The sequence below is a fragment of the Streptomyces sp. NPDC051243 genome (genome assembly GCF_044455405.1).
Classification (GTDB): domain Bacteria; phylum Actinomycetota; class Actinomycetes; order Streptomycetales; family Streptomycetaceae; genus Streptomyces.
This window is the reverse complement of sequence record NZ_JBITES010000001.1, coordinates 1-114,068: the sequence shown is the minus strand read 5'-3', so window position 1 is coordinate 114,068 and position 114,068 is coordinate 1. Positions and strand designations below refer to the sequence as shown.

Here is a 114,068-nt window from a genome sequence, read left to right as displayed (position 1 = left end):
CATGGCCGACAACGGTCGCGAGGCGCCGGACCGGACCGGCGAGCCGGTACCGAGGGACATGCCGGACCAGCAGACGGACACGGGAGAGGACCCGTGGGACGTCCCGGTCGAGCCCGCGGAGGACGCCACCGAGGCGGATGACGTCCCCGACACGGACGAGGCGGGCACGGGCCGGCAGGGGGCGCCGCAGTCGGGCACCGTCCACCCCGAACACCCCGTACCCGAGGAGCCGACCGGCTGAGACGGGGACGGGCCGCTGGGCGGGGTCAGCCCACTTTGCGGCCCTGCATGGGTTCCGTCGGCGCACCGGCACCCTGCTGGAGGCCCTGCAGGAACTCCTCCAGCACCTCGGTCGCCGTGCGCTCCGGGTTCCACCCCAGTTCCGTACGGGCGCGCGTGCAGTCCATCAGGGGCAGCCTGAGGACGGCGTCGAACAGGTGCGGTGAAGCGGGGAGCAGGTGCAGCCCCCAGGCGGCGGCGATCGCCGAGCGGGCCGCCGTGCGCGGCAGGCGCAGCGGGCGGGCGCCCAGCATCCCGCCCAGCAGTTCCGCGTCGACCGGCGGCTCCGCCGCGAGGTTGAAGGCGCCGCGCACGTCGGACTTCACGGCGAGCTGGTACGCCCTGGCCGCGTCATCGGTGTGCAGGGCCTGGACCCGCAGTCCCGGGATGTCGGGCAGGAACGGCAGCAGCTCGGGACGCGCCAGCGGGCCGGGCAGGAAGCGGCCGCCGAAGATGCGGCGCTGCTCGCTCGCCGACTCCCGTTTGAACAGGAAGGCCGGTCGCATGCGCACCACGCGGACCGAAGGGTGCAGGCCCTCGAAGGTGTCCAGCGTGCGCTCCAGGTAGGCCTTCTCCCGGCAGTACGCGGCATCGGGCCAGCCGTGCGTCGGCCACGACTCGTCCACGGCGTCGTCCTTCGGCCCCGGCGAGTACGCGCCGACCGACGACGCGTGCACCAGCGTCGGCACCTTCGCCGCGGCCGCCGCCTCGAACACGCGGATGCCGCCCAGCACGTTCGTCCGCCAGGTCACCGCCGGATCGTGCGTCGGTTGGAACGCCCAGGCCAGGTGGATGACGGCGGTGGCGCCCTCGAACAGACCCGGCAGATCGGTCTGCTCGGACGCCAGATCGACCGTCGCCCAGTCCGTCTTCGGCGGCGACCACTCCGGAGCCCTGCGGGCCAGCCCCAGGACGGAACCGACCTCGGGATCCTCCGAGAGCAGTCGCACCACGCTCGTACCGACGTTCCCGGTGGCGCCGGTGACCACGACCCTGTGATCCGGTTGGCTGCTCACCTGCGGCTCCTCTCGGGAAGGGGGACGGGAGCCTCCGGGTACCCGTTCGAGGCGCGCGCACGCCCCCGACGCGTCCTACCCGGCGAACGCGTTCACCCCGGTCAGCTCGGCCGACAGCTCCCACAGGCGCGCCGCCTGCTCCGGGTCGACGGCCCAGTCCTTCACCCCGCGCATCGCACCGTCGGCCGGAGCGGGCTCGGCCACCTCGCAGTCCTCCAGGTAGACGCCGCCCAGTCCGGCCAGCTGGGGCGAGGTCGCCGCCCAGACCTGCGTGGCCGCGCCCTGCCGAGGGGTCTTGAAGCCCTCGGGGTTCAGCGGGGTGCCGTCCTCGTCGATCCAGCCGCGCTCCACCATCTCCTCCTTGGCCATGTGCCGCTGGAGCGGCGTGAGGATGGCGCCGGGGTGCAGGGCGAAGGCGCGGACACCGGAGCTCTGGCCGAGCCGGTCCAGGTGTACGGCGAACAGCACGTTCGCGGTCTTGGCCTGGCCGTACGCCGCCCACTTGTCGTAGCCCCGCCGCCAGTGGACGTCGTCCCAGCGCACGCCCGTCAGATGGTGCCCGCCGGACGACACGGCGACGACCCGCGCGCCGCCCGGTACCAGGGCCGGCCACAGCCGGTTCACCAGGGCGAAGTGACCGAGGTGGTTGATGGCGAACTGGGCTTCCCAGCCGGGTCCGACCCGCGTCTGCGGGCATGCCATGACACCGGCGCCGTTGATGACGAAGTCGGCGGTGCGGCCGGAGGCGAGGAACCGTTCCGCGAAGCCGCGGACGCTCTCCAGGTCGCCGAGGTCCAGCTCGTCCACCTCGGTGCCGGGCACGCCCGCCAGTGCCTGGCGCGCACTGTCCGGGCGACGCGCGGGGACGACGACGCGGGCGCCGGCCCTGGTCAGGGCTCGGGTGGTCTCCAGGCCGATGCCGGAGTAGCCGCCGGTGACGATCGCCAGCTTTCCGGTCAGGTCGATCCCCTGGAGGACGTCGTCGGCGGTGCTCGTCGCGTCGAAACCGGAGCCGATCTTGTGCTGTGCAGTGGTCATGCCGGGAACGCTACGAATTGGAGCGCTCTCGAAGTCAAGCGATCACACAGCTCCGGCGACCGGTCACTCGAGGTGCGGCGACAAAAGAGAGCCCCGACCGGACGGGGGAGTTCCGGTCGGGGCGGTCCGAGGTGTGGGCGCGGATGGCGGTCGCCTCTCGGCGAAAGGCTCCACAGGGCTTCAGCCGAACGATCGTCCCTGTGGGCAAAAGGTGAGGCCCGGGGACACTGTCCCATCCGCACCCACGGCTGGTTCAACGGGAAACTACTGGCGGGTGTTCCTGGGTTTGCCGCCATATGCGGTGATCTGCATCACGCCCCTCCCGAAGGCTCACTTCTCCCGGGTCCACTCCAGCAGCTGGTCCATCGGCCAGGTGGTGATCACCCGCTCGGCGGGCACCCCGCACTCCGCCGCCCGCGCACAGCCGTACCGCTGCCAGTCGAGCTGCCCGGGCGCGTGCGCGTCGGTGTCGATCGAGAACAGCACGCCCGCCGCCAGGGCCCGGCGCAGCAGTCGCCGGGGCGGGTCCAGCCGCTCGGGCCGGCTGTTGATCTCCACCGCCGTACCGGACTCGGCGCACGCGGCGAACACCTCGTCCGCGTCGAACTCGGACTCCGGCCGACCCCGCCCGGTGATCAGCCTGCCGGTGCAGTGGCCGAGGATGTCCGCGTGCGGATCGCGTACGGCGGCGACCATCCGGCGGGTCATCGCGGCCGCTTCCATCCGCAGCTTGGAGTGCACGGACACCACCACGACGTCGAGCCGCTCCAGCAGTTCGGGCTCCTGGTCGAGCGTGCCGTCCTCGAGGATGTCGCACTCGATACCGGTGAGCAGCCGGAACGGCGCCCATGTCGCGTTCAGCTCGGCCACCACCTCCAACTGCTCGCGCAGCCGGTCGGGGGACAGCCCGCGGGCGACGGTCAGCCGCGGCGAGTGGTCCGTGAGCACCGCCCACTCATGCCCCAGCTCGGCCGCCGTCCGGCCCATCTCCTCGATCGGGCTGCCGCCATCCGACCAGTCGGAGTGCAGATGGCAGTCCCCGCGCAGCTGCTCCCACAGCTCCCGGCCGCTCTCGGGCGGCTCGACCGCGGGCCGGCCCTCCAGGTCCGTCAGATAGCCGGGCACCTGACCGGCCAGTGCCTCGCGCACCACCTGGGCCGTCTTCGGGCCGACACCGCGCAGCGACTCCAGCGTCCCGGCCTCCGCCCGCGCCCGCACCTCGTCCGCGGGCAGTTCGGCCAGCACCCGGGCGGCCGTACGAAAGGCCCGTACGCGATACGTCGGCGCCAGGGACCGCTCCAGCAGGAAGGCGATCCGGTTCAGCGCGTCGACGGGATCCATCGCCACCTCCACCTCCAGGGTTCCCCGGCACCGCCACCCCCGCACAACGGCACACGGTTTGCCGGTACGCCCCCGGGGTACTACGGGCGTCGTCCCCGTCCGCGCCGGTGAAGGGGCCCGTGATGCCGTTCTTTCAGCACCGCACACCAGGGTGGTCCTGATGCGCCTGCCATGAGACTGCGCACCAGCTCCTGCGCGGGCCCCGGCTTCACCCGCGTCCGCTGCGGTCGCGGCTTCCGCTACCGGGACCTGGACGGCGGCCCCCTCACTGATCCGGTCCACCTGGCCCGCATCCGGGCCCTGACCGTCCCGCCCGCGTGGCGCGACGTATGGATCTGCCCCTGGCCCAACGGCCATCTGCAGGCCGTCGGTACGGACGACGCCGGACGCCGCCAGTACCTGTACCACGAGCAGTTCCGTGTCCAGCAGGAGCAGGCAAAGCACGAGCATGTGCGACAGGTGGCGCGCACGCTGCCCGAGCTGCGTGCCCAGGTCGCTCTCGACCTCGCGGGGCGCGGCCTGAGCCGGGACCGGGTCACGGCCTGTGCCGTCCGCCTGCTCGATCTGGGCTTCTTCCGGATCGGCAGCGACCGGCACACCCGGGAGAGCGAGACCTACGGGCTGACCACGATGCTGCGCGAGCACGTCACCTGCGGCCGTGACGAGATCACCTTCAGCTACCCGGCCAAGGGCGGCACCGAGGTCGTACGGGCACTCGTCGACGCGCAGGCACAGGCCGTCGTACGCGCCCTGCTGCGCCGCCCGCGCGGTGGCGAGCGCCTGCTCATGTATTGGGAACGGGGCGCCTGGCGCGACCTGCACGGCGACGACCTGAACGAGGCGTTGCGCCGGTTGTCCGGAACCGAGATCACCGCCAAGGACTTCCGCACCTGGCACGCGACGGTCCTGGCCGCCGTCGCGCTCGCCGTCACCACCCGCGACGCCCGCGACACCCCCGCCGCCAGGCGCCGGCAGATGAGCCGGGCGGTCCGCGAGGTCAGCCACTACCTGGGCAACACGCCCGCCGTGTGCCGCGCCTCCTACATCGACCCGCGCGTCTTCGAGCTCTTCGAACAGGGCGAGACCGTCGCCGCCGCGCTCACCCGGCTCGGCGAGCACGGCGACTTCGGGCGACCGGCCACCCAGGGGGCCGTCGAGGCGGCCGTTCTCGACCTGCTGCGCGCCTGACCCGAAGGACGGGTTTGCCCCGAAGGGTCCGTTGACGCGGGTTGCGCTCTACGCTCTATGCATGACCGAAATCGCGAGCCCGCACATCTCTCACCCGCGGATCATGGTGCTCGGGGTTCAGCCGGGTACGCCACCGTTCCGCATCATGGAGATCGACGGCATGGTCGTCGGTGAGGCGAGGACCGTCACCGACGTCCTGGAGTACGCCGCCGCCTTCGGCATCACGGTCCACGACCTGGACGACCCGGAAGTGGTCCGCTGGGTGGGCGGCGACAAGTTCACCTGGCGTCTCCACTAGGCCCTGGGCCCGGAGGGCAGGGTCGGCCGGTCGGCGGCCGTTCGGTTCAGCCGACCGTCCATTTCTGGTTGGCCGCGCCCGTGCAGGTCCACAGCTGCAGCCGGGTGCCGTTGGCCGGGTTGTTGCCGGTCACGTCCAGGCACTTGTCGGCCTGCGGGTTGACGATGTCGCGCGCGGCGGTGACGGTCCATCTCTGGTTGGGGCCGCCGGTACAGTCCCACAGCTGGACCGTCGTACCGTCCGCGGTGCCGTTGCCGGTGGCGTCCAGGCACTTGCCGAGCGCACGCAGGGTGCCGTCGGAGCCCGCGGTCCACTGCTGGGCGGCGGTGCCGTTGCAGTCGTAGAGCTGTACGGGCGTGCCGTTGGCGGGGCTCGCCCCGGCCACGTCCACGCACTTGCCGGCCAGCCCGCGGACCGCGCCGCCGGTGGGTGAGTCACCGGTCGTCACCGAGACGTGATATACGACCAGCTGCTGCGGGAAGACGGTCGAGCCGTCCGGGTCGCCGGGCCAGTAGCCGCCGACCGCGAGGTTCAGTATCAGGAAGAACGGCTTGTTGAACACCCACTGCCTGCCGCCCAGGTCGGCGGGTGTGCGCCGCTGGTAGACGTTCCCGTCGACGGACCAGGTGATGGAGTCGGGCGCCCAGTCGACGGCGAAGGTGTGGAAGGCGTCCGCGAAGGCCTGCCCGTTCGGCAGGGAGTAGGCGGCGCCTATGCCGCCCGATCCGGAGTAGCCGCGGCCGTGGATGGTGCCGTGGACGGTCGAGGGCTCGAAGCCGACGTTCTCCATGATGTCGATCTCGCCCGAGTCCGGCCAGTTGACCGGCGTCCCCAGCATCCAGAACGCGGGCCACATGCCCTGCCCGCGCGGCACCTTTATCCGCGCCTCGACATGCCCGTACTGGGCGTGGAACCTCCCGGCGGTGTTCAGCCGTGCCGAGGTGTACTGACAGGTGCCGTACCAGCACTGGTAGTTGGCCGGATTCTCGCGCCGGGCGGTGATCACCAGGTGGCCCTGGCCGTCCAGCGCCGCGTTCCTGTTGCCCGAGGTGTAGTACTGCCGCTCGTGGTTGTTGACGTTGTCGCCGGTCTCGATCTGCCACTTCGACGAGTCGACGGCGGCACCGGCGGGCCCGTCGAAGCTGTCGGAGAACGCCACCGCCGCGGCCGTGACCTCCGGCGGTTCCGCCTGTGCGGGGCCGATCGCGGCGGACCCGACCAGGACGGCCGACAGAGCGGCGAGCAGACACGTGCGGAGCAGGCGTGGGGAGGCCATCGTGCTCCCTTCCGTGCGGCGGCCCGATACGGGGGCGCCGCGCGAGGTGGGGGGTGAAGGAGTCGCCACTTGATTTAAGGAGTGAGATAAGGACGCGTCAATACCTTGGTACAGACCAGAAGTTCGCGGGATCGAACGGGATCGAGAGGGGGGTGCTGCTTGTGGTCCGATCGTCGGGTACGGCGATTCGGGGCCTTCCATCCGCCCGGCATGATTCGTCCGCCGCCGAAAGGTTCGGTTCCTAGGCTGCCTTCCATGAACGCTGCACACATCGGTGAGCTGCTCGCCGTCCTGGGCGCGGGCATCGCGGCCGGAGCGGTCAACGCCGTCGTCGGCTCGGGGACGCTGATCACGTTCCCGGTCCTGCTCGCGACCGGACTGCCGCCCGTCACCGCCACGGTTTCCAACGCGCTCGGCCTGATCCCCGGTTCGATCAGCGGCGCCATCGGCTATCGCCGGGAACTGGGCGGTCAGCGCCGGCGCATTCTGAAGTGGAGCGCCGGCGCCGTGCTCGGCGGACTCACCGGGGCCGCGCTGCTGCTGGCCCTGCCCGCCTCGGCGTTCGAACGCATCGTGCCGGCCCTGGTGGGGCTCGCTCTCGTGCTGGTCGTCCTCCAGCCGCTGATCAGCAGGCGGCTGCGCACGCGCCGCGCACGGAAGGGGAGGTCCGCACGCCCCGACGGCGGCCCCCTGCTGCTCACCGGACTGACCCTGGCCAGCGTCTACGGCGGCTACTTCTCGGCCGCCCAGGGCATCATCTACGTCGCCCTGATGGGCATGCTCCTCGACGACGACCTGCGGCGCCTCACCGCCGTCAAGAACGTGCTCGTCGCCGTGGTCAACTCCGTCGCCGCGCTGTTCTTCCTGGCCGTCGCGGACTTCGACTGGACGGCCGTCGCCCTCCTCGCGATCGGGTCGGCGGCGGGCGGCCACCTCGGAGCGACGACGGGCCGCCGGTTGCGCCCCGCTGTGCTGCGTGCCCTCATCGTGGGGGTCGGAACGGCGGCCATCGTCCAGCTGGTTCTGCGCTAGGTCGTGTCCGCAAAGTCCCGTCGTCCGCCCGCGGGGCAGGCGGGACTTTGCGGACACGACCTAGGGACGGAGGTCAGGGTCCGGCGTTGAGCGGCAGGTGTCAGGAGCTGCGCTCCTTGGCGTGCACCGCCCGGCTCAGTCGGCGCCCCAGCAGCAGGTAGCCGATCAGCGCCCCGGTGGTGTTGAGGATGACGTCGTCGATGTCGAAGGCGCGCCCCGTCACCAGCGCACCCTGCGCGAACTCGACCAGAAGCATGACGGTCGCCGTCAGCAGCAGCACGCGCAGGACGCCGCGCGCCCGTGGCGCCAGGACGGGAACCAGGATGCCGAACGGAACGCCGAGCAGCAGATTCCCGCCGATCTGCCGGACGGCGTCCCGCAGTTCGGGCTGGTCCAGATAGGCCCGCAGGGAGCGGCCCGGACGCAGGTTGGTGTGGGTCAGGGCCTCCGACGCGGGTGAGGGCTCCAGGGTGAGCTTCGCCAGTACGACGGCGAAGGCGACCATGAGCGCGAAGGCGCACAGCATCGCCAGGAGGCGGGCCAGGAAGCGCAGGGGGCTCCGCTCGGACCTCGGGGCACGAGAGGCCTTGCCGCCGGGCCGGGGCTTGGTGCCGGGTCCGGGCTTGGCGCCGCGCTCTGACTTTGCGCGGCGCCCGGCTTTCTTGTTGCCGTCCGTGGCCTTTGTCCCTCCTGCCGACTTGGCGGCGCCCGCGGCCTTGGCGGTACCTGAGGCCTTGGCGGCGCCTGTGCTCTTGGACGTGCCTGCGGTCTTGGAAGTGCCGGGGCGTAACGCGGCACGCGAACGTGGTGTTCCACGGGCCATGCGGTCCTCCAGTCTTCAACTTCCCTTCGTGGTAAGGGGATTACCCCGCTACCGCGTGGAGATGCCCGTTGTGCCGCGCCCGGTCCTCGCAGGGAATCAGGACCCGTACGTCACCTTCACCTCCTTGAAGCCGAGGGAGTGGAGCAGCCCCTCCAGCATGTCGGTGGTGTTGGACTCGGCACGCGCCGTCAGCCCGCTCTGCTCGGCCGCGTCGCCGATGTGGCGCACCGCCAGCTGCTGTACGGCCTGTTCGCTGTTCGGGTTGTCCGAGAAGAGGTCGCCGAGGCGGTCGAGGAGACCGCGCTCCTTGGAGACGGCGTAGGAGCGGTCGGGATCCAGGGGACGGTTTGCCGAGGGCGGCGTGCGGGAGGCGGAGCGTGGCGGACGTACGGTCGTCGTTGACCGTGACGTCGTCCTCGCCGACCTTGCCGAGGTCGACATAGGCGTCCACGGTGCCCGCGCCGACGTACAGGGTGCGGGTGCCGCGGATCGCGTCGGGCAGGAACTTGGCGTCCTTCTCCAGATCCACGACGATCTGGAAGTTGCCGGTGGCGGCGTCGTAGCGGCTCATGTCCTGGATGGACTGCAGCAGCGCCGGACCCGAGCGGTCGTTGGTCTCGGTGCCGAACAGGTCCTTGAGGCCGGGGATCACGCTCAGCCGGATCCCGGCGAAGAGGACGACGAGCACCAGGACGAGGGCGGTCACCGCCTTCGCCCAGCCGGGCATGCTCTTGTCGATGCGCTTGGTGGGGGTCGTCATGTCGACGTTCCTCCTTCCCTGTTCAACCAAGTACCCCCAAATCCCTTGCCGGACCTGTCCGTTGGCCGATTGCGGCCCCTGACTGGAGCGGGGCGGCCCACTAGCGTGGGGAACCGTCCGTACCGGCGCGTCTGGAGACCCGGATGAGCGCAGACAGTACGTCCCGGCCGCTTCGCCCCATGCACCGCATCAGCCTCCCCGAGTCCGGACCGCCCCGGCTCGGCACCCTCGCCACCGGCACCCCGGTGTGGATCGTGACCCGGTACGCCGAGGCGCGGCAGGTCCTCATGGACCCCCGGTTCAACCGGAGCTCGCTGCACGCCCCGGACGCCCCGCCCCTGCTGGTCGTACCGAACCTGCTGGACGCACCCGACGGGCTCCTCAACCAGGACGGCGCCGCCCATCAGCGGCTGCGCGGCACGGTGCAGCGGGCGTTCACGCCCCGGGCGATCGCCCGCTGGCGGCCCTGGGTCGCCTCCGTGGTCGAGGCGCTCCTCGACGACCTCGCCGAACAGAGCAGCCCCGCCGACATCATCGAGGGGTTCACGCGCCCCCTGCCCGTCTCGGTGATCTGCCGTCTCATGGGGCTGGAGCACGTGGACCGCGACCGCATCCGTCACTGGGCCGACCACGCCCTGTCGGGAGGCGCCCATACGGCGGAGGAAGTCCGTCTGGCCATGCGGGAGTTCGGCGAGTTCGCCGGGGAACTGGTGGCCGAGCGGCGGGCGTCACCCGGTGACGACCTGGTGAGCGGGCTGGTCGCGGCGGGGGACGACCTCGGGATCGACGAGCGCCCGCTGGTCACCCTGGTCTGCGGACTGGTCGTCGCCGGACACGAGACCACCATGACGGCGCTCGGCAACGCCGTCGTCTACCTCCTCACCGACGGGCGGGCGGCCTGGAAGGGACTCGGTGAGGACGCGGAGGCGGCGGCCACCGCGGCCGAGCAACTGCTGCGGACCGTCCCCCTCAGCGAGGGCCGCGTCCTGCCGGGGCTGATCCGTCGTGCCGTAGAGGACACGGAGGTCGGGGGTGTGCTGATCCCGGCGGGCAGTGTGGTCGCCGTCCAGACCAATTCCGCCGGCCGCGACCCGGAGGTCTTCCCGCCCGGCGAACCCGACCTCTTCGCCCCGCTGACGTCGCCCGGCATCGCCTTCGGTGCCGGTCCGCACCACTGCCTGGGTGCCTGGCTGGCCCGCCTGGAGCTCGAACTCGGCCTGCACCGCCTCGCCGCCCGCTTCCCGGGCCTGCGCGCCGAGTTCACCCCCGAGACCATCGAGTGGCGGGAGGGCCAGATGACACGGAGCCCGCTCCGGTTGCCCGTGTCGTGGTGATCACTGTGGAGGCCCACCACTGAGGCCGTCACCACACGCCTGTGCCCCATCCGAGCCGCAACGTTTCTGCAGACCTCAGTAGCATGAGTCCGCCACCCGGAATGATCATGCGAGGAGCGGATCGTGCGAGAGATCGCCGTGTTCAGCGGTAGTGCCCACCCCGAACTGGCGGCGGAGGTCTGCTCTCATCTGGGGGTGCCGCTCAGCCCCACCCGGGTCAGCCGGTTCGCCAACGACTGCCTGGAGGTGCAGCTCCAGGCCAACTGCCGGGAACGCGACGTCTTCCTGATCCAGCCGCTGGTCCGCCCGGTCCAGGAACACCTCGTCGAGCTGCTGCTGATGTGCGACGCCGCGCGCGGGGCGTCCGCGCGCCGGATCACCGTCGTCATGCCGCACTACTCCTACGCCCGCTCCGACAAGAAGGACGCCCCCCGCATCTCCCTCGGCGGCCGGCTCGTCGCCGACCTGATGGTGGCGGCCGGCGCTGGTCGTGTCCTCGCCATGACCCTGCACGCGCCCCAGGTGCACGGCTTCTTCACGGTGCCGGTCGACCACCTGCACGCGCTGCGCGAACTCGCCGCGCACTTCCGGCAGTACGACCTCTCCCGTACGACCGTGGTCTCGCCGGACCTGGGCAACGCCAAGGAGGCCGCCGCGTTCGCCCGGATGATCGGCGCCCACGTGGCCGCCGGCGCGAAGCAGCGGTTCGCCGACGACCGGGTCAGCATCAGCTCGGTCATCGGTGACGTGACCGGGCGGGACGTCATCATCCTGGACGACGAGATCGCCAAGGGCAGTACGGTCCTGGAACTCCTCGATCGGCTACGGGAGTTGGGGCCGCGATCGATCCGGGTCGCCTGTACGCACGGCCTGTTCGCGTCCGGGGCGCTGAAGCGGATCGGCGAGCAGCCCGACGTACTGGAGATCGTGTGCACGAACACCGTGCCGGTCCCGGTGGAGGAGCGCACCGAGAAGCTGCGGATCCTGTCCATCGCCCCGGCGCTCGCCGAGGCCGTGCGCCGCATTCACAACGGGGAGTCCGTCAGCGCCCTCTTCGACGCGCCGGGAACCGAATAGCCGGCAGGTGACGAGGCAAAGGTTGTCCCGTATCCGTTGGCCGGGCCAGGCGGCGTCACCACGTGCCGGACGTGGTCTCCGACTGGTCCAGGGCCGCGTCCGGCGTCGGATGCGGCGGCAGCAGCCGGTGCAGGCCGGTGATCCGGAGCATGCGCAGGGTCAGCGGGTGGGTGCACACCAGGTGTAACTGCCCGCCGTGGTCGAGCACTCGGCTGCGGGCCCGGTACAGCAGGCGCAGCCCGGAGCAGTCGAAGAACTCGACGCTCCTGAGGTCGATCACGATCCGTGCCCCGGGGTGCGTCGTCACCCGGTCCAGGTACGGGGCTATCTCCACCGCCGCCGCGATGTCGATCTCACCGCGGAACTCCAGCACCGTGTGGTTCCGGTGCCGGTGGACGCGCAGATGCCGGCTGAACGGCGCAGGTTCCTGCTGCACGACGACATCGCCTCCAACCTGCTCACTCGCGGCGGGCTGTGCAAATCCAGTCCCCGCACTGCAAGTTACCCTCGATCGAGCGAAACTGAGCATGTTCGATTGACATATGTCGTCGATTTGCGCCAGCGGAATCGAGATGCGGGCGGGACGCGGCTACGACAGCGCGTGCCACGCCTTGGAGAGTGCCTGGCGGAACTGCTCGGTCTGATGGGCGGTGAGGTCGCGCATCATCCGCTCCTCCAGCTCCCGTACGGCCCCCTCGTGCCGCGCGAGCAGCTCGCGGCCCGCGTCGGTCAGCAGGATCAGCAGCTCTCTGCGGTTGCGCGGATTGCGCTCCCGGCGGACGAGTTCGCGGGTCTCCAGGCTGCGTACCAGGTCGGCGATCGACTGCGCCGTGACGAACGAGTCGCGGGCCAGCTGGGCGGCCGACAGGCCGTCGTGGCGCTGCAGCACGGTGAGTGCCGTGTACTGCAATGCGGTGATCCCGGACGGCTTGACCAGCTCGTCCAGGTGGGAGCGCACGACGAGCTCCACCTGCTTCACCATGTAGAGAAGCGAGGGCGGTGCCTTGGTTACCTGGGTGTCGAGCATGAGTTCAGCGTAGAGCATTGACAGGAAACCTGTCTGTAATGAGACTGCCGACCAACAGGAATCCTGTTTGTTGAAATCTTGGCGATGAGGCTGAGGAGTGGCGATGACCACCTTCGAGATCGAACCCGGTCGGTTGTTCATCGGGGGCCAGTGGCGCGAGGCCGCCGACGGAGCGCGCACCGAGGTGGTCGACCCGTCCCGGGCCGCGGTCGTCACCACGGTCGCGGATGCCGGTGCCGCCGACGTGGACGCCGCCGTACGGGCCGCGCGGGACGCCTTCGACGACGGCGCCTGGTCCGGACTCAGCGGCCGCGAGCGCGGCAGGGTGCTGCACCGGATCGCCGAGCTGATCCGGGAGAACGCCGACACCATCGCCGAGCTGGAGAGCCGCGACGTCGGCAAGCCGATCACGCTCGCCCATGCCGTGGACGTGACCAACGCGGCCAACGACTACGAGCACTTCGCCGCCCTCGCCCACGCCCTGGACGGCTCCGTCCGCGACACCCCCATGAACGCCCTCGCGTACGTCCGGCGCCGGCCGATCGGCGTGGTCGCGGCCATCACGCCGTACAACTTCCCGCTGATCCTGGCCGGCTCGAAGATCGCCCCGGCGCTCGCGGCCGGCAACACGGTCGTGCACAAGCCGGCCGAGGAGACCCCGCTCAGCGCGCTGTACATGGCCGACCTCTTCAAGCGGGCCGGTGTCCCCGACGGCGTGGTCAACGTCGTCACCGGCGGCCCCGCGGCCGGCGAGGCACTGCTGCGGCACTCCGGGGTGGACAAGGTCGCCTTCACCGGCTCCACCGCGGTCGGCCGGAAGGTCGCGGGCATCGCCGGCGAGGCGCTCAAGCCCGTCACCATGGAGCTCGGCGGCAACGCGGCCCACATCGTCTTCGAGGACGCCGATCTGGAGAAGGCCGTCGGCGCGATCATCAAGGGGTTCGTCTTCAACACCGGGCAGTTCTGCATGGGCGGCCCGCGCCTGCTGGTGGCCCGGCCGGTCTACAGCACTCTGCTCGGCATCCTCGCCGACGCCGTGCCCGGGGTGCCGCTCGGCGACCCCCGCAAGCCCGAGACCGTCGTCGGCCCGATGGCGGGGGAGCGCCATCTGCGCAAGGTCGAGGAGTACGTCGACCTGGCCCGCAAGGAGGGCGGCCGCATCGTCTGCGGCGGTGAGCGGCTCGACCTCGACGGCGGCTACTACTACAAGCCCACCGTGATCGCCGACCTGCCGAACGACTCCCGCGTGATTCAGGAGGAGATCTTCGGCCCGGTCCTCACGGTGCAGCCCTTCGACTCCGAGGACGAGGCCGTCGAGTTCGCCAACTCCACGCCGTACGGCCTCGCCTCGGGAGTCCAGACCGGCAACCTGGCCCGTGCCCATCGCGTCGCCGACCGGCTGGCGGCCGGCATCGTCTGGGTCAACGACTGGGCGATGCTCGACCCGGCGGTCCCCTTCGGCGGCGTCAAGGACTCCGGTTTCGGCCGGGAGTACGGCCCCGAGGCGCTCGACGCCTACTCCACCACCAAGTCCGTCGTCGTCTCGCTCGACTGAGCGCACCGCCAAGGAGATCCGTTCGATGACCATCCCCACCCGTGCCGCCGTCGTCGAGTCCGGCGGAGCCCCCTTCACCCTCTCCGACGTGCAGCTCGACGAGCCCGGACCGCACGAGGCCGTCGTCCGCATGGTCGCGACCGGCCTGTGCCACACGGACCTCGGCGTGGCGAGCGGCGGACTGCCCTTCCCGCTCCCCGGTGTCCTCGGCCACGAGGGCGCGGGCGTCGTCGAGGCGGTGGGCTCGGCCGTGTCCGGTGTCGCGCCGGGCGACCACGTCGTGCTGTCCTTCACCTCGTGCGGCGACTGCCGCAACTGCCGGGGCGGACACCCCGCGTACTGCGCGACCTGGCTGCCGCTGAACCTCATCGGCGGCCGCCGGGCCGACGGCAGCAGCACGATCAGCCGGGACGGCGAGGCGCTCGGCGGCCACTTCTTCGGGCAGTCCTCCTTCGCCGAGCGGGCACTGGTGGACGAGCGCAGCCTGGTGAAGGTCGACCCGCAGGTGCCGCTGGCCTCGATCGCCCCGCTGGGCTGCGGCGTGCAGACCGGAGTCGGCGCCGTCTGGAACGTCCTGAAGCCGGTCACCGGCAGCACGGTCGTCGTCCTCGGCGCCGGAGCCGTCGGTCTGTCCGCCGTCATGGCCGCCGCGCTCACCCCCGCCACCAACATCGTCGCCGTCGACCGGGTCGGCGAACGCCTGTCACTGGCAAAGGAGTTGGGCGCCACCCATACCGTCAACGCCGCCGAGGCCGACCTCGGTGAGGCGCTCGCCGGAATCACCGGCGGCCAGGGCGCCGACGGCGTCGTGGAGACCACCGGCAACGTCGGCGTCCTGCGCCAGGGCGTCGACGCGCTCGCCGCCCGCGGCACCCTGGTCGTCGTAGGCGCCCCGCCGTTCGGCACCGAGGTCGCCCTGGACGTGAACGGGCTGCTCGGCGGCAAGCAGGTCGTCGGCCTCACCCTCGGCGACGCCGAGACGCAGGACTTCATCCCCGCCCTGGTCCGGCTGGTGAAGGAGGGGCGGCTGCCCCTGCACCGCCTGATCAGCACCTATCCGTTCGCGGACATCGACCAGGCGGTACGGGACATGGGCGCGGGCAAGGCGATCAAGCCCGTGCTGACGTTCTGAGCCGACTTTCCAGCTCAGTCGACTGTGAGGACCAGCTTTCCCGTGGTCCGGCCGGTGTCGCCCAGCGCATGCGCCTCGGCGGCATCGGCCAGCGGGAACGTCCCCGCGATCTCGGCGCGCAAGGCGCCCTTCTCGACCAGGTCCGCGATCGCCCGCAGATCGGCGCGGTCGGCGTCGACGAGCATCCGCACGGACCGTACGCCGAGCCGCTCGGCCTCCTCATGGAACTCGTCCGACCCGACCGGCAGGATCGAGACGACGACGCCGCCCGGCCGCAGTACCCGCAGTGAGCGCACGGACGTCTCGCCGCCCAGCGTGTCCAGCACGACGTCCACGTCCTTGACGGCCTCGGCGAAGTCCGTCTCCCGGTAGTCGATCAGCTCGTCGGCGCCGAGGCCCCGCAGGAACTCGTGCTTGCCCGCGCTCGCCGTGCCGATCACATACGCGCCCCGCGCCTTGGCGATCTGCACGGCCACGTGCCCGACCCCGCCGGCCGCCGCGTGCACCAGCACCCGCTGTCCGGGCCGCAGATCGGCGTACTCCACCAGGGCCTGCCAGGCGGTGAGGGAGACCAGCGGCAGCGCGCCCGCCTGCGTGTGGTCGATCGAGGCCGGCTTGTGCGCGAAGACGCGGGCGGGTGCGCTCACGTACTCGGCGTGCGAGCCGTGGCCGAAGGGGTACGGCAGCATGCCGAAGACCTCGTCGCCGGGCTTGAACCGGGCGACGCCGATGCCCACCGCCTCGACCACGCCGGAGACGTCCCAGCCCAGGACGAAAGGCGGCTCGCCCAGGAAGCCACCGGTCTGTCGGTGCTTCCAGTCGGTCGGGTTGACCCCGGCGGCGCGGACGCGCACCAGTACTTCGTTCGGGCGCGGGGCCGGGCGCCGAAGTTCCACTTCCTTGAGGACCTCGGGGCCGCCGAGGGCGTCCTGGCTGATGGCTCGCATCGTGTTCACAGTGCTCATGGTGAACCAGCCTGCCGGGAGCCGCCGCGCAGGAAAATGGCACGATTGCCAACCTTCGATAGGATCGTGCCATGCGAGGTGAACGACAGCATGCCAGGTGAACGACAGGTGGAACGGGTCGTGGTGCTGGCCCTGGACGGCGTCTACCCCTTCGAGCTGGGCATCCCCAGCCGGATCTTCGGCGCGGCCGACGGCCGGTACGAAGTACTGACGTGCAGCGTCGACGGCCGGCCGGTGCGCAGCAACGCCGACTTCACCATCGGCGTCCAGCACGGCCCGGAGATCCTCGCCACGGCCGACACCGTGGTGGTGGCCTCCATGGCTCCCGCGTACATCCCCCTGGAGCTGCCCGACCGGGTCGCCGACGCGCTCGCGCTGATCCGCCCGGACGCACGCATCGTGTCGATCTGCACGGCCGCCTTCGTCCTCGCCGCGGCGGGCCTGCTCGACGGCCGCCGGGCCACCACGCACTGGCAGGTGACCGAACCCTTCCGGCGCCGGTACCCGCACGTCGACCTGGATCCGGACGTCCTCTTCGTCCATGACGGCCGGATCCTCACCTCGGCCGGCGCCGCCTCCGGTGTCGACGTCTGTCTGCACATCGTCCGCGTCGACCACGGTCACGAACTGGCCAACGCGGTGGCCCGGCGCTGCGTGGTGCCCCCGTTCCGGGACGGCGGTCAGGCCCAGTACATCGAGCAGCCGGTGCCGGAGAGCGGAGCCGCGAGCACCGCCGCCACCCGCGCCTGGGCCCTGGAGCACCTCGACGAGCCCCTCACCCTGGCCGACCTCGCCGCCCACGCCCGGATGAGCCTGCGCACCTTCGCCCGCCGCTTCAACGACGAGGTCGGCCTCAGCCCCGGCCGCTGGCTGATCCAGCAGCGCGTCGCCCGCGCCCGGCAGCTGCTGGAGTCCAGCGACCTGTCGGTCGACCAGATCGCCGGCCAGGTCGGCTTCGCCACGGGGGCCTCCCTGCGCCAGCACCTGCATGCCGCGATCGGGGTGTCACCGCAGGCGTACCGGCGTACGTTCCAGGCGGCCGCCGCGCGGTAGGGGCCACTTCCGGCCGCGTCGATTTCTCCGAATCTGCAGGTCAGTAACGGGATTTGTCGATGTACGTTCTCCTGGCGGAGAGTGATGGAGCCCTCACTTCCGTCAACCTGTGCGGTTGATCCTTTTGCATCCGAACCCGATAGGCTCCCGTTCGGCGCTGCGAGTTGACTCGGTCGGGACTTGCTCTCGACCGGTCGTTTTCGCGGTGCTGCCCAAGAGTGCGATCGCCTTGCACACCCCCCTTGATCGATCGTTGCCTCGCTCGAAGGATGCAGATGGAACTCGCCACTCCGCCGTCGGCGGCGCGGCCCCCTGTCGCCTGGTACAGCTGGTGGCTGATGCCACTGGCTTTAGGAGGTGGGACTGTTGCCGCCACGTTCATGAGCTCGGAGCGAATAACCGCCGGCGTCGCAGGTGTCGCGGCGACCGCCGCCAGCGCCGTGTGTGTACGCCTCCTGCTGCGTACCCGGGCGCACCTGACCAGGTCCGAGGGCGAGTTCCGCACCTCGCAGGCCGAGCACTCGCAGCAGTGGCAGCAGCATGTGGCGGGTCTGGAACGGAAGTTCAGTGCCGAGCGCGCCGCTCTGGAGAGCCGCCTCGCCGAGCAGTCCGGTGCCTACGAGGCCCAACTGGCCGAGCATGCCCGGGCGTACGAGGAGCGGCTCGCTGAGGAGAGCGCCTCCTACGAGGAGCGTATCGCCACCCAGGCCCAGTCCTACGAGGCCCAGCTCGCCGACCAGGCCGAGGTGTGGCAGGAGCAGCTCGCCCACCAGCTGGCCGCCGTCACCCGGCTCGCCGACGAGCAACTCCCCGAGGCGCTGCGGCAACTGCGCGAGGGCGACGCCATCGACGACGTCCTGCCCACCGTCAACCAGTGCGCGAAGGTCAGCGCCGAACTCCAGGCGAGCCTGCGCAAGGTCCTGCGGACCTCCCTGATCGGCGTCGAGGAGGAGTTCAACCGCTCGACCTCCGCCGAACAGGCCGTGATCAGCATCGGCAACCGCATCCACGTGCTGACCAGCAAGCTCCGTGGCCGACTGCACGAGATGCAGGGCGAACACGGCAGGCTGCCGGCTGTCGCCCAGGGCCTGATGGAGCTCGACCAGGCGATCGGCCCCGCCGACTGTCTCGCCGCCAGCATCGGCGTGCTCGGCGGCTCGGACCGGCCCGGCCGGCAGTGGCAGGAACCGCAGCGCCTGCTCAGCGTGGTCCGCGGCGGCATCGGCCGGATCAAGGACTTCCACCGCATCGACGTACGCCACCTGCCCGAACTGGGCGTCGACGGCGGCCTCGTGGACCACCTCACGCTGATCTTCGCCCACCTGCTGGACAACGCGGCCCGCTACTCGCCGCCCACCGAGCCGGTGGTCGTCTCCGGCAAGGAGGTCCCGAACGGCGTCGGAGTCGAGATCCAGGACTCCGGCAAGGGCCTGAGCGAGGAGAAGAAGCGCGAGGCCGAGCAGGCCCTCACCGGCACGGCGCCCGGCGCGGGCCTGGGCGGCATCTCCGAGGACGCCAACATCGGCCTGCGCGTCGTCGGCATCCTCGCCCGCCGTTACGGCATCCGCGTCACCTTCGCGGACTCCCCCTGGCTCGGCACCTCGGTGGTCGTCGTGGTCCCGCACAAGTACTTCAGCCCGCTGCCCGCGGCCGCCTCCGTCACTCCGGCGGCGCCCGCCCCGACGGCAGAGGCCGCCGCGACCACCCCGGCCCGCGAACAGCGTGTGGCGCAAGCCGCCCCGGCCGACACCGCCGAAGCCGTGGACACCACACCAGGTGGCCTGCCCCGGCGCCGCAGCAAGCGGCACGAAGCGGCACGCCACGAGCCGGCCGGGCGCCCGGAGCGGAGCGAGGACACGACCAGCGTCGTCGCCGTTCCGCCCGACGCGTCCTTCGCCGGCCTGGCCGCCTTCGCCACCGCGGGCCGCGAGCCCGGCGCGGCAGGCGCGACGGCCGACGGCCGCGAGTCCACCGAGCAGCACCGCACCGAAGAGAGCGACTAGTCGATGACGCAACAGGGAACCGACGTGAGCTGGGCTCTCCGGGATCTGGTGGAGAGCATCCAGGAGATCAACTTCGCCCTTGTGGCCTCCAGCGACGGCAAGGCCATCACCTCCTACGGTGCCGAGGACCCCGACGACGTGGACCGCTTCGCGGCCGTGGTGGCCGGACTGCAGGCACTGGCCCAGCCGGTCGCCGAGCAGTTCCCCAAGTACGCGGGGCAGCTCAGGCTGGCGATGATCGAGGTGGACGGCGGCCATCTGTTCGTCGTCCGGGCCGGGGTGGAGACCTATCTCGGTGTCCTCGCCCGGGAAGGCCTCGACCAGGGCCTGCTCGGCCATCAGATGAGGGATCTGGCACGCAGGATGGGCGAGTTGCTCGGCACCACTCCCCGCCTGGAGGAGCACTCTGGATGAGTGCCCCCCGCCGGCCCACGAACCCGTCCGGTCTCGAGCGCTACTACGTTCTGACGAAGGGGCGTAGCGGACCGGGCGGTTCGGCGTCGAGTCTCGACGTGGCGACCCTCATCGTCTCCCGCACCGCCCCCGTACCGGGCTTGCAGCACGAGCACGAGGAGATCCTCCGGCGCTGCCGCGATCCGCTGTCGGCGGCCGAACTCGGCGCCCATCTCGGACTGCCCTTCAACATTCTCGCGGTGCTGCTGACGGATCTGCTGGAGGCAGGCCACGTCGAAGCCCGCGATCCCATCCCGGCGCACGGCGCCGGCAGCGGGCCCGACCTCGCGCTCCTTGAGGAGGTACTCAGTGGACTTCAAAGGCTTTGACCGTCCCGGCGGGCCGGGTGGCGGGGGCACCCGCTCGGTGAAGGTGATGATCGCCGGTGGCTTCGGCACGGGGAAGACCACCATGGTCCGCTCGGTGAGCGACATCAGACCGCTCACCACCGAGGAGACCCTCACCCAGGCCAGCGCCGGCGTCGACCGGCTGATCGGCGTGGCCGACAAGACGGAGACCACCGTCAGCCTGGACTTCGGCAAGATCAGCCTCAACGACACCCTGATGCTGTACCTGTTCGGCACGCCCGGCCAGGAGCGGTTCTGGTTCCTGTGGAACGGCCTGTTCAAGGGCGCGCTCGGCGCGGTCGTCCTGGTGGACACCCGCCGGCTCGCCTCCAGCTTCCGGGCCATCGAGGAGATGGAACGGCAGAACGTCCCGTTCGTCGTCGCGCTGAACGTCTTCCCCGACTCCAAGGAGTACCCGGTCGAGGAGATCCGGGACGCCCTCGACATCTCCCCGCACACGCCGATCGTGGCCTGCGACGCCCGTGACCGCGCTTCCAGCCGTGACGTCCTGGTCGCCCTGATACGTCACCTGAAGGAACGCTCTGCCGTCGCACTGGAGTCCCGATGAACGCCCAGCCCTTAAACGATCCCGATACGCCCCGCGGTTGCCCCTTCGGCCATGACACCGAGCTGACCCGGCTCTACGGGCCGGAGGCGGCGACCGACCCGCTCGGCATCTACGAGCGGCTGCGCAAGGAGCACGGTTCCGTGGCTCCCGTGCTGCTGGAGGGCGACATCCCCGCCTGGCTGGTCCTCGGCTACCGGGACAGCCGGCGAGTGCTCGACAATCCCCTCCAGTTCCCCCGGGACGCGCGGATCTGGCGGGACTGGCGGGAGGGCCGGATCGCGGACAACTCTCCGCTGGTTCCGATGCTCGCCTGGCGGCCCGACTGTGTGTCCCAGGACGGCGAGGCTCACCGCCGACTGCGTGGTGCCGTCAGCGACGGGCTGCAGTCCGCCGCCGACCGCGGTGTCCGGCGCCACGCCACGCACTTCGCCAACAAGCAGATCGACGCGTTCGTGGACTCCGGCCGCGCCGATCTGGTGGCGGACTACGCCGACCTGCTGCCGATGCTCGTGATCGCCCGCGTGCTGGGTCTCGCCGAGGCGGAGGGGCGTCGCCTGGTCGAGTCCTGCGCCCAGGTGATGAAGGGCGGCGAGGACGCGGTCATGCACGACGGCGTGATCAGGGAGATCTTCGGTGAACTCGCCGAGCGCAGGCGGTCCGAACCCGGCTCCGACCTCGCCACCGGCCTGCTGGAGCATCACGCGGCGCTCGACCACGACGAGGTCGTGGCCCATCTGCGCGCGGTGCTGATCGCCGCGCACGTCACGACCAATCTGCTGGCCCGGGTGCTGGAGCTGGTCCTGACCGACACCTCCCGGCTCTCCGGGCTGATCAGCGGTCAGCTGAACATCTCGGCGGTGGTGGAGGAGGCCATGTGGAACTCTCCGCCGCTGGCCGTCCTGCCGGGGCGCTTCGCCGCCAGCGATGTCGAACTGGGCGGGCACCGCATCGAGGAGGGCGACCTGCTCGTTCTCGGTCTGGCCCCGGGCAACCTCGACCCCGAGATCCGGCCCGACCCGGGTGTCTCGGTGGAGGGCAACCAGGCGCACCTGGCGTTCGGCGCGGGCCCGCACGAATGCCCCGGGCAGAACATCGGGATGTCCATCATCGAGGTCGCGGTGGACGTCCTGCTGCACCGTCTGCCGGGCCTGCACCTGGCCGTGCCGCCGGAGGAGCTCACCTCGACCGCCTCCACATGGATGTCCCTGCTGGACCGCCTGCCGGTCGAGTTCGAGATATAGGCAAGCAGACGCCGCTGCCCGGCCGGATCACCCGGCCGGGCAGCGGCGTCAGGTTTCTGGAACGGGATCGAGGCGTCAGCCGTCGAGCCAGTCGCCCGCGAGATCCGAGGGACGGTAGCCGGTGGCGTTCCAGAGGAAATGCGGGTGGGCGCAGCCGAACATGTAGGCGAGCAGTGCGGTGTCCTCCCGCCCGGTCCGAGGGTCGTGCAGGGTGTGGTAGAACTCGGCTCCGACTGCGCCGGAGTCCTGTTGGACCTCACGGGCGCGGGCCGTGGACGGTGCGGCGCCGGCTGCCTCCACGGCGGCGATGTACGTGCGGCGCAGGATCTCCCAGGTGCTGTCGGTGTTGCCGTACCAGGGGCCGTGCAGTGCCTCGAAGGCATGGAGCTCGGCGTCGAAGAGGGGCCATGCCTCGGGGTGTTGGGCTCGGCAGCGTGCGGACAGCACGGCGGTCCGGGCGCTGAGAGCCGGAGCGGTGGGCCGCGGGGCGAAGGTGAGAGTGGTGCCGTCGGTGAGGATGCCGGTGCACGCGTTGGGCTGGAGGTCGCACAGCGGGCACTCCTGCGCCGGGGGGAGGCCCTGGGTGATGCCGTCGAACCACAAGCCGTGGCGGCCCGTGAGCCCCAGCCAGACGATCGTGCTGGGCATCAGCCAGGTGTTCCACATCGGTGGGTGCGCCTCGGGCATGCAGCCGTACTTGATGAGGGCGATGGCGCAGGCGGCGTAGAGGGCCTTGGTGTGGCCGGGCATGTCGGCGAGCCAGAAATTGCTGATCTCGCCGGTGAGGGCGTCGGCTCGTACGTCGACCATGTCGTCGACGACGCGGCACAGCAGCAGGGAGGCGAGGTGTTCCTCCTGCCAGAGTTCGGTGTCGGGTGAGACGTGCCAGAACAGGCAGTCCATCATCTGCAGGACCGAGTAGGTGCTCTGGCTGAGCGGGTTGGTCTGGGGGAGTACGACGCTGCCCGCGTGGTGCTGCTGGAGCCAGTACTCGTCCACGGATCGCTTGTGGGCGGCGTAGAGTCCGCAGACCAGGGCACGGGCGGTGTTGGTGCTGAAATTCTCGGCCAGGCGGCCTTCGATGAGCTGGGTGAGACGCGTGGTGTCTATGGTGTCGATCACGCGTTTGTATTCGTGGAAGAGCAGGATGTCGTCCTCGAAGCGGTGGCGGTAGCCAAGGTCTCGTTCGAGGTCGTTCATCCGCCGGGCGAGGACCCATCCACCGGTCAGGACGCTGTCGAGTTCCCGGTGGTACGGCCAGGTCTTCACGGTGAGGGGACGGCCGGCGCTCTGCCGCCAACCGTAGTCGGCCGGCGTGCGTGCGGGGGGCGTGGGCAGCCGACGGCACAGCGAGCAGGCGCAGACGGTTGTCTGCTCCTCCTCGCGCGGCGGTGTGAGGGCCCGGCTCCGCCAGGCCCCTTCCAGCATCGCGCACGTCAGTCGGCAGACCTCGATATCGGTGCTGACCTGGGGGAAGGCCGCTTCGATCGCGCGCAGGCCGGCGTCGAGCCGCCCCAACCTGGCGTGGCCCTCCTCGTCGGGCGGGAGGAACGCGCGCGGCGCCGGATGGAGGGCTCCCTCCACATGCAGCGTGGTGCCGGCGCGCGGGGATATGAGTGCGTCCAGCCGCTCCTGAGCGGCGTTCTGGCTATGTCGGTACTCGTCCGTGCAGCCATTGATGTGTTTCGCGAAGAGGCGGGCCAGGGCGTTCCCCGCCTCCGCCGGCTGGAACCGGGCGCCTGGCTGCGCCGGGAGCAAGCTGTCGGCGGATGTCTGCGGACCACCGCCTACGACTCGAGATTTCACACGGGTCTCCCTTCAAGCTGTGGTCCTGGCAGCGGAATCGGTCGGCCCGGGAGACGGCAGCGCAAAGTCCCCCGCCCCTGTGTGCGGGCGGTCACCGTGACCGCCCGCTCACTCGAACTGGGTTTCGCGATACGAAAGTTGAACCGGGAAGCGGTACGAGACTGCCCAGAGCGTAAATGATCTACGCGTAACCGGACCGTGATCTCCGTTACTGCTCAAGCCCCTTGAGCTGCGTATACTCGCGCGCCCCCGACATAAGTGAGAGCTACACGCGTCTCGGCGATCGCCTCGACAGGGCCATCGAACGGATCGCGGTCCAGGACCACGAGATCCGCCAGCGCCCCGGCACGCACCTCACCCGTGTCGTCGAGGTGGTTCACATGGGCCGAGCCCGCCGTGTAGGCGGTCAGCGCCTCGGTGAGTCCGATGCGCTCGCCGGGCAGGAACACCGGTGTGTCGCCCGCGTCCGGTGCCACGCGGTTCACCGCCACATGGATCCCCCGCAGCGGATCGGGGCTGCTCACCGGCCAGTCGCTGCCCGCCGCGAGCCGGGCGCCGGAGCGCAGCAGCGCGCCGAACGGGTACTGCCACGCGGCCCGTTCGGGCCCCAGGAAGGGAATGGTCAGCTCGTCCATCTGCGGTTCGTGCGCGGCCCACAGCGGCTGGATGTTCGCGGTGGCCCCGAGGCGGGCGAAGCGCGGCACGTCGCTGGGCTGGACGACCTGGAGATGTGCCAGGTGGGGCCGCGTGTCGCTGGGCCCGTTGGCGGTGCGCGCGGCCTCGACCGCGTCCAGCGCGTCACGTACGGCCCGGTCGCCGAGGGCGTGGAAGTGGCACTGGAAGCCGAGCGCGTCCAACTCGGTGACGTGTTTCGCCAGTTGTTCCGCGTCGATGAAGGCCGTGCCCCGGTTGGCGGTGGCGCAGCCGCACTTGTCGAGGTAGGGATCCAGCAGTGCCGCGGTGCCGGTCTCGGCGACGCCGTCCAGCATCAGCTTGACACTGCCCGCCCGAAACCGGCCGTGACTCAACGCGGCCCGCCGCTCGACCAGTTCGGGAATCTGCTCGGCGCCGCGTTCACGGTCCCACCACAGCGCGCCGACGACACGCGCGGTGAGCGAGCCGTCCCGAGCGGCGGCCAGATACGCCTCGGACGGGTCGTCCATGCCGAGGAACTCCCCGACCAGCGCGTCCTGCCACGCCGTGATCCCGAGCGCGTGCAGATGCCGCTGGGCGTGCAGCAGGGCCGCCACGCGGTCGGCCTGGGTGGCGGGCGGGGTGAGCCGCCCCACCAGCTGCATCGCGCCCTCCTGCAACGTCCCGCTCGGCTCGCCCGAGCTGTCCCGGTCGATACGTCCGTCGGCCGGGTCGGGCGTGTCGCGTGTGATGCCCGCGAGCGCGAGGGCCCGGCTGTTGACCCAGGCACCGTGGTGGTCGCGGTTGGGCAGATAGACCGGCCGGTCGGGTACCGCGGCGTCCAGCAGCTCCTTCGTCGGCGTACCGCCCTCGAAGGCCTCCATCGACCAGCCGCCGCCGGTGATCCACTCCCGCTCGGGGTGCGCGGCGGCGTACGCCCGCACCGCGGCCAGCGTCTCCCCGGCCGTCTTCGCTCCGGTGAGGTCGCACTGGGTGAGCTCCAGCCCCGCCGGCACCGGATGCACGTGCGCATCCTGGAATCCCGGCAGCAACAGCCGCCCGGCGAGGCCCACCACCTCGGTCCGCGGCCCGGCGAGTTCGTGCACCTCCTCCCGTCCTACGGCCGTGATGCGGTCGCCGGTGACGGCCACGGCGGTCGCGGTGCGGCCCTGGGGAGTGAGGACGGTGCCGTCGGTGAAGAGGAGATCTGCGTGCATGTTCCGTTTCCTGGTCGGGTCGTCATCGGGATGTGCTGAGGAGCCGTGGCGCGTCGGCGTCGGTGCCCTTGCCGGTGCGGAAGTACGGCGACCTGCGCACCCACCTGGCCCACGCGGCGGCCACGAAGCCGGACGCGATCATCGCCAGGGGAGTGAACAGCAGGAACCACCCGTTGTCCGCGCTGACTTCGAAGTGGTCGGCGGAGGTGTAGAAGGACCAGCCGAGGTAGCCGCCGAGACCGAGCAGCACGGTCGCGCTCAGCGCCGGCAGGACGACCGCGCGCACTCCCTGCCGCCAGTCCTCGCGCAGCAGCGAGCGGAACCGCACCGCCGCCGCGATGGCCGTGAGGGCGTACGACAGGGCGACCACGATGCCGACGGCGCTCACCGTCGCCATGATCATGTCGGCCAGGCGCGGGATGACCAGCGCCAGTGCGGCGACCATCGCGGCCAGTGTGCCGATCAGCACCGTGCCGGCCGCCGGAGTCCCGTACCGCGGGCTGACCTTGGACCACACCGGTCCGAGCGTACGGTCCCGGCTCATCGCGAACATCGCCCTGGCCGTCGGGATCACCCCGGCCTGGAGCGAGGCCACGGCCGAGAACATCAGGGCGATCAGGGGAAGCGCCGCCCAGGGCTGGGAGGCCAGCCGCTCGCCGAAGAAGGCCAAGCCCTCGGCGCCGTGGCCCACCAACTCCTCCTCGGACAGCACGCGCTGGAAGGCGACCGAGCCGAGCAGGAACAACGCCAGCATGGTGAACAGCGTGGTGATCCCGGCCCGGGACGCGTCACGCGGATCGCGGACCTCCTCGTTGACGCTGAACGCCGACTCGAATCCCCAGTAGCAGAACACCGACAGCAACATGCCCAGCGCCAGCGCCGTCGGCGACGGGATCGCGAACGGATCGAACCAGCTCAGGCTGAAGTCGTGCGGTCCGGTGACGATGCCGTATCCGCAAAAGCCCAGCAGGACGACGTACTCGAAGACCAGCAGCCCGGCCTGCAGCCGCGCGGCGGTGCGGACGCCGGTCACGGCCGTCAGTGTGACCGCCACCAGGACCAGGATGCCCACCGCCGTGGTCTGCGCGGTGGAACCCGGATCCAGAGCGAGCCCGCCCACCCGGTGCAGCCCGGCGTCCCCCGCCAGTTGGAGCAGTGCCGAGCCGGTGACCGCGGTGGTGTACGCGAGGAACGCCACCACCGCCACGATGTTGACCCAGCCGACCATGAAGCCCAGCCAGGGCGTCAGCGAACGGCCCACCCACACATAGCCGTTGCCCGCGTTCGGCTCGACGCGGTTCAGCCGGGTGTAGGCCCCCGCGATGCCGAGGACCGGCAGGAACGCCAGCAGCATGATCGCCGGCAGATGCAGGCCGACCACGCCGGCCGTGACCCCGAGACCGATGCCGATGCTGGTGGTCGCGGCCGTGCTGGACGCGGCGATGGCGACGCCGTCCAGGACACCGAGGGACTTGCGCAGCGCGGGGCGCGCAGGAGGGTCGACGCTGTAGGGCTTGTCGGACATGGCCGGTCTCCGCTCGCACCGGGGGCCTGGGCGGCCCCGATGAGCGGACATGAAACTGTCCGGGGGGTTAACAGGTCAACGGTGTTGTCATAAGGTGCGGGCACCGTCCCGAGGGAGGCAGTCCATGAGCGAGCGCGTCGTCCCGCCCGCCGCCCGGCAGCGCAGGCGCCCCACCAAGCAGGGCGTCGTCCTGTCCGAGGGACTGATCGTGGAGACCGCCCTCCGGCTCATCGAGGAGCACGGAGCCGAGGCGCTCTCGGTGCGGCGCCTGGGCCGCGCCCTCGGCGCCGACCCCAGCTCGCTGTACCGGTACTTCCGGCACACCGACGACCTGATGCTCGCCATCGCCGACGAACTCATCGGCCGCACCCTGCGCACCTGGCGCACCACCGGCGACTGGCGCGCCGACCTGCGCGACCTCGGCCTGCGCATGCACGCCGGGGCCCTCGCGCACCCCCGGGCGGCCGCGCTCAGCTCGTACCGGGTCACCGGGCGCGCGTACGAGATCCAGGCCGTCGAGACCATCCTCGGCGTACTGCGCGGCGCCGGTTTCCCCGACGCCGAGGCGGTGCGGATCTACCACGTGTTCGTCGACCAGGCCCTCGCCCACGGCGCCCTCGACTCGGCGAGCCTGGCGATGCCGAAGGCCGCGCGTGAGGCGGAGGCGGCCGTCTGGCGGGCCACGTACGCCCGGCTGCCCGCCGACACCCACCCGCACATCGCCGCCACCGCCCGTCACCTGGTGGCGGAAATGCCGCACAGCTCGTACCCGGGCGCCCTGGACATGCTGCTCGGCGCCGCGGCGGCCCGGCTGGCGGAAATCCGCGCACGGGCCGGCCACGGGACGGCCACAATGGGCACATCCGTCAACTCCGCTCCCTGAGGAGGCCGTTCAGCGATGTCGCGCCCGCCCGCACGTCCCGCCAAGCAGCGCAAGCAGGACACCCTGCACCGACTGGAGCACGACGAGGACGTCTGGGTCGCCACGGCCGGGGCCGACGGGGGCGTGCCGTATCTCGTCCCGCTCTCCTTCCTCTGGGACGGCTCGGCTCTGCTGCTGGCCACGCCGGCCAACAGCCCGACGGGCCGCAATCTGCGGATGACCGGCAGGGCGCGCCTCGGTGTCGGACCGACCCGCGACGTCGTCATGATCGAGGGCACGGTGGAGACGCTCACCACGGACCAGCTGGCCGAGGGGGAGGCCGACCGCTTCGCCGCCCGGACCGGCTTCGACCCACGTCAACTCAGCACGCCCTACCTGTACTTCCGTGTCCGGCCGCAGCGGGTACAGGCCTGGCGCGAGGCGGACGAGTTGCGGGGGCGCGAGCTGATGGCGGACGGGAAGTGGCTGGTGGCGGACTGAAACGGTTCGGTCGGGACACCCGGGAGGTACAGGGTGGCGGGGCAGGATCGTCCCGCGCCCCGGACCTTTCGGAGGAGCCATGTCGCTGGTGAAAGCGGGATTCGTGGTGCTCGACTGTGCCGAGCCGGAGAAGCTCGCCGTGTTCTACCGGGAACTGCTGGAGGCCGAGCAGACGGAGGCGACCGCCAACCGCGTGGAGATCAGGGGCGCCGACGGTACCCGGCTCGCGTTCCGCCGCGACGTGAACGCGACGCCGCCGAGCTGGCCCCGCCCCGAGAACTCCCTCCAGGCCCACCTGGACTTCGTCGTCGAGGACCTGGACGAGGCGGAGCGCGTGATCGTCGGGCTCGGCGGGCGCCCCCTGGAGACGAAGGAGGCGGCGGGACCCTACGAGGAACGCGGCTACGCCGACCCGTCCGGCCACTCCTTCACCCTGCGCCTGGTCGCCCCCACGGCACCGAAGCAGGGGTGAGCCCGCCCCGGGTCGTCCCCGGCCAGCTGATCAAGTTCAGGACGGCGCCCGGTTCCGGCTGACAGCCCGTCGCGCGAGCACGTGCGTTCCGGCCGTGGCAGCCGCGGCCAGCGCGAGGCCCTGCGCGATGTCGCGGGCACGGGCCGGGCGCAGCACCCCGGCCCGCCGCAGCCGGCCGCGGGCCCAGAGCGTGAAGGGAACGACCACCAACGGCGAGGTGGCCGAGCCCGGCGTGAATCCGCGGACCACGGCGGCCTGCGCCAGATGCACCAGACCATGCAGCCCAAAGCCGTTGAGGGCCCCCTGGTAGAAGGCAGAGCGCCCGCCGGTGCGATACCCCTCGGCCGCCGCCGCGGCCACCACGACGGCCATCGCGGCGACGGCGGTCGCGAACTCGCGCTCGTCGACGCACTCCAGACGCCGCCATATCCGCTTCGGTACCCGCGGAAACCGTTCCCTCAGCTCGGGCACCTGAGAACGGGCCCATCGGGGCAGCAAAGCCACTTCCTCCGCGTCGTGCGCCGCCCACGCGGCCAGGAACCCCAAGGTCACACCCGCACCAACGCCGTCCCGCCCGCACTCATGTCCGCCCATGGACCGACAGTCTGTCAGCCCGCTTGGCTCCACGGACAAGACGCGAGCGACACGCCACGGCACGGCAGTGACGGCCGGACACCCCGAGCGCGTCACCGACGTCGAAGACAAGGGCTCAGTCCCGCCCACCCTTCTCACTGACCGGCCACACGCCCGTGGAGCGTTCGATGGCCTTCGCGCCCGTGCGGTCGGCCACGCTTCGGGCCACCGCGAACAGGGCGCCCTGGACCGCGGCCGCCAGCAGGATCTCTCCCCAGCCGCGGTCCCGGTCCAGAGCGTCGGGGGCGTCCTCCTCGTGCCGTATCGCCATCCAGGTCTTGCGGAAGGCGAGCCCCGCCAGCCAGCCACTCGACCAGCCGAGCGCGAATCCCATGGGCTTGTAGGCGAGGGGGAGCTTCAGCTTCTTCCTGGTCTTCTTGGCCACGTGCGCCTCCTTGGTGTCAGGGCCGTCCCCGCGCGGGGACTTCCTCGGCCTCCGGGACGGGCCCGGGCGGCGTGCCGTCGCCGAACGGCCTGCCGCCCAGCTCCTGGCGGTGGTGCGGCGTCAGCCAGCCCCGCGGGTCCGGTCCGAGGGGCACGATGCCGGTCGGGTTGATGCCGCTGTGCACTTGGTAGTAGTGCCGCTTGATGTGGTCGAAGTCGACGGTGTCACCGAATCCGGGCGTCTGGTAGAGGTCGCGGGCGTACGCCCACAGCACCTTGTTCTCCGTCAGCTTCCAGCGGTTGCACTTGAAGTGGCCGTGATAGACGGCGTCGAAGCGGACCAGCGTGGTGAACAGCCGGATGTCCGCCTCGGTGATCGTGTCGCCGACCAGATAACGCCGCCCGGCCAGCCGCTTTGCCAGCAGCTCCAGCCGCCGGAAGAGCCGCCCGTACGCCTCCTCGTACTCCTCCTGCCCGGTGGCGAAGCCCGCCCGGTACACACCGTTGTTGACGTCCTCGTAGACATCCGCCATCACGGCGTCGATCTCGTCCCGCAGCGCCTTCGGGTAGAGATCGGGCGCACCCTCGCGGTGCAGGGCCGTCCACTCCGTGGCGAGGTCGAGTGTGATCCGCTGGTAGTCGTTGGTGACCAGCCTGCCGCTGGGGACGTCCACGATCGCGGGGACGCTGACACCGCCCGGGTAGTCGGTCTCGCGCCGGTCGTAGGCCTCGCTGAGGAAGCGGACGCCGAGCACCGGGTCGCGGCCGTCGGGGTCCAGGGTGAAGCGCCAGCTGCGGTCGTCCTGGATCGGGTCGGCGATCGCCAGCGACAGTGCGTCCTCCAGGCCGAGCAGCCGCCGGGAGATCACCGCCCGGCTCGCCCACGGACAGGCACGGCTGACCACCAGCCGGTAGCGGCCCGCCGCGACCGGCCAGCCGTCCCGGCCGTCCGCGGTGATCCGGTCCGTGAAGTGGGCCTTCGACCGCTGGAACGACTTCCTGCCGTACGCGGTGTTGCCCCCGCCGCTCATCGTCGCGCTCCTCCCTGCCGTACACCGGTGTCCCAGGCCCACCGAGTCCCCCGATTTCCGCCGACGGCACGGTGTGATCCGCGTCGACCCGGGGAGTCGGAGGTGAATGAGCCGGACGACCGAGGCACCCAAGACCGACCGCAGGACCCGCGTCACCGTTCTGGTGGCCCTCGCGGCCAATCTCGTCATCGCCGTCGCCAAGACGGCCGGCGGACTCCTCGCCCACTCGCCCGCACTCCTGTCGGAGGCGGCACACTCCGTCGCGGACAGCATGAACGAGGTCTTCCTGCTGGCCTCACTGCGCCGCAGCCGCCGCCCCGCCGACGCTCGCCACCCCTTCGGCTACGGCAAGGAACGGTTCTTCTGGTCGTTGCTCGCGGCCGTCGGCATCTTCGTGATGGGCGGCTGCTTCTCCTTCTTCCAGGGCTTCGAGGCGCTGCACAGCGGTGCCCAGGAACAGTTCGGCGGCTATGTGGCGGGCATGATCGTGCTCGGCGTCGCCTTCGTGGCCGAGGGAGTCTCGCTGGTACGGGCTCTGCATCAGGTGCGCCGGCAGGGCGGCCTCGCGGACGGTCTGCGCGACCCCGCCCTGCGCACGGTCGTCGCCGAGGACGCCACGGCGGTGCTCGGTGTGACCCTCGCCTTCACGGGCATGGCGCTGCACATGGTGACCGGGCAGTCCGGCTGGGAGGCGTCCGCCTCGTTCGCGATCGGCGCGCTGCTCGTCTACGTCGCCTACCGGCTGGGGCGCGAGGCCCGTGACCAGTTGATCGGGGAGGCCGCCGCTCCAGAGACCGACGCCGCGATCCGGCAGCTGCTCGAGTCACAGCCGGAGATCGACAGCGTGGAGGCGCTGTTCACGATGAGGACGGGCCTGGAGACGGCCCTGGTGGCGGCCCGGGTCGATCTCGTGCCCGGCATCGACAGCGAACAGGTCGAGGAGGTCGCCGTCCGCATCAAGCGGTCCATCGGCCGCTCCGTCGCCGAGGCGGACCAGATCTTCCTCGATGTGACGGAGCGCTCCGCCCGCGAGGCACAGGGAAGCCCCGCCGCGACGGGGGAACGCGGCGGGGCCTGACGCACGTGTGCCCGGCGGTCACCGGTTCATGCGTCCCCGGGGAGAAAAAGTTTCCGGAGGCGCGACCGGCTCCCCGCCGGAGCACCGGTCAGTTCTCGTCGACCGGCTCCAGCACGAAGACCGGGATCACCCGGTCCGTCTTCTTCTGGTAGTCCGCGTAGGGCGGATACGCCGCGACGGCCCGCTCCCACCACTCGTCCTTCTCCGCGCCGGTGACCTCGCGGGCCCTCATGTCCCGCAGCTGCGTGCCGTCCCGGAGCTCGACATGGGGGTCGGCCTTGACGTTGTGGTACCAGACCGGGTGCTTGGGCGCCCCGCCCAGCGAGGCCACCGCGGCATAGCGCCCCTCGTGCTCGACGCGCATCAGGGGCGTCTTACGGATCTTGCCGCTCCTGGCGCCGCGGGTCGTGAGCAGGATGACGGGCATTCCCGTGTCCATGAGGGTCGTGCCCTCGGTGCCGCCGGAGCTCTCGTACAACTCCACCTGGTCGCGCACCCACTTGGTCGGGCTGGGCTCGTACTCGCCCTCGAGAGGCATGGCATCGGTCCCATCGTCGTGTCGTGATCCTGACTGACACGGTTCTCAACACCGGCACGCGCGAGAATCATCCTGCCGCCTACCGCACCAGCATCCGTACGGCCAGCGCCAGGATCACCGCGCTCGACACCAGCGCCGTGACCAACCGCCCCCGGTGCCCCGTCAGTACCCGTCCCAGCAGCGCCCCGCCCCCGGCGAGCAGCAGCTGCCAGCTCGCCGATGCCACGAACGCGGCCAGCACGAACACGCCCTGTTCCAGGGGCGATACGGCGTCGCTCGCGCGGGTGCCGAGGACGAGGGCCGCGAAGTAGACCACGGTGGTCGGGTTGAGCAGGGTGATGCCGAGCAGCGCCAGGTAGGCGCGGGCAGGGCTCGGGGGAGGGGGCGTGGAGCGGGTGGTGAGCCGGTGGCCGCGGTAGTGGCGTACGGCGGTGACCGCGCCGCGTACCGCGAGGATCGCCAGCACCAGGGCGGCGGCCCAGCGCAGCGGCGTCAGGAACGGACGCAGGGCGGTGGCGAGCGCGGAGCCGCCGAGGGTGGCCACGAGGGCGTAGAGCCCGTCGGCGGTGGCGACGCCGAGCGCCGCGCAGACCCCGGTCCGCAGGGACGTACGGGCGGTGAGGGAGACGAGGTAGGTCGCGACCGCGCCGACCGGGACGGCGATGCCGAATCCCGCGAGCAGTCCCGCGACGAGCGCGGCGGTCACGACGTGGGAAGCGTGGGCCTCCACGGTCGGCCGGACTGCTGCTGGAACCGCACCGGACGAACGGCGGCGGTCAGCGGCAGGAAGGCGATGGTCGTAGGCATGGCCGGATTCTGCGGGGACCGACCGCCCGCCCACAAGCGAATTTCACCGGGTACCTGCCGGACATCCCCCCGACCGAAGCTCTGTGCGACGATCCCCGGCCAGATTGCCCGAGCGCCTGATCTGGCCGAACTTCACGTCGACGGTTTAGATGCCTCGGGCATCTAATGAAGATCGGCACGACGCACCCCTTCGTCTGCGAGGTCTTCCATGCCGGACATGACGGAATCGCACACCGTCGCCTTCCCGCAGGACCGCACCTGCCCCTACCACCCGCCCACGGCCTACGACCCCCTGCGCGACACACGCCCCCTGGCCCGCATCACCCTGTACGACGGCCGCCCCGTCTGGCTGGTCACCGGACACGCACTCGCCCGCACCCTCCTGGCCGACCCGAGGCTGTCCTCCGATCGCACGCGGCCGGGCTTCCCCGCGCCCAACGAGCGGTTCGCGGCCGTCCGCAACCGCAGGACCGCGCTGCTGGGCGTCGACGACCCCGAACACCGGGTCCAGCGGCGGATGATGGTCCCCAGCTTCACGCTCAGGCGTGCCGCCGAGCTGCGTCCGCAGATCCAGCGGATCGTGGACGAACGGCTCGACGCGATGATCGCCCGGGGAGCGCCCGCAGAGCTGGTGGGCGCCTTCGCGCTGCCGGTGCCCTCGATGGTCATCTGCGCCCTGCTGGGCGTCCCCTACGCCGACCACGACTTCTTCGAGGGAGAGTCACGGCGTCTGCTGCGTGGCCCGACGGCCGCCGACACCCTGGACGCCCGCGACCGGCTGGAGGCGTACTTCGCCGAGCTGATCGACCGGAAACAGAAGCAGGCCGAGCCCGGCGACGGCGTCCTGGACGAACTCGTCCACCAGCAGCTGCGCGAGGGCGAGCTGGACCGCGAGGGGCTCATCGCCCTCGCGACCATCCTCCTGGTCGCCGGTCACGAGACGACCGCCAACATGATCTCCCTCGGCACCTACACCCTCCTCCAGCACCCCGAACGCCTGGCCGAGTTGCGCGCCGACCCGGGGCTGCTGCCCGCGGCCGTCGAGGAGCTCATGCGGATGCTGTCGATCGCCGACGGCCTGCTGCGGGTCGCCGCCGAGGACATCGAGGCGGACGGCGAGACGATCCGGGCAGGTGACGGAGTGGTCTTCTCGACGTCCGTCATCAACCGCGACGAGGCCGTGTACGCCGACCCCGACACCCTGGACTGGCACCGTCCGGCCCGCCATCACGTCGCCTTCGGGTTCGGCATCCACCAGTGCCTCGGCCAGAACCTGGCCCGGGCCGAGATGGAGATCGCCCTGCGCACCCTCTTCGAGAGGCTGCCGACCCTGCGCCTTGCCGTCCCCGCGGAGGAAATCCCCTTCAAACCCGGCGACACGATCCAGGGGATGCTGGAACTCCCCGTGACCTGGTAAGAGGCTCCGGTCATGCACAACGAAACGCATGAATCAGGACATATCCACATCGACATCGACCATGACCGCTGTATCGGCGCCGGCCAGTGCGCCCTGACCGCCCCGTCCGTCTTCACCCAGGACGACGACGGCTTCAGCGCCCTGCTCCCGGGACGGGAGGACGGCGGTGGCGACCCGATGGTCCGGGAGGCCGCCCGGGCCTGCCCCGTCAGTGCCATCACCGTGTCCGACACGGGGAGTTGACGGACGGTCCGTCGCTCGACCCCGGTGGCCCGTCCACGGCTGCCGGGGTCGCCCGCCCGCTCTCAGCGCGCCGCCATCAGCGACCGCGCCGCCTCCCGTGCCTCCGCCGCCGATCGCGTACCGCCCGTTATCCCCGCCGTGACCATGGCGCCCTCGGCCAGCAGATACAGCGGACCGGTCAGTGCGTCGGGAAGCCCGGCCCCGGCCACCAGTGAGGCGAGATAGTCACGGAACGCCCGCTTGTGCGCCCGCGCCTGCTCCGCCACCCGCTCCGACCGGGCGCCCAGCTCGCCGTACGAGTTGATCCAGGCGCACCCGCGGAAGTCCGCCTCGCCGAACCACTCCTCCAGCCAGTCGAAGACGGCCAGGATGCGCCGCTCGGGACTGGCCTGCCGCTCCACGTATGCGGCGAGCCGCCCGCGCCAGCGCACGTCGCGCCGCTCCAGATACGCCTCGACCAGTTGCTCCTTCGCCGGGAAGAGCTGGTAGAGCCGCTTGAGCGAGACCCCCGACGCGCCCCGGATGTCGTCCATGCCGACGGACTGGATGCCGCGCCCGTAGAACAGCTTCTCGGCGGCGTCCAGTGCCTGCTCCCGGGCGGTTGCGGTGTCCATGTGCGGCCTCTCCTTGACGCGAGAACGTGCGTTCTCCTACGGTAGCAGTCATGCTGGAGAACGTACGTTCTCCCTTGTCTCGGCCGCCTTTCCGACCCCGGAGGATGACATGACCGACCGACCGCCCCTGCCGCCGTTCACCCGCGAGACCGCGCTGCGGAAGGTGCAGGCCGCCGAGGACGCCTGGAACACCCGCGACCCGCGCAGGGTCGCCCTCGCCTACTCCGAGGACTCGGTGTGGCGCAACCGGGACACCTTCGTCACCGGCCGCGCCGAGATCGTCGAGTTCCTCACCGCGAAGTGGGCCCGCGAGCGGGAGTACGCGCTGCGCAAGGACCTGTGGGCCTTCGACGGCAACCGCATCGCGGTGCGCTTCCAGTACGAGTGCCGGGACGGCGAGGGCCAGTGCTGGCGGTCGTACGGCAACGAGCTGTGGGAGTTCGACGAGCACGGGCTGATGACCCGTCGGGAGGCGAGCATCAACGACGTGCCGATCGAGGACAAGGAGCGCCGGATCCTGGGGCCGCGCCCCGAGGCCGAGCGAGGACTGTCCTTCCCCCTTCAGTAGGGTTCCGGCGTGACCGAACAGGACGAGACCCCGCCCTTCCTCTACGTCGTGGTCTGCGGCGCCGGCATCGCCGCGGATGTCGGCAAGCTGATCACCGCCGCGCAGGAACGGGAGTGGCACGTCGGGGTCATCGCGACGCCGACCGCCATGAACGGTTTCTTCGACACGGCCGCCGTCGAGGCACAGACCGGCTACCCGATCCGCTCCGCCTGGCGCCGCCCGGGCGATCCGCGGCCCTTCCCGGAGCCGGACGCGGTCGTGGTCGCCCCGGCCACCTTCAACACGATCAACAAGTGGGCGGCCGGCATCGCCGACACCCTCGCCGTGGCGACGCTGTGCGAGGCGTCCGGCCAGGGCATCCCGATCGGCGTCCTGACGTGCGTCTCCGACGCGCTCGCCGGCCATCCCGCGTACCAGGACAGTCTGATACGGCTGCGGGGGATGGGTGTGCGGTTCGGGTACCCGTACCAGGGCGCGGACGGCGAGGAGTTCGGCTGGGAGCGGGCGCTGGACCTGCTGGAGCGGTGACCCTGCCCCCTGACAAGGAGGTCCAGGGTCACCGCCGCGCCGGTCGAGACCGTCAGCCGACGACCCGGCCCAGTTCGATCCGGTCGATGTTCGGCGCCCACCCGCTAGCGTTGCCGAACGTCACCGTGTTGGAGCCCTTCTTCAGGTCGACGGGGACGCCCAGCGTCCAGTAGTCGTCCGCGCTTCAGGTGTTCTTGAAGGTGACAGTGCGCGGTGCGGCCGTGCCGACCGTGATGTCCGCGGTACGGGACATGATGTCCGTGTTGTAGGCGTGGCCGTTGTCGCGGCGGTCGTTGTGGGCGTAGTGGACGACCAGCACATAGCGGCCGGCGCGGGGCGCCTCCACCGTGAACTCGGCTGTGCTCGCGGCGCTGTCGCCGAGCGAGCCGATGTAGGAACCGGTCGAGGCGTACGGGGAGTCGACCAGCTCGGCGCCGCCCGCGAGGGCCGCCGAGGAGGCCTCGTAGGAGAGCGTGCCGGTGGTCGAGCCGTTGCCCGAGACGTCGAGGGAGCGGACGGCTGCGTGCCGGGCGGTCAGGGCGACACGGTTGTTGCCGGCCACCAGGTACAGCCGCAGGGGCTTGCCCGGCGACGCCGTCACCCCCTCCCCGTGCAGCGCGAGCCGGACCGGACCCGTGGCCTGCGGTACGACCGTGAAGCAGCCGTCGCGTGGGGCGTACACGTCGAAGACGGCCTTGTCCCCGGAGCGCAGCACGAGCGCGCCGGTGCCCACCCCGGCCGAGGAGGAGTAGTCGTACGACGGGGTGCCGCTGATGTCGGCGAGCGTGGCCTCGTAGCGTGCCGAGGGCACCGCGGTGCGGCCGGTCAGGTCGACACGGTCGAGGGTGACCTCGGCATCGCCCTTGGCCAGTGTCAGGGTGTGAGTGCCGGCCGCCAGCTCCACACGGACGTCCTTCTTGGCGCGGTAGGTCCAGTTCTCGGTGGACGGGTAGGTGACCGTGACCGGGGTGCCGCCGTCGACGGACAGGCGCTGGGTGGCCGGGCGGCCTGACTGGTTGCCGTAGAGGATCGACAGGTCGTACGTCCCGTCCTGCGGGACCGTCACCGTGAAGGCGACCTTGCTGGTGGCGGCGTTGAGCCGCCGAGCTCCCCCCGGAGGCCTTCTTCCAGCGGGACGGCGTGCGCCTCACCGAACAGGGCCGCCACCACCTCGACCTGCGCCACCCGGCCGCCCGCGCCCACCTCGACGACACGGTCGACCGGATCGTCGGCGACTGGGGTGTGGGCTACCTGAAGCTGGACTACAACATCGTGGTCGACCCGGGCACCTGCGCCCCGGGAGACATCGCCCCGGGAGCAGGGCTGCTCGGCCACACCCGGGCCTACCTCGACTGGCTGTCCGCCGTCCTGGATCGCCACCCCGGCCTCGTCATCGAGAACTGCGCCTCCGGCGGTATGCGGATGGACGGCGCCACCCTCGCCGTCACCCAGCTCCAGTCCACCAGCGACCAGCAGGACCCCCTGAACTACCCGCCCATCGCCGCTTCCGCACCCACCGTGACCCCGCCCGAACAGGGCGCGGTCCGGGCCTACCCGCAGCCGGAGTTCGACGATGACCTGATCACCTTCACGCTGGGCGGGGCGCTGCTCGGCCGCATCCATCTCTCCGGCCACCTGAACAGGATGTCGGAGCACCAGCTCGGGCTCGTGCGGGAGGCGGTGAACACGTACAAGTCGATCCGCGGGGAACTCGCGACGGCCGTGCCGTTCTGGCCGCTCGGCCTGCCGGGATGGACGGACGAGCGGCTGGCCCTCGTACGTGTCGGTGTGGCGTCGGGGCGGAGAGGCCGAACTCAGGCTTCCCGTTGCCCACTTGGCGGGCCGCGACGTACGTGCGGAGATCCTGCACCCGGCCGCGCTCACCGCCGGCACCGCCACCTGGGACGGGGACGGACTGCGGGTGACCCTGCCGCCCGCTCCCGGTGTGCTGCTGATCCGCCTGACTTCGTAGCCGCGCCAGGACCAAGGCGCCGGTGATCGGCGGCCCTCAACGGCACGGCGTGAAAGCAGGGGTCGCTGGTCAAGACCACGTACGCTCACTGTGGTACCCCACCCCGAAGGCAGGAGCAGCAACGATGCAGTACGTGAAGCTCGGTTCGACGGGCCTGGACGTGTCGCGGATCTGTCTGGGATGCATGACCTACGGGCTCCCCGACCGCGGCGTACACGAGTGGACCCTCGACGAGGAGGCGTCGCGGCCGTTGATCCGGCAGGCGCTGGACGCCGGGATCAACTTCTTCGACACGGCCAACGTCTACTCCGACGGCACCAGCGAGGAGATCGTCGGCAAGGCGCTGCGCGACTTCGCCCGCCGCGACGACATCGTGCTCGCGACGAAGGTGAACGGCCGGATGCGGCCCGGCCCCAACGGCGCCGGCCTCTCCCGCAAGGCCATCATGACGGAGATCGACCACAGCCTCGCCCGCCTCGGCACCGACTACGTCGACCTGTACCAGATCCACCGCTTCGACCCGCACACCCCGGTCGAGGAGACGATGGAGGCCCTGCACGACCTGGTCAAGGCGGGCAAGGTGCGCTACATCGGGGCGAGTTCGATGTACGCCTGGCAGTTCTCCAAGATGCAGTACACGGCCGAGCGGCACGGCTGGACCAAGTTCGTCTCGATGCAGAACTACTACAACCTCCTCTACCGCGAGGAAGAGCGCGAGATGCTGCCGCTCTGCGCGGACCAGGGTGTCGGCGTGCTCCCCTGGAGCCCGCTGGCGCGTGGCCGGCTCACCCGGGACTGGGGCACGGTCACCGAACGCAGCGCGGGCGACAACTTCGGCAGCCGGCTGTACGTCGACAGCGACCGCGTCGTCGTCGACGCGGTCACGCGAGTGGCCGACGAACGCGGGGTTCCGCGCGCCCAGGTCGCCCTTGCCTGGCTGCTGCACCAGGACACGGTGGCGGCCCCGATCATCGGTGCCGCCAAGCAGCATCACATCGAGGACGCGGTGGCGGCGGTGGAACTGCGGCTCACCGAGAAGGAGTTGGAGGAGCTCCAGCAGCCGTACGCGCCGCATCCGATCATCGGGCACTGATCGGATCCGCCGAGGCTCAGTGGGGTCCGTGCTGTTCGAACTCCGTGCCGCACGGGCCCGCGCCCTCGCTCTCCGGCAGGGCGACGCGGTCGCCGCTCATGGACAGCGTGCGGTAATAGCGGCCGATCCGCTCGGCCGAACGCCCCACATAGTGACCGATGAACGACCGGCGAAAACGATCCTCCGTACGGTTCGGCTGCGACCCGTGCACCAGACTCCCGTTGAAGAACAGGACATCCCCCGGCTCCATGTCCACGGGAACGGCGGCCAGCCCCGCAGGCGGCGCGACGTACTCCCGGGCGAAGGACACGTCCGAGTCCGCAAGCTCCGGGCAGAACAGCTCCATCTCATGTGTGCCGGGGACGACTTCGAGCCCCCCGTTGTCCCGGTCGATCACATCGCAGGCGATCCACGCCGCCACACACGTGCCCGGCTCGACCCGCAGATAGAAGTTGTCCTGGTGCAGCGCCTGCCCCCGGGCCCCCGGCGGCTTGAAGTAGAACATGCTCTGCGCCGCCAGCACCTCCTCCCCGAGCAGCACCTCCAGCACGCCGCGCAGCCGCGGATCGAGCAGCACGCGCAGGGCCAGGTCGTCGATCTCGTGCGGTTGCATCACCCTCGGGTAGGTGTTCAGCGGATCGCCGTCCGACGGACGCGGCTCGAAGTGCCCCGGCACCGGACCGGCCGCGTGCAGTGCCGCGAACCGGTCACGGAGCCGGTCGATCTCGTCGTACCCGAACAGCCCGCGTACGACGGTGAAGCCGTCCTCGCGGAAACCGCGGAGACCGGCCTCGGGCAGGATGGGGGCGCCGGGGCCGCCGTTGTCCATGACGGTCATGTGTCCACTCCTCGGTCAGGTGCCATCGCCCTGTCACGCTAGGCCGACAGACACCCCAGGAGGATGACCGTGAGCGCTGACGGATTGCCCGAGACTGCCGCGCCCGGCGACCCCGCCCCGCCGCCGGGCCTGGTGGTGGTCGGGTGCTTCGACCAGCCGGCCGGGTACGGGATCAACCGGCCGCGCGGGGCCGACAGCTGGCTGTTCACCTGGACGACCGGCGGGCAGGGCCGGCTGCGGCACGGGGGCGCCGAGGCGCGGGCCGGGGCCGGGGACCTGGTGGTGCTCGCGCCCGGCGTACCCCACCGCTACGGGGTCGAACCGGGGGCACGACACTGGGAGTTCTGGTGGGCGCACTGCCAGGCCCGCCCGTCCTGGCGGCCCTGGCTCCTTCCGTACGACACCGGCGAGGGGATGTACGTCGTCACGCCGACGCCGGCCGCGGTGCACGGCCGCGTCGAGGCGGCCTTCCGCCGGATGCTCGCCGACGCCCGGTGGACGGGGACGGAGGCGCCGCCGGACGTGGCGCCTGGGGACCGGCCGGGCGCCGTGCCGTCGGCAGATGTGCCGGTCGCCGCGGGGTCCGCGGATGTGCCGGTCGCCGTGGTGCCGGGGGACGCGCCCGTCGCCGTGGCGCACGGCACCGCGGCCCGCGAACTCGCCCTGTGCTCACTGGAGGAGGTCGTCCTGGTCACCGCCGGCACCGCGCGGGCGCCGCGCCCCCACCCGGGTGTCGACCCGCGGGTGCGCCGCGCGCAGGCGCTGATCGCCGCCGACCCGGCCGCCCCGCACACCGTTCGCTCGCTCGCCGGCCATGTCGCGCTCTCGCCCTCCCGGTTCGCGCACCTCTTCACCCGGCAGACCGGGCAGTCACCGATGCGCGCGCTGCGCGAGGCACGTCTGCGGCACGCAGCGCGGCTGCTGGAGAGCAGCGACCTGTCCGTGGAACGAGTGGCCGCCGCCTCGGGGTTCGTCAGCCCGTTTCACTTCAACCGGGTGTTCCGGGAACGGTACGGGATGCCGCCCGGCGCGTACCGGGCGGCCGGTTCAATGGTTGGCGAGTGACCTGTGAAGGTCCGGTGAAGGCCGGGGCGTGCGTATGACCAGGCGAAAAGCCGGGAGTGCGGACCGTCAATGGTTTGGATGGGCGCTGTGGCGCCACTCGGTGAATACCATTTCCCATTGCTGCGCGGATACCGTGCAATGAGCGCGACCGGCTATTGACCGATCGTCAAATGGAGAGCGTCGAGCACGTAATGCGCAAAACCCCGGAATGGCTTGTTCCCTGTCCCTGACCTGTGCAAAGGTGTGCTTCGCTCCCTCACACCCCACGCTTCACAAGAGCTACGCGCGGAGCATACCCCTTGGTATGGACCTTCATTGCCGCATGCCCTCCGGAGGAATGCCGTCGTGCATGACGCTGGCCTGTCGAATTCCCCCCAGAACGCCCGTCTCTTTGAAGTGACGGACGCTCAACTGAGCGCCGAACTCAAGAGGTGGACAGGGGCGACACCGGCGCTCCACCCGGTTGGTGAACTCCTCGACCGGCACTGGGAAGCGGGCTTCGCCTACGCGCGTCTGTGCACCGTGGACGCCCGTTCCGCGGGAATGCTCACCACCGCGGCATTCACCCGCCTTTTCGGCGAAACGCTGCGGCAGACCGGACCGACGGCCGCGTGGCGCCCCCAACTGCTCGTCACCGTGCGGCGTATCGCGGCCGAGTGGGACAACGACCGCAACCGCGAACTGCTCCACCCCGAACTGCGCTCCGAGTCGGACGGCGCGGAGCGGGCCGCCGCCCGGCTCCTGCCGCCCGCCGAACGCCGACTGCTGACCGGGGCCTTCCAGCGGCTTCCCCAGTCGGCCCGCTGTCTGCTGTGGCACACCGAGGTCGAGGCCGAGCCGCTGGCCGTACCGGCCGGTCTCCTCGGCCTGGACGAGGAGTGTGCCCGGGTCGAACTGGGCCGGGCCTGCGAGCGGTTGCGCGAGGAGTGCCTCCAGGTCCACCGCGAACTCGCCCCCGAGCAGGAGTGCCGGCGCTATCTGCGGATGCTGGACGTCACCTACCGGCGCGGCGGCGTCGACATCGACCCCGACCTGCGCGAGCACCTGAACCGCTGCGCGCACTGCAGCGACGCCGCCGAGCAGCTGAACTTCTTCAACGCGGGGCTCGGTGTCGCGCTGGCCGAGGCGGTGCTCGGCTGGGGCGCGGCTGCCTATCTGGAGTCGAGAACGAGAAAGGCCGACACGCCGGCGGAGGTGCAACCGCCGACGCCGGCGCCGCAGATCGCGGGCGAGTCCTTCTTCGCCGACGGGGACGCCTCTGCCCCTGCGGGAGACACCCCGGCCCCTGCCGGAGAGGTCGCCTCGGGAGCGGGGCCGGCCCCGGTCCCTCCGCCGCCGTCGACGCCGCCTCTCGCCGCCGAGGCCTTCGCCCCCGGAGGTGAGCCCTTCGCCCCCGCGGCAGGAACGGCCGTCACCACGGGCGAGTCCTTCACCGCGGCGGCCCCGGCCTCCTCACCCGCGGAGCCCGGCCCCCGAAGCTCACGCCGGGCCGCCCGCCGGGCCGCCACGCGCACCGCCCCCGCATCCGCTTCCGCGGCCCCCACCGGCGAGACCACCCGCACCTGTTCCGGCCGCTCGGCCCTCAAGGCCGCCCGCCGTGCCGCACGGCGCCGCAGCCTCACCGCGGCCGTCGCCACCGTCAGCGCCCTGGTCGTCCTCCCGCTCGTCGTCTGGGCCGCGGTCGGTTCCGGAGACGACCCCGCCCCGGCCGCGGGAGACCGCCCCACCGAGACGCCCGACGCCGACGCGGGCTCCACCACGAGCAATCCGTCCTGGGCGGGCGCGGCCGAGGCCGCGAAGGGCGATCTGCGGGGCCGGCTGCACAACATCGGGTCCGGGCTGTGCGTCGGCATCGTCGGCGGGAAGGCCGAGGAGAACGCGGAGACCGGGCTCACCAAGTGCTCCACGGCGCCCGACCAGCAGTGGTCGTACGAGACCGACGGGCTGATGCGCAGCGGCGCCGACCCCGGCCTCTGCCTCGACTCGCACCTCGGCTACTCGGTCCGGCTGGCCCCGTGCAAGGGCGCCTCCGATTCCGAGAGCAGGAACGTCCGCTACGACTTCACCCTCCAGGGCACCCTGGTGCCACGCTTCGACCAGGACCTGGCACTCAGTCCCGCCGCCACCGACGGCTCGGGCGCCCTGGTCCTCAAGACCCGCGACGACGACGGCGACGCGCAGCACTGGGTGTTCGACACATCGCGGACGGAGCTGCAGATGGAGGTGGTCAACTGGGCCGAGGAGCTCACGGACGCCACGCCGAGCACACCGGCGCCGACGCCGACCCCCACCCCGAAGTCCTCGCAGGCCCCGACCCCGTCCGCGACCCCGTCGCCCGCCCAGCCGACATCCACGAGCCCGTCCCCGACCGAGGTGTGCTCCTCCTACCCGTACGACTGCTCCTGGGACGGGGACGGCCAGTACGGCTGGACCGGCGGCGGTTACGGGGGTTCCGGCGGGTACGGCGGGTACGGCGGGTACGGCGGCGGCTACGGCGGTGGCGGTCGCCGCTGACCGGGGATCAGCCGCCCGTGCCGGGCTGGAGCACCGTCAGGAACACCGAGGACTCGTTCCCGGCGACGGGCACCTCGCCGGCCGTCCAGGCCACCTTGAGCGGGTCCCGCTCGTCGGGCGGCGTCACGAGCAGCGCCTCCGGCACGGCCGTACGGGCCCCGCTGATCTCCGGGCTGGCGTAGGTCAGCCCGGCCCATGCGCTCCGGCCCGGGGCCAGCGACACCGTCGTCGGTGTGTCGGGGGAGCGCTTCGGGTCCGGACCGAGCTGCCTGCCGGACGCGTCGACGAAGGCGGCACCGGGGTAGCCGCGCACGCTGCAGGTGCGGTCGGTCGTGTTGGTCAGCACGATCGGGAAGTTCCGCTGCCCCGCCCCGGGACTGGGACGGCCGATCCTCGCGCTCAGCTCGGAGGTGTGGCAGCGCGGGGCCGCGGCGGCCGACTGGGTCACGGGACTGCCGGTGTCGGCGGTGCCCGGTCCGGTCGTACCCGGCTCGGTCGCGGGACTCCCCGTACCGACCGTTGCCGTGCCGCTGCTCGTGCCGCCCGGTGTCCGCACGGCACCGCCGGCTTCGGCGCCGCTGCCGCACGCCGCGGCCAGGCTCAGCAACGCGACGGCGCTCACCAGGGGAGTCGCCCTGCGGACCCGCTGTACTCGGTGCGCGGAGTGGAATGCCCGTGTGCGTCCCATGTCTGTGACGACTCCCCGTTTTCCCGCCGAGTACTCACCCGAGGACCCGGCGCTCGGCTCACCCCTCGTCGACGAGCCCGATCTCCGCCCAGATGGTCTTGCCGTCCCCGGTGTGCCGACTGCCCCAGCGCTGGGTGAGCTGGGCGACCAGCAGCAGTCCGCGCCCGCCCTCGTCGAAGGTCTTGGCGCGGCGCAGATGCGGTGCCGTGTGGCTGTTGTCGGAGACCTCGCAGATCAGCGTGGCCGCGTCGTGGATCAGCCGGAGCCGGATGGGATGGATGCCGTAGCGGATGGCGTTGGTGACCAGCTCGCTCACCACCAGCTCGGCCGTGAACGACGCCTCGCTCAGGTTCCAGGACCCGAGCTGCTCGACGACCTGCTTGCGGATGGGCGCGACGAGCGCCGGGTCCGCCGGGATGTCCCAGGTCGCGACCCGGGAGGCGGGCAGGCCCTGGGTGCGGGCCAGCAGCAGCGCCACGTCGTCGGCGGCGCCGCCCGGCGGGAGCAGGGCGCGCAGGACGTGGTCGCAGGTCTCGTCCAGCGAGTCGGAACGGGCCGTCAGCGCCTCGCACAGGAGCGCGTGGCTGGCGTCGACGTCGCGTTCACGTGTCTCGATGAGGCCGTCGGTGTAGAAGGAGAGCACCGTGCCCTCGCGCAGTTCGATCTCGGCGGACTCGAACGGCAGCCCGCCCAGGCCCAGCGGCGGCCCGGCGGGCAGTTCGACCTCCCGCGGCTCGCCGCCCGGCGGGAACACCACCGGCGAGGGGTGCCCGGCCCGGGCCAGCGTGCAGCGCCGGGAGACCGGGTCGTACACCGCGTACAGACACGTGGCGCCGACCTCGCCGGGGCTGTCCTCGCTGCCCGTCTCCTCGGAGAGGCGGACGACCAGGTCGTCGAGGTGGGTCAGCAGCTCGTCGGGCGCGAGATCGATGTCGGCGAGGGTACGTACGGCGGTGCGCAGCCGGCCCATGGTGGCCGAGGCCTGGATGCCGTGCCCGACGACGTCCCCGACGACCATGGCGACCCTCAGCCCGGACAGCGGGATCACGTCGAACCAGTCGCCGCCCACCCCGGACCGCGCCGCCGGGAGATAGCGGGACGCCGCCTCCAGCGCGGCGGTGCGCGGCAGGGACCGGGGGAGCAGACTGCGCTGGAGGGCGAGGGCCGTCTCGCGTTCGCGGGAGTAGCGACGGGCGTTGTCGATGCAGACGGCCGCCCGTGCGGTGATCTCCTCGGCCAGCAGCACGTCGTCGGGCGTGAACGGCTCGGGGTTGCTGAACCGGGTGAGCACGGCGACACCGAGCGTGGTGCCGCGGGCCTGGACGGGCACGGACATGGTGGTGTGGACGCCGTACGCCTGGATCCGCTCGGCGCGCGCCGGGTCCCAGGAGAGCCACTGGCCGAGGTCGCCGGTCGACGTCGAGGCCACGATGGCGTGTCCCGCCAACAGCGCGTCGGCCTGCGGCGACGGAGCCGGATACACGTCCACGTTCCCCGGCTTGACCACGGCCTCGGGGGTCCCGCTGTTGACGGACCGGTGGGCGGCCCGGCGCAGGGTGACCGGGGCCGTCAGTCTGCCGGTGGGCAGCTCACCGCCGTGCTCCGGAGGGTCCAGCAGGTCGACGCTCACGAAGTCGGCGAGGGCGGGGACACAGACATCGGCCAGTTCCTGGGCCGTGCGGGAGACGTCCAGGGTGGTGCCGATGCGCACGCTGGCCTCGTTCACCAACTGCAGCCGCTCCTGCGCCAGGTACTGCTCGGTGAAGTCGTGCGCGGCGACGGACACACCGCGCACCCGCCCCTTGGCGTCGGTGATCGGGGCCATGCGCGCCAGCCAGGCGTACGTCCGGTCCCCGCCGACGGGGACGTACGTCCGTACGTCGGTGCCCCGGCCGGTGGTGAGCACGCGCAGGAGCTGCCGCTCGATGTCGTAGCTCTGGGCCTTGCCGGTCAGTTCGGGCGCCCGCAGTCCTCGTACGTGCTCCTCGGAGAGGCGGAGGACCTCGGCCATGACGGAGTTGATCCTGCGCAGCCGCAGCCGCTCGTCGTAGATGGCGATGGCGCACGGGGATTCCAGGAGCCCGACGTTGTCCAGCGGATCGCCGGGCAGCCGTGGGCCGTCGCCCTCGATCGGCGTGACCACGAGCCAGCGATCCTGCCCGGCGTCCGGCGTCGTCCGTACCCGGTGGGCGAGCAGCCACACGGCCACCTCGCCGCCGTCACGGTGGCGCAGGGTGAGGATGCCGTCCCAGCGCTCCCCCTCGGGCGCTCCGGCAAAGTCGTGCTCCCCGTCGGCCAGCAGATCCACGGCGGGGCGCCCCAGGACCTCGGCTGCCGGATGGCCCAGCAATCGCTCCGCCCCGGCGTTCCACTCGATGAGCACGCCGCTGTCGTCGATGACCGCCCGGGCCGTCGCGGCCTCGTCGAACGGGTACTCCGGGCTCATGGTCGCCGCCACTCCATCGCGTACACCCACGGTGATCAAGCGTGTGACTTGGGCTCCAGCCTAGTGCTTCGGCGCCTCGCACGGAGCGGATCCCTCTTGGTGCACCCTTGACTGCTTCGCGTGTCACCCCGTCAGAATCTGTTTGTTCGCGATTGGTTGTGAGTGCTTCTGGGCCCTGATGAGGGAGAGCCGCCATGACAGTCGCTCGACGATCGTCACTCCCCGCCGCCACGGCCGCCCCGGCGGCCGGAGCGCTGCTGAGCACGCCCACCGCACAGGCGGCGGAACTCGCCGAGGCCGCGGATGCGGGGGCCGGCCGCGGTGCCGCCGAGCCCGGCCACGACGACTCGGGCTGGCGCGAGGTCGCGGTGCCGCACGACTGGTCCATCGAGTTCGCCCCGACCACCGAGCACGGCACCACCAGCGGCACCGGCTACTTCGTCGTCGCCGGGCTCGACAGCGGGCGTGAGGAGAGTGCCGAGCGCCAGCTGGCGAGCACGCGTACGGCCTTCTGTGGCAAGGCGCTGGCGAGCACGCGTACGGCCTTCTGCGGCAAGGCGCTGGCGGTCGTGCGGTCCGGCACCGAGGCGGGCTCCCTGAAGGTGACCGCACGGGCCGGGGGCCTGCAGCCCGGCAGCGTGAGCGTGCGGACGACTCCCGCGAGGCCGGCGGCGCTCACCCCGGCCGCGGTGTTCGAGCCCGATCACCCCGTGCCCCCGAACTACCCGTACGCGGACGCCGGTTACTCCGGACGGCCGGACACGTTCCCGGCCGCCATGCTCGACGGCGACCCGGCCACCGGCTGGTCCCACGGCTTCCTCGAGGCGGCCACGGCCCTGCTGCCCGCCTTCGACGGAGCCCGCTCCGAGGACTGGGTCTCGGTGGACCTGGGGCGTACCCGGACCTTCGACCGGGTGGAGGTGTCCTTCACCGTGGACGCCGGGCGCAGCCTGCCCGCAGCGGTCGTGGCCGAGGTGTGGGACGGTCGACAGTACGTGCCGGTAGAGGGCGCGAACGTGGAGCGGGTCAGCAAGCTGGAGCTACCGACCACCTGGCCCGCGTCACGGTCCGGACGCGACAAAGGACGACCCATCGCGGCAATCCCAGCGATGCGTTACGTCCGGACCGTTGACGGGGTGTCATGTCGCCGACAAGCATGGCTGCGTCCGCCTGGGAGCGCTCCCACCGCGAGCGTCACCCGCACCTCTCCCGAGGAGCCCAGACGTGAAACGACGCAGAACCATCCTGTTGTCCCTGACGGCCCTGCTGGTGGCCGGACTCACCGCCCTCCCGGCCGGACCGGCCGGCGCCGAGGAGGTCGAGCAGCTCAAGAACGGGACGTTCGACACCACGACCGAGCCGTGGTGGGCGACCACCAACGTCACCGCGGGTCTGTCCGAAGGGCAGCTCTGCGCCGACGTCCCCGGCGGCACCGCCAACCGCTGGGACGCCGCCGTCGGCCAGAACGACATCACGCTGGTGAAGGGGGAGTCGTACCGCTTCTCCTTCACCGCCGACGGCACGCCCGCGGGGCATGTCGTGCGGGCGATCGTCGGCCTGTCGGCGGCCCCGTACGACACTTACTTCGAGGTGACGCCGGAGCTGAGCGTCTCCGGGAACTCGTACGCGTACACCTTCACCTCACCCGTCGACACCCCGCAGGCCCAGGTCGCCTTCCAGCTCGGCGGCAGCGCCGACCCGTGGCGCTTCTGCATGGACAACGCCTCCCTGCTGGGCGGCGTGCCACCCGAGGTGTACGAACCCGACACCGGGCCACGGGTGCGGGTGAACCAGGTCGCCTACCTGCCCGCCGGACCGAAGAACGCCACGCTGGTCACGGATGCCACCGCGAGGCTGCCCTGGCAGCTGAAGAGCGCTGACGGTGCCGTGGTCGCGCGGGGCTGGACGCTGCCGCGCGGCACCGACGCCTCCTCCGCGCAGAACGTCCACTCCATCGACTTCGGCGCCTACCGCAAGCAGGGCAAGGACCTCACACTGGTCGCCGACGGGGAGGCCAGCCGCCCCTTCGACATCGGCACGGCCGCCTACGAGCGCCTGCGCCTGGACGCCGTGAAGTACTACTACACACAGCGCAGCGGCATCCCGATCCGCGACGACCTGCGCCCGGGCTACGCCCGCCCCGCCGGACACGTCGACGTGGCACCCAACCAGGGCGACGGTGCCGTGCCCTGCCAGCCGGGCGTGTGCGACTACAAGCTCGACGTCACCGGCGGCTGGTACGACGCCGGCGACCACGGCAAGTACGTCGTCAACGGCGGCATCTCCGTGTGGGAGCTGCTGAGCACCTACGAACGCGAACGGCTCGCCCGCACCGGGCAACCGGAGAAACTCGGCGACGGCACGCTCGCCATCCCGGAGAGCGGCAACAAGGTGCCCGACATCCTGGACGAGGTCCGCTGGGAGCTGGAGTTCCTGCTGAAGATGCAGGTGCCCGCGGGACAGCCGCTGGCCGGCATGGCCCACCACAAGATCCACGACGAGCAGTGGACGGGCCTGCCGCTGATGCCGCACGACGATCCGCAGAAGCGCGAACTGCACCCGCCGTCCACCGCCGCGACCCTGAACCTGGCGGCGACGGCCGCGCAGGCGGCGCGACTGTACAAGCCGTACGACAGGCAGTTCGCGGCGAAGGCGCTGGCGGCCGCACGCAAGGCCTGGTCGGCGGCGCTCGCGCACCCCGACCGGTACGCCTCCGAGAGCGACGGCATCGGCGGCGGCGCCTACGCCGACAACAACGTCACCGACGACTTCTACTGGGCCGCGGCCGAGCTGTATCTCAGCACGGGTGAGAAGGAGTTCGCGGACCACGTCCTGGGCTCCCCGGTCCACACGGCCGACATCTTCGGACCGCTCGGCTACGACTGGGCCAGGACCGCCGCCGCGGCCCGGCTGGACCTCGCGACGGTGCCGAGCAGGCTGCCCGGCCGGGACAAGGTGCGCCAGTCCGTGATCAAGGGCGCGGACCGCTACCTGGCCACACTGAGGACGCAGGCGTACGGGATGCCGTACGCCCCCGAGGACAACCTCTACGACTGGGGCTCCAACCACCAGATCCTGCACAACGCCGTGGTCATCGCCACCGCGTACGACATCACGGGCGCCTCGAAGTACCGTGACGCGGCCGTGCAGAGCATGGACTACCTCTTCGGCCGCAACGCGCTGAACATCTCGTACGTGACCGGCTACGGCGAGGTCAACTCCCGCAACCAGCACGCCCGCTGGTACGCCCACCAGCTCGACCCGAGCCAGCCGAACCCGCCGGTCGGCACGCTCGCCGGCGGGCCGAACTCGAGCATCCAGGACCCCTACGCACAGAGCAAACTCCAGGGCTGTGTCGGTCAGTTCTGCTATATCGACGACATCCAGTCCTGGTCGACGAACGAGCACACCATCAACTGGAACTCCGCCCTGACCCGGATGGCCTCCTTCGTGGCCGGCCAGGGATGACGGCCGGCTGAGCAGAGCCGAGAAGAGCTGAACAGAGACAGGAGGCCCGCTGCCGACGGGTGCGGCGGCGGGCCCCCAGGTGCCGGGATCCTGGACTACGACGTGACGTTCTTGACCGGCAGGTCCTTGCTCGCGCCGGCTATGTAGTAGTCCTTGGGCGCGGAGAAGATCACGAACTCGTTGTCGTAGTTCCGGATCTTGGCGCGGACGGTGAAGTCGCCGCGCGCGTCGGTGGTGGTCTGCGCGTTGTAGGCGCTCTCGAAGTACGTCCGCAGGAACACCCGGGTGCCCGCGATCGGGCCGTGCCCGGCCGGCCAGGCGATTCTGCCCTTGACGACGAGGGTGTCGCCGACGCGCACCTTGGTCTTGTTGACGCGGTAGGTGATGGCGCTGGTGACCGGCTCCACCTTGACCGTGGTGTCGGCGAAGGCCATGTGGAAGTCGGTGGGGTCGGTGTCGTAGACGGCCCGGAACATCACCCGGTGGCGCGGGAACAGGTACGGGCTGGGCTGGTCGTCCACGCGGTCCGCGGGGACGTCCTCCAGGGTGAAGTGCCCCTCGTCGTCCGTGTGGACGGTGCCCAGGTCGCGGGTCTCCCACTCGGTCGGGTCGATGGGATCTCCCCACGGGTTCCAGGTGTCGAACAGCACCGATGCCTCGAGCCGGACCGGTGCGTCGGCGACGGGGGTGCCGTCGGCGCGGGTGAGGGTGCCGGTCAGGTCGACCGTGCGGTTCGCGTAGTCGGTGGTGGCGGTGCTGCTGGTGAGGGTCACCTGGTAGTCGTCGCCGTCCGCGGCGTGGGCGGGCTGCACGAGGGCCGCGGTGGCGGCCAGGGCGAGAGCGGCGACGGCGGTCGGTCGGGCGGCCGTTGAGCGCATGTACACGATAACTCCGTCGGTGGTGTGAGCTGTTGTCGTCCCCGGAGCACCTTTGGTGTCGGTATGGGGTCTGACAGCGGGACAGCACCCGGAGTTGTAGGGGCGGTGGGGTCGAGACGGCCCCGGTACATGTCGTTCGCCCGATTGTCGCGTCGGGTTCCCCTATGGTTCGCGCTCGACGTGCCCGACGAACTCGCCGGATCTCTCGTGAGCGGTGAGCGTGTGGAGTTCGGCCTGGCTAAGCGGCTCGTGCACCTCGACGTACTCTCCGTGCGGAAGCCGCTTGATCACGCCCGTTTCTCGGCCGTGCAACACGCGCTCTGTGTCCCGGAGTTGCAGCCCCAGGCAGACGCGGCGGGTGACGACGAACACGGCCACCGGGACGAACAGCGTTGCGATGCGTATCACCCAGGTCACCGTGTTGATCGACAGATGGAGGCGGGTCGCCAGGATGTCGTTGCCGCCGCCCGCGAGGAGGATCAGATAGAGGCTGATCCAGGCCGCGCCGATTCCCGTCCGGACGGGGCGGTTGCGGGGACGGTCGAGGAGGTGGTGTTCACGCTTGTCGCCCGTGAACCGGGCCTCCAGGAAGGGATACACGCCGATGAAGACCAGCAGGAGCGGGAAGACCACGACCGGGATCAGCACGCCGAGAACCAGCGTGTGGCCCCACAGCGTGATCTCCCAGCCCGGCATGATCCTGACCAGGCCCTCGGCGAAGCCCAGGTACCAGTCGGGCTGGGCGCCGGTGGAGACCTGGTCGGCGCGGTAAGGGCCGTACGACCAGACCGGGTTGATCGTCACCACGGCCGCCAGCACGGCGAGCGCGCCGAAGACCAGGAAGAAGAAGCCGCCCGCCTTCGCCAGGTACACCGGCATGAACGGGGCGCCGACGACATTGCGCTCGCTGCGTCCGGGGCCCGCGAACTGGGTGTGCTTGTGGTGCACGACCAGCAGGATGTGCGCGACTACCAGCGCCGCCATGATGCCGGGGACCACCAGGATGTGCAGCGAGTAGAAGCGGGCCACGATGTCGTCGCCCGGGAACTCCCCGCCGAACAGGAACATCGAGAGATACGTCCCCACGATGGGAACCGACAGCAGGGCCCCGTTCACGAACCGCAGGCCTGTTCCCGACAGCAGATCGTCCGGCAGCGAATAGCCGAACAGGCCCTCGAACATGCCGAGGAACAGCAGCGTCCAGCCGAACAGCCAGTTTATCTCCCGGGGCTTGCGGAACGACCCCGTGAAGAAGTGCCGCATCATGTGCGTGAGCATCCCGGCGACGAAGACCAGCGCCGACCAGTGGTGCAGCTGGCGCATCAGCAGCCCGCCCCGCACGTCGAAGCTGATGTCGAGCGTGGAGGCGTACGCCTCGGACATGCGGACGCCGTTCAGCGGGAGGTAACTGCCGTGGTACGTCACCTCGTTCATCGACGGGTGGAAGAAGAAGGTGAGGTACACGCCGGTCAGGATCAGCACGACGAAGCTGTACAGGCAGATCTCGCCGAGCAGGAAGGACCAGTGGTCCGGGAAGACCTTGCGCAGGTACTTCCGGCCCAGCGAGTGGATGCCGAGCCGCCCGTCGAACCAGTCCGCGACGCGCTCGCCCCTGGCGGGCGCGGGCAGCTCCCGGGTGCTCATGCCTCTTCCCGGTGGAGGTGCGTGAGCTTGTCCGGGTTGGCCACGACGTAGATGCCGGACACCCGCTCGCCGTCCGGCGTCAGGTCCAGCACCAGTACGGCGTACGGCTCATCGCCCTGGAACAGCACCGCCGCGTCGTCGCCGTTGACGCGCCGGTAGCGCAGGTCCAGGTGGCCACCACCACCCCTCTTCGCGTACGACCCGAAGAACCGGAGCGCCTTGTCCCGGCCGTGCACGGGACGCAGCGCCGCCGGCTTCCGCTTGCCGCCGGCGTCCGTCCACACCGTGACGTCCGGCGCGAGGACCTCCATCAGCGCGGCGATGTCCCCGCCCACCGCGGCCCGCACGAACCGCTCGGTCGCCTCCCGCCGCACCCGCGGATGTGCCTCGTACAGCGGCCGCCGCGCATGCACATGCTCCCGCGCGCGATGCGCCAGCTGCCGTACGGCCGCCGGGCTGCGGTCGATGATCTCCGCGATCTCCGTGTGGGGGTACCCGAACACCTCGTGCAGCACGAACACCGCGCGCTCCAGCGGCGTCAACGACTCCAGGACGACCAGCATCGCCAGCGACACGGACTCGGTGCGCAGGGCCGGGTCGTCGGCGCCGGCCCCCTCGCCGTCCGCGACCAGCGGCTCGGGCAGCCACGGGCCGACGTACGTCTCCTGACGGCGGCTGATGGCGGCCCGCCGCGCCAGCGCGTGGTTCACCGCGATCCGTACGAGGTACGCCCGCGGGTTCTCGATGCCGTCCAGCGGCGAGCCCCCGCCGCGCGCCGTCCACGACAGCCAGGTCTCCTGCAGGACGTCTTCCGTGTCGGCGACGCTGCCGAGCATGTTGTAGACGACGCCGAACATCAGCTCACGGTGCCGGACGAAGACACCGGTCGCCTCGTCGGTGACGGATACGGGGCTGTCGGACATACGGGGGCCTCCCAGTGCGCGCTCACTACTGCGAGGCCCGGCTGAGGCCGGAGTGTGACATCCCGCGGTCGAATGTGACCTACGTCTCGGGGGTGTCGTTCGAGCGGAACCGTGCTCGCCAGAGCGCTCGGCACCCCCTCGGTACCGACGTACATCACACTTGACCTGCGGGTATTTACGGGTAAGTACCCGAGCGGTACCGTGAGGGCATGCCAGCTCTCAACGTGGAGTTCAGCGACCGCGAGCTAGAGGACCTGCGGCAGATCGCCAAGGAGCGCGGTACGTCGATGAAGGCGCTCGTGCGGGAGGCGGCCGCGGCCGACATAGCCCGGCACCGGGCGCTGCAGGAGGGCGCCGAGGCGTTCCGCCGGTTCTTCGCGACGCACGCGGACGAGTTCGCGGCCGCCTTCCCCGACGACGAGCCGCCCGCCAAGGGCGAGGGACGGGCCGCCTGACCGATGGCACCCGTCATCCATATCGACGTGCCCTGGCTGCTCCAGCGTCACGAAGAGGTCCTGCCGGACCAGCCCACGATCAACGACTTCTCCGCGTTGGTCGCCGCCGTCGCCCGCCATCGCGTGGATCCGCCCCGCCTGGGCGTCGACTCCGACCCGGCCTGGCGGGCCGCCGCGCTGCTGCACACCCTCGCCCTGCTCAAGCCGCTTCCCTCGGCCAACGCGCGCTTCGCCTGCGCCTCCGCGGTGGCCTACATGTTCGTCAGTGGCGTCGGCATCGACCCGCCCTACGGCGCCCTCGTCGATCTCGCCCGCGACCTGATCTCCGGGAAGGTCGACGTGTACGGCGCGGCCGACCGGCTGCGCTCCTGGCAGATCTGAGTCCCGGCGTCCGGCGGACCCGTTCCGCCCGCCCTCGGGGCCGCCGACCGAGGGCGGGAGGAACAGGGTCGGCGGCCCGTGTCGCGCAGGAGAGCCGCCGTCCTGCGCCCGGCCTTCCGAGGGGCCGTTACCAGTGGACTACGCCGGCGCGTGCGCCGGGGAGCGTGCGCGGCGCTCCGGCGCGTGCGTGCGTTTCACACGGGGCGCACGGAATGCCGAAAGATGATGCAGGTGCGGCGTGTTGCCGCCGTATCTGACCTTCTTTCAAGGGGGCGGATGTTGTCCGAGTGCCTTGTTGGCCACGAGTGTGCTGTGCAAGGGTGAACTACCCGTGGGGGGTTGGAAAAAGACCGGGGCTCATCAGTTCCCTGGGGAACCGGAACAGATGGACGTCGGTGAATTCGGACTCCCCGCGCTCGCGCCGAAAAGGTACACACCAGACCGCTCCTCCCTTTCGGTGCCAGACCTTCTGAGCCACATGCGCGTGGGAAGGATTCCCCTCAGTGCCCACCCCCCACCCCCCTCGCCCGCCTTACCCGCCGCCAGGCGGAGTTCCCGAGGAATCCGACGAAGGCCTCGCCGCGCGGCTGCGAGGCTCTACGGACTCCGAGGCCGCTCCGTCCGCCGCGCTGCTCATGGCGCGGCACTGGCAACCCGGCCGCGAATACGCGGTGATCTGTCTCGCCGCTCCGTCGGCTGTCGCCGACATGGTCACCGCCGCCGCCTTCCACCAGGTCCTCGACCGTCTGGCGCTCGGCGAACCGGCGGTCGCGCTGCGGCCCCGGCTGCTCGTCGCCGTCCGGGACACGGTCCGGCAGTGGGCGTCCGAAGAGCGAATAGCAGGTGTACTGCCGGAGTTGGCGAAACCCGCAGGCGGTCGCGGTATGCGTGCCGCGAAGTCGATGACGCCCGAAAATCGAAGGCTCGCCGATCGGTCATTCCAGGCGCTTCCGGGAGTTGCGCGATGCCTGCTCTGGCATACCGAGGTCGAGGCCGAACCGCTAAGCGTCCCGGCCGGGTTGCTGGGCATGGATACCGTTACCGCGTCGGCCGCTCTCGAACAGGCGCGTGATAAATTCCGCGAAGGTTGTGTACATGCCCATCGTGAACTCGCGCCGACCAAGGATTGCCGGTTCTACAACCGACTCCTCGACGTCCCCATTCGCCGCGGCGGGGCTCTGCTGCCCGATGTCCAGCAGCATCTGACGGAGTGCCGCTACTGCCGCAACGCCGCCGAACAACTGAGTCATTTCGAGGGCGGGTTGGGAGTGCTGATCGCCGAGGCGGTGCTCGGCTGGGGCGCGCGTCGCTATCTGGACACCCGCCCGGGCCGTGCGCGGTCCGACGGGCCCCGTACGCGCGGCGGCGCACGGCACGGCGCCGGACGACGACGCCTGCTGTCGCGCATCCCCGTGCAGGTCCGCAGACCCGCCGGCGGACCACGTTCCTCGCGCACGCTGCTCACGGGCGTGGGTCTGGCCTCCGCGGGGCTGATCGCGGCCATGCTCGCCGCCGGTCTGCTCTCCGACGACGACGGCGTGGACCCGGCCGCCTCCGCCACCGGCAGCGGCACCCAGGTGCCGCCCGCGGTTTCCTCCGCACCGCCCGGCACGGCCCAACTCCCCACCGCACCCCTTCGGTCCAGGCTGCGCAACGCCGACTCGGAGCTGTGTCTCGACATCCGGGGCGAGCCGAAGGCCGGGGCCGGAACGGAACTGGCCGAGTGCTCGGCCGACGACACCCAGCAGTGGTCGTACGAGAAGGACGGCCTGCTGCGCAGTGTCGCGGACCCCGAACTGTGCCTGGACTCGCACGTCGACGCCGGGGTGGTGATCCTCGGCGAGTGCGCCGACGACGACGCGAAGCGGGCCGACGACGTGCGCTACGACCTCACCGTGCAGGGCGAGTTGCTGCCCCGCTGGGACGACCGGCTCGCCCTCGCGGCCATCACCCCCGACGCGGGCGCCGACATCGTCGTCAAGGTCCGCGACAGCTCCGACGCGCAGCGCTGGCTCACCGATCCGGTGACGTCGGCGAGCCCGGGCTCGCTGTCCAGCGGGGAGACCGGGACGCCGGCGGCGCGGGCTGTGCGGCTGGCGGAGGAGGAGGCGTAGGCGCGGACGTGGAGCGGGATCGGCAGGCGGCTTGGCTCGTGGGCGGCTTGTCCGGTACCGGCCCGCATCGGCGTCCTCGCACGCCACTGCGTTCGGCGCGTGCGAGGACGCCGGCTCCCTTCGTGTGCCAACGCCGAGGAGGACTCGCCTAGTTCACGACATCCCGCACTGCTCCGCCCGACAGGAAGGCGGTCACGTTCTCGACCGCGGCCAGCGCGATCCGGACCAGGGTCTCGCGGGTCACGCCACCGGCATGCGGGGAGAGCACCACGTTCGGCGCGCGGAGCAGGCGCAGGGCCGAGGTGGGTGGTTCGGGGTCGAAGACGTCGATGCCCGCCCCGGCCAGCGTGCCCTTCTCCAGCGCGTCCGCGAGGGCGTCCTGGTCGATCAGGGCGCCTCGCGCGGTGTTGATCACGAATGCCGTCGGCTTGAGCAGCGTCAGCCGTTCGGCGTTCAGCAGATGCCGGGTCCCGTCGGTGAGCGGGGCGTGCAGGGTGATGTAGTCGGCGGTGCTCAGCAGTTCGTCGAGCGGGACGTGGCGGGCGCCGCCGTACTCGGCCTCCGTCTCCGGCGGCAGCCGGTGTCGTCCGGCGTAGACCACGCTCATGTCGAAGGCGACCGCGCGGCGGGCGACCTGCCGTCCGATCCGGCCCAGTCCGACGATGCCGAGCGTCTTGTCGCACAGCTCGGTCAGTGAGTGCTGGAGGCGGGGGAGTGCCCAGTCGGCCTCGACGAGCGCGGTGTGCGCGGGGACGAGCTGCTTGGCCAGGGCGAGCATCAGGGCGAAGGTCTGCTCCGCCACGTTCTGCGCCTCGGCGCCGCTGGAGCTGATGTTGCACACCCGCACGCCGCGCTCGCGTGCCGCCTCCACGTCGACATAGTCGAAGCCGTGGCTGGCGCACTGCACCAGCTCCACCTCCGGCGCGGCGGCGAGGTGTTCGGCGGTGACGGGGGCGAGGGCGGTGATGACGGCGTGGGCGGAGCGCAGGGCGGCCGGGTCCTCGTCGGCCGCCTCGACGACGGTGACGTTCGCGCCCTCGGGGAAGAGGGTGGTCAGTCCGGCTCCGATGCCACGGCCGCCCACGTGGGGCGAGATGACGGCGAGGACGTTCCTCGGGGTCGTCATGCGGATTCCTCGATGAGGTCGGCGGGGCCGATCGTGGCGGGGGTGGCGTGCCCGGACAGGGCGAGGGTGAGGTCGAGTTCGGCGAGCAGACAGCGGATGACGTGCTCGACACCCGCCTGCCCGTCGAGGCCGAGCCCGTAGGCGTACGGCCGTCCGACCAGCACCGCCCGCGCGCCGAGGGCGAGCGCCTTGAAGACGTCGTCCCCGGTACGGATCCCGCTGTCGAACAGCACCGTCAGCCGGTCGCCGACCGCCTCCACGACCCGGGGCAGGGCGTCGGCCGCCCCGACGGACCCGGCGACCTGGCGGCCGCCGTGGTTGGAGACGACGACCCCGTCCATCCCCGCGTCGGCGGCCGCGCGGGCGTCGTCCGGGTGCAGGATGCCCTTCAGGACGATCGGGCCGTCCCAGTTCTCCCGCAGGAACGCCAGGTCGGGCCAGGTCTTGGCGGGATCCGCGAACATGCCGACGAAATGCATCACGGCCGCGTTCGGATCCTCGTGCACCGGCTTGGCCAGGCCGGCCTGGAAGGCCGGGTCGGAGAAGTAGTTGGCCGTGCCCACCCCGTGCAGGAACGGCAGATAGGCCGTGTCGAGATCGCGGGGCCGCCACGCCAGCATCGGCGTGTCCAGCGTGACGACGAGCGCGGTGAACCCGGCCGCCTTCGCCCGGCGCAGGAAACTGCGGGTCACCTCCGGATCCTTCGGCCAGTACAGCTGGAACCAGCGCTCGGCGTCGCCCATCGCCTCCGCGACCTGCTCCATGGGTGTGCTGGACGCCGACGACAGGATGAACGGCACGCCCTGCGCGGCGGCGGCCCGGGCGGCCGCGCACTCGGCGTCCGGGTGCATGATCGACAGCACCCCGACCGGCGCCAGCGCCAGCGGTGCGGGCAGGGCGCGGCCCAGCACCTCCACGGACAGATCCCGTTCGTGCACGTTCCGCAGCATGCGTGGCACGATCCGGCGCCGCCCGAGGGCCGCCCGGTTGGCGCGGGCGGTGCTGCCGTCGCCCGCGCTGCCCGCAACATAGCCGACGGGTCCGGGACCGAGGCGCCGCTCGGTCAGCTCCTCCAGCCGGGTCAGATCGGTGGGGAGGCGGGGTACGGCGCCCGACATCCCGTTCAGGTAGATCTCGTACTGGAAGTCCGCCCAGTGCTTGCCCATGCGTAAGCCCCGCCTCTCGTCACTGAGAACGCGCTGTACGCCGACCATACCGACCGGTAGGCGGGGGAGTGGATCAGGGTGCGGTCACCGACTCGTGCAGGATGCGGGCCAGTTCGCGAGGCTGGGAGAACATCGGCCAGTGGCCGGTGTCCATGGTGACCAGCTCCCATTGGTCGCTCTTGAGGAGTTCGGCGACATCGTCGCTCGGCTCGGGCCAGTCCAGCAGGCACTTGACGTAGGTCGTCGGCATCTCGGCGAGCGAACGGGTCAGGACGGCCGGTTCGGTGAGCGTGGCGCCGGGGTGGGGGGTCGCGCCCCGCACGATGCGGGCGATCTGCTCGTCAGTGAGGCCCTGGTCCGCCAGATCCTCGGCCGAGAAGGGAGCCCAGAAACCGCCGTTCGCCTCGATCGCCGCCCGCACCCCGTCGCTCGGCCAGCCCCACAGGAACGACTTCCCGTCGATCGGGACGTTCGCGTCGACGTACACCACCCGCGCCAGCCGGTCACCGATCCGCTCGGCGGCCTGCCCGACCGGTACGCCCGAGTAACTGTGCCCGACCAGCACCACGTCCTGCAGGCCGAGCCGCTCCACCTCCTCGACGATGTCCCGCACATGGGTCTGCTGCCCGGCCGGTATCCCCCGCTTCTCGGCCAGCCCGGACAGGGTCAGCGCATGCGCCCCGTGTCCGGCCGCCCGTAGCTCGGGCACCACCTCGTCCCACGCCCACGCACCCAACTTCGCACCCGCCACCAGAACGTAATCGGTCATGAGGGCAAGGTAGTCGAGGGCACTGACAACGCCCCCGGACCGCTGATCGGCGGCACCGGAACCTCCACGGTCCGGGCCAGCCGCGCCCCCTCGGGCCCGTACACCGCCCGCGGCTCGGGGAACAGCCGCAGCAGCGCCAGGAACAGGACGGCGGCCACGACCAGCGACAGCGGCAGGCTGATGTCCACGCCGCCCGCGAGATCCCCCAGCGGGCCGACGAACTGCCCCGGGATGTTCGTGAACAGGACGCCGGTCAGCGCCGCCACCCACCAGGCGGTCATGCCCCGCCAGTTCCAGCCGTGCGCGAACCAGTAACGGCCGCCGCGCTGACGGCGGTTGAAGACCTGGAGGGCGTCGGGGTCGTACCAGCCGCGCCGGGTCCAGTAGCCCAGCATCATGACGACCATCCACGGCGTGGTGCAGGTGATGATCATGGTGGCGAAGGTCGAGATCGACTGCACCAGGTCGAGCCCGAACCGCCCGATGAAGATGAACGCGATCGACAGTCCGCCGACCAGCAGCGTCGCCTGCACCCGTGACAGCCGGGGGAACACCGACGAGAAGTCGAGCCCGGTTCCGTACAAGGCCGTCGTGCCCGTCGCCATGCCGCCGATCAATGCCAGCAGGCACACCGGCAGGAAGTACCAGCCGGGCGAGATCGCCAGCAACCCGCCCACGAAGTCCGGCGCCGCCGGGTCGACGTACTCCGGGACCTTCGTGGCGATGATGCTCGCCGTCGCCAGGCCGAAGACGAACGGCAGCAGCGTCGCGAGCTGCGACAGGAACGCGGCGCCGACCACCTTGCGGCGCGGGGTGCTCGCCGGGATGTAGCGGGACCAGTCCCCGAGGAACGCCCCGAACGAGACGGGGTTGGACAGCACGATCAGGGCCGCCCCGATGAACGACGGCCAGAACAGCGACTGAGTCGCCGCGTCCGCGGAGTCCGTGAACACGCCCGCGTACGACGGGTCGAAGTCGCCGGCGAACGCGATCGCGCCGAGGAGGAACAGCACACTGGCCGAGGGCACGGCGACCTTGTTGACGAACAGCATGAAACGGAAGCCGTAGACGCAGACCGCGAGGACCAGTCCGGCGAACAGGGCGTAGGCGACGACGTACGAGAGATTGCCGCGGGTCAGACCGAAGAGCCGGTGTGCGCCGCCGACGAGGGCGTCGCCCGAGCTCCACACCGAGATCGAGAAGAACGCGACGGCCGTCAGCAGGGAGAGGAAGGAGCCGACGACGCGGCCGTGCACTCCGAGGTGCGCGGAGGACGAGACGGCGTTGTTGGTGCCGTTGACCGGGCCGAACACCGCCATCGGACAGAGGATCAGCGCGCCCACGACGACCCCGAGCAGCGTGGCCGCGAGGCCCTGCCAGAAGGAGAGGCCGAACAGGATCGGGAAGGCGCCGAGGACACAGGTCGAGAAGGTGTTGGCGCCGCCGAAGGCGAGGCGGAACAGATCGAGCGGGGTGGCGGTGCGCTCGGCGTCGGGGATGCGGTCGACGCCGTGGGTCTCCACCTCGGTCAACGAGGGAGCGGGGGAGCGGACGGTCGAGACGGCGGAGACGGATCGGGGCTCAGGGGACACGGGGGCTCCAGCGGGGGCGGGGCGGTGGAGCGCGTTGTGACGCGGCGGGGGTGACGGCCGGTGCCTGCCGCTGGGGTGCGCGGGCGGCGCGGATGCCGTCCTCTCGGGGATCTGCAGACGGTACGGCGGGGCGTGAGATCCGCACCAGAGGACGGTTCATCCACCTTCAGTGCCTTGATTGGACGAAACCTCCATCAGTCATGGTCCGTGGGCGCGTCCTCCGGCTCCGTGTCCGGTCCCTGCGCCCGTACCCGCTGGACGTTCTCCAGGGACTCGCGCAGCTCGGTGAGCCAGTCGTCCGTGTGCCGCTGGACGAGCCGTACGCACCAGGCGAGGGCGTCGCTGCGGCTGCGGGCGACCCCGCCGGCGATCAGGGTGTCGAGGACCTGGCGCTCCGGCTGGCGCAGGCGGGTCATCACCGGCGCGGCGATATGGGTGAACAGGGCGCGCTCGCCGTCGCACTCCACACCCCAGGACACCTTCCGACGGAACCGGTGCTCCGCATCCCGGGCCACCCCGATCCGGGTCTCCCGGGTGCGCTCCCGGAACTCCTGGATCCGGCCCTCCACGGCCGCCTCCCGCTCGGCCGCAGAGGCGTCCTCGGCCAGGTGGGGAGCGGGGATACGGCCGATCACCGTGATCTCCTCGCGGTCGACCGTCACGTCGGTCAGCTCCTCGAAGAGGTCGTCCGGCAGGCGGCCGGCGAACCAGCCGCGCAGCTTCTCTCGTTGTTCGCTGGTAATCATGTAATCACGATTACTCCGCTGCCGGACGAACACAAGGGCCGGGGCGCGAGTCAGCCGAGAGCTCAATCGGAGGGCTCAACCGGAATGTTTCAGGCCTATTAATCAGCGTGCGGAATCCGGCCACCGGGCGACTTGGAACGATCAAGAACCGCCAAGTTTCGGCGTTGGAACGTTCGAACTCCGTTACTTCACGCCACTGATTCAATACGCAAGGTTACTGAAACCCGTGGTGTCGATGTGAGTTTCGGCGGCGGACTCGGCAGACTCCCGCTCGTCGCTCCGGCACCGATCGCGCCGGAGCCGGCACACCCTCGACTCGAGCGGAAGGATGCACACAATGCGGAACACCGCGCGCTGGGCAGCGACCCTCGGCCTCACGGCCACCGCCGTCTGCGGACCACTCACCGGATCCGCCCTGGCCGGCCAGGACGCCGCCCCCGCCTCGCTCTACGCCCCCTCGGCCCTGGTGCTCACCCTGGCCCACGGCGACAGCGCCACCATGACCACGCCGGTGCGCGCGGTCACCTTGAGCTGCGCGCCGACGGCCTCCGGCACACATCCCGACGCCGTGTCGGCCTGTGGTGAACTGCGGGGCGTGGGCGGGGACTTCGATGCACTGAGAGCCAGGGAGGGCGTGCTGTGCACCAAGCAGTACGACCCCGTGATCGTCACGGTCGACGGCGTCTGGCAGGGCAAGCGGGTCTCCTATGAGCGCACCTTCTCCAACGAGTGCGTGAAGGGCTCCTACGGGACGAGCCTCTTCGCGTTCTAAAGGACCGGGATCGCACAGCCTCGTGCAGTACGGCACGGACGCGCGGATGGGGAGTGTGCGTCCTGCCGTGGGGCCCCGCGATCTCGCACCGGGGGTCGGCCGGGCGGAGTGGGGCCGCCCGGCCGACACCTCGAAACCCTAGGTAGTGTCATCGTCTTTCCCCGGGGAGCAGGCTGAGGGGTCCTCTCCCGGGACGCCGGACAAGGGCGCGAAGCGGCCCAGCAGACCCGCACCGCGCAGCAGCCGCAGTATCCGCGGCGCGTCGGAGACGATCCGGAGGCGACCGCCCCGCTCTCTGACCCGGGTCTCGGCCCGGCACAGCACGCGCAGTCCCGAGCAGTCGAAGAAGTCCACCCGCCGCAGATCGACGAGCACGTCCGGCTCGGGCCGCGCCGTCGCCGCGTCCAGATGCTCGGCGACGAACGCCGCGGTCGCCAGATCGATCTCGCCCACGACCTCGACCACGGTGAACGCACCGCATCTGCGGGTGCGGGCATGGGCGTTCGCCGGGGGCGGCACACGGCGGAGGGGGTCCGTGGCCAGGTCCTCGGTCGGATAGGGGGCGCGGTCGTCGGCGTCCGGCGTCATGTCCGCTCCACCTCGGCAGGGGGGCTTTTGATCCGGGTAGTTACCCGGGGGCGAGGGTGAGCATCCCTGCCGCGCCCTGTGCAAGATCTGGTTCACTCGACTTGGTGAACTTTGCCCAAGAAGATTGACTCTTCGCCCCTTTCGTCGCTCGCCGGTTTGTCCGGTCGTCCGGCAGCTCCTTGCCGCCGATGTGACGTTTCCCATTGCGCGGCCCGTCCGGCCCCGTGAGTCTCTCGTGGAACAAGCGTCCGAAGAACTGTTATCAGCAGCTCATCGATCGATCTCCCATGTATCGGACAGCTTCGTTCGGCGTCGAGGACAGGGAAGTTTTTGATGGGTACAGAGCGCACGACGGAACTGGCGGCACTGGTCACCGCGGCCCGAAGCGGCGACCAGGAGGCTCAGGACGCCTTGGTCGGTGCGTACCTCCCGCTGGTCTACAACATCGTGGGAAGGGCTCTGAACGGCTCCGTCGACGTCGACGACGTCGTGCAGGACACCATGCTGCGCGCCCTCGACGCGCTCGGCGGGCTGCGTACTCCCGAGAGCTTCCGCTCCTGGCTCGTGGCGATCGCGATGAACCAGGTGCGAGCCCACTGGCAGGACCGCCAGGCGGCGACAGGCGGCGTGGAGGAGGCCGAGAACCTCGCGGATCCGGGCGCCGACTTCGTGGACCTCACCATGGTGCGGCTGCAGTTGTCCGGCCAGCGCCAGGAGACCGCACGCGCGACACGCTGGCTGGAGCCCGACGACCGAGGGCTGCTGTCCCTGTGGTGGTTGGAGTGCGCCGGCCAGCTGACCCGCGCCGAGGTCGCGGAGGCTCTGGAACTGTCCCCGCAGCACACGGCGGTCCGGGTGCAGCGGATGAAGGCGCAACTGGAGGCGGCCCGTGTGGTGGTGCGGGCCCTCGACGCCCGGCCCCGATGCCAGGAACTGCAAGGCGTGGTGGCCTCCTGGGACGGCCGGCCCTCGGCGCTGTGGCGCAAGCGAATAGCCCGGCATGCCCGTGATTGCGTTCAATGCTCCGGTTTGTGGGCCGGGTTGATGCCCGCAGAAGGGCTCCTGGCCGGTCTCGCGCTGGTCGCCGCGGCGCCCGCGCTGCTGGACCGGGTGCTGTCCGCCGCCGACGGAATGGCCATGGTCGGTTCGGCCTCCCGGCTGAACTCGTCCGGGGGGCACCCCGGATCGGGCCGGAGCGCCGGGCGCCGTGCCTCGGGTGGCCGGGCGGCCTCCCGCAGCGAGGCCCGCCGGCGGCGGCGCGTCAGACGCCGGGCCGTCGGGGGCGCCGTCGTGGCGGCCTGCGTCGCGGGCGGCGGCCTCTGGTACCTCGACCGGGACCCCGGTGCCGGGACCGAGGAGCCGACCGCCGCGTCGGCCGCCGGCGCCCCGGAAGTGGACCTGTCGGAGGTCAGCCCCATCGAGACCTCCCCCTCGGCCTCCAAATCTCCGTCGCCGTCCGCGTCACCGACGAAGAAGGCGAGCCCTTCCAAGACCCCCAAACCCACCAAAAAGGCCACGCCTACTCCCCGGCCGACTCCCAAGCCGACCCGGACCGCGTCCAGTACGCCGCAGTCGCAGCCGGTCCCGACCGACACCATCGGGCAGGTGGTCGCGCTGGTGAACAAGGAGCGGTCGGCCGCCGGATGCGGTCCGCTCGCCGAGGACTCACTGCTGAACAAGGCCGCGCAGGGCCACTCCGAGGACATGGCCGCCCGCGGCTTCTTCGACCACACCAACCCGGACGGCGAGGACCCCGGACAGCGGATCACCGCGGCGGGCTACCGCTGGTCCACCTACGGCGAGAACATCGCCATGGGTCAGCAGACCCCGGAGGCGGTGATGGAGTCCTGGATGAACAGCCCGGGTCACCGCGAGAACATCCTCAACTGCTCCTTCAAGGACATCGGCGTGGGCATCCACAAAGGCTCCGGCGGGCCCTGGTGGACGCAGAACTTCGGCGCCAAGCTCTGACGCCGCGGACGCCGCCGCTCCCGGACGCGCCGATCACGCGATGAGGGCCGGAAGGAGTGGCCCCTGTATGCCTTGACGGTTATATAATCGTCAAGGCATATTGGACCCATGCCCGACGACGTCTCCCTCTGGAGCGCCCTCGCCGATCCCCACCGACGGGCCATCGTCGCGCTGCTCCTGGAGCGGCCGCGGCCCGTGGGGGAGATCGTGACGGCATGCGGGCTGAGCCAGCCGAGTACCTCGAAGCATCTGAAGGTGCTGCGGGAGGCGGGCCTGGTCCGGGTGCGGCAGGACGCGCAGCGGCGTGTCTACGCCCTCGATCCCGCCCCGATCGCTGAGCTCGACGCCTGGCTGGCTCCGTACCGCAAGCTCTGGAACAGCAGCCTGGACGCGTTGGGCCGCCGTCTCGACGAGACGTCGGACGACCCGCCTGCCGACGAAGGACTGATCCACCGAAGGACTGATCCGTCATGACCGCCGACCTCACCGGCACCTTTCTGACCCTGGACGACGGCCGCCCGGCCGTCCGCTTCAGCCGTACCTACGACCATCCCGTCGAGCGCGTCTGGCGGTTCGTGACGGACGCCGACGAACTGGCCCACTGGTTCCCGTCCCGCGCCGAGATCGATCTGCGCCCCGGTGGCACGATCAACTTCGGCGGTGACCCCAACATGGAGGACTCAACCGGCCGGGTGATCGCCGTCGACGAGCCCCGGCACCTGTCCTTCGAGTGGGGCGGCGACGAACTGCACTTCGACCTCGAGGCCCTCGACGACAAGCGCACCCGCTTCACGCTCACCAACGTCCTCGTCGCCGAGAACACGGCCGCCCGCAACAGCGCCGGCTGGGAGGTCTGCCTGGCCGCCCTCGACGCGCACGCGCGCGGGGAACGCTTCGAAGGACCGCACGCCGGGGCCGAAGCGCCCTGGAAGGAGCTCTACGACGGCTATGTGGCCGCCGGCGTCCCCTCCGGCGCCCCGGTCCCGGGCATGGACACCTGAACGTGATCAGTCCGCCGCCGGGGCGCAACTGCTGCCCGCTGCCGGGAGCCACAGCTCCGTGAGGCAGTCGTCCACGGCGTCACGTGTGCAGCCGCTGCGCCCGCAGCCCGGGCTGCGCCTCAGGGGTTGCCGACCGAACCCCTGAGCCGTCCCGGAACCGGCGGCCCGGCTCGCCCGCTCACGCCATCTGACGCCGAACCAGCTCGTGCAGCCGCCCGCCCGTGTCCGCGAGGAGCTGCGCGGGCGGGCCCTGCTGGGCGACCTTGCCGTCCTCCATGACGATCACCCGGTCGGCGTCCAGCACCGTCGACAGGCGGTGTGCGATGACGATGCGGGTGGCGTTGAGGGCCCTGGTCGACTCGATGACCGTGCGCTGGGTCTCGTTGTCCAGGGCGCTGGTCGCCTCGTCGAAGAACAGGATGCGGGGGCGGCGGATCAACGCCTGGGCGATCATCAGGCGTTGCCGCTGGCCGCCGGAGATCGCGCCGCTGCCCGAGACGATGGTGTGCAGCCCCATCGGCATCCGCTTGATGTCCTCGGCGAGGCCCGCCATCTCGGCCGCCGCCATCGCCTCCTCCGGTGTGTACGGCTCCGTACCGCAGATGACGTCCAGGATGGACCCGGTGAACGGCTGGGCGTGCTGCAGGACCACACCGCACTGCCGCCGCACCGCCGACTGGTCGAGCGCCGCCAGGTCCTGGCCGTCGTACAGCACACTGCCGGAGACCGGCTTGTCGAAACCGATCAGCAGGCGCAGCAGCGTCGACTTGCCGCAACCGCTCGGACCGACGATCGCCACGAACTCGCCCGGGCGTACGTCGAAGGACACGTCGTCGAGGATCAGGGGACCGTCGTCCGAGTACCGGAAGGACAGGCGGCGCGCCTCGATCGACCCGGTCAGCGGGCCCGGCCGGGTGCTCGCCGAGCGCACCTCGGGCGTCGCGTCCAGCACCGGCTTGATCTCCTCGAACAGCGGCAGCGCGGCCACCACCGACACGAACGCGCCGGTCAGCTGGGTGACCGAGGTCAGCAGCATCGTCACCGAGGTGTTGAAGGTGAGGAACGCGGCAGCCGACATCGACCCGCGTGCGGGGCCCGCGAGCAGCATGAACATCAGCAGCGTGCACAGCGGCAGGTACACGGCGCCCAGCACCGTGGTGAGGTTCTTGATCCGCCCCACCTTCTGCTGCAGCTCACGGCTGCGCGCGAACCGCTCGGCCCAGGCCGCGTACGCGTAGTTCTCGGCCGCCGCGACGCGCAGCTTGGGCAGTCCGCGCAGAGTCTGGAACGCCTGGTTGTTGAGCTTGTTGCTCAGCACCACCAGCCGCCGTTGCCAGCGCACCTGCCACAGTCCCAGCCCCAGGAACACGGCCGCGATGACGACGAGCATGCCGATCGCCGCGAGCGCCATCGGCACGCTGTACCAGAACAGCAGCGCCAGGTTCATCGCGCCCACCGTCACCGACGACGCCACCACAGGGCCGACTCCGGCCATCAGACGGCGGATCGCGCTGATGCCCATGGCCTGGCTCGCCAGTTCACCGGTCGAGCGCTCGGTGAAGAACTTCGTGGGCAGCCGCAGCAGCCGGTCCCACAGGGCCGGTTGGAGAGTCGCCTCGATGCGGCCCTCCAGGCGCAGAATCGTCAGGTTCTGCAGCAGCATGAAGGCCGCCGCCACCACGCTGCTGATCATCACGGCCAGACAGAACTGCACGATCAGCCCGGTCTGCGCCTTCGGCACGAACTCGCCGAGCACCTTGCCGGTCGCGATCGGCACCAGGGCACCGATCGCGACCGTCACCAGGCCGCTGATCATGAGGTTCGTCAGATCGCCGCCGGTGCCCCGCATGCTGAACCGCAGCAGCCGAAGCGGGCTCAACGCTCGGTCGGGCAGCGGACGGTAGAACATCACCGCACGCGGCTCGAACTCCTCCGAGTTGGCCTTCTCGATCGGCGTCTCACGGCCGGTCGCCGGATGGACGGCGACGTAGCCGCCGCGCCGCCACAGCAGCGCGACCGGCGCGCCCGAAAGGGCCCGGTGGCCCACCAGCGGTCCCACGTTGTCCCGCCACCAGCGCCCGTCCAGCCGTACGGCCCGGGTGCGCACGCGCGACGCGATGGCCACGCGCTCGACGGGGTCGAGCCGGTCGCTCTCCGTGCCGCTCTGCGCGGGCTCCGCCAGCGTGATCCCGGCCGCTTCGGCGACCAGCTTGCAGGCCGCGTAACTGGCGTCCGCGTCGGCGGCCGTCGTCCGCTTGTCGCTGCGCTTGCCGATGGACGCCAGCAGCGTCCGGTCGGCCTGGGCGCGCACCGCCTCGCCGGCCTTGATGCCCTCCGCCGTACGCGACTCGTGGGTGCGCTCCAATTGCTCGATCCAGCGGTCCAGCGTGGTCAGCAGGCGGTACTGCTGGTCCACCATGGACTGCCAGACCGCCGGGTCCATCAGCAGGTCGGCGGCCGCCTCCGCGCCGTACAGCGAGCCGTACTGCACGCTGCCCGGCGGGACCTGCATCCAGAAGACGTCGTCGTCGGTCACCTCGGCGGCCCGCTCGGTGGCCATGGGCGCCTGGAAGAGGATGGTGAGGCTGCGGCCGACGCCGAGCGCGAGGGCGTACTCCAGGGGGCTCGTCTGCGGCGGGACGTACTGCGGGTTGCCGTACTCGTCGTACGACCACGTCTGGGTGTTCGCGGGCTGGTACAGCTCGCGCAGCCCGATGCGGTGCACGACGCAGTCCCTGAGCGGGCGGGCCACCAGCGTGTGCTGCGGTCCGGCGACCGGACCCAGCAGCAGCGAGCCCGCCTCCAGCCGGCCCAGGTGGTGCCAGTGGCCCTGCTGCCCGGCGTCGACCGCGAACAGGTCCATCGCGCCGGAGGCGACCAGCCACAGCACCTGCGGACCTTCGAGGTCGAGGCGGTTGAATCCGGCGCAGTCGATGCGCGTGCCCATCTGCCCGAGCGCGTTGAGGACGAGGTCACCCTCGTGGACGGAGGTCATCTCACCGCTCCTTGACCAGTGCCGCGTACGCGCCGCCGCGCGCCACCAGTTCCTCGTGCCGCCCGCGCTCCACGATCGCGCCGTGCTGGAGTACGACGATCTCGTCGCTGTCGCGCACGGTGCTGAGCCGGTGCGCGATCACCACGCAGGCACAGCCGCGCTTGCGCAGGTTGTCCATCACGACCAGCTCGGTCTCCGCGTCCAGCGCGCTCGTCACCTCGTCGAGGACCAGGATGCTGGGGCGGCGCACCAACGCCCGCGCGATCTCCAGGCGCTGGCGCTGCCCGCCGGAGAAGTTGCGGCCGTCCTGCTCGACCTTGCTGTGGATGCCGCCCGGGCGGCGCATCACGACGTCGTACAGCGCCGCGTCGCGCAGCGCGTCCACCACCGCGTCGTCCGGGATGGACGGGTCCCACAGCGCCACGTTGTCGCGGACCGTGCCCTCGAAGAGGAACACCTCCTGGTCGACGAAGGAGACGGAGGCCGCGAGCGCGCCGCGCGGAATGTCCTCGATGCGCTGGTCGTCGATGCGGATGACGCCCTCCCACGGGGCGTACAGGCCCGAGATCAGCCGGGAGACGGTCGACTTGCCGCTGCCCGAACCGCCCACCAGCGCCACCTGCTGGCCCGGACCGACGGTCAGGTCGAAACCGGTGAGCAGGGGCTTGTCGAGGGGGCTGTAGCCGAAGGTGATGTTCTGCAGTTCGACGTGGCCGTGCAGGCGGCGCGTCGAATCGCCCGCGCCGGGGCGGCCGTAGAGCGGGTCCGCCTCGAAGTTCTCCACGTCCTTCAGGCGGGCCACGTCGGCGGCGAAGTCCTGGATACGGCCCGCGACGCCGTTAAGGCGGGTGATCGGGGCGGTGAAGCGGGTGACCAGGGCCTGGAAGGCGACCAGCAGACCGACGGATATGTGGCCCTCGACCGCGCGCATGCCGCCGATCCAGAGGATGAGCGCGCTGTTGAGCGAGGCCAGCGTGGGCGCGACCACGCCCAGCCAGGCGCTCGGCACGCCGAGGCGCTGCTGCTCCTCCAGCGTGGTGGCGTGCTGGCCGGCCCACTTGCGGAAGTAGCCGTCCTCGCCGCCGGTCGCCTTCATCGTCTCGATCAGCTGAAGGCCGGTGTAGGCAGTGTTGGTGAGCCGGGCGTTGTCCGCGCGGAGTTTCGCGGTCCGGGTGGCGCGCAGGCGGATGACGACCCGCATGGCGACCACGTTCAGCAGGGCGACGCCGATGCCGACGAAGGTCAGCTGGGGGTCGTAGGTGTAGAGCAGGATCGCGTACAGGACCACGACCACCGCGTCCACGCCCGCCGCCGCGAGGTCACGGGCGAGGGTCTCGGCGACGGCGTCGTTCGACTGGAGTCGCTGCACCAGGTCGGCCGGGCTGCGCTGGGAGAAGAACGTCACCGGCAGCCGCAGCAGATGGCGCAGGAAGCGGGCGCTGGACAGGGTCGAGGAGATGATGCGGCCGCGCAGGAGGTTGGCCTGTTGCAGCCAGGTCAGCACGACCGTGAGCGCGACGCAGGTCCCCATCGACGCGAACAGCACGCTCAGCAGGGAGGTCTGCCCGCCGATGAGGAACATGTCGATATAGGTGCGGCTCAGCGCGGGCACCGCAGCGCCGACCACCACCAGGAGCAGGCTCGCCAGGACGGCGGCGGGCATCGTGCCGGCGGTGCCGCGCAGCCGGGCGGGCATCGCGCCGAGGATGCCCGGCTTGCGCCCGCCCTTGCTGAAGTCCTCCCCGGGCTCCATGACCAGGACGACACCGGTGAAGCTGCCGTCGAAGTCCTCCATGGGCACGAAACGGCGCCCCTTGGCGGGGTCGTTGATGTACACGCCCCGGCGACCGAAACGGCGGCCCATGCCGTCGTAGACGACGTAGTGGTTGAACTCCCAGAACAGGATGGCCGGCGACTTCACCTCGGCGAGGGCGGCCGTGTCCATCTGCATGCCCTTGGCGGTCAGGCCGTAGCTGCGGGCCGCCTTGAGCAGGTTGCTGGCGCGCGAGCCGTCGCGGGAGACACCGCACGCGATGCGCAGTTCCTCCAGCGGGACATGGCGGCCGTAGTGGCCGAGCACCATCGCCAGGGAAGCGGCGCCGCACTCCACGGCCTCCATCTGGAGCACGGTCGGCGTGCGGACGGTCTTCGCCCGCCCCTTGGGCACGGGGCGCTTCGGCGGTGCGGCGCGGCGCCTGCCGCGGGTCTCCTGTGCGGGGCTCACGGCAGCAGCCAATCGACGGGACGCTGGTCGGTCAGCCGGATCGAACCCGAGGCCAGGGTCATCGAGGTGAGGTCGAACGGCGGCCCGTCGGCGGACGACCACTCGTAGCCGCTCTTCGTGCTCGACTTCTTGTCCAGCTTCACCAGTACGGCCACCGGCCTGCCGTCCTTGGTGAACTGCTCGCCCAGCTGGTTGTCCCCGAGGAACGCGGCGATCTGCTGCGCCGACTGCGCGGAGCGGTCCACCGACTTCACATGGCCGCGCAGGACGCCGTACTCCTGGGTGGGCACGGAGGAGACGGTGAGGTCCACGGCGGCCTTGTCGGGGATGGAGGCCGCGTTCTCGGCGGGGACGTACACCGTGGCGTACAGCGGGTCCTCGGCGTGGGCGACCTTCTCGACGGCGGCGACGTTCGCGCCGGTGGAGATGATCTGTCCGATGGTGGCGGCGAGCGCGGTGACCCGGCCCGCGGCGACCGTGCGGACGGTCGTCTCGCCCTGGGCCGTACGGACCTTCAGGACGGGGGAGTTCGCCGGGAGCCGTTCCCCCTGCTTGGCGAGGACCGCGGTGACCTGCCCGGCGACCGGGCTCTGCAGGATGTAGCTGCCCTGGCCGTGCGTGAGGATGGCGGGCGCGCTGACCGTGGAGGTGACCGAGCCGGTCACCGCCCATACGGAGGCGGCGGCCATGACGACCACGGTGACGGCGAGGACCAGCCAGCCCTGGGGGCGGGCGAAGCGCACCGGAAGGTCGAGCTCCTCCGGTGACTGGAGCTTGGCGAGGGCCTGTTGGCGGAACTGCAAGGAACTTCCCTCACCCGTAGAAGAGGTCGTTACAGCACGGGAGAATCCCGGAACCGCCGGCTGCGGCTCCGGGACTCAGTGGCGCAAAGGCGCGATCAGAGACCGGCGACCAGGCCCTGGACCGGGGCGGTGTTCAGGCCGGTGGTGCCCTCGACCGTGCCGACGACGGTGTCCACCAGGGCGGAGACCGGGGCGATGCCGTTCACCGCGTCAAGGGCGCCGTTCACGGCGTTGACCTGCAGGCCGCCGGAGACGTTGTCGAGCTCGGCGTCGGAGATCTCGACGGTCTCAACCTGGGGGGTGGAGTTCATGATGGAACTTCCCTTCCTAATGGATATCTCATAAGGGGGAGCGGCCCCCTCTGGGGACAGATGACGGCCGCGACCGCGAGCGCCCGGCGCCCGTTCCCGGAAGCCGTTCGCGGCCCCCGCGGTGCGATGGATCAAAGCACGCTGCGGGTACGGGCTTCCAATCAACCAACGCCCTCACCTGGGCACTTGAACGCCTGAAGCATCGATCCGTGCAGACGCGGGCACGTCTTGTCGGCGACTTCTTCACATGCGTCACAGCATCGGCTCAGGCGAGCTGTTGCATCGGCTCCCGGGGGCTCGAGCCGACGCGGCGGCGAATCCGACACTCCCGCCCCAAGGGGGTGACCGTCGGTAGCACCCTGTGGAGAACTCCGAGCCACGGTGACTTCGTTGAGTATTGAATGTGCAGATTCGCTGAAGCCAGGATTCCGATCGGTGTTCACAACCGACCGCTACCGATCGGTAGCGGATCGTGTCAGCCCAGAAGCGTATACACGGTGCTCGCACGAGCCGCGATCTCCCCCGACCCCTCGTCGGTCATCGTGATGTCGGCGAACGCCATACGGCGGCCCAGCTTGGTGACCACCGCATCGATCAGGACATCCGAACCGATCACCGCGCGCTGAAAAGACGTCGACTGCTGCACCGTCGTCATCGGCCCGTACGCCCCGCGCGCCGCCGACACGGCGATCACGGTCGCGGTGTCGGCGGCGGCCATCAGCGCCTGCCCCGACAGCGCGCCGCCCTCCCGGGCCAGCCCTTCCGACCAGGGGAGTCGCAGGAGCGCTCGGTGGCTCTCCACCGCCTCGACCGACAGGCCGAGCGAGAGCACCCAGGGGGCGAAGTTGGCGGAGAGGATCTTGTCGGCTTCGGCGGTGGTCATCGTCATATGGGGGATTGTTCCCGCGGTCGGCCCGGACAGGCATGCGCCTTGGCCGATTCGGTCCCCCGAGTGGGGCGCGCGCAAACGGAATTGAACGCCCCGGGTGACCCGTGCGTACCAACTGCCAACCAGGCGCCCCGAACAGCTGCCGCGGACACGGCGGCACAGACCCCGTCCCCCAGGAGGTCGAGAAGTTTGAGTCACAAGCGAATTCCGAAGCGCAAGGCCGCGATAGCCGCGGGCAGCGTGGTGGCGCTCGGAGCGGCCGCGATCCTGTTGCCGAACGCCAACGCGTCCCAGGACGGCGCGTCGGGCGACGCCGCTGCCGCCCCCAAGACCCTCAAGGCGGCGGACGCGTCGGATCTCGCCTCGCAGCTCGCGGGTCTGCTCGGCGACGCCTTTGCCGGTTCCTATTACGACGCCGAGAGCCAGCAGCTCGTCGTCAACGTCGTCCCGGGCGACAACAACAACGTGATCGTCCAGGCGAAGCAGGCCGGCGCGAAGATCCGTGAGGTCGAGAACAGCCTCGACGAGCTGGCGGCCGGCGCGCAGACGCTGAAGTCCGAGGCGACCATCCCGGGCACCGCGTGGGCCGTCGACCCCAGAACGAACCAGATCCTCGTCACCGCCGACAGCACGGTCACCGGCGACAACTGGGACCAGCTGGAGTCGACCGTCCAGAGCCTCGGCTCGGGCATGGCCACCATCAAGAAGTCGGCCGGCACCTTCAAGACGTTCCTCTCCGGCGGCGACGCCATCTTCGCCGGCGGCTCCCGCTGCTCCACGGGCTTCAACGTCACCGCGGGCGACGGCACCCCCGCCTTCCTGACCGCCGGTCACTGCACGCTCGCAGGCAACGAGTGGTCGGATGCCGAGGGCGGCCAGTCGATCGCCACCGTCGACCAGTCCACCTTCCCCGGCGACGGCGACTTCGCCCTCGTCAAGTACGACGACCCGGCGACCCAGGCGCCGAGCGAGGTCAACCTCGGCGACCAGACCGTCGCGATCAGCCAGGCCGCGGACGCCGAGGTCGGTCTCCAGGTGTTCCGGATGGGCAGCACCACCGGGCTGAGCGACGGCCAGGTAACCGGGCTCGACGCCACCGTCAACTACCCGGAGGGCACGGTCACCGGGCTCATCCAGACCAACGTCTGCGCCGAACCCGGCGACAGCGGCGGCTCCCTGTTCACCCAGGACGGCCTCGCGATCGGCCTCACCTCCGGTGGCAGCGGTGACTGCACCGTCGGCGGCGAGACCTTCTTCCAGCCGGTGACCACCGCCCTCGAGGCGGTCGGCGCGACCCTCGGCGGCGACGCCGCGGGCGGCGCGGGCGCGGGCGAGGAGGCCGGAGCCGGCGAGGAAGCGGGCGCCGGTGAGGAAGCCGGGGCCGGTGAAGAGGCGGGCGCCGGTGAGGAAGCCGGAGCCGGTGAAGACGTCGGCAACGGCAACGCCGACGGCACGGGCAACGGCCTCGGCGAGATCATCGGCAACGGTGTCGGGAACAACTGACACCCTGACACCGCCCTACGGATCCGAGTGATCCGGGCACACTCCGAGTGATGCGGACGATCGTGGTCCGGCCCTCCGGCGGGAGGGCCGGACCGCTCCGTGTCCGGGACCGCCCGCGCCGCCCGCTCGACACCCGTCAGCCCCGCGCCCGCAGCAACAGCAGCGCCACGTCGTCGACCCGCTCCCGCATCGACGACGAGCTGTGCTTGATGAGCAGATCGGCCAGCTGTTCCAGCGGAATCTCCCCGGCCGTGGTGAGCACCTGGCCCAGCTCGGCGAGCGCGTCCTCGATATCCACGCCGGGGGACTCGATCAGCCCGTCCGTGTAGAGGACGAGCACACTGCCCGGTGCCAGGTCGACCTCCGTCGTGGGATAGGCGGGCGAGCCGTCGATACCCAGCAGCGGCCCACCCGCGAGATCGAGCACCCGCACCCGTCCGTCCGGCCGTCTCAGCAACGGCGGCGGATGCCCGGCGCGGGCCATCACCGCCCGCCCGTGCGCCGGATCGAGGCGCAGGTACAGACAGCTGGCGAACAGATCCGCACCGAGGTCGAGCAGCAGCCGGTTGGTGCTGCGCATGACCTCCTCGGGCGCCTGACCGACGGTCGTGTACGCCCGCACGGCGGTACGGATCTGGCCCATCAGACCGGCCGCGGTCACGTTGTGGCCCTGCACGTCCCCGATCACCGCCGCCGTCAGGCCCTGCTCGGTCGGCACCAGGTCGTAGAAGTCGCCGCCGATCTCCATGCCCTGCGTGGCGGGCAGATAGCGCGCGGCCGCCTCGATGCCGGGCAGCTCCGGGAGCGAGTGGGGCAGCAGAGCGGCCTGCAGACCGTGCGCCAACTGGTGCTTGGCGTCATACAGCTGGGCCCGCTCCAGCGCCTGCGCGATCAGCCCGCCCAGGCTGGTCAGCACCGCCCGCTCGTCCGCCGGGAAAGGATGCGGCTCGGCGTAGGCGAACACACATGTGCCGACCGGCCGGCCGGAGGCGATCAGCGGCAGATACGCCCAGGCCGCGAAGCCGTCGGGGGTCGCGTGCCGCGCCGGATACAGCCGCTCCAACTGCTGCTGCGAATCGAAGAACGCGGGCACCCCGGTGCTGAGGGCGTGGGTCCCCGGCGTCCGCTCGGTCAGCGGCATCCCGTCGAACCGCTCCACGATCCGCGGATCCGGATAGCCGCGGTGACCGAGCACATGCAGCCGGCCCGCCTGCGACCCCAGCACGACCAGAGCCTGGCTGCCCACGGCCGGGACGATCTCGTCCGCGACGAGCTGCACGACGTCCTGCACACCGGCCGCCTCGGTGAGCGCACCGGCCAGGCTCAGCACCTGGGAGATCGTCACCAGCCGGGCCGGAGCGTCGTTCGGCCGGGGCCCGCTGCGGCCCATCTCGGCCACCGCGCGGGCCCGGCTGATGCGCACACTCAGTCCGGTCGTGCTCGGATACATACGGAACGACAGCCAGTCCCCGGGCGGGCGCAGCGCCACGAAGGACGTCGTCTGCTGGCTCATCAGCGCGGCCCGGTACCGGTCCTCGTACACCGGGTCGTTCAGCCAGGGCACCGTCGCCCACAGCTGGTTGCCGAGCAGCCGGTTGACCGGAATGCCGATCAGCTCGGCCACCGCGGGGTTGGCGAAGCTGATCCGGCCGTGCAGATCGAGCGAGCACAGCCCGTACGGCAACCGCGACACCATCCGTGCCGCCTCCACCGTGCCGAGCGTGCCGGCGGGACCGCTGAACGTCGGGCCGGCGACCAGGTCGGGCTCGGGCAGCGGCGGGCGGCTGTCCTCCATGGCCCGCTCCAGCCGCACCGCGAGCCGCCGGCAGGCGGCCGTCAGATGTTCCTGCTCCCGGTCCGACAGCTCCGGGGGATGCGAACCGGGCCAGGTCACGAAGATCGCGCCGTACGCGGTGGACTCGGTGGCCACGGGCAGCGCGGCGAGCGCGAACGGATACGGCAGGACGACGGCGATACGGGGATACCTCGCCGCCATGTCCTCCTCGCCCCCGACCCAGACGAGCCGCCGCTCCCGCACCGCCTCGGCCACCGGGATCGGCGCGCTCAGCCCGACCCGCTCCCACGGCGCCGCGAACGCCCGCGGCAGGCCCGCCATCACCGCCATCTCCAGTACGGGCTCGTCGGCCGCCAGCAGATACACGGCACCGGAGTGCGCGTGCACCTCGTCCATCATCGAGGCCAGCGCCAGTGACAGCAGTGGCCGGCCGACCCGCGTCCGTGCGGCCGCCGGCGCCTGGGCGGACGTCTGCCCGTCGGACACGCCGACCACCTCCTCGCACGGGCGCGTCCCGGAGGCGACCCGGGCCGCTCACGCGAGCCGGGCCCCAGGGCTCAAATCTCCCCCCTCACGGGCCTTCGCGCACGGCGAGGGGGTGGGGTGGGGTGCGGGTGTGTGGAGTGGGCCGGGGGGTGGTGCGCGGTGAGTGGGGTGGGCCGGAGTTGGTGCGCGGTGGGTAGTGGCGTGGGCCGGGGGTTGGTGCGCGGTGGGTAGCGGTGGCGCGGTGGGGGCCAAGTGAGCCGCTGGGGTGGTCGGAGGTGCGGTGGTTGCGGTGCCTGCCGGCTGGTACGCCGTGGGGGAGGGGGTGGGCTGCGGTGGGCTGCGAGCTGGGCGGGCGGTCGGCCTGCGGTGGGGAGAGGGTGTCGGTGCCGTGCGGGCCCGGTGAGCGGGTGGCGGGATGCGGGCGTGTGGGCGGTGAAGCCTCCGGTGAGCAGGCGGTGGAGTGCCCCCACGAGCGCCGATGGGCGCCGGGCCGCGCCCGTGCGGGACTCGTGCTCCGGCGCACCGATGCCCGTGCCGTGGCGAGTGCCGTCGCGTACCCCCTCCCTCCCGGCCCATGCCCCCGCATTCGAAGCGCGGCCCAGCGTACGGGCGCCGCGCGTGCGCCCCCGCGCAACCTGATGGCCGGTTCTTCGCGCCCGGCGGCGGTGCCGGTCACGAACAATTGGGCACGCGCTCCTCACCACGGAACCGGTGTACGGCGAGCCGAAAGGACGGGCAGTGATCCGGGTGCTTCTGGTGCATGACGAGTGTCTGGTCAGATCGGTCCTGGCGGAGTGGCTCCGCCGGGAACCGGACCTCGGGGTGTTCGACGCCTCGTGGCACAGCGCGCCCAGCCGTTTGCGATCCGTACGTCCGCACGTCTGCGCGGCCGACCTCGACTGCTCGGACACCTACGGCATCCCGCCGCTCGGCGAACTCTGCGCGCGTGAGCCGGGCCGGACACCGCCGCCGGTGCTCGTACTCGTCGGCGCCAACAGGCCGGGCCTGCTGAAACGGGCCGCCGAGGCCGGGGCGCTCGGCTACGTCGACAAGGAGAGCTCGCCGGAGAAACTCGTGCACGGCATCCGGCGCGTCGCCCAGGGGGAACGTTTCGTCGACGACTCGCTCGGCTTCGGCTTTCTCAAGGCCGCCGAGATGCCGCTGACCAGGCGGGAGCTGAGCGTGTTATCCCTCGCCGCCGAGGGCGCCTCGGTGGCGGAGATCGCGGGGAGCCTGCATTTGTCCCACGGGACCGTGCGCAATTACATGGCCGCCATCACCCGCAAGACCGGTGCCCGCAACCGCGTCGACGCGATCCGGATCTCGCAGGGCGAGGGCTGGCTGTGACGGAACGGACGTACAGCCGCCCACCAGTTCGCGGTACGACGGCGAGCGGCGCAGGAGTTCGTCGTGTGTGCCGTACGCCGTGTGTCGGCCGTCCATGACCAGGACCCGGTCGGCGCGGCGGGCCGAGGCGATGCGGTGCGCGACGACCACCAGAGTGCCGCCCGGCCGGTCGGCGAACGCCTGTTCCGCGCGTTCCTCGGCCCGCGCGTCCAGGTGGCAGGTCGCCTCGTCGAGCAGGGCGAGCGGGGCACGGGACAGGTAGGCCCGGGTGAGGGCGACCAGCTGCCGCTCGCCCGCCGAGAGCGCCGCCGGATCGATCGTCGCGGTCGGCCCGCCGAGCGCTTCGAGCAACGACAGGAGCCCCACCGCCTCCGCCGCGCCGAGCAGCTCAGCCTCGGGCACGGGGGCCTGCCGCAGCAGCCCGACGTTCTCGGCGAGCGTGCCGGTGAACACGTACGCCTCCTGCGGGATCAGCACCCGCAGTGCGGCGGCCTCGGGCCCGGGGACCGGGTGCCCGCAGAGCCGAACGGTACCGCTGCGCGCCTGCACCATGCCGGCGACCAGCGCGGCGAGCGTGGACTTCCCGATGCCGCTCGGCCCCACGACAGCCAGATGGGCGCCGGTCGGGAGTTCGAGGTCCAGGTCGTCGATGACGGGGGTCGCGGAGGGGCCGTAGGCGAAGGTGACGGAGGTGAGGGAGAGGGCGGGACGGGCGGACGGTTCGCCGGGTGGGTGGGTGGGGTGCGCGGTGGCGTCTGCGGGGGCGTCGAGTAGAGGGGTGGGCGATTGGTCTGCGGGGCCCTGTCGGGGTGGGCGCGGTGCCGGCGGTGCGGCGGCGGGACATGTGTGGGGCGCCATCTCCGGACCGGCGTCTGCACCTGACCAGATTCCCGCCTCGTGCCTCGCACCTTTTCCGGCACCAGCACCGGCCTCGGCACCAGCACCGGCCTCGGCACCAGCACCGGCCTCGTTTCCATCACCGGCCTCGGATTCTGCCCCAGCTTCCGCGTCAGCCTCGGCCCTGTGCTCGGTCTCGGCCAGGGGCTCGGCACCTGGCGTGGCCTCAGCCTCGTCCCCGGCGTCTGCGCCAGCCCCTGCCTCAGCCTCGGCCCCGCGCTGGGACTCGGCCAAGAGTGCGGCACCTGGCTTCGTGGCGGGTGCAGCCTCGGCCTCAGTCGCTTCCTCAGGCCCGGCCTCCGCCCCGGCCGCTGTCCGGGCCTCGCCTTCGCAGGATGCTTCCCGCATCACCCGCCGCAACACCACCACCAGCCGCGACCCACTCGTGCCCAGCCCGTGCACCAGGTTGTGCAGGGCCGGCAGCAGCGACTGGGTCACGTAGGCGAGGGCACCCACCAGCGCGCCGGCCGTGACGCCGTGGTCGAGGAGCCAGGGTGCGCAGGCGAGGAGCAGCACGATCGGGAGCCGGCCACCGAGCGCAAGCGACACCACGCGCAGGACCCCCCAGCGGGCGAGGGCGTCGGCGGCCCGCTGCTCGGCGTCGACGCGGGTCCGCGTGCCGGCGGCGACCCGTTCCTCCGCCCCGGCCGCCGTGATGTCCCGCAGGCCCGGGCAGACGGCACCCAGCCGGTCGGCCAGCTCCTCGTCGGCGGCGAGGAACGCCTCCTGCCGGCGGGCCAGCGGTCGCAGCGTCACCGCGAACAGGCCCAGCCCCGCGGCCAGCGGAGGCCCGACGACGAGGAGGAGCAGCGGATCGAGGGACAACAGGCCCACGACCGCGCCGACCGCGGTGAACACGAACGAACGCGACACCATCACCAGCCCGGCGAAGGTGTCCCGCGCGATCTCGACCTGCTGGGTCAGCCCGGACAGCGCCCCGGCGTCCCCCTCCCGCACCCCGCGTGAGACGACCCGTGTGACCAGGCGGTCCCGGAGCGGTTCGGTCAGCGCGGCGACCGCGTCGTACACCCGCACGGTGCCGTACGCCCCGACGAGCACCGCCAGTCCGGCCACGCCGAGCCAGGCGAGTCCGCTCCCGGGCCGCCCGGCCAGGAACCCCTCGTCCAGGCCACGGGCGAGCGCGAATCCGGTGAGAAAGGTCTGTCCGGTCTCCAGAACCGACCAGCCCCCGAGCCGCAGCACGACCCGCCACCGGTCCCACAGAAAGCGGAGGCCACGCCGGCGGACACCCTCGGCCCTGTCCGGACTCTGCCCCGGAACACGGCGGTGGTCGCTTTCGGTCATGTCAGTTTCCCGTGCGCGAACGCGTTGTCGGGCGTCTTGGGGCATCTCCGTTTCCTGCGCGCGAAGGCGTCGACGGGCGCCCGCCGTCATGTCCGTTCCCCGTCCACCAACGCGTCGACCGGCGCCCTCGGTCACGCCCCCTCCTCACCCGCGAACACCGCCCGGTACTCCGGGATCCCCCAGAGCTCCTCGTGCCGCCCCACCGCCCGCACCCGACCCCCGTCCAGCCAGGCCACCGCGTCCGCGCGGGCGGCCGTCGTGGCGCGGTGGGCGATCAGGAGTCGGGTGCCGTCGTGCTCGCCGCCGTTCACCAGGGCCGTCGTGATGCGGGCCTCGGTCACCGTGTCGAGACTGGAGAGGGCGTCGTCGAGGATCAGCAGGCGGCCGCCGTGGGCGAATGCCCGGGCGAGGCCGAGGCGTTGGGACTCCCCGCCGGAGCGCGGGGCGGCGGAGACGGGGGTGGCGTAGCCCTGGGGCAGGCGGCGCACGAAGTCGTCCGCGTGGGCCGTGCGGGCAGCCTCCCGGACGCGGGCGGGGGAGGGGTACGACAGCGCGAGGCCGATCTCCTCCTCGACCGTGCCGCCCAGCAGGGCGGGGCGCTCGAAGGCGTGGCCCACGGCCCGGCGCAACGCGTCGTGGGTGAGGTCGCGCAACGGCACGCCGTCGAGCAGCACCTCTCCGGTGTCCGGCTCGGCCAGCCGTCCGGCGACCGCTGCGAGCAGCGACTTGCCGGCGCCCGAGCGGCCCACGACGGCCAGCGTCGTCCCGCCCGGCACGACGAGGTCGACGCCGTCGAGCACGGCACGCCCGCTGCGCCGGGCGGTCACCCCGCGCAGCTCCAGCCGGCCCGGACCCGGGGGAAGCCCGCGCTCGCCGTAGCCGGGGACGGGCTCCGCGAGGACCTCGTGGAGGCGTTCCGCGGCCGCACGGGCCCGGGCCAGCCCGGCCAGCTGTCCGACCAGCACGCCGACCCCGGTGGCGAGGACCGCGTACCGGGAGGCCGCGAGCACCTCGCCCACCGTCAGCCGGTGCCGGGCCAGCAGGACCCCGGCCACGGCGACGACGCCGAGCTGGAGCAGCGGGGCCACGGCCACCGAACGGCCCGCGGCCCGCCCCTGCACCCGCCACATGCGGTGCCCGGCCTCGGACAGTTCGGGCAGCGGACGCAGGATCCGGGCCGTCTCCCGGCCGGCCGCACCCGCCGCCTCGATGGTGCGGTGCCCGCGAACCGCTTCCGCGAGCGCCCGCGCGATCCGCCCCTGCGCCTTCTGGTAGCGCGCCACGCAGTCCCTGGTGTCGCGGGCGAGGGCGCGCAGCAGCAGAGCCAGTACAGGCGCTCCGGCCAGCAGCACGGCCGCCAGCCACGGGTCGATCAGGGCGAGGGCCGCGACGCCGCCGACCGGTCCGGCGAGCGCGGCGAGGAGGGCCGCGCGGGCGGTCGGTGCCGTGCCGGCCTGGGCGGCGTTGCCGACGAGGCGGGCGACGAGGTCTCCGGGGCCGAAGCGGGCGGCGGCGCGCGGGCCCACGGCCAGGACGTGCCGGGTCAGGCGGCGGCGCAGCCAGGCGGTGGTGCGGGCGTCCAGCGTGCCGTGCAGCACGGTCTCGCACGCGTCGAGCAGGGCGAGCAGCAGGACGATCCCGGCGCAGTACAGCACCCAGTGGGTCGCCGGGGCCCGGCTCAGCAGCAGGTCCAGGGTGTGGCCCAGCGCGGCGGGCAGCAGCAGGCCGGCGCCGGTCGCGGCCGTGCTCACCAGGCACAGGGCCACGGTGCGCACGGGTGCCGGGCCGAGCGGTCCGGGGAGCGTCCTGAAGGCTTCCGTCATACGGCTGCGGCCTCTCCGGTCCGTGCCGGACCCCGGGCGGCCCCTCCCTCGCGGGAGCGGACCGCCCGGGGCCTTGGACGCACGGCGCTGGTCAGAGACAGAGCGTCAGGCTCGCCGCGCTGACGCAGGACAGCAGGCTGAGGGTGCTGGCGCCGCCGCCCTCGGTGCGGTCCTCGGACTCCATCGCCTGCAGGTCGAGAAGTGCCATGATGTTTCCTTCCTTCGTTGTCGTCCACCCGTGGGGACGGGGTTGGGTCACGGCTCCGTCAAGTCGCGGAACCGCGCTGTGGGGGCCGCCCGAGCGGCGGCAGGAACGGCAGCTGGGCGGTGGCCGTGTCGTCGAGGGCCGCGCCGAGCGCGAGCAGGCACCCTGCCGTTCCGGTGCCCAGGTCCATCGACAGCCGCATCATCTGGTGGCCGGGGAAGGCCAGTTGGCCCTGGTAGTCCATCGCGAACCAGCCGAGGCCCGCGATCTGCCCGGCGAGCCGCTCGGCGGTCGCTCCGGGCGCGTCGGTACGGGCCAGATGCAGGATCATCCCGGCACGGCCCTGGAACAGGCCGGGCTGCACATAGAAACGGCTCGTGGCGGCGGTGAGGATTCCGGCGCGGGCCCGAGCGAACTCGCCGTCGGGGTCGTCGCCGTGGGCGAGGTAGTCGTCCAGGACCATCCCGATGCCCGCGCTCCCGTCACCGAGGTAGGGCATCGTCCGCCAGCCCTCGTCGACCTCCAACGAGCCGCTCGGGTGCGTCACGCAGCAGTCCAAGTCCCGGCGCAGCGCCACCCCGGCCGCCGTCAACAGTCCCGGCTCGCCGGCCCGTTCGTACTGACGCAGCAGGAACAGCGCGGGGCCGCTCGCCCCCCGCAGCAGCCCGGCCCGGCGCCGCCGGGGCGTGTCCGGAAGCGGCTGCGCGAGTCGTCGTACGAGGATGTCGGCGACCTCGGCGGCCCGGTCCCGCAAGATCGTCTCACCGGTCGTGTGCGCCAACTCGCCGAGGACCAGGCCCAGTCCGGCCAGTCCGCCGTGCAGGTCGGAGGACAGGTTCTGCCACCGCTCCTGGAGGATTCCCTCCACCAGGTCGAGGGCGCGTTGCCGGTGACCGAGCCGGTCCAGGACGTGGGCGACGCCCGCGAGACCGTCGTACAGCCCGAGCGGTGTGCCCGTCGGCGGCGGTGCGGTGCGGGCCAGGAGCCAGCGTTCGCCCTCTTCGTAGCGCTCGGCGCCGACCGCGTCCAGCGTGTACAGCACCCCCGCCGCACCGTGCGCCAGACCGAGGCCGCCGCCCTCGGAGAACTGCGTGATGTCACCGGGGAAGAGCCGGTCCTCGCGCTCCGGGGTCGCCGAGGCGAGGAGCGCCTTGACCATGGAGTCGCGGCTGTACGGCCAGTCCCCGGGCTCCACGTACGACGGTGCGCGCACCGGGGCGCCCCGCGTGATCTCCGCGACCGCCTCGTCCAGGAACGCCCGGGGCACGTCGGGGAATTCACCCGAGATCACCTCGGCGAGGTGGGCCGCCTTCCCACGGTCGACCACGAACAGCGTGGTCACCGGCAGGAACAGGGCGAGCCGCAGACACGCCAGCGCATAGCGGTCCACGTCGGCACCGGTGCGGTCCGGCGGGGCGAAGAAGCCCGGATGGGCGACCACCTGGCGGCCCTGCTCGCAGATCGGCGCCGCCGCCTCGAAGTCGAGCAGGGACACCGACTCCTCGTCGGGGGCGACCATGATGTTGAAGACGTGCAGGTCGTTGAAGGCGATCCCGCGCGCGTGCACCGCCTCCACCGCCCGCTCCACCGCCCCGTGGATGCGCACCGCCCACGCCGTGTACTCGGCCACCGCCTCCGGATCGGGGTCCGGGGTGAGCAGCGGATGCCGCTCGGCGAAGAACGAGTTCAGCGGGCGGCCCTGAAGGAAGTCCATGACGAGGAACCGGTGGTCGCCGAGCGTGAACCAGTCCCGCACCTCCGGCACGACTCCCGTCCCCGCGACCTGCTCCAGCGCGGCCTTCTCCCGCTCCAGCCGTGCGACGGCGTCCGCCCCGTCGGCGGCCAGCCCCGCGTGCGGCCGCCCCTCCTTCAGCACGACCCGGCGCCCGTCCCGCGTGTCGGTGCCCGCGTACACGCCGCCGCCGTTGGAGAAGTGCAGCGCCTTCTCGATGCGGTACGGCAGTTCGCCCACCGTCGTGGTGTTGCGCGCCGCCAGATGCGGCTCCAGGAAGGCCGGCAGCGTCACCCACTCCGGCACCTGGAAGGACGGCGCCCGCCGGTCCGGCACCCGCTTGCCCTCGCCGTCCAGCACCGCCGGCACGAGCGAGCCGCGCTCGTCGACGACGAAGGTGCGCGCGAAAGCGCCGTAGCGGACGTAGAGCGGGCCGTCGTGCCACCGCAGATCGGTGAGGATGTACGGCCCCTCGAAGCCCTCCAGGAGCCGGCCGAGCTCGCGCAGCACGGTGTGCAGCTGCTCCTCGTCGGCCGGGTAGATCGTGACGAACTTCCCGCTGGTGTCACGTGCGGCGTACTTGGTGTTGCGCAGGTGCAGCAGATGTGGGCCCGGCACGAACTTGAAGGAGATGCGGCGGGGCACGCAGTAGTCCCACACGATCGCCGCGATCCGCTCCGCGTTCGCCCGGGTGGCCGAGGCGTGGATCTTCCACCCCTGGGCCGGGCCGGGCACGGGCGCACCGTCCGCGCCGAGCGGCGTGAGCGCCAGCCAGTCACCGATCCGCGCCGCGTCCCAGCCCTCCGGGACAGCGCGCCGCGCCGCCTCGTACAGGCGCTCGTAGCCGCGCTCGGCGTCCCGCGTGCCCGCGGGCACGCGCTCCGGCGACTCGTAGAAATGCCGGTCGGCGAGCGCGTACACCTCGTACCGCTTGTCCATGCCTCCCCCTCCGTGGCCCACGCCGAGACTTCCAGCGGGCCGGCGGGCACGGACAGTCATGCCTGTCATGAGATGGCCGTGCGGAACGCATGCGTCAAGAAATGTTCGGAGGGTTTCGATCACGGCACTGGTCAGCGCTCCATCGAACGGTCACAAGGGCTGCGCAGGTGGCCCACAAGCGCTGTAATGGCGGACGTGGTCGATGAGGGCGCTGCGGGACGCAGGACGAGGCGTCCGCGTGCCGAGGCCGCCCTGAAGGCGCTTTCTGCCGAGCCGGACTCGCCCGAGCGGGCGCGCCGGGTGCTGGAGCAGGCACTCGTCTTCGGCGGAGCCGCCTTCGCCGCCGTGTACACGCCGAGTGAGGACGGCGAGCTGCTCTGCCTGGCCGAGTCCGCCGGTGTGCCCCGGACCCTGTACGGCCTGCGCGACGGCTACGCCCTGACCGGACACTCGCCGGTCGCCACCGCCCATCGCACCGGCCGACCCGTCTGGCTCGGCCCGCAGGAGCTCGCCGGCCTCGCGGAGTCGCGACGCGCGCCGACCCGGGACTTCCACTTGGGCGCCCTCCCCGCCCGCGGTGACAGCGGCGGCTGTCTGCTCGTGGTGACCGAGAGCCCCGGCGGCTTCGGCACCGACGACCGGGTGTGCCTGGAGCTGATCGCCCAGGCCGTCGCCTTCCCCGGCAGGCCTGCGTTCGCCGAGGGCGGCGAGCTGGCGGCGGGCGCGTTCAGCCTCGCCATGGACACCGGCCGCGTCGAGGTCGGCGACGACATCCTGGCCCTGTTCGGCCTCGGTCCGGCCGAGTTCGACGGCAAGGTCGAGACCCTCCTCGGCCGGACCGTCCCCGAGGACCTGCCGTCGCTGATGTCCGTCGTCGAGGCCGACCACATGTCCATCGGCGAGCGCGAGCTGGAGTTCCGCATCCTGCAGCCGGCCGGCCCGCCCAGGTGGCTCAGGCTGCGCGGCCGCCTCGTGGCCGGCGGCGAGGGCCGCCCGGCCCGACTCGTCGGCACCGTCGCCGACGCCTCCACCCTGCGCCCCGAGATCACCGACGTGGCCCGAGTCCAGCGCCTCGCCGCCGCCCTCGCCACCGCCGGCACCGTCCGCGACGTCAGCCACGCCGTGGTCACCGCCCTGCGCAAGCCGCTGCGCGCCGACCGCATCGCGCTGGCCGAGCTGGAGAACGACCGGCTCGTCGTCACCGTCCTCGACCCGCCCGAACCCGAGTCCTGGCCCGAGCTGTGGCGCCTGGAGTGGCGTACCGAATGGCCCGACGCCCCCGTGCGCGCCATGCCCACCCTCGCCGCCGCCCTGCGCGAGGGCCGCGCCCGGATCTGGCCGGCCGGCACCCCGCTGGAGCCCGCCCTCGCCGATGTCGGCCCCGGCGGCCTTGCCGTGCTGCCGCTGCCCGCCGGGGGCCGGATGGCCGGGGCCTGCCTGATCGGCTGGGACGCCCCGCACGAGTTCGGCCCGGACGAGCGCGCCCTGCTCACCGCCTCCGCCGGCCTCGCCGGCCAGGCCCTGCTGCGCGCTCACGCCTTCGACGCCGAGCACGAACTCGTCGGCATGCTCCAGCGCCAGCTGCTGCCGCGCCGCCTGCCCCGGCTGCCCGGCGCCGAGGCCGTCGCCCGCTATCTGCCGACCACGGCCGGCCTGGAGGTCGGCGGCGACTGGTACGACGTGATCCCGCTGCCCGACAACCACGTCGCCCTCGTCATCGGCGACGTCCAGGGGCACAGCGCGGCCGCCGCCACCCTCATGGGCCAGATGCGCACCGCCCTGCGCGCCTACGCCGCCGAAGGACACCCGCCGGACGTCGTCGTCCACCATGCCAACCGCCTCCTGATGGACATGGAGACCGACCTCTTCGCGACCTGTGCCTACGTTGACGTCGATCTGGAGGAGGGCTCCGCCTGGTGCGTGCGCGCCGGACACCTCCCGCCCGTGCTGCGCCACCCGGACGGCAGCATCGAGATCGCCGAGGCGGAGGGCGGCCCGCCGCTCGGCGTGCTGCGGGAGGCCGACTTCCCGATGAGCCCGCTGCGGCTGCGGCCCGGCACGGTCATCGCCCTCACCACCGACGGCCTCGTCGAGTCCGCCGACGCCGACATCGACACCGGCATGGACCGGCTCGCCGACGAACTCGCCCGCTCCGACCCCGCCCGTCTCGGCCTCGTCGCCGACGCCCTGCTCGTGGGCGCGCGCCGCAGCGACGACATCGCCCTGCTCCTCATGCGCTACGACGGCATGGCCGTGCGCCCGCTGCGCGAGACCTGGACGGTCTGGCGCGTCCCGCAGGCCGTCGGTCACGCCCGCCGCTTCACCCGGCGCACCCTGCGCGCCTGGGGCGTGCCGCCGCGGGACATGGACGCCGTACTGCTCGTCGTCTCCGAACTCGTCACCAACGCCCTCGTGCACACCGACGGCCGGGTCCGCCTCGACCTCACCCTCGTCAACCACCGCATGCGCGTCGCCGTCACCGACGCCTCACCCCGCACCCCGGTCAAACCCACCAGCATCAGCTGGGAGGCCACCGGCGGCCGCGGCGTCCTCCTGGTCGAGGCCGTGTCGGCGGCCTGGGGAACGGTGCCGGTCAGTGGCGGAAAACAGGTGTGGAGCGAGATCGCGTTGGCTGGGTGACGCCGGATTCCGGTGAACGCCCGGGGGCACGGCAGTGACGAACAAGCCAATCCCGGCCCCCTCAAATCGGCGGGATCCGGGCTATGGTGAAGCAGATGAAGGCTCTCGTGCTGTCCGGCGGCGCCGGGACACGCCTGCGGCCGATCACGCACACTTCGGCCAAACAACTGGTGCCGGTGGCCAACAAGGCCGTGCTCTTCTACGGTCTGGAATCCATCGCCGAGGCCGGCATCACCGAGGTCGGCATGATCGTCGGCGACACCGCCGCGGAGATCCAGGACGCCGTCGGCGACGGCACCGGATTCGGTCTGGACATCACCTACATCCCGCAGGAACGCCCGCTGGGACTCGCCCACGCCGTCCTCATCGCCCGCGACTACCTCGGCGACGACGACTTCGTGATGTACCTCGGCGACAACTTCATCGTCGGCGGAATCACCGACCTCGTCGACGAGTTCCGCGCCAACCGCCCCGACGCGCAGATCCTGCTCACCCGAGTCCAGGACCCGCGCGCCTTCGGCGTCGCCGAACTCGACGACCTCGGCCAGGTCATCGGCCTGGAGGAGAAACCGGAGCACCCCAGGAGCGACCTCGCCCTGGTCGGCGTCTACCTGTTCACACCGGTGATCCACGAAGCGGTCCGCGCCATCACGCCGTCCCGGCGCGGCGAGTTGGAGATCACCCACGCCATCCAGCACCTGATCGACTCCCGCGCCGACGTGCGCTGCACGGTCATCAAGGGCTACTGGAAGGACACCGGGAACGTCGCCGACATGCTGGAGGTGAACCGGACCGTCCTGGAAGGCCTCGCGCGCCGCATCGACGGTGACGTCGACGACGCCTCGGAGACCGTCGGACGGGTCGTCGTCGAGGAGGGGGCGCGCATCGTCAACTCGCGCATCGTCGGCCCCGCCGTCGTCGGCGCCGGCACCGTCGTGGCGGACTCCTACGTCGGCCCCTTCACCTCCATCGCGGAGAACTGCCGTATCACCGACAGCGAGTTGGAGTTCTCCATCGTGCTGCGGGACGCCTCCATCGACGGCGTGGGCCGGATCGAGTCCTCGCTCATCGGGCGGCACGTGGAGGTCACCCCGGCGCCCGGCGTCCCCAGCGCCCACCGCCTCGTCCTCGGAGACCACAGCAAGGTGCAGATCCACACATGAACCTCCTCGTCACCGGCGCCGCCGGCTTCATCGGCTCGACGTACGTCCGCACACTGCTCGCCCGCGATGCACCCGGCGCGCCCGACGCGCCGCGGATCACGGTGCTGGACAAGCTCACCTACGCCGGCACCCTGGACAACCTCGAACTCGGCCACCCCCGCCTGGAGTTCGTGCGCGGGGACATCCGGGACACCGAACTGGTCGACAAGCTGATGGCCGAGGCCGACCAGGTCGTGCACTTCGCCGCCGAGTCCCATGTGGACCGCTCCATAGCCGGCGCCGGCGACTTCGTCCTCACCAACGTCGTCGGCACCCAGACCCTGCTGGACGCGGCCCTGCGCTACGGCGTCGAACCCTTCGTGCACATATCGACGGACGAGGTGTACGGCTCCGTCGCGACCGGCTCGGCGACCGAGGAGCATCCCCTGAGCCCCAGCTCGCCGTACTCCGCCTCCAAGGCCTCCTCCGACCTGCTCGCCCTTGCCTACCACCGCACCCACGGCCTGGACGTGCGCGTCACGCGCTGCTCCAACAACTACGGCCCGCACCAGTTCCCCGAGAAGGTCGTCCCGTTGTTCATCACCAACCTCCTCGACGGCGAGCGGGTGCCCCTCTACGGCGACGGCCTCAACGTCCGCGACTGGCTGCACGTCGACGACCACTGCCACGGCGTCGAACTCGTCCGCACCAAAGGCCGCCCCGGCGAGGTCTACAACATCGGCGGCGGCACGGAGCTGAGCAACAAGGACCTCACCGCCCTGCTGCTGAAGGCCTGCGGCGCCGACTGGGACCGGGTGGAGCACGTCGCGGACCGCAAGGGCCACGACCTGCGCTACTCCGTCGACTGGACCAAGTCCCGCACGGAACTCGGCTACCGGCCCCGCCACGACTTCGCGTCGGGCCTCGCCGCCACCGTCGACTGGTACCGCGACCACCGCGACTGGTGGGAACCCCTCAAGCGCCGCGTCGGTGAGGAGCACGGATGAGGTGGCTGGTCACCGGAGCGGGCGGCATGCTCGGCCGTGACGTGGTCGAGGAGCTCCTCGGCCGCGGCGAGCAGGTGACCGGCCTCGACCATGCCGCCCTCGACATCACCAGCCCCGAAGCCGTCGATCGCGTCATCGCCGCCCACCGCCCCGAGGTGGTCGTCAACTGCGCGGCGTACACGGCCGTCGACGACGCCGAGACCGACGAGGGGCGGGCCCTGCGGGTCAACGGCGACGGTCCGCGTCTGCTGGCCCGGGCCTGTGCGGCGTACGACACCCGGCTGATCCATGTCTCCACCGACTACGTCTTCGCCGGGGACGCCCGAACCCCCTACTCCGAACACGATCCTCCCGGCCCCCGCACCGCCTACGGCCGCACCAAACTGACAGGTGAGCGGGGGGTGCTGGACGAACTCCCGGCCGCGAGCGCGGTGGTGCGCACGGCCTGGCTCTACGGCGTCCACGGCCGGAGTTTCGTCCGCACGATGATCGGGCTCGAGGCCCGCCGCGCCACCGTGGACGTCGTGAACGACCAACGCGGCCAGCCCACATGGAGCGCCGACGTCGCCGCGCTCGTCGCCGACCTCGGCCCGCGCGTCGGCCATGAGGTGACCGGCGTCCTGCACGCCACCAACTCCGGCGAGGCCACCTGGTACGACCTGGCCCGCGAGGTGTTCCGGCTCCTCGGCGCCGACCCCGACCGGGTGCGCCCCGTCACCAGCGAGGCCTTTCCCCGCCCCGCGCCCCGCCCCGCGTACAGCGTCCTCGCGCACGGCCGCCGGCAGCGGCTCGGCTTCCCGCCACCGCGCGACTGGCGCGCCGCCCTGCACGAAGCACTGCCCCGGATCCGCAAGGAGACCCTTCGTGAAACGCCATGAGTTCCTCAGGGAACTGCACAAGGTCAGCGGCAACCGCAACTACCTGGAGATCGGCGTCAACGACGGCCGAAGCCTCCGGCTCTCCCGCGTCCCCACCATCGCCGTCGACCCCGCCTTCAAGGTCGTCACGGAGATCCGCTGCGACGTCCACCTCGTCAAGGCCACCAGCGACGACTTCTTCGCCCGCGACAATCCGCTGATCCACCTCAAGGGCGGCCGTCATCCACTGCGCAACCTGCGCCGCGGGCGCAGTCCGCTCGGGTACTGGCGGCGCACGGTCCTCGACCTGTCGTTCATCGACGGCATGCACTTGTTCGAGTACGCGCTGCGGGACTTCATGAACATCGAGCGGCACTCCGACTGGACGAGTGTCATCGTGTTCGACGACATGCTGCCGCGCAACGTCGACGAGGCGGCGCGGGACCGGCACACCGGGCCGTGGACCGGGGACGTGTACAAGATCGCCGAGATCCTGGGCCGTCATCGCCCCGATCTGGTGACCGTTCCCGTCGACACGCAGCCGACGGGGCAGCTCGTGGTGTTCGGCGCCGACCCCCGCAACAGGGTCCTGCGGGATCGGTACGACGAGATCGTCGCCGAGTACCAGGTGCCCGATCCGCAGAAGGTGCCGGAGACCGTCCTGGAGCGGGCCGCGGCGGTCCCGCCGGAGACGCTGCTCGGGGCGAGCTTCTGGAGGCCGCTGGCGCGGGCGCGGAGGCGGGGGGTCGGGCGGTCCCGTGGGTGGGAGCCGTTGCGCACGGCGATCCAGGGGGTGGCCGCGGCCGGTTAGTCGCGGCCGGCTAGTCGTTCCCCCCTGCGCGCAACTGTCCGTAGTGGGCGGCGCAGGCCTCGTACGACGGCAGCAGCCCGGCCTCTCGCGCCTCCGCCAGCGACGGTGCCCGGGCGTCCTTGGGTGACAGCACGGGCGTGATGTGCTCGGGCCAGGCGATGCCCAGCTCCGGGTCCAGCGGATGCACCCCGTGCTCGCGCTCCGGCGCGTAGCCCGTCGAGCACAGATAGGCCACCGTGGCGTCGTCGGTGAGGGCCATGAACGCGTGGCCGAGGCCCTCCGCGAGGAACAGGGCGTGATGGCCGGCGTCGTCCAGGCGCAGTGCCTCCCAGCGGCCGAAGGTGGGGGAGCCCACGCGGATGTCGACGACGACGTCGAGGACGGCGCCGCGCAGACAGGTCACGTACTTGGCCTGGCCGGGCGGCAGGTCCGAGAAGTGCACGCCGCGCAGCACGCCCCACCGGGAGACCGAGCAGTTGGCCTGGGCCAGGCGCAGGTCGTAGCCGGTGGCCTCACGGAACTCCTCGCCCCGGTACCACTCGTGGAAGCTGCCCCGGTCGTCCGGGAAGACCTTGGGCTCCAGCGCCCAGGCACCCTCGATGCCGAGGGATCGCATGCCGTCACCTCCTGTGGGTCCGAGCCCGGGCCCGGGTCTTGAGCCGGGTCGCCGTCCGGCCCAGGGCCGTACCCAGCCGGCGCCGCACCCTGCGGACCAGCCGGCGCAGTGCGCTCGCCCGGCGGGCCCGCACCACACGCACTCCGCCGACCCCCGCGCGCAGGGCGAACGGCAGGGTGAGGAAGCGCGGCCCGGGCGTGCCGAGTGCCGCCCGCCAGGTCGCCCCGCGCAGGTCGCCCAGCGGCAGCGTGGCTTCCAGCAGCGCTCCGGGGCCGTGCGGGGACAGCGTGGCGGGCACGTCGTGAGCGGTGCCGGACGCGGTGAGCCGGAGCGTCGCCCCGGTGCCGGCGGCGGGGACGTGCAGGGGGAGCGGGGCGCTCAGCCGGTCGCCGGAGAGGGTGATGTCGTCCGGTGCGAGGGCACCCAGGCCGACGCGGTGGGTCGCGCGGTCGACGTCCACGGCGAGGTTGGCCTGTGATGACGTCCAGTACGGCAGGACCACATGACCGCCGACCACCCCGGCGTAGGGGGCGGGGCCGTCCTCGCGGGGGGCGGGGCCCAGGCGGCACTCCTTCGTCCAGCCGCCCAGCTTGACGCGGACGAAGGAGTCCCACAGGCCGGCGTGGGGGAGCGTGGCCGGGTCCACGGCGGCGGTCGCGCGCAGCACCAGGCGGACCCGACCGTTGCCGGCCGGTACCTCCTCCCGGGTGAACTCCACCGGCTGGAAGTACTGGGCGGCACTGGCGCGCTCGCGCAGCAGCAGGTCCGCGGTGGCCTTGCCGAACCGGGCCACCGTGTCGGCGCCCACCCAGGCGATGGCCGCCGCGAGGTCCTCGGGCGGGCCGTCGAGCGGCGTACGGTCCGTCCCGGCGGCGAAGGTCATCGGCTCACCGGCGGACGCGTACTCGGCGCTGAACCCGACCCGCAGCGTGCCGTCCTGCCATACCACGGCCACGGGGACGGCCCTGAGGGCGACGCCGGCCTCCCACTCGGCGAAGGCCTCGACGTCGTCGTACCGGTCCGCCGCGATCAGCGCCGCCACGACCTGCTGCGTCGGCTGCAGGCCGGCCGCCACGCCGGGGCCGAAGCGCTCCACGACAACCTGGTGCATCTCCTCGAACAGCTCCCGGCGCCAGTCCGCCGGCATGGTGAGGAAACGCCGCCCGCGCATCCGCTCGACCATCTCCACCCGCAGCCACCGCCGCAGCAGCCGGTCGCGCAGCGGGCCCGGCTCGGTGTAGCGCTCGACGACGTCCAGGGCCTCCCGGAGGTTCTTGAAGTAGCCGCCGGGGTCGAAGCGCTGGAATCCGGCGTTCGAGGCGTCGTCGCGGCGTACGTGGTAGTAGCAGACGTAGTCGCTGAGCACGCAGACGTTGCTCGCGCGCAGATACGCCTCGGTGACGAAGACGTGGTCCTCCAGGCGCCGCCTGCCCTCGGGGAAGCGCAGGCCGATGGCGTCGAGGAAGGCACGGCGGAACATCTTGTGCGGGGTGAGGCTGTCGATCAGCGGCGCGTTCTCGACGGTGGCGCGCGGGTGGTTGCGGCGGAACAGCTCCACCGGCACCCCGCGGCCCTTGCCGGCCATCTTGCCGACCACGACATCGGCGGCGTTGGCCACACCGTAGTCGTACATCCGCTCCAGGGCCTCGTCGCCGAGGTAGTCGTCGTTGTCGACGAACATCACGTACTCGCCCCGGGCGGCGGCGACACCGACGTTGCGGGGCTTGCCCGACCAGCCGGAGTTCTCCTGGTGGACGACGGTCACCCGGGCCTCCGCTGCGGCGAGCGCGTCGAGCCGGCCGGGGGTGCCGTCGGTGGAGCCGTCGTCGACGAAGATCACTTCGTACTCGTCCGGCGGCAGCGACTGTCTGAGCAGCGAGGCGATGCAGTCCTCGATATAGACCCCCGGGTTGTACACGGGGACGACGACGCTGACCTTGACCGGCATCCGGGCCCGAGCCCCCTAGGGGTCGCTGTGCGTTAACGTCAGATTCTGGCGCTCGTGGCCAAATCCTAACCGTGTCACCGGCTTTGTCCACCGCTCAACCATGGCGATCCCGCACGGCGGTCTTCCCCGCCGGTAGCCTGACGGCGTGCGCCTGCTGCTGATGTCCGACACCCACCTGCCCAAGCGCGCCAAGGCCCTGCCCGACGAACTGCTCGCCGAACTCCCGCGCGCCGACGTCGTGTTCCACGCGGGGGACTGGGTCGACACGGCCACGCTCGACCTGCTGGAGAGCCGCTGCGCCCGGCTCGTCGGCGTCTACGGCAACAACGACGGACCGGACCTGCGCGCCAGGCTCCCCGAGGTGGCGTACGCCGACCTCGGCGGCCTGCGTTTCGGCGTGGTCCACGAGACCGGACCCGCTCAGGGTCGCGAGGCGCGCTGCGCCGCCCGTTTCCCCGGCCTGGACGTCCTGGTCTTCGGGCACAGCCACATCCCCTGGGACACCACCGCCCCCTCGGGCCTGCGCCTGCTCAACCCCGGCTCCCCGACGGACCGCCGCCGACAGCCCCACTGCACCTTCATGACCGCGACCGTGGGAGAGGGCGGGCTCATGGACGTGGAGCTGCACCGGCTGCCCCGGCGCTGACGGCCGGGGAACAAGATCCGGGCCGCTCCGTTTTCGCGTGGAAGCGGCCCGGTCGCATGTTATGCGCTGTCATGGACCTCCTTCCCGCTCAGAGGCTCTGTCCGGAGGCATGTATGCCTCCGTTGAGCCGCGACTACCCCTTCGCGTCCGCCCTACACACCCGAATCGCGGCTATTTCCGTTCCCTGCACCGCCACTGCGGTCCCCGAGCCACCACCAGCACCCCCAGTACCACCATCACCACTGCCTCGCCACTGCGGCAGCGCTTCGCCACCGCGCCGACCGCCGTGCGCCGTGTCGTCCTGGTCCTCGATGCCGGCTGTGCCCTTGGGCTCACGGTGATCGATGGATGGCGCCCGCCGTGACCGTCAGGGGGACGCCCGTGCCGCCCCACCGCAGCGCGACGATCTCGGCGGCGACCGACACGGCGACCTCCTCGGGCGTACGGGCGCCGAGGTCCAGGCCCACCGGCGAGCGCAGCCGGGCCAACTCGCCCTCGGCGAGCCCGGCTTCGGCCAGCCGCTTCATCCGGTCGTCGTGCGTACGCCGGCTGCCCATCGCCCCGATGTACGCCGCCGGGCGCCGCAGGGCCTCCTCCAGCAGCGGCACGTCGAACTTCGGGTCGTGGGTGAGGACGCAGATCACCGTGCGTTCGTCGGTGTCGGTGCCGCTCAGATAGCGGTGCGGCCAGTCGACGATCACCTCGACGCCCTCCGGGAAGCGTTTCGGCGTGGCGAAGACCGGGCGCGCGTCGCACACGGTGACCCGGTAGCCGAGGAAGTCGCCGATCCGCGCCACCGCGGCCGCGTAGTCGATCGCGCCGAAGACCAGCATCCGGGGCGGCGGGGCGAAGGAGCGCAGAAAGACGCAGACCGCGTCCTCACGGCGCTCGCCGTGCGGGCCGTAGTGCCTGAGACCCGTGGCACCGAGGGCGAGTTCGCCACGCGCGTCGGCGGTGACCGCCGCGTCCAGGCCGGGCGTGCCGAGCGTGCCCGCGACGCGGTCCGGCCACACGGCGAGCGTCGCCCCGCGCCGCGCGGGCCCGTCGGTCACCGTCGCCACGGTCACCGGACGGCCCGCCGCCACCGACTCCGCGACCTCGCCGAACGCCGGATCGCCCTCGGGCGTCACGGGCCGCACCAGCAGGGTGATCTCGCCGCCGCAGGTGAGCCCGACGGCGAACGCGTCCGCATCGCTGTACCCGAAGGTCTCCAGCCGCGCCGCACCGCCCGCCACGACCTCCTGGGCGAGCTCGAAGACGGCTCCTTCGACACAGCCGCCGGACACACTGCCCACGACCTCGTCGTCGGGCCCGACGGCCATCGCGGCCCCGGGTTCGCGCGGGGCACTGCGGCTCGTGGCGACCACCGTGGCGAGCCCGAACGGCACCCCGTCCGCGTACCAGCCGCCGATCACCGGGAGAATGTCACGCATCGTGTTGAGCACCTCCCGGTGTGGCTGACAGATGAGCTGTGGTCGAGTGAGGGGCCCAGCGGTCAGCGGGATTCGCGGCTTGTCAATATCCTACTTTCTCGTCTTTCCTGCCCTTGATGCGGCTGCGCCTGTGATGGGGGCAAGTTCCTTTGTTGAGCAACCTGGGTGCTCGACAACGGCAATTGAGTACCGCACTTCGATGACAAGACCCTGGACGGCTACCTCGTCGGAGCCCATTGACCACGACCGGACACGTGCCCTAGCGGCGGTTTGGGCAGACGGGAGCTGAGGACTTGCCCGGGAGGTACGCGGTGCGTTCTTGCGCGTCCAGGTCCCGGTTGACGGCATGACAGACCTTCCGGATCGCTTCGGAAGGTGCGGGGAGGCTGACATGCCACAGGCGCACTGTCTTGTCGCCGCTGCCCGAGGCGAGGGTACGGCCGTCGGGGCTGAACGCCACTGAAGTCACCTCGTCGGCATGCTGCCCGATCAGGGTGACGTGGTTCATGCCGGTGTCGGGATCCCACAGCCCCGTGGTCCAGTCGAAGTCGGCGGTGGCGAGGGTGCGGCCGTCCGGGCTGAATGTCACCGACGCCGCCTGGCTGGTCCGCCCGGCCAGGGTGGTCCGCGTCTTGCCGGTGGAAGCGTCCAGCAAGCGCACGCTGTAGTCACCGATGGCGGTGGCGAGGGTGCGGCCGTCGGGGCTGAAGGCCACGTTGTGCACAGTGTCGGGGGTGCGGGTGGTGAAGCGGGCCTTGCCGGCGGTGACGTCCCACAGCCGTACGCTCTTGTCGGCGCCGCCCGTGGCGAGCGTACCCCCGTCGGGGTTGAAGGCCACCGTTCCCACGTAGCCGCTGTGCCCGGAAAGACTGGCGCGCGGCCTGCGGGTGGCGGGGTCCCACAGTTTCACGGTGCCGTCGACGCTGCCGGTGGCGAGGGTGCGGCCGTCGGGGCCGAACGCCACCGAGATCAGTTGGGAGGGGTCCCTCAGGATGGCGCGGGTCTTGCCGGTGGTGACGTCCCAGAGCCGTACGGTGGTGTCGGTACCGGCGGTGGCCAGGGTGCGGCCGTCGGGGCTGAAGGCCACCTGCAGTACGTGGTCGGTGTGTCCGGTCAGGACAGTCCGGGTGGTGCCCGTGTCGACGTTCCACAGGCGTACGGTCTTGTCCGCGCCGGCGCTGGCGAGGGTGCGGCCGTCGGGCGCGAAAGCCACGTCATGGACCAAGTCGGTGTGCCCGACCAGGGGCCTGTCGCCGCGAGGGCTGACATCCCACAGGCGGGTGGTCGTGTCGTCGCTTGCGGTGGCGAGGGTGCGGCCGTCGGGGCTGAACGCCACTGACTCCACGGTGTCGGTGTGACCGATCAGGGTTCTGCTGATCGCCCCGGTGGCGAGGTCCCACAGCCGCAGGAGGCGGTTGGTGCCGCCGATGGCGAGGGTGCGGCCGTCGGGGCTGAACGCCACGGCCTGCACCGAGCCGGTGGCCACGTCCAGGGAGGTGCGCCTCTTTCCGGTGGTGGCATCCCACACCTTCATGGTTCCGTCGGCGCTGCCGGTGGCCAGCGCGTGGCCGTCGGGGCTGAACGCGATCGTGAAGACGGCGTCGGTGTGCCCGGCCAGCGTGGTGCGGTGCGTGCCCGTTCTGGTGTCCCACAGCCGTCCGGTGTTGTCCGCGCCTGCGGTGGCGAGGGTGCGGCCGTCGGGGCTGAACGCCACGGAGAACACCGTTGAGCCGTGCCCGGGCAGCGTGGTCCGGATCTCGCCGGTGGTGGTGTCCCACAGCTGTGCGGTGCCGTCTCCGCCGGCGGTGGCGAGGGTCCGGCCGTCGGGGCTGAACGCCAGCGAGAACAGGCCACCGGTACTCGCGGGCAGTGTGGCGCGGGTCTTGCCCGTGGCGGTGTCCCACAACCGTGTGCCGTCTGCGCTTGCGGTGGCGAGAATGTGGCCGTCGGGGCTGAACGCCACCGAAGCCACCTCGTCTGGGTGCCCGGTGAGGGTGGCGCGGGTCGTGCCGGTGGTGGTGTCCCACAGCCGGGCGGTGCCGTCGGCGCTTCCGGTGGCCAGGGTGCGGCCGTCGGGGCTGAAGGCCACCCCGTTCACCGTGTCGGTGTGCCCGGGCAGACGCTGATATGCCGGGAGGGCCGCGTCGGTCCGCAGAGCTGCCAGGGCCTCGGGTGTGTGGCTGGCGCGGTACGCCTGGACGGCCAGCAGCGAGGAGAGGTCGGGGCTCACGTCGAGCAGCGTGCGGGACTGCGTGGCGAGCTGGCGGGACAGCGCCGCCTGCCGTTCGTCGACCGCCGTACGCCACTGCAGCACCGCGAGCCCGGCAGCGATCAGTGCGAGACCCAGCAGTGCGGCCAGGACGGCGATGAGATGCCTGCGCCGCCGAGCGAGGTCCTGCTGGCGTTTTCGGCTGGCGGAGAGAAAGGCCGCGATGTCCTCGGGCAGACCACGGTCCCGTGACCGCTTGACGCCTTCCGCGAGTGCCGTGCCCGCGAGCAGGTCGCCGGGGTCCCTCTTCCCGGCCCAGCGGCGCTGCCGTTCACGGGTGCGGTTGAGCCACTCCTGGAACTCGTAGTCCTCGCGTACCCACTCCCGCAGCGCATTCCAGTCACGGATGAGCGCGTCATGGATCAGCTCCGCCACCGGCGCGCCAGGCGGGGCATCGGGCCGCTCCGGGTCGCGGAACGTCTGCGTGGCGATGAGGCGATGACGGGTGAGAGCGGCGATGACCGCGTCGAAGTCACGACCGGGTGCACCGTCGGGGCCGGCCGCCAGGTCGCGCAGTTCGTCGAGGGGGACCTGCGCGCGGACGTCGGGGGTGCGGCGGCTGGGGTCCGCGGGGTGGACCAGGCAGGTGAGGACGCGCCTCGCGATGCGCTGCCGGCCGGGGGACAACCCGTTGAGGGCGCTGTCGCACCATGTCGTCAGGCTTCCGCTGACCGCTCCGATCCGCCAGTACGCCTCGTGGGTGAGGAAGCCGTCGTGCCGCCGCAGCCACAGCTGTTTGAGCGTCATCTCGAGCAGAGGCAGCACGGTGACCGGTGCCTGGCGGACGGCCACCGGGTCCGGACTGCTCGCCAGGACGTCGCTGATGATCTGCTCGGGCAGCCCGGGCTGGAAGCGGAGTCCGACGTTCTCGGCGGGGAGCACGATGATGTCGTGCAGGTCCGTCCGGCCCAGTGTGCCCGGCACGTTGAGGAGCCCGGGGGTGGCGGCCTCCAGCAATCGGGGGGCCAGTGCGGCCAGTTGGGGATAGAAGTCGTCCCGCATGATCAGGATCACGCTGAGCGCCGTGTACGCGCCGGCGACCTGGGTGATGTCGTCGATGAAGCCGAGGAATTCCTGCAGGCGGCCGTCGGCGCTCTGCAGCAGCAGCTCTTCGAACTGATCGACGACCAGCAGAACCCGATGGCAATCGGGTTCGCTCCGCAGCCGTTGGTCGACGGCCGCCGTGATCCCGTCACGCCGGGCCCCGGGCAGGCCGGCCCGCTCGATCTCCGCCAGCAGGTCCTGCCGGGGCCGGGCCAGTACCGGAAGCCATCGGTCGCTTCCCGGCACCGCTCCCTGCGCCAACGCCGGCAATACCCCCGCCTGGATCAGCGACGACTTGCCCGAACCCGACGGCCCGAGCAGCAGCGTCAGCCGCCGCTGGCGGGCGAGGCCGGCCAGGACCTGGCCCACCGCCTCCTCTCGCCCCTGGAACCAGCGGGCGTGCTCCGCGGTGAACGGCTCCAGCCCTCGGTACGGACACACCTCCTGGGGGGCCAGCTCCGGCATGATCTCCCGCAGGACCTGCGACGGCGTGGCGTAGGCGATGCCCTGCCCCCGGGCGAGCGCATCGGCCGCCGTGATCTCGGTGAGCATGCCGATGACCAGGCCGGTCACCTCGTCGAGGACGGGCCCGCCGCTGAAACCGATGGTGAGGTCGTTGGCCCCGGTCAGCTGAAGACGCGCCCCGGCCCGCCCGGAGGACAGCAGCAGATCGCCCACCTTGCCGAAGCCCAAGTGCCCCTCTCGCGGTGCCTGGGTCGCAAAGCCGAACGACCGCACGTCATGGCCGCGACAACCCGCCGCGGAGCCCAGGGGCAGGACCCACGAGCCCGCCGGCGTACGGTGCAGCCGGACAAAGGCGACGTCCTCGTCCTCCGGCGCGCGCCAACGTCCCGAGAGGACTTCCCCCTCCAGCCCGTCCGCACCGGCCACACGAGGGAAGGACAGCAGCACCCGGTGCCCGGGCCCGCTGCCCGCGGCCACGACGACGTGCGCACACGTGACCAGGACGTCCTCGGCCACCAGGAAACCCGCCCCGGCAACCCTCCCGTCCGGCCCGAGGATCTGCGCCACCGCAGTGGGCAGCTCCGACGGAGTCTTCGGCTCCGTCCGTGGTCCGGCGCTAGCCATGGCCGCCCCGCCAGGACATGGTCAGCTGCAGATGGCAGGTGGCCCTGCCCTTGGTGATCACGGCGCCGGCCTCGACCGCGAGGTCCACCCCGAACTGGATCGTGATCTCGTCGGGGCGCGCCTCGCGCAACTGGTCGAGGGCTGACCGTGCCGCCCGGGTGACCGGCTCCAGGGACTCCTGCAAAGTGCCCGGGACCTCACGAACGAGATCGCCGGCCCGGCCGGCCTTCACCGGCCCTTCGAGGCCGACTGCCCCCTCCACCAGCACGCAGCCCCCGCCCTCCAGCGGGACCCGGGTCAGAGGTGTCACGACGCCTCCTCCGTTGCTCGCGCGCTCACCAGGGATCACGGCCAGCGTCCGGCACGCCCGCCCGAGCCGCACCACGGAATGGGCCGTACGACGGAGGCGTCACACCCGGCGGACACGGTCGACCAGGCACCGGACGCCGTCGGCATTTCCGCCGCTGCCCGCCCGTCTTGAACCTTCGGGTATGGCCCAAGAACGCCCTGCTGTCCGGTACGGACAAGGGCCGCAAGAGCCGCAGTTCAGGTAGCAGGTCGTCAACTCCGCGACGATCACGCCAAGTTCTCAGTCCGACGTCCTGCCCGATCAACAAACGCATGCCCTCGACGTCCTGTGACGAGATCGCAAACGCGATCCGAGACGTATGGAAGAACCGCACCTGCCGGTCAGACAGCATCGGCCCCTCCAGCCACGGCCGCGGGGCCGACTGCTCGCCGCTGAGGATCGGCCCGGAGCAGCCGGTGGGCCGGCCGGCGGAGGCGGCGCCCGCCGGTGCGGGGCAGGCCGGTTCCGGACCGCCCCGCTCTTTGTTGCCGGCCGGGAACACCACGCACGCACCGGCCGGCATGCCGCGCAGCCGCCCCAGCGGGCCAGGGCTGCCCGGTGCGACTCGACCGGCCGGGTATCGCGCGCGGCAGGGTTGGTTGCGCGTTAATCGATTGCCTGCGCGGGGTCCTGCCTGGTGCACTGCACCTGATCCGACCGGCACACGAGGAGGAGCCGCGATGCGCACTGCGTTCATGTCCACCCCGGAAGAAACCACCCCCACGTCAAAGGACATGACGCTTCGTGCACTTGCTCAACCTCGGAATTCTCGCCCATGTCGACGCCGGTAAGACCAGCCTGACCGAGCGCCTGCTGCACTCGGCCGGTGTGATCGACGAGATCGGCAGCGTCGACGCCGGGAATACTCAGACTGATTCCCTCGCGCTGGAGCGGCAGCGCGGCATCACCATCAAGTCCGCCGTCGTCTCCTTCGCGCTCGACGACGTGACGGTCAACCTCATCGACACGCCCGGCCACCCGGACTTCATCGCCGAGGTGGAGAGAGTGCTGGGTGTGCTCGACGGTGCCGTGCTGGTCGTCTCGGCCGTCGAGGGCGTCCAGCCGCAGACGCGGGTCCTCATGCGCACACTGCAACGGCTGCGCATCCCCACACTCGTCTTCGTCAACAAGATCGACCGACGCGGGGCGCGCCACGACGCCGTGCTGCGGGCCGTCTCCGAACGGCTGACGGCGGCCGTCGTCCCGATGGGGACGACCGACGCCCTCGGTACCCGCGAGGCCCGCTTCGTCCCCGGCCTGGCACCGACGGCACTCGACGTCCTCGCCGACCACGACGACGAACTGCTGACCACGTACCTCGAGGAGACGGTCACGTACGACGATCTGCGCACCGCTCTCGCCGTCCAGACCCGGCAGGCGCTGGTCCACCCGGTGTACTTCGGCTCCGCCGTCACAGGCGCGGGCGTCGAGGAGCTGATCGACGGGATCAGGGAGCTGCTGCCGGTCGCGGACGGCGAGCCCGACGGGCCGGTCTCGGGCACCGTCTTCAAGGTGGAGCGGGGCCCGGCGGGGGAGAAGGTCGCGTACGCGCGCATGTTCTCGGGGACGCTGCGCACCCGCGACCGGGTCTGCTTCGGCGCCGTGGCCGAATCGGGCGAGGGTGACTCCCGCGCCGAGGGCCGGATCACCGCGATCAGCGTCTTCGACCAGGGCACGGACATCAGGGACGACCTCGTGACGGCGGGCCGGATCGCCAAGCTGTGGGGCCTGGCCGACATCAGGATCGGCGACGCGATCGGCGAGCCACGCAAGGCGCACGGGCACTTCTTCGCGCCGCCCACCCTGGAGACGATCGTCGCCCCGGCCGGCGGTACGGACCGGCGGGCCCTGCACCGTGCCCTCACCCGCCTGGCCGAGCAGGACCCGCTCATCGACCTGCGCCACGACGAGGTACGGCAGGAGACCTTCGTCTCCCTCTACGGGGAGGTGCAGAAGGAGGTCATCCAGGCCACGCTCGCCGACGACTTCGGCCTCGACGTCACCTTCCACGAGACGACACCGCTGTGCATCGAGCGGCCGGTCGGCTCGGGTGCGGCGGTCGAGTTCAACAAGAAGGACGCGAACCCGTTCCTCGCGACGATCGGCCTGCGCGTCGACCCGGCGCCGGCCGGGTCGGGTGTGGAGTTCCGCCTCGAGGTGGAGCTCGGCTCCATGCCGTACGCCTTCTTCAAGGCCGTCGAGGACACCGTCCGCGAAACGCTCGGCCAGGGCCTGCACGGCTGGCAGATCCCCGACTGCACGGTCACCATGACCCACTCCGGCTACTCGCCCCGGCAGAGCCACGCCCACCAGGGCTTCGACAAGAGCATGTCCAGCACCGGCTACGACTTCCGGGGCCTGACCCCCCTGGTCCTGACCGAGGCCCTGCGCCGGGCGGGCACCCAGGTCCACGAGCCCCTGCACCGCTTCCGCATCGAGGCCCCGACCGACACCCTGGCCGCCCTGCTGCCGGTGCTGGCCAGGCTGCGCGCGGTTCCGCACACCACGCAGACGCGCGGCGCGACCTGCGCGCTGGAGGGCTCGGTGCCCGCGGCCCATGTGCACGAACTGGAGCAGCAACTGCCCGGACTGACGCGTGGCGAGGGCGAGCTGGAGAGCGCCTTCGACCACTACGCGCCCGCCCCGCGCGGCACGGTCCCCGAGCGCCGGCGTACCGACCTCAACCCGCTGAACCGGAAGGAGTACCTGTTGAACCTGACACGCAGGGTCGGCAGCTGAAAACTCGTTGGGGGGCACGGGCGGCGTACGTAAGATCGCCGCATGACTGCGGACCCACGGATACAGCAGGCCCAACTCCTCTACGAGCGAGCGGTGTTCGGGGGTGAGAGCAGCGCACTGGCGCCCGCCGAGCGAGGGCTCGACGCGGTCGAGGCGGATCTCGCCCTGACCCGTGGCAAGGTCGTGCATGCCCGGTTCCTGGAGGAGAGGGTCGAGGACGCACGGGAGCTCGAGCTCTTCGAGCGCGCGGCCCGGCTGTACGAGCGGCTCGGCGACGTGCGGGGCGAGGGGGAGGCGCTGTTCTGGGTCGGCACCTTCCACCAGGTGGTCCGCGACGACACGGAGGCGGCGCTGCCCGCCTTCACCCGCGCCCTTGACCTCGCCACTCGCGCCGACGACCGGCTGACCATGTCCTACGCCCTTCGGCACCTCGGCTTCGCGGAGCACATGGCCGGACGGCTCGATGCGGCGCGGGACCGTTTCGAGGAGTCCACCCGCCTGCGCCGTGAGCTCGGATTCCTGCCGGGGGTGGCCGCCAACCTGATCGGGCTCGCCCACGTCGCGGCCCAGCAGGACCGCCGGGAGGAAGCCGCGCAACTCCTGCGGGAAGCGGCGGAGTCGGCCGAGAAGGCCGGGGCGGACGGTGTCCTGCGGTGGGTGGCCGAGGCTCGTGCGGAGCTGGAGCTGCCCGGCGAGCGGTGAGGCCCGCGGTGGTGCCGAGACGGAACTTACTCCAGAGTCAGGGGTGTTGACTGTGTCCTGATATCACCGGACTGTAGTGGACATGCCGAACATTCGGACGCGTCTGATGGTTGTCCTGGTCGTCCTCTTCGGATCCCTGTCGGTGGCGGGCCCCACTCCCGCCACCGCCGCCACCCTTCCCGACTCCCTCTGGTTCGACGAAACACCTCTCACCGTCCAGAACGGCCGCTTCGTCGACGGGCATGGCCGCGAGGTCGTGCTGCGCGGCTACAACGTCTCCGGCGAGACGAAACTGAAGGAGAACAACGGCCTGCCCTTCGCGTCGACCGCCGACGCGAAGAAGTCCGCGACCGCGCTGCGCGCGCTGGGCGGCGGCAACTCCGTGCGTTTCCTGCTCTCCTGGGCCTACGCGGAGCCCGTGCGCGGCCAGGTGGACACCGCCTACCTGGCGAAGGCCACGGACCAGATGCGCGCGTTCCTGGACGCCGGGATCCGTGTGTACCCCGACTTCCACCAGGACCTCTACTCCCGCTGGCTGTTCGACCCGGACAGCTGGTACACCGGCGACGGCGCCCCCAAGTGGGCCGTCGACCTCGGGGACTACCCGGACGAGTACTGCGGGATCTGCCCGTTCTGGGGCCAGAACATCACCTCCAACGAGGCCGTGAAGCAGTCGACGTACGACTTCTGGCACAACGAGTACGGCCTCCAGGACGCCTTCCTGGACACCGCCCAGAAGGCGATGACGTACCTGCGCCAGAACCTCACCGCCGCCCAGTTCGCGGGCGTCGTCGGCTTCGACCCGTGGAACGAGCCGCACGCCGGCACCTACGACTCCGGCCAGACCAGCCGGACGTGGGAGAGGGACGTGCTGTGGCCCTTCTACGTCAAGTTCCGCGCCCGTATGGACGCGGCGGGCTGGCAGGCCAAGCCGGCCTTCGTCGAGCCGAACCTCTTCTGGAACGCCAACCTCGACTTCCAGAAGGAGGAGGGCGGCCTGCTGGACGCCGGCACACTCGGCCCGCGCTACGTCTTCAACACCCACTTCTACGACCAGAAGGCCATCTCCGGCGTCTTCATGTGGGGCAAGGCGGCGGACGGGCAGTACGTGGGTGACTTCGGGACCGTCCGCGACCGCGCCTCCGCCACCGGGACGACCGCGATCGTCAGCGAGTTCGGGCACCCGCTCACCGGAAACGTCTCCGACAAGGCGCCGACGGTCTACAAGGCGATGTACCAGGCCCTCGACTCCCGGGTGAAGGGCGCGAGTTGGTGGTCCGACCCGTCGGGCTCCGGTCCCGTCCTCTCCGGCTCCCAGTGGCAGTGGGACATCTACAACGGCCGCCACCACGAGCTGATGAACGACAATCCGGACAAGGTGCAGACCGAGGGCGACGCCTGGAACGGCGAGGACCTGTCCGCGGTACGCCTCGACGACTCGGGTACGGCGGTGCTGCGGCAGGACGCCCGGCTGCTCGACCGGATCTACCCGAGTGCCACGTCCGGTACCACGGTCGCCTTCACCTACGAGGACCGCTCCCGGGACGGCTCGACGACCCTGACCTGGAACCCGGTGCCGAGCTCGCTGCCGAACGTGGCGCAACTGGTCGGCTCGGGCCAGTACGGGCTGCTGGTGTGGCGCTCCAACAGCGGCACGGCACCGACCGAACTGCACCTCCCGGCGTCCTTCCCGAGCCGGTCCACGACGGTGGTCTCCGACCTGGGCACGGTGTACTCGCCGCCGTCGTACACCTCGACGACCCCGGTCGGTGTGGCCGCCGAACCGGGTGGCACGGGCAGCCGCCGGCTGCTGCTCACCGACACCGACTCCGGGGTCCTGCACTACGCGCTGGTGACCAACGGGGCGACCGCACCCTCGAGCACCCTGCTGAACGCCGCACGGTCCGAACTCTCCACGTGGGCCGCGCGGAACGCGGGATAGGCACCGCCGTTTGACCCTCCCCTTACGTCAGGCTGCACGCTGTACCCGACGAAAGGGCAGGTGAATGAGCTACTCCGTGGGGCAGGTCGCGGCCTTCGCCGGGGTGACCGTGCGCACGCTGCACCACTACGACCGGGCGGGACTCCTCTCGCCCAGTGGCCGCAGCGGCGCCGGTTACCGGCTGTACAGCGACACCGACCTGGCCAGGCTCCAGCAGATCCTCTTCTACCGCGAACTCGGCTTCTCCCTCGACGAGATCGCCGAGATACTGAAGGACCCGCAGGCGAACGCACTGGAGCATCTCCAGTCGCGGCTGCGGCAGTTGAGCGACGAGATCGGCCGGCTCCAGCGGCTGGCCGAGGTGGCCGAGCAGGCCATCGAGGTCCAGCGGACGGGCGTGGAGCTGACACCCGAGGATCGCTTCGAGGTCTTCGGGGAGATCGACTTCGATCTCAGTTACGCCACCGAGGCCCAGCTCAAGTGGCGGCACTCGGCGGGGCATCAGGAGTCGATGGCGCGTGCGGCCGCCCACACCAAGGAGGACTGGCGGCAGCTCATGGGCGAGGCCGCCGCCTGGCGCGTGGAACTGCTCGCGGCCTTCGACGAGCGGGAGCCCGCCGACGGCGAGCGGGCCATGGATCTCGCGGAGGAGCACCGGCTGCACATCGCCCGCTGGTTCACCACCTGCCCGCCCGACATGCACCGGCGCATCGCGGACGACTTCGCGGCCGATCCGCGCGCCTTCGCGCTCGTCGTACCGCCCTCGCAGCAGCGGCCGGGCCTCGCCGCCTATCTGTGCAAGGCCGTCCACGCGAACGCGGCCCGCCGGACGGACCGTGAGGAGAACCGATGAGGATCCTGATCGCCGCCGCCGGATCGCGAGGTGACGTGGCTCCGTACACGGGTCTGGGAGCGGGTCTGCGCCAGGCCGGGCACGACGTCACCCTGGCCACGACCGACGCCTTCGCGCCCCTGGCGGGAGAGGCCGGCCTGGAGTTCAGGGGCCTGCCCACCCGTCCGCAGACGGTTCAGGGCGCAGTCGGGAGCAGTCGCGAACTGATGCGTACCGCCGCCGCGTTCGTCACCGAACTCGGTCAGGGATTCGCCGATGCGGTGGACCCGGGCACGGAACTGCTCCTGCTCTCGGCCACCACGGCCCCGCTGGGCTGGCACGTGGCCGAGGCCCTGGGCATCCCGACGATCGGCGCCTACCTCCAACCGACCGCCCCGACCGGCGACTTCCCGCCCAACGTCATGGGCTCCCGCTCCCTCGGCCGTCTCGGCAACCGGGCCGCCGGACGCTTCGCGCTGCGCATGGCCGACCGCGTCTACACAGAGGCCGTCACCGAGCTGCGCCGCCGCCTGGACCTGCCGCCGCTGGCTCCGGCCGAGATGCGCCGCCGACAGGAGCGGGCGAACCGGCCCGTGCTGCACGGCTTCAGTACGGCGCTGGTGCCGCGCCCGACCGACTGGCGCGCGGGTCTCGACGTCGTGGGCACCTGGTGGCCGTACGTCGCCCCGGACCGTCGGCTGCCGGGCGAGGTGGAGGACTTCCTCGCCGTGGGAGCGCGCCCGGTGTTCATCGGCTTCGGCAGCATGGCGGCCGGGCAGGGGGAGCGGTTGAGCGGGATCGCCGTCGAGGCATTGCGCCAGGCCGGACGGCGCGGCATCCTCCAGGCGGGCAGCGCCGGGCTCGCGGCCGGCGGCGACGACGTTCTGACCGTCGGGGAGGTACCGCACGCGCTGCTGTTCCCGAGGACGGCCGCGGTGGTCCATCACGCCGGGGCGGGCACCTCGGCGGCGGCCCTGCGCGCCGGGGTGCCCGCGATCCCGGTGCCGGTGACGGCGGACCAGCCGTTCTGGGCCGGACGACTGGCGTCGATCGGCGCGGCCACCGCACCGATACCCTTCGCGTCCCTCACCGCCGAGAAGCTCACCGACGCGCTCGTGCAGGCCGTACGGCGTCAGGCGTACGCCCGTGCCGCCTCGGTCGCCGCGCGGCACATGGCGACCGAGGACGGAGTGGGAGCGGTGCTGAAGGCCCTGGGTTGATCAACCGGCCGACGGACTCGTCCAGTCGGCCGGGACATGGGCCAGCCGGACCCGCTGCGGGTGGTCGCCGACCGGGACGGACACCTGCTTGCGGCCCGTGGCGAAGTCGATGGCCGTGACCTGGTCGGTGCCGCTCTCGGAGACCACGCAGGACTTGCCGTCACCGCTGACCGTGGCCCAGTAGGGCTTGGAGGCGGTGACCAGCGGGCCCTCCTGGAGGGTGGTGCGGTTGACGACGGTGGCGTAGTCGTCCATGGTGCCCGCGACACACAGCTTGCCGCCGTCGGGGCTCATCGAAAGGCCGTGGTGGCGCGAGTCGTTGACGTAGGTGGTGCGGTCGTCGCTGGTCGCCGGGTTCTTCGGGAGGGTCTTGGTGCGGGTGATCCTGTCCGTGGCGAGGTCGTACTCGAAGAAGCCGTTGAAGAACGACACCTGGAAGTACAGCTTCGACTCGTCCGGCGAGAACACGGCCGGCCGCACCGCGTCGGAGTAGTCGGTCAGCCCGATCGCGTCCAGGCGCGGACGCATGTCGATGACCTTGACCTGCTGGTACGTCGCCGCGTCGACGACCGTGATGCGCCGGTCGCCCTTCGTCCAGTCCAGCCACGGGGCGTCGGTCTGCGTGTTCACGTCGCCGATCGCCATGTTGTAGATGTACTTGCCGTCCTGGGTGAATATGTTCTCGTGCGGCTTGTCACCGGTCGCGAACTTCCCCAGCTCCTCGCCGCTTTCGATGTCCAGCACGTGCACGGTGTTGGAGGTCGATGCCGACACCGCGACCCGCTTGCCGTCGGGGGAGACCGCCATGTGGTCGGCGCGGTAACCGGACACGGGGAAACGCCAGTTGATGTCCCCGGACGCCAGGTCGATGGAGACGACGTCGGCGAAGCTCGGCCGGGAGACGACCATCGCCGTGCCGTCGGGCGTGGAGTACATGTCGTCGACGAACTGGTCGTGGCCCTCGCCGACGCTGTTGCGGATCGCCATGAAGTAGATCCACTTGATCGGATCGGCGTTGATCTCCGCCATCCGCTCGTCCTTGTCGGGGATGACGTCGACGCGGCCGATCTTCGCGAAGTCCCCCGAGGACTTGATGACGTCCGCGGTGCCGTCCCAGTTGTTGCCGACGAACATCACCTCACGCAGGGCGGCGGAGGAGTCGGCGGCGGTGGCGACGGCCGCCGGGGCGGTGACGGTCAGGGCGAGGGCGGCGGCTACGGAGCTCAGGTGCCTGGGTCTGATGGCAGGCATGACTGCTCCCTTCCTCTCAGGTGGGCGTCATGAGCGGGGCATGCCAAAAGCGGAGCGCTGAGATCTGAACACAAGTGGTTTCAGAGTCAACTTACTGAAAAGTAAGGAAGGGGGGTCCTTCTCCACAAGACCGCGGACACGACAAAATTGGCCGTCGGGTCGGCGAGGTGCTGGGAGGACAGTGTGGCGGGCAGGCTCAGGGCGCCCACCGGCCGCTACGGCGGCAAGTCGGCCGAGGAACGACAGGCCGAGCGGCGGCGCCGCTTCCTGGACGCGGCGCTGCAGTTGTTCGGCGACAGCCCCGGCTACCGGGGTACGACGGTGGCGGCGCTGAGCGAGGCCGCGGGCCTGTCGACCCGTCAGTTCTACGAGGAGTTCCGCAGTCTGGAGGACGTCCTGGCCGCCCTCCACCTCCAGGTCAACGGCTGGTCGGAGGAGGCCGTCCTGGCGGTCGCGGCCAAGGCGGCGGACCTGCCGCTCGCCGAACGCGCGACCGCGATCTTCCGCGCGTACGCCGCGAACGTCACCGCCGACCCGTGCCGCGTCCGTATCACCTTCGTCGAGATCGTCGGCGTCAGCCCGCGTCTGGAGGAGCAGCGCCTGGCCCGCCGCGCCCGGTGGATCGACCTCGTCTGCGCCGAGGTCGCGGCGGCCGTCGCGCGCGGGGAGGCGGCGCCCCGCGACTACCGCCTCGCGGTGACCGCGTTCATCGGCAGTGTCAACGGCCTGCTCCACGACTGGAGCGCGGGGTGGGTGGAGGCGACCCTCGACGAGGTCGTCGACGAACTCGTCAGGCTGCTCCTGGGCATCCTGCAGCCGGCGGACCCGCGGGTTGCCGGGGCCTGAGCGGGTTGTCGCACCCGGTGCCGATGACCTTGAAGTCCTTTGTCGAGGTGGACGTCGCTCGGCTTGCCGTCGAGCGCGACTCCTGTGCCGCGCGGTGCGGTGCCCGCGCTGCCGTGCGGGCCCGACCGCGGTTGCAGGATGCGACGCGCTCGCCGAACACCTGCTGTACGGAGCTGAACGGGGATTCAGCCCAGCCGGTTCACCGCTGTGACGACGGGAGCCGTGCCGTCCTCGGTGCGCAGCCCGTCGGCGAGGACCCGGGCGCGGCGGCCGTAGGACGGGTCTCCGGTCGCCTGCCGCAGGGCCGCCGCCAGTGTCCCGGCCGAGAGCCGCCGCAGCGGCACCGACCCGGGCGCCACACCGAGTGCGACCAGGCGGCCGGCCCAGAACCCCTCGTCGAACTGGACCGGCACGGGAACGGCCGGCACCCCGGCGCGCAGCCCGGCCGCGGTCGTGCCCGCACCGCAGTGGTGGACCACGGCGGCCATGCGCGGGAACAGCGCGGAGTGCGGTACCTCGTCGATGGTCAGGACGTCGTCCCCGGTGGCCTCCAGCCCGCCCCACCCCCGCTGGATCACCCCGCGCAGCCCGGCCCGCCGCAGCGCGCCCACCACCTCGGCACTCAGCCCGGCCGGATCGGGCACGGTCGCGCTGCCCAGCCCCACGAAGACCGGCGGCGGACCCGCGTCCAGGAAGTCCCGCAGCCCGGCCGGGAGTTGAGCCTCCCCGTCGTACGGCCACCAATAGCCCGCCACTTCCAGATCCGGGCGCCAGTCGCGCGGCCGGGGCACCACCAGAGGGCTGAAGCCGTGCAGCGTCCGCCCTCCGCCTGGGGCGCGCGTCGCACGTCGAGGCAGCCCGAGCCTCGCCCGCGCGTCCGGTACGGCCGCCGAGAAGACACGCTGGATCGCCAGGTTCACGCCGTGCCCGGCGACACGGTTGCCGAGGCCTCCCCAGGAACGGCCGCCGAGCATCGGTGGCCCGAACTCCCGGGTGGGAGCGAGTGGTTGCAGCGGCAGCTCGATGCTCGGCAGGGCGAGACCCTCGGCGATGACCTGCCCCAGCGGTGCGGTGGAGGCCGCCAGCAGCAGGATGTCGCTTGACCGCGCGGCCGTCAGCATGTCGTCCGTCAGCCGCCCGGCCAGGGCCCGCGCCAACTCCGCCACGCGCACCAGCTTGCCCACGCCGGTCGCACTCCGGTGCAGGCTCCGTCCGCGCGCGGACTCCAGCTCCGCCCGCGGATCCAACGGCAGCGGATGGAAGCGTATGTCCGACCCTGCCACCAGCCGTTCGAAGCGGCCGTGCGTGACCAGGGTGACCTCGTGTCCGGCCCGGGACAGGGCATGCCCGAGGCCGGTGTACGGGGCCACATCGCCCCGAGAGCCCGCCGTCATGATCGCTACGCGCACTCGGCCAGTATGGCGGCACGGACGGTTCCGTGGGACAAGCCGCGGAAGAGGGCGACATCAGGTCTGTCCCGGCCGTACCGGAAGTGGGCGGTGAGCCAGCGCGGGCCTAGACGAGGAGCAGGACCAGGACACCGAAGGTCACGGCTGACGTCAGCAGCCAGCCGGCCAGCAGACGGCGCCGCAGGCCGCGGTACGCCGCCTCGTACTCGTCCCGCAGTCTCCCGGCACGCTCCGCCGTGTGCTGCCAGGAGGTGCGGGCGAGTGCGAGGTACTCCGCCTCGAACCTCCGCTCCACGTCGTCCCGCTGAGCACCCGTCAGCCAGTGCAGAGGTGCGCTGAAACGGGCGGCGGCCGTTCGGCCTTCCTCGCGGGTGGCGGTGAGCAGCAGATGACCCTCGATGTCGTTGAGGAACTTGTCGGTGATGCTCACAGAGTGGTCAACTCCCTTGCCCGCGCGGGGGCGTGATGCAGATCGAACGCCGGCGACTCCGAGCGGATCCGGGGCAGGGTGCGGAAGTTGTGGCGTGGCGGCGGGCAGGACGTGGCCCACTCCAGCGAGCGGCCGTAGCCCCACGGGTCGTCGGCCACGACCTTCTCGCCGTACTTGGCGGTCTTCCAGACGTTGTAGAAGAACGGCAGCAGCGACGCGCCGAGCACGAACGAGAAGACGGTCGACAGCGAGTTGAGCGGCGTCAGTCCCTCCACCGCCAGATAGTCCGGAATCCGGCGCTGCATTCCGTTCACGCCCAGCCAGTGCTGGACCAGGAAGGTGCCGTGGAAGCCGATGAACAGCGTCCAGAACGTCATCTTGCCGAGGCGCTCGTCGAGCATCCTGCCGGTGAACTTCGGCCACCAGAAGTGGAATCCGGCGAACATCGCGAACACCACGGTGCCGAAGATGACGTAATGGAAGTGGGCCACGACGAAATAGGTGTCGGACGTCGGGAAGTCCAGCGGCGGTGAGGCCAGCATGACGCCGGTCAGACCGCCGAAGACGAAGGTGACCAGGAAACCGAACGCCCACAGCATGGGTGTCTCGAAACTCAGCGAGCCGTTCCACATGGTGCCGATCCAGTTGAAGAACTTCACGCCGGTCGGTACGGCGATGAGGAACGTCATGAAGGCGAAGAACGGCAGGAGCACACCGCC

General features: G+C 71.5%; 96 protein-coding genes and 4 pseudogenes. 48 read left to right on the top strand and 52 right to left on the bottom strand.

The annotated features are described in order from the left end of the window. The first annotated feature begins 1 nt into the window (after position 1). Positions 2-241 carry a hypothetical protein gene (locus ACIBAG_RS00500; protein ID WP_399099302.1) on the top strand — a complete coding sequence of 80 codons (240 nt, stop codon included), beginning with the start codon at positions 2-4 and terminating at the stop codon, positions 239-241. A 25-nt stretch (positions 242-266) separates the two neighbouring features. Here ACIBAG_RS00500 and ACIBAG_RS00495 read toward each other — a convergent pair whose 3' ends face one another. The 3 genes from ACIBAG_RS00495 to ACIBAG_RS00485 all read right to left on the bottom strand — a co-directional run bounded on the left by ACIBAG_RS00495 (position 267) and on the right by ACIBAG_RS00485 (position 3,674). Then, positions 267-1,295 (bottom strand): SDR family oxidoreductase, encoded by a 1,029-nt coding sequence (locus ACIBAG_RS00495; RefSeq protein WP_399099300.1) that lies wholly within the window; start codon positions 1,293-1,295, stop codon positions 267-269. Positions 1,296-1,370: 75 nt separating this feature from the next. Beyond that, positions 1,371-2,333, bottom strand: coding sequence for an SDR family NAD(P)-dependent oxidoreductase (locus tag ACIBAG_RS00490; RefSeq protein WP_399099298.1), 963 nt, complete (start codon positions 2,331-2,333; stop codon positions 1,371-1,373). A gap of 330 nt (positions 2,334-2,663) precedes the next feature. After that, positions 2,664-3,674, bottom strand: coding sequence for a PHP domain-containing protein (locus tag ACIBAG_RS00485; protein WP_399099297.1), 1,011 nt, complete (start codon positions 3,672-3,674; stop codon positions 2,664-2,666). A 171-nt stretch (positions 3,675-3,845) separates the two neighbouring features. Between ACIBAG_RS00485 and ACIBAG_RS00480 the strand changes: the two genes are divergently transcribed. Beyond that, the gene (locus ACIBAG_RS00480; RefSeq protein WP_399099294.1) at positions 3,846-4,862 is read left to right on the top strand and encodes a DNA topoisomerase IB; all 1,017 of its coding nucleotides are present in this window, start codon (positions 3,846-3,848) and stop codon (positions 4,860-4,862) included. 61 nt (positions 4,863-4,923) lie between these two features. Further along, complete coding sequence (locus ACIBAG_RS00475) at positions 4,924-5,160, top strand: hypothetical protein (protein ID WP_399099292.1); 237 nt, start codon at positions 4,924-4,926, stop codon at positions 5,158-5,160. A gap of 46 nt (positions 5,161-5,206) precedes the next feature. Here the strand turns inward: ACIBAG_RS00475 and ACIBAG_RS00470 are convergent, their stop codons facing one another. After that, the gene (locus tag ACIBAG_RS00470) at positions 5,207-6,436 is read right to left on the bottom strand and encodes a ricin-type beta-trefoil lectin domain protein (RefSeq protein ID WP_399099291.1); all 1,230 of its coding nucleotides are present in this window, start codon (positions 6,434-6,436) and stop codon (positions 5,207-5,209) included. Positions 6,437-6,691: 255 nt separating this feature from the next. Here ACIBAG_RS00470 and ACIBAG_RS00465 point away from each other — a divergent pair, with 255 nt between their 5' ends. Further along, entirely contained in the window at positions 6,692-7,468 is a 777-nt protein-coding gene (locus tag ACIBAG_RS00465) for a sulfite exporter TauE/SafE family protein (RefSeq protein WP_399099289.1), read from the top strand. A 100-nt stretch (positions 7,469-7,568) separates the two neighbouring features. Here the strand turns inward: ACIBAG_RS00465 and ACIBAG_RS00460 are convergent, their stop codons facing one another. Beyond that, on the bottom strand, positions 7,569-8,021 hold the full coding sequence (locus ACIBAG_RS00460; RefSeq protein WP_399100526.1) for a VanZ family protein: 453 nt from the start codon (positions 8,019-8,021) through the stop codon (positions 7,569-7,571). 366 nt (positions 8,022-8,387) lie between these two features. Continuing rightward, positions 8,388-9,051: pseudogene (locus tag ACIBAG_RS00455) on the bottom strand (DUF4230 domain-containing protein). Positions 9,052-9,194: 143 nt separating this feature from the next. On the opposite strand from ACIBAG_RS00455, the gene ACIBAG_RS00450 reads away from it, so the two are divergent. Together ACIBAG_RS00450 and ACIBAG_RS00445 are read left to right on the top strand one after the other, a co-directional pair. After that, positions 9,195-10,385 carry a cytochrome P450 gene (locus ACIBAG_RS00450; RefSeq protein ID WP_399099287.1) on the top strand — a complete coding sequence of 397 codons (1,191 nt, stop codon included), beginning with the start codon at positions 9,195-9,197 and terminating at the stop codon, positions 10,383-10,385. Between the two features lie 123 nt (positions 10,386-10,508). Then, a complete protein-coding gene (locus ACIBAG_RS00445) occupies positions 10,509-11,462 on the top strand; it encodes a ribose-phosphate diphosphokinase (protein WP_399099285.1) in 954 nt (317 codons plus the stop codon). 55 nt (positions 11,463-11,517) lie between these two features. Here ACIBAG_RS00445 and ACIBAG_RS00440 read toward each other — a convergent pair whose 3' ends face one another. Together ACIBAG_RS00440 and ACIBAG_RS00435 are read right to left on the bottom strand one after the other, a co-directional pair. Next, positions 11,518-11,898 carry an anti-sigma factor antagonist gene (locus ACIBAG_RS00440; protein WP_399099283.1) on the bottom strand — a complete coding sequence of 127 codons (381 nt, stop codon included), beginning with the start codon at positions 11,896-11,898 and terminating at the stop codon, positions 11,518-11,520. Positions 11,899-12,051: 153 nt separating this feature from the next. Then, positions 12,052-12,489 (bottom strand): MarR family winged helix-turn-helix transcriptional regulator, encoded by a 438-nt coding sequence (locus ACIBAG_RS00435; RefSeq protein WP_399099281.1) that lies wholly within the window; start codon positions 12,487-12,489, stop codon positions 12,052-12,054. Positions 12,490-12,592: 103 nt separating this feature from the next. Between ACIBAG_RS00435 and ACIBAG_RS00430 the strand changes: the two genes are divergently transcribed. Both ACIBAG_RS00430 and ACIBAG_RS00425 read left to right on the top strand, forming a co-directional pair. After that, positions 12,593-14,044 (top strand): aldehyde dehydrogenase family protein, encoded by a 1,452-nt coding sequence (locus ACIBAG_RS00430; protein WP_399099279.1) that lies wholly within the window; start codon positions 12,593-12,595, stop codon positions 14,042-14,044. A 25-nt stretch (positions 14,045-14,069) separates the two neighbouring features. Beyond that, positions 14,070-15,176: an NAD(P)-dependent alcohol dehydrogenase gene (locus ACIBAG_RS00425; protein ID WP_399099277.1), complete on the top strand. Its 1,107-nt coding sequence runs from the start codon at positions 14,070-14,072 to the stop codon at positions 15,174-15,176. Positions 15,177-15,190: 14 nt separating this feature from the next. On the opposite strand, the gene ACIBAG_RS00420 is transcribed toward ACIBAG_RS00425, so the two are convergent. Then, positions 15,191-16,141 carry an NADP-dependent oxidoreductase gene (locus tag ACIBAG_RS00420; RefSeq protein WP_399099275.1) on the bottom strand — a complete coding sequence of 317 codons (951 nt, stop codon included), beginning with the start codon at positions 16,139-16,141 and terminating at the stop codon, positions 15,191-15,193. Between the two features lie 90 nt (positions 16,142-16,231). Between ACIBAG_RS00420 and ACIBAG_RS00415 the strand changes: the two genes are divergently transcribed. From ACIBAG_RS00415 to ACIBAG_RS00390, 6 genes are all read left to right on the top strand, one after another. After that, entirely contained in the window at positions 16,232-17,194 is a 963-nt protein-coding gene (locus tag ACIBAG_RS00415; RefSeq protein WP_399099273.1) for a GlxA family transcriptional regulator, read from the top strand. 275 nt (positions 17,195-17,469) lie between these two features. Further along, positions 17,470-19,197, top strand: coding sequence for an ATP-binding protein (locus ACIBAG_RS00410; protein ID WP_399099271.1), 1,728 nt, complete (start codon positions 17,470-17,472; stop codon positions 19,195-19,197). Between the two features lie 3 nt (positions 19,198-19,200). After that, positions 19,201-19,611 (top strand): roadblock/LC7 domain-containing protein, encoded by a 411-nt coding sequence (locus tag ACIBAG_RS00405; RefSeq protein ID WP_031485587.1) that lies wholly within the window; start codon positions 19,201-19,203, stop codon positions 19,609-19,611. Beyond that, positions 19,608-19,979: a DUF742 domain-containing protein gene (locus tag ACIBAG_RS00400; RefSeq protein WP_399099269.1), complete on the top strand. Its 372-nt coding sequence runs from the start codon at positions 19,608-19,610 to the stop codon at positions 19,977-19,979. Before ACIBAG_RS00405 ends, ACIBAG_RS00400 begins: the two co-directional genes overlap by 4 nt. Next, positions 19,960-20,565 (top strand): GTP-binding protein, encoded by a 606-nt coding sequence (locus ACIBAG_RS00395; protein WP_399099267.1) that lies wholly within the window; start codon positions 19,960-19,962, stop codon positions 20,563-20,565. The genes ACIBAG_RS00400 and ACIBAG_RS00395 overlap by 20 nt, the downstream gene beginning before the upstream one ends. Further along, positions 20,562-21,806 carry a cytochrome P450 gene (locus ACIBAG_RS00390; RefSeq protein WP_399099265.1) on the top strand — a complete coding sequence of 415 codons (1,245 nt, stop codon included), beginning with the start codon at positions 20,562-20,564 and terminating at the stop codon, positions 21,804-21,806. Before ACIBAG_RS00395 ends, ACIBAG_RS00390 begins: the two co-directional genes overlap by 4 nt. 75 nt (positions 21,807-21,881) lie before the next feature. Here the strand turns inward: ACIBAG_RS00390 and ACIBAG_RS00385 are convergent, their stop codons facing one another. From ACIBAG_RS00385 to ACIBAG_RS00375, 3 genes are all read right to left on the bottom strand, one after another. Then, a complete protein-coding gene (locus ACIBAG_RS00385; protein WP_399099263.1) occupies positions 21,882-23,612 on the bottom strand; it encodes a hypothetical protein in 1,731 nt (576 codons plus the stop codon). Positions 23,613-23,827: 215 nt separating this feature from the next. Further along, the gene (locus tag ACIBAG_RS00380; protein WP_399099261.1) at positions 23,828-25,462 is read right to left on the bottom strand and encodes an amidohydrolase; all 1,635 of its coding nucleotides are present in this window, start codon (positions 25,460-25,462) and stop codon (positions 23,828-23,830) included. A 22-nt stretch (positions 25,463-25,484) separates the two neighbouring features. Beyond that, complete coding sequence (locus ACIBAG_RS00375; protein ID WP_399099259.1) at positions 25,485-26,987, bottom strand: APC family permease; 1,503 nt, start codon at positions 26,985-26,987, stop codon at positions 25,485-25,487. Positions 26,988-27,111: 124 nt separating this feature from the next. Between ACIBAG_RS00375 and ACIBAG_RS00370 the strand changes: the two genes are divergently transcribed. The 3 genes from ACIBAG_RS00370 to ACIBAG_RS00360 all read left to right on the top strand — a co-directional run bounded on the left by ACIBAG_RS00370 (position 27,112) and on the right by ACIBAG_RS00360 (position 28,822). Beyond that, the gene (locus ACIBAG_RS00370) at positions 27,112-27,870 is read left to right on the top strand and encodes a TetR/AcrR family transcriptional regulator (protein ID WP_399099257.1); all 759 of its coding nucleotides are present in this window, start codon (positions 27,112-27,114) and stop codon (positions 27,868-27,870) included. Between the two features lie 15 nt (positions 27,871-27,885). Further along, positions 27,886-28,350 carry a pyridoxamine 5'-phosphate oxidase family protein gene (locus tag ACIBAG_RS00365; protein WP_399099255.1) on the top strand — a complete coding sequence of 155 codons (465 nt, stop codon included), beginning with the start codon at positions 27,886-27,888 and terminating at the stop codon, positions 28,348-28,350. Positions 28,351-28,429: 79 nt separating this feature from the next. Continuing rightward, on the top strand, positions 28,430-28,822 hold the full coding sequence (locus ACIBAG_RS00360; RefSeq protein WP_399099253.1) for a VOC family protein: 393 nt from the start codon (positions 28,430-28,432) through the stop codon (positions 28,820-28,822). Positions 28,823-28,858: 36 nt separating this feature from the next. On the opposite strand, the gene ACIBAG_RS00355 is transcribed toward ACIBAG_RS00360, so the two are convergent. The 3 genes from ACIBAG_RS00355 to ACIBAG_RS00345 form a co-directional block, all read right to left on the bottom strand. Further along, positions 28,859-29,416: an HXXEE domain-containing protein gene (locus tag ACIBAG_RS00355; RefSeq protein ID WP_399099251.1), complete on the bottom strand. Its 558-nt coding sequence runs from the start codon at positions 29,414-29,416 to the stop codon at positions 28,859-28,861. A 115-nt stretch (positions 29,417-29,531) separates the two neighbouring features. Next, on the bottom strand, positions 29,532-29,789 hold the full coding sequence (locus ACIBAG_RS00350; RefSeq protein WP_093910002.1) for a DUF4235 domain-containing protein: 258 nt from the start codon (positions 29,787-29,789) through the stop codon (positions 29,532-29,534). 67 nt (positions 29,790-29,856) lie between these two features. Beyond that, positions 29,857-30,870, bottom strand: coding sequence for a glutathione S-transferase family protein (locus tag ACIBAG_RS00345; RefSeq protein ID WP_399099249.1), 1,014 nt, complete (start codon positions 30,868-30,870; stop codon positions 29,857-29,859). A 106-nt stretch (positions 30,871-30,976) separates the two neighbouring features. Here ACIBAG_RS00345 and ACIBAG_RS00340 point away from each other — a divergent pair, with 106 nt between their 5' ends. After that, positions 30,977-31,948, top strand: coding sequence for a cation diffusion facilitator family transporter (locus ACIBAG_RS00340; protein ID WP_399099247.1), 972 nt, complete (start codon positions 30,977-30,979; stop codon positions 31,946-31,948). An 88-nt stretch (positions 31,949-32,036) separates the two neighbouring features. On the opposite strand, the gene ACIBAG_RS00335 is transcribed toward ACIBAG_RS00340, so the two are convergent. Beyond that, the gene (locus ACIBAG_RS00335; RefSeq protein ID WP_399099245.1) at positions 32,037-32,486 is read right to left on the bottom strand and encodes a nitroreductase family deazaflavin-dependent oxidoreductase; all 450 of its coding nucleotides are present in this window, start codon (positions 32,484-32,486) and stop codon (positions 32,037-32,039) included. Between the two features lie 79 nt (positions 32,487-32,565). Next, complete coding sequence (locus ACIBAG_RS00330) at positions 32,566-33,192, bottom strand: LysE family transporter (RefSeq protein WP_399099243.1); 627 nt, start codon at positions 33,190-33,192, stop codon at positions 32,566-32,568. Positions 33,193-33,501: 309 nt separating this feature from the next. Between ACIBAG_RS00330 and ACIBAG_RS00325 the strand changes: the two genes are divergently transcribed. Both ACIBAG_RS00325 and ACIBAG_RS00320 read left to right on the top strand, forming a co-directional pair. Further along, a complete protein-coding gene (locus ACIBAG_RS00325; RefSeq protein ID WP_399099241.1) occupies positions 33,502-34,710 on the top strand; it encodes a cytochrome P450 in 1,209 nt (402 codons plus the stop codon). Positions 34,711-34,752: 42 nt separating this feature from the next. After that, on the top strand, positions 34,753-34,953 hold the full coding sequence (locus ACIBAG_RS00320; RefSeq protein WP_399100523.1) for a ferredoxin: 201 nt from the start codon (positions 34,753-34,755) through the stop codon (positions 34,951-34,953). A 62-nt stretch (positions 34,954-35,015) separates the two neighbouring features. On the opposite strand, the gene ACIBAG_RS00315 is transcribed toward ACIBAG_RS00320, so the two are convergent. Beyond that, positions 35,016-35,567 (bottom strand): TetR/AcrR family transcriptional regulator, encoded by a 552-nt coding sequence (locus ACIBAG_RS00315; protein WP_399099239.1) that lies wholly within the window; start codon positions 35,565-35,567, stop codon positions 35,016-35,018. A gap of 109 nt (positions 35,568-35,676) precedes the next feature. Here ACIBAG_RS00315 and ACIBAG_RS00310 point away from each other — a divergent pair, with 109 nt between their 5' ends. Together ACIBAG_RS00310 and ACIBAG_RS00305 are read left to right on the top strand one after the other, a co-directional pair. Further along, entirely contained in the window at positions 35,677-36,135 is a 459-nt protein-coding gene (locus tag ACIBAG_RS00310) for a nuclear transport factor 2 family protein (protein ID WP_399099237.1), read from the top strand. A 9-nt stretch (positions 36,136-36,144) separates the two neighbouring features. Then, positions 36,145-36,663: a flavoprotein gene (locus tag ACIBAG_RS00305; RefSeq protein ID WP_399099235.1), complete on the top strand. Its 519-nt coding sequence runs from the start codon at positions 36,145-36,147 to the stop codon at positions 36,661-36,663. 52 nt (positions 36,664-36,715) lie between these two features. On the opposite strand, the pseudogene ACIBAG_RS00300 reads toward ACIBAG_RS00305, so the two are convergent. Then, a pseudogene (locus tag ACIBAG_RS00300) lies at positions 36,716-37,762 on the bottom strand (cellulosome protein); the annotation flags it as partial. Between ACIBAG_RS00300 and ACIBAG_RS00295 the strand changes: the two are divergent. Both ACIBAG_RS00295 and ACIBAG_RS00290 read left to right on the top strand, forming a co-directional pair. Continuing rightward, a pseudogene (locus tag ACIBAG_RS00295) lies at positions 37,762-38,635 on the top strand (glycoside hydrolase family 36 protein); the annotation flags it as partial. The pseudogenes ACIBAG_RS00300 and ACIBAG_RS00295 sit on opposite strands and share 1 nt — an antisense overlap. Positions 38,636-38,759: 124 nt before the next feature. After that, a complete protein-coding gene (locus ACIBAG_RS00290) occupies positions 38,760-39,728 on the top strand; it encodes an aldo/keto reductase (RefSeq protein WP_399099233.1) in 969 nt (322 codons plus the stop codon). A 16-nt stretch (positions 39,729-39,744) separates the two neighbouring features. Here ACIBAG_RS00290 and ACIBAG_RS00285 read toward each other — a convergent pair whose 3' ends face one another. Further along, entirely contained in the window at positions 39,745-40,566 is an 822-nt protein-coding gene (locus ACIBAG_RS00285; protein WP_399099231.1) for a phytanoyl-CoA dioxygenase family protein, read from the bottom strand. Between the two features lie 63 nt (positions 40,567-40,629). On the opposite strand from ACIBAG_RS00285, the gene ACIBAG_RS00280 reads away from it, so the two are divergent. Further along, positions 40,630-41,631 carry a helix-turn-helix domain-containing protein gene (locus tag ACIBAG_RS00280; protein WP_399099229.1) on the top strand — a complete coding sequence of 334 codons (1,002 nt, stop codon included), beginning with the start codon at positions 40,630-40,632 and terminating at the stop codon, positions 41,629-41,631. 345 nt (positions 41,632-41,976) lie between these two features. Then, positions 41,977-44,145, top strand: a complete 2,169-nt coding sequence (locus ACIBAG_RS00275; RefSeq protein ID WP_399099227.1) for a ricin-type beta-trefoil lectin domain protein — start codon at positions 41,977-41,979, stop codon at positions 44,143-44,145. A 7-nt stretch (positions 44,146-44,152) separates the two neighbouring features. On the opposite strand, the gene ACIBAG_RS00270 is transcribed toward ACIBAG_RS00275, so the two are convergent. From ACIBAG_RS00270 to ACIBAG_RS00255, 4 genes are all read right to left on the bottom strand, one after another. Then, complete coding sequence (locus ACIBAG_RS00270; protein ID WP_399099225.1) at positions 44,153-44,833, bottom strand: DUF4232 domain-containing protein; 681 nt, start codon at positions 44,831-44,833, stop codon at positions 44,153-44,155. A 58-nt stretch (positions 44,834-44,891) separates the two neighbouring features. After that, complete coding sequence (locus ACIBAG_RS00265) at positions 44,892-47,279, bottom strand: SpoIIE family protein phosphatase (protein WP_399099223.1); 2,388 nt, start codon at positions 47,277-47,279, stop codon at positions 44,892-44,894. A gap of 215 nt (positions 47,280-47,494) precedes the next feature. Continuing rightward, positions 47,495-47,656, bottom strand: a complete 162-nt coding sequence (locus tag ACIBAG_RS00260) for a hypothetical protein (RefSeq protein ID WP_399099221.1) — start codon at positions 47,654-47,656, stop codon at positions 47,495-47,497. Between the two features lie 56 nt (positions 47,657-47,712). After that, positions 47,713-47,958, bottom strand: a complete 246-nt coding sequence (locus tag ACIBAG_RS00255) for a hypothetical protein (protein WP_399099219.1) — start codon at positions 47,956-47,958, stop codon at positions 47,713-47,715. Between the two features lie 545 nt (positions 47,959-48,503). Here ACIBAG_RS00255 and ACIBAG_RS00250 point away from each other — a divergent pair. Then, positions 48,504-50,747 carry a glycoside hydrolase family 9 protein gene (locus tag ACIBAG_RS00250; RefSeq protein WP_399099217.1) on the top strand — a complete coding sequence of 748 codons (2,244 nt, stop codon included), beginning with the start codon at positions 48,504-48,506 and terminating at the stop codon, positions 50,745-50,747. A 95-nt stretch (positions 50,748-50,842) separates the two neighbouring features. Here ACIBAG_RS00250 and ACIBAG_RS00245 read toward each other — a convergent pair whose 3' ends face one another. The 3 genes from ACIBAG_RS00245 to sigJ all read right to left on the bottom strand — a co-directional run bounded on the left by ACIBAG_RS00245 (position 50,843) and on the right by sigJ (position 54,192). After that, complete coding sequence (locus ACIBAG_RS00245) at positions 50,843-51,625, bottom strand: acyl carrier protein (RefSeq protein ID WP_399099215.1); 783 nt, start codon at positions 51,623-51,625, stop codon at positions 50,843-50,845. Positions 51,626-51,787: 162 nt separating this feature from the next. After that, the gene (locus ACIBAG_RS00240; RefSeq protein ID WP_399099213.1) at positions 51,788-53,269 is read right to left on the bottom strand and encodes a cytochrome bc complex cytochrome b subunit; all 1,482 of its coding nucleotides are present in this window, start codon (positions 53,267-53,269) and stop codon (positions 51,788-51,790) included. Then, positions 53,266-54,192 (bottom strand): RNA polymerase sigma factor SigJ, encoded by a 927-nt coding sequence (gene sigJ, locus ACIBAG_RS00235; protein WP_399099211.1) that lies wholly within the window; start codon positions 54,190-54,192, stop codon positions 53,266-53,268. Before sigJ ends, ACIBAG_RS00240 begins: the two co-directional genes overlap by 4 nt. 209 nt (positions 54,193-54,401) lie before the next feature. On the opposite strand from sigJ, the gene ACIBAG_RS00230 reads away from it, so the two are divergent. The 3 genes from ACIBAG_RS00230 to ACIBAG_RS00220 all read left to right on the top strand — a co-directional run bounded on the left by ACIBAG_RS00230 (position 54,402) and on the right by ACIBAG_RS00220 (position 57,142). Continuing rightward, positions 54,402-54,647, top strand: a complete 246-nt coding sequence (locus ACIBAG_RS00230) for a hypothetical protein (RefSeq protein ID WP_030845137.1) — start codon at positions 54,402-54,404, stop codon at positions 54,645-54,647. A gap of 3 nt (positions 54,648-54,650) precedes the next feature. Continuing rightward, positions 54,651-55,028 (top strand): toxin Doc, encoded by a 378-nt coding sequence (locus ACIBAG_RS00225; protein ID WP_128435748.1) that lies wholly within the window; start codon positions 54,651-54,653, stop codon positions 55,026-55,028. Positions 55,029-55,531: 503 nt separating this feature from the next. Next, complete coding sequence (locus ACIBAG_RS00220; RefSeq protein WP_399099209.1) at positions 55,532-57,142, top strand: RICIN domain-containing protein; 1,611 nt, start codon at positions 55,532-55,534, stop codon at positions 57,140-57,142. A 148-nt stretch (positions 57,143-57,290) separates the two neighbouring features. Here the strand turns inward: ACIBAG_RS00220 and ACIBAG_RS00215 are convergent, their stop codons facing one another. The 5 genes from ACIBAG_RS00215 to ACIBAG_RS00195 form a co-directional block, all read right to left on the bottom strand. Further along, positions 57,291-58,268, bottom strand: a complete 978-nt coding sequence (locus ACIBAG_RS00215) for a 2-hydroxyacid dehydrogenase (RefSeq protein WP_399099207.1) — start codon at positions 58,266-58,268, stop codon at positions 57,291-57,293. Next, a complete protein-coding gene (locus tag ACIBAG_RS00210; protein WP_399099205.1) occupies positions 58,265-59,434 on the bottom strand; it encodes a lactate 2-monooxygenase in 1,170 nt (389 codons plus the stop codon). Before ACIBAG_RS00210 ends, ACIBAG_RS00215 begins: the two co-directional genes overlap by 4 nt. A 73-nt stretch (positions 59,435-59,507) precedes the next feature. Beyond that, positions 59,508-60,203, bottom strand: a complete 696-nt coding sequence (locus ACIBAG_RS00205; RefSeq protein ID WP_399099203.1) for an alpha/beta fold hydrolase — start codon at positions 60,201-60,203, stop codon at positions 59,508-59,510. Beyond that, the gene (locus tag ACIBAG_RS00200; protein ID WP_399099201.1) at positions 60,200-61,795 is read right to left on the bottom strand and encodes a purine-cytosine permease family protein; all 1,596 of its coding nucleotides are present in this window, start codon (positions 61,793-61,795) and stop codon (positions 60,200-60,202) included. The genes ACIBAG_RS00205 and ACIBAG_RS00200 overlap by 4 nt, the downstream gene beginning before the upstream one ends. 194 nt (positions 61,796-61,989) lie before the next feature. After that, on the bottom strand, positions 61,990-62,541 hold the full coding sequence (locus tag ACIBAG_RS00195; protein WP_399099199.1) for a hypothetical protein: 552 nt from the start codon (positions 62,539-62,541) through the stop codon (positions 61,990-61,992). A gap of 337 nt (positions 62,542-62,878) precedes the next feature. On the opposite strand from ACIBAG_RS00195, the gene ACIBAG_RS00190 reads away from it, so the two are divergent. Then, on the top strand, positions 62,879-63,313 hold the full coding sequence (locus tag ACIBAG_RS00190; protein WP_399099197.1) for a protease inhibitor: 435 nt from the start codon (positions 62,879-62,881) through the stop codon (positions 63,311-63,313). 138 nt (positions 63,314-63,451) lie between these two features. On the opposite strand, the gene ACIBAG_RS00185 is transcribed toward ACIBAG_RS00190, so the two are convergent. Next, positions 63,452-63,901 (bottom strand): STAS domain-containing protein, encoded by a 450-nt coding sequence (locus ACIBAG_RS00185; RefSeq protein ID WP_399099195.1) that lies wholly within the window; start codon positions 63,899-63,901, stop codon positions 63,452-63,454. 333 nt (positions 63,902-64,234) lie between these two features. Here ACIBAG_RS00185 and ACIBAG_RS00180 point away from each other — a divergent pair, with 333 nt between their 5' ends. The 3 genes from ACIBAG_RS00180 (at position 64,235) to ACIBAG_RS00170 (ending at position 66,873) form a co-directional block, all read left to right on the top strand. Further along, positions 64,235-65,872 carry a sigma-70 family RNA polymerase sigma factor gene (locus tag ACIBAG_RS00180; RefSeq protein WP_399099193.1) on the top strand — a complete coding sequence of 546 codons (1,638 nt, stop codon included), beginning with the start codon at positions 64,235-64,237 and terminating at the stop codon, positions 65,870-65,872. A gap of 108 nt (positions 65,873-65,980) precedes the next feature. Further along, positions 65,981-66,346, top strand: a complete 366-nt coding sequence (locus ACIBAG_RS00175; protein WP_399099191.1) for an ArsR/SmtB family transcription factor — start codon at positions 65,981-65,983, stop codon at positions 66,344-66,346. After that, on the top strand, positions 66,343-66,873 hold the full coding sequence (locus ACIBAG_RS00170; RefSeq protein ID WP_399099189.1) for an SRPBCC family protein: 531 nt from the start codon (positions 66,343-66,345) through the stop codon (positions 66,871-66,873). The genes ACIBAG_RS00175 and ACIBAG_RS00170 overlap by 4 nt, the downstream gene beginning before the upstream one ends. 178 nt (positions 66,874-67,051) lie before the next feature. Here ACIBAG_RS00170 and ACIBAG_RS00165 read toward each other — a convergent pair whose 3' ends face one another. From ACIBAG_RS00165 to ACIBAG_RS00145, 5 genes are all read right to left on the bottom strand, one after another. After that, on the bottom strand, positions 67,052-69,868 hold the full coding sequence (locus ACIBAG_RS00165; protein ID WP_399099187.1) for an NHLP bacteriocin export ABC transporter permease/ATPase subunit: 2,817 nt from the start codon (positions 69,866-69,868) through the stop codon (positions 67,052-67,054). Between the two features lies 1 nt (position 69,869). Continuing rightward, the gene (locus ACIBAG_RS00160; protein WP_399099185.1) at positions 69,870-72,092 is read right to left on the bottom strand and encodes an NHLP family bacteriocin export ABC transporter peptidase/permease/ATPase subunit; all 2,223 of its coding nucleotides are present in this window, start codon (positions 72,090-72,092) and stop codon (positions 69,870-69,872) included. Continuing rightward, positions 72,089-72,895: an HlyD family efflux transporter periplasmic adaptor subunit gene (locus tag ACIBAG_RS00155; RefSeq protein ID WP_399099183.1), complete on the bottom strand. Its 807-nt coding sequence runs from the start codon at positions 72,893-72,895 to the stop codon at positions 72,089-72,091. Before ACIBAG_RS00155 ends, ACIBAG_RS00160 begins: the two co-directional genes overlap by 4 nt. 95 nt (positions 72,896-72,990) lie before the next feature. Next, positions 72,991-73,206 (bottom strand): type A2 lantipeptide, encoded by a 216-nt coding sequence (locus ACIBAG_RS00150; RefSeq protein ID WP_399099181.1) that lies wholly within the window; start codon positions 73,204-73,206, stop codon positions 72,991-72,993. Positions 73,207-73,681: 475 nt separating this feature from the next. Next, positions 73,682-74,095: a PaaI family thioesterase gene (locus ACIBAG_RS00145; protein WP_399099179.1), complete on the bottom strand. Its 414-nt coding sequence runs from the start codon at positions 74,093-74,095 to the stop codon at positions 73,682-73,684. A gap of 189 nt (positions 74,096-74,284) precedes the next feature. Between ACIBAG_RS00145 and ACIBAG_RS00140 the strand changes: the two genes are divergently transcribed. Beyond that, complete coding sequence (locus ACIBAG_RS00140; RefSeq protein WP_399099177.1) at positions 74,285-75,598, top strand: S1 family peptidase; 1,314 nt, start codon at positions 74,285-74,287, stop codon at positions 75,596-75,598. A gap of 136 nt (positions 75,599-75,734) precedes the next feature. Here ACIBAG_RS00140 and ACIBAG_RS00135 read toward each other — a convergent pair whose 3' ends face one another. Next, positions 75,735-77,888 (bottom strand): SpoIIE family protein phosphatase, encoded by a 2,154-nt coding sequence (locus ACIBAG_RS00135; protein WP_399099175.1) that lies wholly within the window; start codon positions 77,886-77,888, stop codon positions 75,735-75,737. A 702-nt stretch (positions 77,889-78,590) separates the two neighbouring features. On the opposite strand from ACIBAG_RS00135, the pseudogene ACIBAG_RS00130 reads away from it, so the two are divergent. Further along, positions 78,591-79,142: pseudogene (locus tag ACIBAG_RS00130) on the top strand (LuxR C-terminal-related transcriptional regulator); the annotation flags it as partial. Here the strand turns inward: ACIBAG_RS00130 and ACIBAG_RS00125 are convergent. From ACIBAG_RS00125 to lanKC, 4 genes are all read right to left on the bottom strand, one after another. Further along, entirely contained in the window at positions 79,065-81,428 is a 2,364-nt protein-coding gene (locus ACIBAG_RS00125) for an ATP-binding cassette domain-containing protein (RefSeq protein ID WP_399099173.1), read from the bottom strand. The pseudogene ACIBAG_RS00130 and the gene ACIBAG_RS00125 sit on opposite strands and share 78 nt — an antisense overlap. A 131-nt stretch (positions 81,429-81,559) precedes the next feature. Further along, entirely contained in the window at positions 81,560-83,251 is a 1,692-nt protein-coding gene (locus ACIBAG_RS00120; RefSeq protein WP_399099171.1) for an ABC transporter ATP-binding protein, read from the bottom strand. A 91-nt stretch (positions 83,252-83,342) separates the two neighbouring features. Further along, positions 83,343-83,459, bottom strand: coding sequence for a SapB/AmfS family lanthipeptide (locus ACIBAG_RS00115; RefSeq protein ID WP_031487093.1), 117 nt, complete (start codon positions 83,457-83,459; stop codon positions 83,343-83,345). Positions 83,460-83,517: 58 nt separating this feature from the next. Then, entirely contained in the window at positions 83,518-86,127 is a 2,610-nt protein-coding gene (gene lanKC, locus ACIBAG_RS00110) for a class III lanthionine synthetase LanKC (protein WP_399099168.1), read from the bottom strand. Between the two features lie 186 nt (positions 86,128-86,313). Here lanKC and ACIBAG_RS00105 point away from each other — a divergent pair, with 186 nt between their 5' ends. The 5 genes from ACIBAG_RS00105 (at position 86,314) to ACIBAG_RS00085 (ending at position 92,584) form a co-directional block, all read left to right on the top strand. After that, a complete protein-coding gene (locus ACIBAG_RS00105; protein WP_399099166.1) occupies positions 86,314-88,767 on the top strand; it encodes a SpoIIE family protein phosphatase in 2,454 nt (817 codons plus the stop codon). Between the two features lie 95 nt (positions 88,768-88,862). Further along, complete coding sequence (locus ACIBAG_RS00100) at positions 88,863-89,930, top strand: glucose-1-phosphate thymidylyltransferase (protein ID WP_399099164.1); 1,068 nt, start codon at positions 88,863-88,865, stop codon at positions 89,928-89,930. Next, the gene (rfbB, locus tag ACIBAG_RS00095; RefSeq protein WP_399099162.1) at positions 89,927-90,916 is read left to right on the top strand and encodes a dTDP-glucose 4,6-dehydratase; all 990 of its coding nucleotides are present in this window, start codon (positions 89,927-89,929) and stop codon (positions 90,914-90,916) included. Before ACIBAG_RS00100 ends, rfbB begins: the two co-directional genes overlap by 4 nt. Continuing rightward, positions 90,913-91,794 (top strand): dTDP-4-dehydrorhamnose reductase, encoded by an 882-nt coding sequence (rfbD, locus tag ACIBAG_RS00090; RefSeq protein ID WP_399099160.1) that lies wholly within the window; start codon positions 90,913-90,915, stop codon positions 91,792-91,794. Before rfbB ends, rfbD begins: the two co-directional genes overlap by 4 nt. Continuing rightward, positions 91,781-92,584, top strand: a complete 804-nt coding sequence (locus tag ACIBAG_RS00085) for a class I SAM-dependent methyltransferase (RefSeq protein ID WP_399099158.1) — start codon at positions 91,781-91,783, stop codon at positions 92,582-92,584. Before rfbD ends, ACIBAG_RS00085 begins: the two co-directional genes overlap by 14 nt. Before the next feature lie 10 nt (positions 92,585-92,594). Here the strand turns inward: ACIBAG_RS00085 and rfbC are convergent, their stop codons facing one another. After that, positions 92,595-93,200 carry a dTDP-4-dehydrorhamnose 3,5-epimerase gene (gene rfbC, locus ACIBAG_RS00080; protein WP_399099156.1) on the bottom strand — a complete coding sequence of 202 codons (606 nt, stop codon included), beginning with the start codon at positions 93,198-93,200 and terminating at the stop codon, positions 92,595-92,597. A gap of 4 nt (positions 93,201-93,204) precedes the next feature. After that, entirely contained in the window at positions 93,205-95,148 is a 1,944-nt protein-coding gene (locus ACIBAG_RS00075) for a glycosyltransferase (protein ID WP_399099154.1), read from the bottom strand. Positions 95,149-95,293: 145 nt separating this feature from the next. Between ACIBAG_RS00075 and ACIBAG_RS00070 the strand changes: the two genes are divergently transcribed. Continuing rightward, on the top strand, positions 95,294-95,794 hold the full coding sequence (locus ACIBAG_RS00070; RefSeq protein WP_399099152.1) for a metallophosphoesterase family protein: 501 nt from the start codon (positions 95,294-95,296) through the stop codon (positions 95,792-95,794). A 332-nt stretch (positions 95,795-96,126) separates the two neighbouring features. Here the strand turns inward: ACIBAG_RS00070 and ACIBAG_RS00065 are convergent, their stop codons facing one another. From ACIBAG_RS00065 to ACIBAG_RS00055, 3 genes are all read right to left on the bottom strand, one after another. Beyond that, a complete protein-coding gene (locus ACIBAG_RS00065) occupies positions 96,127-97,227 on the bottom strand; it encodes an XdhC family protein (RefSeq protein WP_399099150.1) in 1,101 nt (366 codons plus the stop codon). Between the two features lie 259 nt (positions 97,228-97,486). After that, the gene (locus ACIBAG_RS00060) at positions 97,487-101,629 is read right to left on the bottom strand and encodes a trypsin-like peptidase domain-containing protein (protein ID WP_399099148.1); all 4,143 of its coding nucleotides are present in this window, start codon (positions 101,627-101,629) and stop codon (positions 97,487-97,489) included. Next, positions 101,622-101,939, bottom strand: a complete 318-nt coding sequence (locus ACIBAG_RS00055) for a CU044_2847 family protein (protein WP_399099146.1) — start codon at positions 101,937-101,939, stop codon at positions 101,622-101,624. Before ACIBAG_RS00055 ends, ACIBAG_RS00060 begins: the two co-directional genes overlap by 8 nt. Before the next feature lie 783 nt (positions 101,940-102,722). On the opposite strand from ACIBAG_RS00055, the gene ACIBAG_RS00050 reads away from it, so the two are divergent. The 5 genes from ACIBAG_RS00050 (at position 102,723) to ACIBAG_RS00030 (ending at position 109,413) form a co-directional block, all read left to right on the top strand. Then, positions 102,723-104,717, top strand: a complete 1,995-nt coding sequence (locus tag ACIBAG_RS00050; RefSeq protein ID WP_399099144.1) for a GTP-binding protein — start codon at positions 102,723-102,725, stop codon at positions 104,715-104,717. Positions 104,718-104,759: 42 nt separating this feature from the next. Further along, positions 104,760-105,419: a tetratricopeptide repeat protein gene (locus tag ACIBAG_RS00045; protein ID WP_399099142.1), complete on the top strand. Its 660-nt coding sequence runs from the start codon at positions 104,760-104,762 to the stop codon at positions 105,417-105,419. A gap of 82 nt (positions 105,420-105,501) precedes the next feature. Next, positions 105,502-107,361 (top strand): cellulase family glycosylhydrolase, encoded by a 1,860-nt coding sequence (locus ACIBAG_RS00040; RefSeq protein ID WP_399099140.1) that lies wholly within the window; start codon positions 105,502-105,504, stop codon positions 107,359-107,361. 64 nt (positions 107,362-107,425) lie between these two features. Further along, positions 107,426-108,214, top strand: coding sequence for a MerR family transcriptional regulator (locus tag ACIBAG_RS00035; RefSeq protein WP_399099138.1), 789 nt, complete (start codon positions 107,426-107,428; stop codon positions 108,212-108,214). Further along, complete coding sequence (locus ACIBAG_RS00030; RefSeq protein ID WP_399099136.1) at positions 108,211-109,413, top strand: glycosyltransferase; 1,203 nt, start codon at positions 108,211-108,213, stop codon at positions 109,411-109,413. The genes ACIBAG_RS00035 and ACIBAG_RS00030 overlap by 4 nt, the downstream gene beginning before the upstream one ends. Here ACIBAG_RS00030 and ACIBAG_RS00025 read toward each other — a convergent pair whose 3' ends face one another. Then, positions 109,414-110,664 carry a YncE family protein gene (locus tag ACIBAG_RS00025; RefSeq protein WP_399099134.1) on the bottom strand — a complete coding sequence of 417 codons (1,251 nt, stop codon included), beginning with the start codon at positions 110,662-110,664 and terminating at the stop codon, positions 109,414-109,416. Positions 110,665-110,847: 183 nt separating this feature from the next. On the opposite strand from ACIBAG_RS00025, the gene ACIBAG_RS00020 reads away from it, so the two are divergent. Continuing rightward, positions 110,848-111,510 carry a TetR/AcrR family transcriptional regulator gene (locus ACIBAG_RS00020; protein ID WP_399099132.1) on the top strand — a complete coding sequence of 221 codons (663 nt, stop codon included), beginning with the start codon at positions 110,848-110,850 and terminating at the stop codon, positions 111,508-111,510. A 185-nt stretch (positions 111,511-111,695) separates the two neighbouring features. Here ACIBAG_RS00020 and ACIBAG_RS00015 read toward each other — a convergent pair whose 3' ends face one another. From ACIBAG_RS00015 to ACIBAG_RS00005, 3 genes are all read right to left on the bottom strand, one after another. Next, positions 111,696-112,904: a glycosyltransferase gene (locus tag ACIBAG_RS00015; protein WP_399100521.1), complete on the bottom strand. Its 1,209-nt coding sequence runs from the start codon at positions 112,902-112,904 to the stop codon at positions 111,696-111,698. A gap of 121 nt (positions 112,905-113,025) precedes the next feature. Continuing rightward, positions 113,026-113,349, bottom strand: coding sequence for a hypothetical protein (locus ACIBAG_RS00010; protein WP_399099130.1), 324 nt, complete (start codon positions 113,347-113,349; stop codon positions 113,026-113,028). After that, positions 113,346-114,068, bottom strand: a 723-nt coding sequence (locus tag ACIBAG_RS00005; RefSeq protein ID WP_399099128.1) for a cbb3-type cytochrome c oxidase subunit I, incomplete at its 5' end; no start/stop codon positions are given. The genes ACIBAG_RS00005 and ACIBAG_RS00010, both read right to left, overlap by 4 nt.

Coding starts and splice junctions, on each gene's coding strand:
- ACIBAG_RS00500 (WP_399099302.1), top strand. CDS start 2: ATGGCCGACAACGGTCGCGAGGCGCCGGACCGGACCGGCGAGCCGGTA.
- ACIBAG_RS00490 (WP_399099298.1), bottom strand. CDS start 2,333: ATGACCACTGCACAGCACAAGATCGGCTCCGGTTTCGACGCGACGAGC.
- ACIBAG_RS00485 (WP_399099297.1), bottom strand. CDS start 3,674: ATGGATCCCGTCGACGCGCTGAACCGGATCGCCTTCCTGCTGGAGCGG.
- ACIBAG_RS00480 (WP_399099294.1), top strand. CDS start 3,846: ATGAGACTGCGCACCAGCTCCTGCGCGGGCCCCGGCTTCACCCGCGTC.
- ACIBAG_RS00475 (WP_399099292.1), top strand. CDS start 4,924: ATGACCGAAATCGCGAGCCCGCACATCTCTCACCCGCGGATCATGGTG.
- ACIBAG_RS00470 (WP_399099291.1), bottom strand. CDS start 6,436: ATGGCCTCCCCACGCCTGCTCCGCACGTGTCTGCTCGCCGCTCTGTCG.
- ACIBAG_RS00465 (WP_399099289.1), top strand. CDS start 6,692: ATGAACGCTGCACACATCGGTGAGCTGCTCGCCGTCCTGGGCGCGGGC.
- ACIBAG_RS00450 (WP_399099287.1), top strand. CDS start 9,195: ATGAGCGCAGACAGTACGTCCCGGCCGCTTCGCCCCATGCACCGCATC.
- ACIBAG_RS00435 (WP_399099281.1), bottom strand. CDS start 12,489: ATGCTCGACACCCAGGTAACCAAGGCACCGCCCTCGCTTCTCTACATG.
- ACIBAG_RS00430 (WP_399099279.1), top strand. CDS start 12,593: ATGACCACCTTCGAGATCGAACCCGGTCGGTTGTTCATCGGGGGCCAG.
- ACIBAG_RS00425 (WP_399099277.1), top strand. CDS start 14,070: ATGACCATCCCCACCCGTGCCGCCGTCGTCGAGTCCGGCGGAGCCCCC.
- ACIBAG_RS00420 (WP_399099275.1), bottom strand. CDS start 16,141: ATGAGCACTGTGAACACGATGCGAGCCATCAGCCAGGACGCCCTCGGC.
- ACIBAG_RS00415 (WP_399099273.1), top strand. CDS start 16,232: ATGCCAGGTGAACGACAGGTGGAACGGGTCGTGGTGCTGGCCCTGGAC.
- ACIBAG_RS00410 (WP_399099271.1), top strand. CDS start 17,470: ATGGAACTCGCCACTCCGCCGTCGGCGGCGCGGCCCCCTGTCGCCTGG.
- ACIBAG_RS00405 (WP_031485587.1), top strand. CDS start 19,201: ATGACGCAACAGGGAACCGACGTGAGCTGGGCTCTCCGGGATCTGGTG.
- ACIBAG_RS00400 (WP_399099269.1), top strand. CDS start 19,608: ATGAGTGCCCCCCGCCGGCCCACGAACCCGTCCGGTCTCGAGCGCTAC.
- ACIBAG_RS00390 (WP_399099265.1), top strand. CDS start 20,562: ATGAACGCCCAGCCCTTAAACGATCCCGATACGCCCCGCGGTTGCCCC.
- ACIBAG_RS00380 (WP_399099261.1), bottom strand. CDS start 25,462: ATGCACGCAGATCTCCTCTTCACCGACGGCACCGTCCTCACTCCCCAG.
- ACIBAG_RS00375 (WP_399099259.1), bottom strand. CDS start 26,987: ATGTCCGACAAGCCCTACAGCGTCGACCCTCCTGCGCGCCCCGCGCTG.
- ACIBAG_RS00370 (WP_399099257.1), top strand. CDS start 27,112: ATGAGCGAGCGCGTCGTCCCGCCCGCCGCCCGGCAGCGCAGGCGCCCC.
- ACIBAG_RS00365 (WP_399099255.1), top strand. CDS start 27,886: ATGTCGCGCCCGCCCGCACGTCCCGCCAAGCAGCGCAAGCAGGACACC.
- ACIBAG_RS00360 (WP_399099253.1), top strand. CDS start 28,430: ATGTCGCTGGTGAAAGCGGGATTCGTGGTGCTCGACTGTGCCGAGCCG.
- ACIBAG_RS00355 (WP_399099251.1), bottom strand. CDS start 29,416: ATGGGCGGACATGAGTGCGGGCGGGACGGCGTTGGTGCGGGTGTGACC.
- ACIBAG_RS00350 (WP_093910002.1), bottom strand. CDS start 29,789: ATGGGATTCGCGCTCGGCTGGTCGAGTGGCTGGCTGGCGGGGCTCGCC.
- ACIBAG_RS00345 (WP_399099249.1), bottom strand. CDS start 30,870: ATGAGCGGCGGGGGCAACACCGCGTACGGCAGGAAGTCGTTCCAGCGG.
- ACIBAG_RS00340 (WP_399099247.1), top strand. CDS start 30,977: ATGAGCCGGACGACCGAGGCACCCAAGACCGACCGCAGGACCCGCGTC.
- ACIBAG_RS00335 (WP_399099245.1), bottom strand. CDS start 32,486: ATGCCTCTCGAGGGCGAGTACGAGCCCAGCCCGACCAAGTGGGTGCGC.
- ACIBAG_RS00325 (WP_399099241.1), top strand. CDS start 33,502: ATGCCGGACATGACGGAATCGCACACCGTCGCCTTCCCGCAGGACCGC.
- ACIBAG_RS00315 (WP_399099239.1), bottom strand. CDS start 35,567: ATGGACACCGCAACCGCCCGGGAGCAGGCACTGGACGCCGCCGAGAAG.
- ACIBAG_RS00310 (WP_399099237.1), top strand. CDS start 35,677: ATGACCGACCGACCGCCCCTGCCGCCGTTCACCCGCGAGACCGCGCTG.
- ACIBAG_RS00290 (WP_399099233.1), top strand. CDS start 38,760: ATGCAGTACGTGAAGCTCGGTTCGACGGGCCTGGACGTGTCGCGGATC.
- ACIBAG_RS00285 (WP_399099231.1), bottom strand. CDS start 40,566: ATGACCGTCATGGACAACGGCGGCCCCGGCGCCCCCATCCTGCCCGAG.
- ACIBAG_RS00280 (WP_399099229.1), top strand. CDS start 40,630: ATGACCGTGAGCGCTGACGGATTGCCCGAGACTGCCGCGCCCGGCGAC.
- ACIBAG_RS00270 (WP_399099225.1), bottom strand. CDS start 44,833: ATGGGACGCACACGGGCATTCCACTCCGCGCACCGAGTACAGCGGGTC.
- ACIBAG_RS00265 (WP_399099223.1), bottom strand. CDS start 47,279: ATGAGCCCGGAGTACCCGTTCGACGAGGCCGCGACGGCCCGGGCGGTC.
- ACIBAG_RS00245 (WP_399099215.1), bottom strand. CDS start 51,625: ATGCGCTCAACGGCCGCCCGACCGACCGCCGTCGCCGCTCTCGCCCTG.
- ACIBAG_RS00240 (WP_399099213.1), bottom strand. CDS start 53,269: ATGAGCACCCGGGAGCTGCCCGCGCCCGCCAGGGGCGAGCGCGTCGCG.
- sigJ (WP_399099211.1), bottom strand. CDS start 54,192: ATGTCCGACAGCCCCGTATCCGTCACCGACGAGGCGACCGGTGTCTTC.
- ACIBAG_RS00230 (WP_030845137.1), top strand. CDS start 54,402: ATGCCAGCTCTCAACGTGGAGTTCAGCGACCGCGAGCTAGAGGACCTG.
- ACIBAG_RS00225 (WP_128435748.1), top strand. CDS start 54,651: ATGGCACCCGTCATCCATATCGACGTGCCCTGGCTGCTCCAGCGTCAC.
- ACIBAG_RS00215 (WP_399099207.1), bottom strand. CDS start 58,268: ATGACGACCCCGAGGAACGTCCTCGCCGTCATCTCGCCCCACGTGGGC.
- ACIBAG_RS00210 (WP_399099205.1), bottom strand. CDS start 59,434: ATGGGCAAGCACTGGGCGGACTTCCAGTACGAGATCTACCTGAACGGG.
- ACIBAG_RS00205 (WP_399099203.1), bottom strand. CDS start 60,203: ATGACCGATTACGTTCTGGTGGCGGGTGCGAAGTTGGGTGCGTGGGCG.
- ACIBAG_RS00195 (WP_399099199.1), bottom strand. CDS start 62,541: ATGATTACCAGCGAACAACGAGAGAAGCTGCGCGGCTGGTTCGCCGGC.
- ACIBAG_RS00190 (WP_399099197.1), top strand. CDS start 62,879: ATGCGGAACACCGCGCGCTGGGCAGCGACCCTCGGCCTCACGGCCACC.
- ACIBAG_RS00185 (WP_399099195.1), bottom strand. CDS start 63,901: ATGACGCCGGACGCCGACGACCGCGCCCCCTATCCGACCGAGGACCTG.
- ACIBAG_RS00180 (WP_399099193.1), top strand. CDS start 64,235: ATGGGTACAGAGCGCACGACGGAACTGGCGGCACTGGTCACCGCGGCC.
- ACIBAG_RS00175 (WP_399099191.1), top strand. CDS start 65,981: ATGCCCGACGACGTCTCCCTCTGGAGCGCCCTCGCCGATCCCCACCGA.
- ACIBAG_RS00170 (WP_399099189.1), top strand. CDS start 66,343: ATGACCGCCGACCTCACCGGCACCTTTCTGACCCTGGACGACGGCCGC.
- ACIBAG_RS00165 (WP_399099187.1), bottom strand. CDS start 69,868: ATGACCTCCGTCCACGAGGGTGACCTCGTCCTCAACGCGCTCGGGCAG.
- ACIBAG_RS00150 (WP_399099181.1), bottom strand. CDS start 73,206: ATGAACTCCACCCCCCAGGTTGAGACCGTCGAGATCTCCGACGCCGAG.
- ACIBAG_RS00145 (WP_399099179.1), bottom strand. CDS start 74,095: ATGACGATGACCACCGCCGAAGCCGACAAGATCCTCTCCGCCAACTTC.
- ACIBAG_RS00125 (WP_399099173.1), bottom strand. CDS start 81,428: ATGACCGAAAGCGACCACCGCCGTGTTCCGGGGCAGAGTCCGGACAGG.
- ACIBAG_RS00120 (WP_399099171.1), bottom strand. CDS start 83,251: ATGACGGAAGCCTTCAGGACGCTCCCCGGACCGCTCGGCCCGGCACCC.
- ACIBAG_RS00115 (WP_031487093.1), bottom strand. CDS start 83,459: ATGGCACTTCTCGACCTGCAGGCGATGGAGTCCGAGGACCGCACCGAG.
- lanKC (WP_399099168.1), bottom strand. CDS start 86,127: ATGGACAAGCGGTACGAGGTGTACGCGCTCGCCGACCGGCATTTCTAC.
- ACIBAG_RS00105 (WP_399099166.1), top strand. CDS start 86,314: ATGGCGGACGTGGTCGATGAGGGCGCTGCGGGACGCAGGACGAGGCGT.
- ACIBAG_RS00100 (WP_399099164.1), top strand. CDS start 88,863: ATGAAGGCTCTCGTGCTGTCCGGCGGCGCCGGGACACGCCTGCGGCCG.
- rfbB (WP_399099162.1), top strand. CDS start 89,927: ATGAACCTCCTCGTCACCGGCGCCGCCGGCTTCATCGGCTCGACGTAC.
- rfbD (WP_399099160.1), top strand. CDS start 90,913: ATGAGGTGGCTGGTCACCGGAGCGGGCGGCATGCTCGGCCGTGACGTG.
- rfbC (WP_399099156.1), bottom strand. CDS start 93,200: ATGCGATCCCTCGGCATCGAGGGTGCCTGGGCGCTGGAGCCCAAGGTC.
- ACIBAG_RS00075 (WP_399099154.1), bottom strand. CDS start 95,148: ATGCCGGTCAAGGTCAGCGTCGTCGTCCCCGTGTACAACCCGGGGGTC.
- ACIBAG_RS00065 (WP_399099150.1), bottom strand. CDS start 97,227: ATGCGTGACATTCTCCCGGTGATCGGCGGCTGGTACGCGGACGGGGTG.
- ACIBAG_RS00060 (WP_399099148.1), bottom strand. CDS start 101,629: ATGGCTAGCGCCGGACCACGGACGGAGCCGAAGACTCCGTCGGAGCTG.
- ACIBAG_RS00045 (WP_399099142.1), top strand. CDS start 104,760: ATGACTGCGGACCCACGGATACAGCAGGCCCAACTCCTCTACGAGCGA.
- ACIBAG_RS00040 (WP_399099140.1), top strand. CDS start 105,502: ATGCCGAACATTCGGACGCGTCTGATGGTTGTCCTGGTCGTCCTCTTC.
- ACIBAG_RS00035 (WP_399099138.1), top strand. CDS start 107,426: ATGAGCTACTCCGTGGGGCAGGTCGCGGCCTTCGCCGGGGTGACCGTG.
- ACIBAG_RS00030 (WP_399099136.1), top strand. CDS start 108,211: ATGAGGATCCTGATCGCCGCCGCCGGATCGCGAGGTGACGTGGCTCCG.
- ACIBAG_RS00025 (WP_399099134.1), bottom strand. CDS start 110,664: ATGCCTGCCATCAGACCCAGGCACCTGAGCTCCGTAGCCGCCGCCCTC.
- ACIBAG_RS00015 (WP_399100521.1), bottom strand. CDS start 112,904: ATGACGGCGGGCTCTCGGGGCGATGTGGCCCCGTACACCGGCCTCGGG.